The organism is Clostridium sp. SM-530-WT-3G (assembly GCF_012843905.1).
Classification (GTDB): domain Bacteria; phylum Bacillota; class Clostridia; order Clostridiales; family Clostridiaceae; genus Clostridium.
Genome location: NZ_JABAGC010000003.1, coordinates 1 through 115,343 on the forward strand (window position 1 = coordinate 1; position 115,343 = coordinate 115,343).

A 115,343-nucleotide genomic window follows, 5' to 3' on the forward strand; every position below is an offset into this window, starting at 1 on the left:
AACTCAATTATAACATGAAATTAAGGGGGTCATTGTTTTTTTATACAAAAAAATGGTCGGAACCCTTGAAATATAAAAAAAAATTAAAAAGCGTAGTGTAAACAACTTTACACTATCACTTTGATAAAGGGTGTAGTGGAATGAAAAATCCAGTACAGATGACGTTGGAAGAAGCACAAGGAAAAGGATTAAGAGCTTGTAAGAAGTGTGGAAAATAATTGGAGCGTTAAGTTCAAGAAGTAAAGGGAAGTTTCATTACTATTATGATATTAATGTTTAATTTGATAAATTAAACGATTAAGAGTGTTTTGTTATGCTATTATTGCAATTTATTTAAAAAGGTATTTACAATAAATGTAATAATGGTATAATGATAAGTATAGGAACTGGTTGTAGCATATCGAGATTTTACTAGTTACTATAATAAGGCAAAAAGCCGTAAGGTATCCCCAAATTCATTTTTGAGTTTGGGGTATCCTTTTTTTTATATAAAATTTGAATAATATTATGTAAAGTGTATATAAATTAAATGAAATGAAAGGGGACTTTTACTGTGAAAGATATTAATTATAGACTTGGTTTAGATATTGGAATAGCATCTGTTGGATGGGCAGTAATAAACTTAGATAAAGAAAGAATAGAAGATTTAGGGGTGAGAATTTTTCAGGCAGCAGAACATCCTAAAGATGGCTCATCATTGGCCCTTCCAAGAAGGCTTGCAAGAGGTAGAAGAAGACTCTTAAGGCGTAAGGCTTATAGAATCAAAAGAGTAAGAAAATTAATTAGTGATTGTGGAATTTTATCAAAAGAAGAAATGGATAATTTGTACAATAAACATGAAGATATCTGGCATTTAAGAGTAAAAGCATTAAATCAAAGAGTTACAGCTACAGAATGGGCTAAGATTTTAATTAATTTATGTAAAAGAAGAGGGTTTAAATCTAATAGAAAAAATGAAGCAAAAGATAAAGAAACTGGACAGCTTATTTTAAGTATAAAAAATAATAAAAAGCATATGATTGATTTAAATGCTAGAACTGTAGCTGAATATATGTGCAAGTTAAAAGAAGAATCTATGGATAAGTATATGCCTATTAGAAATAAAAATGGCAATTATAATATGTGTGTATCTAGAACCATGATTGAAGATGAAGTAAAACTATTATTTAAGAGTCAAAGAGATTTCGGATTAGATTTCGCAGATGAGCAAATTGAGAAAGAATATTTAAATATTTTTAATGCACAAAGACCATATTCAAAGTTTGAAGATTTGGAAAAAATGATTGGATACTGTACTTTTGAAAAAGATAAGAAAGAACTTAGAGCACCTAAAAACTGTATTTCAGTTGAAGAATTTATCTTATACGATAATATGAACAGGCTGTCAATTATAAATAATGGAAATAAGCGAGGTCTTACAAAAGAAGAACGTAATATAATAATTGATAATGCATATAAAAAAAGTGAAATAAAATATAAGGATTTAAGAAAGCTTTTATTATTAAATAATGATGATAGATTTTCAGGACTTACTTATAGTAATAAAATTGATATATCTAAAACTGAAAATTCAAAATTTGTATCTATGAAAGGATATCATGAAATTAAGAAATCAATAGAAAAAAATCTTGGAAAAGAAAAATGGGATAATATCAAAAATGATAGAAAGCTTCTTAATGATATGGCATATGTTCTTACAATTGCAAAAACAGATGAAGATATCATAAAACAACTAAAAATAAGAAATGTAGAACAAAACATTATAAATGCAGTTATTGAGATATCATTTACAAAGTTTAATAATTTATCTATAAAAGCAATAGAAAAAATATTACCATATGTGAAAGAAGGCTATCAGTATAGTGAAGCATGTGAGAAAGCAGGATATGATTTTAAAGCAGTTTTTAAAGGAACAAAAGAATTAAAACTTCCTCTAATAAATACAGAGGAAATTGTTAATCCTGTTGTAATCCGTTCATTAACTCAGACTAGAAAAGTTGTTAATGCAGTTATAGATAAGTATGGTTCGCCTAGAGGGATAAATATAGAACTCGCTAGAGATTTAGCTAAAAACTTTAAGGATAGAAAAAGTATTGAAAAGGAGCAGAAAGAAAACAGAGATAATAAAGAAAAAATTAGAAATGAACTTAAAGAACTTATGAGAAAAGAACCTACAGGAGGAGAATTATTAAAATATAGGCTTTGGAAGGAACAAAAAGAAGAATGTGCATATTCTCAAGAACATATTTATATAGATGATTTATTTAAACCAGGCTTATATGAAATTGATCATATTATACCTTTTAGCAGATGTTTTGATGATAGTTTAAGTAATAAAGTTCTTGTTAAGGGGATAGAGAATCAGAATAAAAAAAATAGGATACCTTATGAGTATTTTGGAAGTGATATAGATAGATGGCATAGATTTGAGGTTTGGGTAGAACAGAGCAGCCTTGGATTTAAAAAGAAAACTAACCTACTTAAAAAGAAACTTTCAGAAGAAGAACAAAAAGCATTTAAATCGAGAAATTTAAATGATACAAGATATATATCAAAATATATTGCTAACTATATAGAAAATAGACTGATATTTAAAGAGGATAATGTAAAAAGTAATAGTAAGAAAGTAATTTCAATCAATGGGAGAGCTACATCATTTTTAAGAGCAAAATGGGGATTGATTAAAGTAAGAGAAGATGGGGATAAGCATCATGCACTAGATGCTGCAGTGATAGCAGTAACTACTCAAAAAATGATTAATGAAATATCAAGATATAGCAAAGCTAATGAATTAAAATACATTAAACGTAATGAAGAATATATAGATATAGAAACTGGTGAGGTAGTAGATGAAAATATAATTAAAGAAAACAAAGTATTATTGGAAGAGGTACTTCCAAGACCATGGAGAGGTTTTACACAGGAATTAAACCTTAGATTAAGTGATAATCCAAAAGAAGAACTTAAAAAATCATCATTTGATTCTTATGATGATGAATTCATTAAAAATATTGTAAGACCTATATTTGTGTCTAGAGTTCCTGATAGAAAAGCTGGTGGGATATTATTTAAAGAAACTGTATATTCAGCCAATGCATTTAAAAATAATAAATCTATTGTAAAAAAGAACTTATGTGATTTAAAGTTATCTGATATGGATAATGTATATAATTATATTAGTGATAAAAATTTATATGATTCAATAAAAGCACAATTAGTTAGTTATGATGGTAATGCAAAAAAGGCATTTGAAAATGGATTTAGAAAACCTACTAAAAGTGGAAAATTAGGTCCTGTCGTAAAAAGTATCAAAATAGTCACCAATTTAATTGCTAAAGATATGCTTGATTTAAATAAAGGAAAGGTACAGAAAGATGGGATCGTAAGAGTAGATATCTATGAAAAAGAAGGAATATATTATTCAGTACCAGTATATAGAATAGATATAGCAAAAGGAGTTAGACCTAAAAAAGCAGCATTAGCTGGAAAGAGTGAAAAAGATTGGACTGATATTACTGAAGAATATAATTTTAAATTTTCAGTATATAAAAATGACTTAATAGAAATAAAGTATAAAAAGAAAAAAGGATTCTTTGGATACTTTAATAGTTTTGATAGAGCTACAGCATCATTTACAATTGAAGCTCATGATAATTCATCACGATCTAGAGGGATTGGTATAAAGTCTGGAGTAGAGGAATTAAATAAATATGAAGTTAATGTGCTTGGAGAATATTATAAAGTAAAAGGTGGTAAGTAAAAATTGAGCTTTAGAAGCATAGTAATTTCGCATTCTGCAAATCTTGCAGTTAAAAATAATAGTATAACTATAACTACTGATGAAAGTTATAAGGTACCAATTGAAGATATTTCAACGTTAGTCATTGACGCCATTGGAATTAGATTAACCAATAAATTACTTTCAAATCTTGCAGAAAATAATGTGGCTACAATATTGTGTAATGAAAAACATTTGCCAAATGCAATAGTTTTACCAATTAATTCGCACTATAAAACTTACAAAATAATGAAAGAACAGTTAAATTCAAGTGCAGCGTTTAGAAAAAGGATATGGCAGAAAATAGTTATGAGAAAGCTGTATAATCAAGGAAAGTGCCTTGAACTACTTGGATTAAATGGATTTGAATATTTATATAAATTATTAGAAAAAGTTGAAAGTGGAGATAAAAATAATAGAGAAGCAGTTGGAGCAAAATTTTATTTTACATGCTTATTTGGAGAAGAATTTAAAAGAAGAAATTCTGATATAATCAATGCTGGACTTAATTATGGATATACAATAATGAGAAGTGCTATTGCTAGATCGTTAGTTGCATATGGATTCAACTGCGCATTAGGAGTTAACCACTGTAGTGAGTTAAACAGCTTTAATTTAGCTGATGATTTTATTGAACCTTTCAGACCTATAGTTGATTTATGGGTTTATGAAAATATGAGAGATAGTGATGATTTTACAAAGGAAAATAGAATTGAATTAATAGATCTTCTAAACTATGAGTGTATTATAGATGGACAAAATCAATCAATTTTGAACGCAATAGATATAGTTATAGCTTCTTATTCAGCTTGTTGTAATAAAAAGAATTATGAATTATTGAAATTGCCCTATATAAAAAAATTGGAATATCATTTATATGAGTAGTAGATTTATGAGATTATTAGTATTTTTTGATTTGCCTGTAGTAAAGTATGAAGATAGAAAAGAATATCAGAAGTTTAGAAGATTTCTAATTAATGATGGATATAATATGGTGCAACTTTCAGTGTATTCTAGAATATGTAATGGTAATGAAGGAACAAATAAGCATATATCAAGACTTATTCATAATTTGCCACAAAAGGGATCAGTAAGATATCTTCAGATAACAGAAAAACAATATACACAGATGAAATTTCTTGTGGGTAAACAAAAACCACAAGAAAAAAAGGTAAAAGCAACACAATTAAGTATTTTTTAAATGATAAAATCCCCTGTAATCAAGTAAATTACATGGGATTTCATAGTTCCATTATAGCATATCGAGATTTTACTAGGAACTATAACATCAGCAACGATACTATAATCTTTAGAATCATTATAGCATATCGAGATTTTACTAGGAACTATAACCCAGGTTTTCCTCCTGTTGCAGTTCCTTTTATTATAGCATATCGAGATTTTACTAGGAACTATAACTATCACTAATAATAAATATCCTGCTTTTTTATTATAGCATATCGAGATTTTACTAGGAACTATAACATCATAATATCTATCTTTTAACATTATTATATTATAGCATATCGAGATTTTACTAGGAACTATAACAAATCCAAATTCAATAGGAGAATAAGTTGATTATAGCATATCGAGATTTTACTAGGAACTATAACTGTTTTGAAAGACCTAATGTTAAGTATGCAATTATAGCATATCGAGATTTTACTAGGAACTATAACTACATAACGTGCATTTTCAATCGCTCTTTTATTATAGCATATCGAGATTTTACTAGGAACTATAACTGTTGTTTATTTCTAAATGTATTACATGAGATTATAGCATATCGAGATTTTACTAGGAACTATAACTATCCTGTTAACACCTATTCAGCCATCAAAATTATAGCATATCGAGATTTTACTAGGAACTATAACCAAAATAGTACCACTAATTGTTACTTTCATATTATATCATATCGAGATTTTACTAGGAACTATAACTTTAAAGTCAATGAATATTTTTCTGTATATATTATAGCATATCGAGATTTTACTAGGAACTATAACTATCACTAATAATAAATATCCTGCTTTTTTATTATAGCATATCGAGATTTTACTAGGAACTATAACATAAATTTCTATTATACCTTTATACTTTTCATTATAGCATATCGAGATTTTACTAGGAACTATAACCAAATATTAATTCACCTATAAGAATTGACTATTATAGCATATCGAGATTTTACTAGGAACTATAACATTACATGAAGATCTTGTGCTATTAGATTCATTATAGCATATCGAGATTTTACTAGGAACTATAACATAAATTTCTATTATACCTTTATACTTTTCATTATAGCATATCGAGATTTTACTAGGAACTATAACTCCTATTATTGGCGATATATTAAATATATTATTATAGCATATCGAGATTTTACTAGGAACTATAACTTCTACGTTTTCCTTAATTATTGCCAATGTATTATAGCATATCGAGATTTTACTAGGAACTATAACTAAATATAATAAGGTATGTTGTCTATAGTTATTATAGCATATCGAGATTTTACTAGGAACTATAACAGGGATAGTAATTGATCCTACGACAGCAGGATTATAGCATATCGAGATTTTACTAGGAACTATAACTCAGCTATATAAGAAACAGTTTCTTGTTCGATTATAGCATATCGAGATTTTACTAGGAACTATAACGCATCGCAGATAGGAGCGTTAGCGTGCCAAATTATAGCATATCGAGATTTTACTAGGAACTATAACAATACTTATACACATATCAACGTTGTAGTAATTATAGCATATCGAGATTTTACTAGGAACTATAACTACTGTAGATAATTTATAATCTTTTTTCAAATTATAGCATATCGAGATTTTACTAGGAACTATAACTCTTATTCTAATGGTGATGTAGAAGTAATTATTATAGCATATCGAGATTTTACTAGGAACTATAACTACTGTAGATAATTTATAATCTTTTTTCAAATTATAGCATATCGAGATTTTACTAGGAACTATAACAAAGAAAACAGAATTTAATCCATTATACAAATTATAGCATATCGAGATTTTACTAGGAACTATAACATAATTCAGCAGTTTTGTATTATGAACTTAATTATAGCATATCGAGATTTTACTAGGAACTATAACACTTGAACTTTTATACATTATTTCTTGCGGATTATAGCATATCGAGATTTTACTAGGAACTATAACCTGTATTTTTTCATCTAGAACTTTATTTTTATTATAGCATATCGAGATTTTACTAGGAACTATAACAAAATCATTAAAATCATCTTTGTTGTTTAAATTATAGCATATCGAGATTTTACTAGGAACTATAACTCGTCCTTTACATAATTTCCTGTAGTAATCATTATAGCATATCGAGATTTTACTAGGAACTATAACTAAGCTCAGAGCATGCTAGGCTTATGTATAATTATAACATGTTCTAATCTTATTGTTATTATTAAACTATGAAAAATATTATTAGTTAGTTAGAGTGATGTACTTTATATAGAGATAAATAGTAAAATATATTAAACAAAAAAGCAGCAAATAGTTTTATAAATATTTACTGCTTTTTTTCTTATGCAACCTTTCCAGTATCATCCCCTGGATCATTATCAATAACAACTCCAAGTTTAGCAGAAATTATGGTATTAAGTTTATTAATAGAACCTGAAAGAGAATTAATCTGTTTCTCTAAGCGTATAAGCAGATATGCTGCTACAGCTACAGGAAAACCATTATTAACTATTAAGTTCATTAATTCATTAACTTCCATGATACTCACCTCCTGGAGTATATATATGGAGGTGAGTAAATAAATCTAAAGTAAATTATTAATTCTTTGAAGATAAAATCGTATTATAGTAATAGTCTATTGCTTGATCTACAATAGTACTTACACATATACTAATATCATTATCCATCATTTTAAGTTCATTAATTTTTCTTATAGTAGATTCTCTAAGTATATAGCATCTTCTAACACTAGGAGTTTCTCCATCAATAGCAGGGGCAGCACCATTTGCTATAGGAGTTCTACGATTATCAAAAATTTCAGTGTTATAGTTATTTGTTTTGGCTCTAGTATTATTAATATTTCTATTAGTATCTAGAGTTTTTGCATCAGTAAATGAAATTTCTTTATTATTATAATCTTGTGAAATATTAATCGCTTCATTATTATCTGTATCATCAAATGAAAATGATGAAAGACAGGTACCAGTAATTACAGGCTCATCACTAAATCCTGATATATCATTATTATCCTCTTCAACTGGACATCCAAAAGTATCTATAGAATTTTTCTTTTTTCTTGCCATGCCAACAGCTCCTTAATATTTTATTTTTATTATATGGGTGGAGAATAAATATTCTTAAAAATATGAGAATAAATGAATATAGAAATATAAGTATATGTATTCTTTTGAATATAAGAATAAAAATATAAATGAATATATATTCTTATATATTTGCTTGTAGAATGAGTGCTTTAGAGAATTTATGAATTTAGGATTAACTATTCTTTGGGATTTAAATAATCTTTAGTGAATTTTATTATAGTACTTTAATCTCTATAGAGTTAGAATTAACTTTATTACAAGAATTTAATAGTATATAATGTTTATATAAAAATATTTAAATTAATTTTTTAATCACATCTGTATTTAAGTTTATAAAAATAGAAATTATAATAGATAATCAACTATCTAACTTATAAGGCTTAGATAGTCAACTTTTAGTCTACTCTAAGGAGACTACATAGTTAAAATATATATAAATGAAGTACTTAAAATATACTATTTATCCTAGAGGTATAAAATTTTACATAAGCGCTGATTAAAGGAAGTGATATAGTGATAAATAAAATTGACCTAAAGAGAGATGCATATAATGACTTACTCAATTGGAAAAATAATCATAATAATAAAGTTTTGTTAGTTGAAGGGGCAAGACAAGTTGGTAAGACTTATTTAGTAAAGAAGTTTGCAGAAGAGAATTATAAAAATATAATTTATATAAATCTTTTAGAAGAAAGTGGAGAAGACCTTCTTGATATTAATGAACAGATTAGGAAAGAACGTTTGAATGGAACATTAGATAGAGAGTCTACTAATTCTTTAAAAGAAATGTTTAAGAGATATTCTAATAAGTTTGAAGATAATGAAGGCTGTGTTGTTATAATAGATGAAATACAGGAATCTTATAAGATTTATAATATGATAAGGCAGTTTGCGAGAGAATTTGATACTCATTTTATTATGACTGGAAGCTATCTTGGAAGAGTTGTAATGAGAAAAGAATTCTGGTCGCCTATGGGAGATATAGATTTTCTAGAGATAAAACCATTATCTTTTACTGAATTTATAAATGCATTAAATTTAACTGATGAGTATAATTCTTTGAATCTATTTGGTTCATCCCCAAGTGAACAATATGATTTAATGTATAACAAGTATAAAGATTATACTGTTGTTGGAGGCTATCCAGAAGTTGTATGCGAATATATAGAAAATGGTATGGATAATATAGATGGATTATTTGAAAAACTATTGCGTGTTTTCTGTGAAGAATCTGCAAGATATTTTGATGGAGATATTCTTTCAGCCAAAATGTTTGAAGATTGTGTAGGAGCAATAATGCAAATACTTATCAGCGGGAAGAAAGGCCTTAAAGAAGCAAGCTATGGTGAAGAATTGCAGAAGATAATAACTAAACAGTATTCAAGCAATATAACTAAGGAAAATACTAATAGAGTATTACAATGGTTCTATACATCTAAATTTATAAAAGACTGTGACAAACTTGTAGATTTTGATTTTACCAATATAAAAAGAAGACAGAGATATTTCATAAGTGATATTGGAATGGCAAATTACATTATGAAAAAAGAAAACATATTAAAGTCTGAAGCTGATGGAGCTATTAATGAAACATTTGTTTATCATTGTTTATGCGAAAAAATAAATGTTACACCTATGTTTGCTGTATATGGTAGTGGAGAATTAGATTTTGTATACAGAAATAGAGATAATGGAACTATATATGGAATAGAAGTTAAAGCAGGTAAGAATGTAGGTAAAACAATAACAAAGTGTCTTGAAAAGGGAAAAATAAATTTTGCAATATATCTTAAGGGTATGACTAAAGGCGGAGCGGCTAATAAAGTCTATACAATTCCTATATATCTTTTCCCTAGATTACAGTTTGAAAGTATAGTTTAATAGTAATAAGCTGAGAAAAATAATATTTAAAGTATGAATTAATGAATAATTCAAGGAGTTCACACAACTAAGTGAGCTCCTTATTTCTTTAATTTATTATTTTTATAATAGAAAGATATTCAAATCTAAAATTAGTTTTCATGTGTTTTGTTTGTTTTATCCATATATAAATAATAAATACTGAATTAAAGATTGATTGGAGTGTTTATTATGGTTAATGATGAAATTAAAATGAAGAATTATAATTCTGATACATTTGATAAGAAGCAGATAGCTCTTGCAATTAGAAATTCAACTTTAGGTGATGAGCTTGAGTGTTCTATTAGACGTGAAGGCATAATAGGAAGTTGTGACAATTGTAACTTAAAAAGTATATGTACTGGAATTGATAAAATTGGGGAAGATTATATTAAAAGTACAAGTACTGTTGTAAAGGAATTTAATTTTTAATAGAAGAGGAATTTTAGTATAAAAATAACGCCAGAGAATAATCTCAGGCGTTATTTTTGCCATAAAATTTAAATTTTAAAAGTACTTAAGTATAAAATAAATTAATTTATTAGATGATATTAAATGGAGAAGAAGAAAAGCTAATACTTAATTTTACTAAATGTAAGTTTATAAACGCTGCTGTTGCAGTAATTATTGGAACATTGTGCGTGTATGCTAGAACGGTAAATAAATATGTGAAATTTAAATTTGAGAACAAGCCCAATAATCCTATTTTTAAATTCATGAAACAAGTTGGAATTTATGAATATTTCTATAAAGATCATGTGAAATATTCAACGGATAGGGCAATTACATTTGATAGAATTTCCGATGAAGATGCTATGGAGACTTATACAGATAAGATAATGTCTTTAGCACCTATTAACATAACTAATGATGCGAAGGATATATTATCATCATATTTTTATGAAGTATATCAAAATTCTTTAGTGCATTCCAAGAGCCCTATTGAAGTATTTTCTTCAGGATATTGGATGGATACAAAAAAACAATTGATTTTTTCAATATACGATATGGGAATTGGAATACCTGATAACGTAAGAGACCATCTTGGAAAGTGCATGACATCAAGAGAATGTGTTGAATGGGCTATGACTGAAGGAAAATCTACTATTGAAGATGAATTTGTTAAAAGAGGTCTAGGATTAAGTAGACTTGAAAGTTTTATAAAGATGAACAATGGCACAATGTCTATATATACAGATAATGTTTGTTGTATAATTACTAATAAAGAAAGAAAATTTATAGATTTAGATTATACTATAATGGGAACATTAATAATAATTAATATTATTGCAGATAGTGATCACATATACATAGTAGGAGAAAGTCAGGAGGAGTAATGATGAAAACTATTGTTGTTAATGAATTGTTTAAGAGTGCATTTTCACAAGAGAAAGCTCTTATATTAAGAGGAAAGATTGAAGAGTGTTTGAAAAATGAAGATAAGATTATTCTAGACTTTTCAGGCATAAGCAAGTTTACTACATTATTCTTTAATTTTAGTACTGGGTATATTATTTCTACCCTTGGTCCTAAAAAATACGATGAATTCATATCAGTAACTAATTTATCTCCTTTAGGTAAAAGTACATATGAAAGTTCGTATAAGAATGCAGTTGAAAAATATAAGCCAAATAAGGAAGTTGAAGAGAAGATACTAAATATCATAAAAAATCCTGAAGATTAGTATGAATGGAGTTACCAAATATCCAAACTTTGTTGAAGCTCTACTTGAGAATGGAAATAAGCTTGTTACTACTATATTTAATGTGACTGAGCTTATGCATGTTGTAGAAAATAGTGAATTTAAAATATATAAGGCTACTAATAATACTAGAATAAAGAAAAAGGCTTTTAGAAATATAGAACAAGAAAGAGAAAAATATAAAAACGAAATAGAAACAATACTCTTGCAGATTAATGAGTCATATGATGGGCAGATTGAATTAATACAACTTACTGAGAGTGATATTAATGATTTTGTAAGTAATATCAAAAATAATAGCTGTGATATATTTGATTATATTGTTATTGAATATTTAAAGAGTAAAGGGGTAAAGAATTTTATTACTGATGATAGGGATTTTAAAACAATAGATGATATAAATGTATATTATGCAACTGAATAGTAGTAAGAAAGAAATATATATAAATAAAAAGTAGTTTATTTATTTTTTAACTTATAATATAACTAAAGTTAATCCTCAATAATTATCTATATAGGATTATAAAAATAACGCAAGAGAAAAATCTCAGGCGTTATTTTTTGTGCAAAGGCTTATATTAATAAGCATAAATATTTTATCAAGAATAAAGTCCTTTTTGGTTATAACAGTACTATAAGGGATTTTCTTTAAAGTAGCATATTTTTTTACAGGATGTTCTTGAAAAAACACATAGTTTATAAGTTCATGTTCCTCTTCAGTAAGTTTACTAAGAGCATTGTATAAAAGAGAAATATCAAATTCTTTTAAAAGATTATAGTCTATTGGTAGATTATTAGATTCAATAGTATTTTCAACATTTTCTAATACAAGAGTTGAAGATCCTTCAAGATGATTTCTTGAAATATTCTTTTCTATAAGGTCATTGATACTGTTTTTGATTCCATTAGTAGCATAAGCAACGAATCTATGAGATTCAGGTTTATAGTAAGAAACACATTTGAAAAGAATTCTGTAACATTCATTCACAATATCTTCAAATTCATATCCATGAATAAATGTCCTTTTAGAGAGGTTTATTATAAAAGGTTTAAATTCATTGGATAGTTTTTCTTTTGATTCTTCATCGCCATCTTTAGATTTTTTAACTAGGTTTTCAATGTAGTCATAATTCATTGCATCACCTCAAAACATATTCTTATGTTATGTATATGGTTGAAATGAAGAAATTCTAAGAAGTTATATTATTTTTAGTAAGCATCCATATATCTATTTTACATAAATAAAGAGAGTGTATGGAGGTCATTTTTATGGGGAATTTTATTATTGCAGCAGGTCATACTGCTAGTGGAAATGTTGGATGTGGAGTAGTAGATAGGTTAAATGAAAGTAATTGTACAAGAGAAATTGCATTATTAGTCGTATCTTATTTAGAGCAGTTAGGTCATTATGCTAAATTGCTTAGAATTGATAAAAGTAATACTTATAATTGTCAGGATTGTTATGAAAGAGCAGAAGAGGCTAATGATATAGCAGGGAGTATTAATATTAATTTGTATATGGAAATTCATATTAATGCAGGGGGAGGTACTGGAAGTGAAGTATTTACTATAAGTAAATCAGAAATTGCTAAGAGTGCAGCAAAAAGAATATCAAAGTCATTATCTCAAAAACTTGGAATACCTAATAGGGGAGTTAAAAGAAATAACTTAATAGTACTTAGAAAAACAGTAATGCCAGCAATACTTGTAGAATGTTTATTTGCAGATAGTTCAGATGCAGATAAATATAATCCTGATGTTATTGCAAGAGCTATAGTAGATGGATTACTTGGAGAAAGCAGCTGTGAAAATAATATATGGAAGCTTGGATGGAATAAAAATGATAAAGGGTGGTGGTATTGTACTGATGCAATAAATAAGTGCTACTATACCTCAAAAGATGGATGGAAGTTAATTGATGGTGATTGGTTTAAATTTAATGATGAAGGATATGCTTTAAGAAATACTTGGTACCATGATGAGAATGATGGGAAGGATTATTATTTTGGGGATGATTGCAGGATAGTTAAAAATAAATAAAGAAATATTAATATGATTTTTTTTGATTAGATGAATTTTTCTTTGAATGTGGGAAAAATATTTATTCGTTTCTAGTAGTGGGAAATCAACAAAAAAGGCTGTACTACAAGGTATCTAAACCAAGTAATACAGGCATTCTAGGAAATAAATGGTGCCACTGGGCAGATTCGTGCCTATTATAAAAATATAAAAAATTTAATTATTAAAAAGAAATGGTTTAATATAGAAATGGTGTAAAAAATAAAAAACATCAGCATATTTAGTTACCTAAATACTGATGTTTACTACATTGGTGACCCATACGGGAATCGAACCCATGATTCAATTAGAAAAGAATTATAAGTAACTATAAGTAGCTGTAAAGTATTGAAAACACTAATGTCCATATTTATAAGTGAATATACATAAATATATGTAAATATAACTATGGTGTAAAAATGGTGTAAAATTTTTATGCTTGAAGCTTGTATCTTTGCTTAAATTAAATAAATATATAGTGAAATAAACTTAACAATTTAACATTATAAATTGTTAAGTTTATTTCATATTTTACAAAATGTCAAATACAATATATTATAAAAATATACGATTATTTGAAGTTTGGGAGAGGTTGAAATGCAAAGTAATGATATTAAAATATTAAATAAAGATGAATTATCAAAATATATTAGCACAGATTTATATGAATTACTGGATGCTCTATATCATATAGGGATTAATAATGATAAATCTTTTAGTGGTATTGTTGATAAAATGAAAGGAAAATATAGACCTAATCTAAGCATTAATTTATGTGGCCTGTCAATTTATTTAAATGCTTATACATATTATATTAGATATTTATATTTAATAAATCAGTTGATTCGTGAACATAAAAGTAAGGAGATTATTGATTATTATGTATTCAATAATAGTTTAAAAGAACTAGTTGGAAATGGAACAAGTTATTATTTCAATTTTAGGGCAGATATGTTTAAAGGCACATTATTTAGAATTACTGAAAATTTGAAAAAAGACAACAAAAAAGCCGATGAATTAAAGGAAAAAATTGACTTAAAAGTTAAGTTAACAGAACAATCATTGATAGATTATTTTGGAATTGCAAAAGATTTAGCAGAATATATGTCAAAAAATATAATATATAATAATGAAAAAGATATTGTGAAAATGTGGATACTATTATGTGTCTCTCAAGTTAATGGAAGTAAAGATAATAAATTGCAATCTTATTCTAAATCATTGGGTGTTGTTCTATTTAAATATGCACATGGGAAATGTAAAATTTTAATACGTGAGAATGAAGATATCAATTGTATAAAATATAAAAATGAGAATACAACAGAGCTTCAGTTATTTGAAAGTGATGGTAAGATGTGGAATAATGTGGAAGGGTTTTGTATAGATTTTTCTAATGTACGTGATGATAAACTTAATAATTTGAATAAATGGTTAGAAAGTTTATATGGTGAAGAAAATAATATTCTTACTTATTCATCTCCTGTTTTTGATAGACACGTAGTAAATACTTTTAAAATGAATGAGAATAATTCAAAAATAATTAAGATTGTAGATAACACAGAATTAATTTTATTTTATAGAGCATATATATTAAGGTTTAAAAAGCAAGTTGTAGAAAATGTGTTTGATGATTGTATAAAATGGTTAGAGTATATGAAAAATGAGTGTTTTATAGAAAGCAGTCCTGATATTATTAAAGTTATTGAGGATATGATTAAATGTATTAGTGAAATAGAAAAAGATCCTGAAAGAAGTAATATAATAAGTGAAAAAATATCAATAGTTCTAAATACTGTTGTTGACTGGGAAAAAGAATGTTATTATTTTGAACAATTTATTAAAAATAAGGATAAGGATACTAAAATGGTAGAATTTTTAAATAATACTGAAAATAATATGATTGTAAAGCTGATGAAAGGAATATTTTATTATCTTGATAGATATGAGCCTGAAAATAAAGAAAAAAGTGAGGGATAAATTATGAATAATGATGGGGTTAAATATATTACTTTAAGTGAATTTATAAAAAATAAATTTATAATTCCTGCATTTCAACGTAATTATGTATGGAGTAAAGAAAATGCAAAAACAGTAATAAGGAAAATGTTGAAAGGATGGAATGATAAAAAAGGAAAAGATACTACATTAGGAATGATTACATTGTTTAAACTTGAAGATAGTGAAAGATACGAAATCATTGATGGACAACAAAGAATAATAACAATTAAATTATTACTCCAGTGGTTAAATTATTGCTTAGAAGAAGATAAGAGAGTGGAAATAGATTTACAATTTGGAAGGGATAAAAAATGTGAAGATAATAATAAAAGGATAAATTATATAGAGAATTTAATTCCAAACAGAGATTTTTTTGAAGATGATTGTAATTCAATAGATACTATAAGATTTTGTAGAAATTATAATGCTATTGGCGATATTATTTTAGATGATAATCAAAAAACAATAAAAGATACAGTTAAAGATGAAGATAGTGAAACAATAAATAGTTTAATAGAGAAAATTTTTTCTCTAAAATTGATAGTACATATTACATCTGAAAATCCTAATGCTGAATTTCTTAATATAAATAGTAAAAAAAATAGATTTAGCTTAGCAGATTATGCTAAGAGTTATATGATTATAAATGAAGATAAAAAAAAGAGAGATATAAATTCAGTTGTTATGTTATATAAAAATTTATCAAAAAATCTATATAAGGATCAATATTGGAGCTTTTTGAAAATGAATTATGAAGAAGATATGGAAAATTTAAAAAGATCAATGGATAATGGTGTAGAGAACCGTATGGATTGTGTATTTATTGATAGATATGGATATGACAAAAAAGATATTAGTGATTTAATTGATTCGACAGATGAGGAATTAGTTAAATTAAATATTATTAATAAAAGAATAAAAGAAGTGTTCAATTCTACTTCAACATATAATAGTTTTTTGTGGATGGCAAAAAATAAAAAAAGAAAATTTTTTGATTTAATTTTATGTGAAAATGATTATATTAAAGACAAGATAAATATAGAAAAAATATTTATTAAGGAAGCATCCAAACTATCTAATATCGAAGAATTAAATAGTTTCTTGGAAATACAATTAGTATTTAATAAATTACAATGTAATGATAATGATTTAAAAATAATTGAATATGCATCGAGAAATAATGATGATTATTATGGAGAATTATTAGAAGTAAAAGATGTACAAGATAAATTAATTCAACAATATAGCTCAGAGGAGGTGTAAATATTGGACAAAAACAATGATATTAAATTATCAATAACATTAGAAGAATTATTAAATGAATATGATTAAATAATAGTTCCGTGCTTGCAAAGAGACTATGTTATGGGAGCTAATGATAATCTTTTTGCTAGACTAATACAAGATTTACAAGATAAGTGTGAGAAAACAAATAATAAATTTGATTTTGGATGCATTATAGGTAATTATAGTGATAATAAATTATATATATATGATGGACAACAGAGACTTGCAACATTAGTGATTATGGTGAGTCTGCAACTAGGTAAAAATAAAGATGGAAATAAAGAATATTATAGAGAATTGATTACAAAATTTAAATTTGAACACAGAGAAGAGGCTAATAATTTATTAGTTAGATTAATTGAAGGAGAAGAGACAGAAAATGTTAAGATGGTAGATTTGACAACTTGGTCTATAGTAAAAACTATAAATAATTTAAATAACATAAAAATAGATATTGATAAGTTAATGAAACAAGTAATATTTAAGTGTATGCCTATAGAGAAAAAAAGTACTGCAGAACAATTATTCTTTGATTTAAATGAGGGAGTTAATTTAAAGGATTATGAAATTTTTAAATCTGAATTAGATATGCAAATAAGGAATTTAGTCCGAAATGGAAAAATTTTAATTGAAAATGCAGAAGAATGGTTTGATAAAATTGATAATGAGTGGTTAGACTGGTGCTATAGCATATGTAAATTCCAAAATAGATATTTTGAACTTGAAAAAATTGAAGAAAAAGAAATGCTTATTATTCTTTATATTATAAAAATGATATATATAGAAAATAGTGAAAAAATTCTAAAGGATGATATTAAGAATAAGAAATATATTAATATTGAGAAATTTAAATCTTTTAAAACAATTGACATAGAGTGGATTCAAGAAAATTTTAATGAAAATATGTTCCTTAAAACTATGAAGTTAATGAACACATTAATAAAAATAAAAAATAATAGTAGTGATAAAGAAGAATTTTATATTTATGTTGGAAATCAACATAAATATAAAGAGTATTCAACTAGATATTTTAATTTAAATTACTCAAACCATGATAATTGGGTTATAGATAAAATGATTAAAATGAAGATTGGCACTGAAGAAAATAATAATGATATCATATGGACAGAAACAGTAAATGAAGAGATTTTATTGTGGGTATGCATTAATTTACTTAATGTTAAACAAGGTAAACAAGAATATATACGATTAATTAAAAAATTATTAAATCAAAATAGAGAAGTTAATAATAGGTGTTATTACTATGTTTGTGATAAAGGAGATGAATATGAAGACTATATACAATTTAGTAGACAAAGAGTTATGGGGAATATTGACACATATGATTATAACTTATTTCATTTAGATATTATTAACTTTATAAAAGATACAATCGAAAATATTGATTGTAAAATTACTATAGATTACATATTGAACTTTTTAGATAAATATAGAAATAAAACAGATGAAGATAAGAAGACTGATCAAATTGAATTTGAAGATATATGTAAAAAAGAATATATGAAATACAAAATAATTTGTGAGGATCAGGAAAAAGGAAAAATAATAATATTATTTGAAAATAATAAGCTTTTTAATGGAATAATAGACAATATATTTGATAATACTTATGAAGAATATTATATTGGACCTTGTATGTTTAATGCTCTTTTTAAATATGAAAATAGTTTAGGAAAAAGAGAAAAGCAAGCTCGTGAATTGTTAAGTGTATTGCAATTTCAAAGTAATGAAGTACTCTTATATGATGGAATCTCATGTAATACTGCAAAATCAAAAAATTATAAAATATCTATTCCTAATAAAGATATTATAGACATTATGGTAAGTAGTGGGGACAAGATAGCTGAAAGTCTGAAAGAATACTTTGAAAATTCAGCATTTATTTCGAAAACTGGGAAATTTATAAACCTAGCATATGCTTTAGGAGCCGAAAAAGACTTTAATACAAATAAAACAGGAAGAAGAGAAAGATTATATTATGAGTATGAAGGAAGATTTAGATATACTAGACCTATGCATCGTGCTAAACCTAATGGGAATAAAGATGAAACTAAAGCAATAAATACTACTTTTATTAAAGGACAGAATATTGATTCTTACTTATTCAAAGATAAATTTTTAACAAAAAAATGTCAGCAAGGTCTTAACTATTTTACATATAATCATAAAGTTAATTATGGAAGAGATGATATTTTTTATGAAATAGAAAATGAAAAAGATTTAAATAATTGCTTTTTTAGACTTGCACAAAATATTATTGGAAAAGACTTTGTTATAACAGAAGATGTTATAGGATTACTTAGAGTAATGTTAAAAACAAATGATTCAGTTGAGATAAGAGATAAAGAAATAACATGGTTTTATAATGATGATGATAAAATTTCAAAAATACGTTTAAATGATAAGAAGAATAATACACAATATTTTATTAAATATAATAATGAAGGAAAAATAGTCATACTAAAAAATTAATATTCACCATTTTTATAGAATTATTATGAATAAATGCTATATATAAATTATGAAATATATAGCATTTATTTAACTAAGCAATGCCAAAGTATCCACAGCTTTCTGTTTTTCCTTCTTCAAAACATGAGTATAAGTATTAGCAGTCATTTCAATAGTGGAATGGCCAAGAAGTTTAGAAACAGTTTCTTATGATGTCTAATGGATATAATGCTAATGAAATAAAAATAACACATTCTAATGCCACATATAGATAAATTAAAGAGATTGAAAATAATAAGGAAATTTTATTTAATTATGAATTATATAAAAGAAATAACCCTGAAGGTAATATTTTATCTTCAGGGTTTATTGGTGCATCTAGGATTTATATAAATATTAACATACATAAAGAGCTTGTCTAAAACATACCTTTTCTTTTTAACTGCATAAGAATAGCAAACTTCATTTTTATCACTATAAGATTTAAGGGTTTTACCTTCATAAAATAGATGATTTATAAGGTCCAGTTCATCTTTTGTAAGGTTATTCATGGCATACTTAAGACAATCAGAATCATATCTGCTGCATAAGATATCTTCAATTTGAGGTGAATTAGAATTAAATGTTTCCTCTACATAATTATCAAAGGGAGCGATGTTTCCAGGATTCTGGATTGAATTTGATTTTATGTTCTTTCGTATTAAATCATTAATACTGTTTTTTATGCCATTAGTAGCATAAGCAACAAATCTGTGAGATTCAGTTTTATATAGTGAAATGCATTTGAAAAGTATTCGGTAGCATTCATTTTTAAAATCATCAAAGTCATATCCAGGAATGAAGGTCCTTTTTGAAAGGTTGAATATAAAAGGCCTGAATTCTTCAATGAGTTTTTCTTTTGACACTTCATCACCATCTTTTGATTTTCTTACTAAATCTTCGATATAATCATAATTCATAGAAAACCTCCAGAAACATAAGATTGCAGAAGTAAAGTACCCTGCAAATGTATATATGCAGAAATGGAAAAGTTGATATTATTTATGTTATTGACAAATATGCATAGTGATAGGAGTATATGTAAGTGTAGATTATCAAGTAGTTCGCTTTTGAGACACAGTTTCAAGCAAAATTGAATATTAATATTTATTGTAGTTCTTAATTGTAACATAATCTTTGCAGTATAATCTGTTGCAACAAGTCAAATTGAAATTATCAATTTAAGAGCAAATATGAGAAATATAACAACTCTCTATTAACCTGCATATATACAGTTTGAAATTAAACAGTATTATGGAGGTATTATTTATGAGCAATTTTGTTATAGCAGCAGGTCATACTGCAAGTGGAAATATTGGATGCGGAGTTATTTCAAATCTTGATGAGAGTAATTGCACAAGAGAAGTTTCGCAACTTGTTGCGAAAGAATTAAAAGAGAGAGGTCATGGAGCAAAATTACTGATAATTGATAAAAGTAATAGTTATAATTGTGAGGACTGTTTTGTAAGAGCACAGATGGCAAATAGTCTGGCACAAAAAGAAGACGTAGATTTGTATGTAGAAATTCATATAAATGCAGGGGGAGGTACTGGTAGTGAAGTACTTGTTACTGGTCATTCTGCTGTAGCTAATCAATATGCTGCAAAGATATGTTCTTCATTATCAGGAGCTTTAGGAATACAAAATAGAGGAGTTAAGACACAGAATCTTATAGTACTTAATAAGACAAGTATGCCAGCTGTACTGGTAGAATGTCTTTTTGCTGATAGTAGTGATAGCAGCAAATATAATCCAGAAGTGATTGCAAAGGCTATAGCAGATGGACTTATTGGAGCTGAAAGCAGCCAGAATAAACAGTGGAAACTTGGATGGAATAGAAATAATATTGGTTGGTGGTATTGTACAGATGTGATTAATGGATATTATTATACTTCACAAAATGGTTGGAAGTGTATTAATGGAGAGTGGTATATTTTTGATGATCAAGGTTATGCTTTAGAAAATGCTTGGTATTATGATGAAAATGATGGCCATTGGTATTACTTAGATGAAAGCTGCAAGATGGTTTATGGATTAAAAAATAAGCCTCTTTGGAAATGGATTGATGGTGGATGCTATGCTTTTGATGAAGAGGGGAGAATGTATTGTGACTGTATTACTCCTGATGGATGGAAAGTTGATGAGAGTGGGATGTGGATTAAATAGAAAATGATTATTTTAAAAGGTAGTAAGTATTTATACAACTTACTTACTATTCTTTCTATTATAAAATACATATAAGTAAAATTTATTGTAGAAATAAATGTAAAATTATATAATTAATATAAAATATATAAAAGTAATAATTATAGATAGGTTAACTATAGTGAATATAAAATGATGTGATATTAAATAAAGATATAAAAATAATCTGAAGACTACTAAACTTATCTTGAAGAATAGTATTATTTAGAACATAAATATTAGGCCAAGAAGTAGTATGTTTGAAGATGATATATATTACTTTATGTTATCACAAGGATATGATGCGAATGAAATAAAAATAACTCATTCTAAAGCTAAATATAGATAAAAGAATTAACAATAGGAAAATTAGATAATAGACAGGAGGAATATTATGGAATTATTAAACCCATCAACAGTTCATGGAGCATTAATTATTGGAATACTAGCCGGATTGATTAGTGGAGCAATTATCGGTTTTTTTACAGGAAAGACCTATGAAAATAAAAAAATAAGCAAAGCAAAAAATATAACTAAAGGTAATAGGAATATTAATATACAAAATTCAAAAATAGAAAAGAGTGATTTTAGTGTTGAAGAAAAAGAGTAGTGATCAAATTGCAAAAAATAATATATTTGGAAATCATAACATTAACGTTCAAAATTCTAATATTACTATTAATAAAGGCATGGATGAAATACTAGAATTAGCAAGAAATGGTAACAATGAAAGTGCATTAAGAAAAATAGGAATGTTTCAAAGAAGCTTTACTGTAATGCATCCATTATATCCTTATTATAAATATAATCTCAAGATGAATGAGAATGGTGTTTCCATTGGTATGACAGTAAATAGTAAAGATGCTTTAGAGAAATATCCACCACATGGGAAAATAAGATTCAAAATACCAGATGAATATAAGTGGGCAGAAAACTTTCAAGAATTAATACGATATGGATATGAAAAACAAGTTGCTATAGAATTAAAAGCAGAATACATAAAATTATGGTTAGGTGATTATTTGGTACAGGATATAAATGATATTAGTAAAGTAAAGATAATACCTAAAAAATTTCCAGATCCTATTCCAATGAGATTTGAATTTGAAAATACACCTTTTGCACTCAAATACCTAGAAATGGGGCTTTCGTGAATTGATGGAGATTATTTGATAATAAGTAATGAAAAACAAAAGAATGCTAAGATTATATTAAGTTTATCTATAAATAGAATAACTCAAGAAAGTAAGTTTAATGTGAAAATAAACGATAAGTTTATAGATGATATATCAGCTAATTTAGCATTAAATAAATTTCTAATTAATATGAGTAAAGAAGGGAAGAAAAAACTTATTTCATTAAAAGAAGATAATGAATTTATGTGTATATGTGATTCAACTGTAAATGACTATAATGACGAAGCAATTTTAAAAGAAGTTAATTTATTAGAAAGACTTAAATTATTGGAAGAGTATTACAATATTAAATTCAAATTACCAGATGAGATAACACAGAATGATTATGAAAATATGTTTATTTTAGAAAAGGTTATGAATAATGAGGTTATTGAAGGAACATATGATGAAATAATGCTGAAAATTGAGATTAATCGAGAGAAAAAGCAGGCAGAAAAATTATCTGAAGATGAAATAAAGATAGATTTCTGTTGTTATAATGAAAAAATTTTATTATTTGGACAGACTATTACATTTAAAAAAAAATTGATTTCGTTGTATAGTGCAGTTATTGAAAATTTTGATAGAGTTTTGAATAAGATTAAGTATGCTGATGATGGAGATGTAATAAAAGTTATATGTAAACCAGTAGATACTAAAAACAATAAGGTTGAAGTAAGATATGTTTATAAGTAATGGTTGTCTACTTATGGCTGTTAAATAATTTAATATATTAAATTTTCCTACATTGAATATATGTACAAACTTTTATACTTTGCCCTTAATTTGCCCACAAGCAGTAAATTATGATTAAATAATTCTAATTACTATAAAATATAAAAGTGCTTTAAAGTGGCTTTTTATCTAAACTTAAAAGTATTTAAAGTTACGATAAAATATAATTTAGTACAAGCTGAGTTTAATACAGAACTAAGCAATTAAGATGATAGAACAATTGTTCTGAAAATATGTATAAAACAAGTCTATTTGGCACAATATAGTATTGAAAAATAATACTATGTTGAGGAGGACCAATTAATATGGAAGAAAGAGAAAAAAAGCAATGGGTATTAGAATATTTAAACAAGGATGAGCAAGATGATATTATTGGTATTTCAAGTCAAAAAGACATTTATGGAAAAGTGATTCTTATATGTCTTTATACTGGACTAAGATTATCAGAAGCTTTAAATCTAACATGGAATGATGTGGATTTAGAAAAAAATATATTAACTGTAAGAAGAGTAAAAGGAGGAATAGAAAGGATAATTCCAATTGCTGAGAAGGCAAAGACTATATTTAAAGAAATTAAAAGAGAGCAACAATTTAGTAAACAAGAAAATTCTAAAGAAGTTTATCTAGAATCTGATTTTATCTTTACGAGTAAATTTGGATGTAAATTAAAAGAAGGGGGTGTGTGTAACGTTTGGCGTAAATTATTAAGCGAATGTAATATAGTTTATAAAAAATTTCATGCATTAAGAAATACATATGTATTTAATTTGTTACAAGATGATACATCTATTGAAAGTATATCTAAACTTTTAGGTCATTATGATGTAACTATGACTAATAAATTGTATGGAAATATTATCTAGTAAAATATATAATAATTTTATAATTATTTATTAAAGAGGATTGCAATAATTATTTAAGTTTATTGTAATCTTTTTTTATACCAAGATATTATATTTTTAATATAATATCTAAAATAATTTAGAGTCGCAATTATTCAGACAAATTAGCAATATTTATTGTGTATTGTTGCAAAAAATAATATTACTTCTAGTTGTTGCAAATATTGTTGCAAACATATAAAAAAGGCTGTACTACAAAGGTCTTAAACCTTGTAATACAGCCTTTTCTCTAAATGAATGGTGCCGCTAGCCGGAAGTGACGCCATATACTTTAAATTGATTTTTTGTTGATTTTATATATTTATAGTATTATAGTTCTCAGATATTTTATAAATGTTACAAAAAATATGATTATGGAGAGTAGATATGCTTACAATAGAAGAATACATTTCAAAAAGAAAAAAGGAAGATAATCTTAATGAATTTGATCTAGATAAAAAAGTAGAGAACATAAAAATTTGTATGGATTATATATTTGAATACTATAACAATTACCTGGATATGGCTGAATTGGATAGGAATATGGTTTTAAATAATACTACATTAAAGAAGTACAGAAAAGAATTATTTGAGTATGATGATGATATTGCAGAATGGTTTGTGGAACTTTATGATACACATAGAACAAGACTGAACAGGGTTATAGGCAATATTTTAGATGCTAATGAATTATTTTTAGTTATGAATACAGATGCAGAATTCAGGAGTATTTCATATGAATTATATCCTAAACTAATAAAAAAATATCCATATTTAAAAACACAATCAGAAATGATTTATTTGTTTATTAAGGATTATCATAGAGTAAAAAGTAATGTTAAAGTTAGAATGCCAATAGTATCAGATGATATTAAACATTGGATAGATGACACTAAAGAAAAATATGGTGTTGATATGGAGGCATTTGTTTTTGCATATTTGGACAATTTTTTTGAAAATAAGGATATGTGGCCAAGAAGTCATAGGAAGAAATTTATAAATGATTATGGAAAAGAAGAATATGAGTATGATCATAAAAAGAAAAACAATTTATTTGGTTTAGATTTGTTGCATACTAAAATATCAAAGAAACCATTTATAAGGGGAAAGAAGCAGTATATAGAATTATTAATGATGTATTATTGGTTGAGTGATTTTGTAGGTGATGAAGATGGTTATTGGGAAGAATATTTAAACATGGTATTAGAAAAATAGATAATTAAAAATTTTATTAATCAAGAAATGGTGTAAAAAAATCATACAAAAACTATGGTGTAAAAATGGTGTAAAAAATAAAAAACATCAGCATATTTAGTTACCTAAATACTGATGTTTACTACATTGGTGACCCATACGGGAATCGAACCCATGATTTCACCGTGAGAGGGTGACGTCTTGACCGCTTGACCAATGGGCCTCATAACAATTTGAATTATACGCCTATTAAATTCTTATGTCAATAAATAGATTTAAATAAATTTATTTCACAAACAAGAAAATAATTTTAAAATAATAGCTTATAATCAAAATTTTCTAAATATTTAAAAAATACTCTTGTTTTTATGTGAGAATCTAGTATACTAGTAAATAGTTAGTAATTTTTCTAGAGGCGTATATTTCAAATATACTCATCGCTCCTCTAAATGACTCAGTCAATCATGAGAAATTACGACTCCTTTTTAATATTTTGTGGGATATCCATTATAATTTAAGTTTATAAACTTAGATTTGATGGATATTATTTTTTTGAAAATTTAGCTTTTTACATAGTTATACTATTTTTTAGTCATTTACAATAAATAATTGGAATATATTTTATGAAGAGTTAAAAATAGAGGAGTGATAAATAAGGTGGATCAGAGTGCTATGTTCGCATTGATTCTTTCCTTTTTAGCAGGCATTTCTACAGTGGCTGGTGCTATAATAGCATTTTTATCACGAGGAAGGAATGAAAAAACAGTTACAGTTGCATTAGGATTTTCAGCTGGAGTAATGATATGCGTATCATTTACAGATTTATTTCCTTATGCAGAGACTACACTTGTTAATTACTATGGAAAGTTCTATGGAGTTATTCTTACAATGTTTTATATGCTTATAGGAATGATATTTGCAATGCTTATTGATAAGTTTATACCTCACGAAACACATATATTAAGAAGTTCTAATGATAAGAGCGCTAAGTTATACAGAGTAGGGATTGTGACTATGATTGCAATTACACTACATAACTTCCCTGAGGGAATTGCAACATTTATGTCTAGCTATCAAAATGCAACTTTAGGGATTTCAATTTCTTTCGCTATAGCAATGCATAATATTCCAGAGGGGATAGCAGTTGCTATGCCTATTTATTATTCAACAGGAGATAAAACTAAAGCTATTAAGTATACACTTTGCTCAGGATTATCTGAGCCTTTTGGAGCAGTTATGGCTTACCTTATATTAAAACCATTTATTAGTGAATTCTTACTTGGGCTTATATTTGCATTTGTTATGGGAATAATGCTTTATATATCATTTGAGGAGCTTATACCATCATCAAGAGAATATGGATATTATAATTTGTCTTTATACTCGATATTTGCAGGAATTTGCTTAATGCCAATAACACATATTTTTATGGTATAGTATTTTATGAAATAATTATGGATAAGAAATATCATACTATTCAAATCAACAAATGAATGGTATGATATTTTTCTATTATATAAATAATTTATTATTGTATAGATATATTAATACTTGGGAAATATAGAGTGATTTATCTAAATTGAATAAACAATTTAATAGATTAAATGTATAAATATTGTTATTATTTTATAAAACAACTATGCGAGTTACTATACAACATAAAAATATTGTATAATATAAAGGAATTTTAAATAATGGAGGAATATAGATATGAAATATTCACAAGGCTCAGGAAAACAATACCATATTGCTGTAGGAGAAGGAGAAGTAGGAAGATACGTTATACTTCCAGGAGATCCTAAGAGATGTGAAAAGATAGCTAAACATTTTGATAATGCAGTGCTTGTTGCAGATAATAGAGAATATGTTACTTATACTGGATATTTAGATGGAGAAAAAGTAAGTGTTACTTCAACTGGTATAGGTGGACCATCTGCTGCAATAGCTGTAGAAGAATTAGTTAAATGTGGAGCAGATACATTTATAAGAGTTGGTACATGTGGTGGTATGGAACTTGATGTTAAAGGTGGAGATATAGTTGTAGCTACTGGTTCAATAAGAATGGAAGGTACTACTAGAGAATATGCACCTATTGAATTCCCAGCAGTTCCAAACTATGATGTTGTAAATGCTTTAGTAGATGGAGCTAAAACATTAGGAAAAACATTCCATACAGGTGTAGTTCAATCTAAGGACTCATTCTATGGACAACATTCACCAGAAACTAAACCTGTAAGCTATGAATTAGAAAACAAATGGAATGCATGGCTTAGATGTGGATGTTTAGCATCTGAAATGGAAAGTGCAGCATTATTTGTAGTTGGAAGCTACTTAAGAGTACGTACTGGAGCTTGTTTCTTAGTAATAGCTAACCAAGAAAGAGAAAAAGCTGGATTAGATAATCCACAATGTCATGATAGTGAAGAATCAATCAAGGTTGCTGTTGAAGGTATTAGAAATATGATTAAACTTGATAGAGAAAGAGCAGCTGCTAAAAATAATTAGTGGTTTTAAATTAACAGCATTACATTCTTTGACTAAAGGAGGATGTAATGCTGTTAATTTCATAATGTGCTTATAGTCAAAGTTTTTATGAAATGAATGATATATAATATAGATGTATAATAAAAATACTATTATATTTAGAAGAAGTGAATTAGTATTTTTTATGCTGATGATTTAATAGTATTAGATCAGTATATGTATGTAATTCAGTATTTGTAAATATGTTTGAAAAGTAATGAAACTTCTTAAATAGGAGAATATAAGAATAAATATAATTTAAATTATGAAATAAATCTGGAGGAATAAAATAAAGATGAGTGTACATATTAATGCAAAACCAGGAGATATAGCAGAAAGCGTATTATTACCAGGAGATCCACTAAGAGCTAAGTTTATAGCTGAGAATTTTTTAGAAGATGTAGTTTGTTACAATGAAGTTAGGGGAATGTATGGATTTACAGGAACTTATAAAGGAAAGAGAGTATCAGTGCAGGGTACAGGAATGGGTATACCATCATTATCTATATATGTAACTGAACTTATAAAAGATTATGGAGCTAAGAATCTTATAAGAGTAGGAAGTATGGGAGGATATCATAAAGATGTTAAGATAAGAGATGTTGTTATAGCAATGTCAGCTTCAACTAATTCTAACTTGAACTCAACAAGATTCCCAGGAGGGACTTATGCACCAACAGCTGATTTTGAATTATTAAAGAAATCATATGATATTGCTATGGAAAAAGGAATAGATGCAAAGGTTGGGCAGATTTTTAGTACTGATGAGTTTTATGGTGATGATCCTGATGATTGGAAGAAGTGGGCTGACTTTGGGTGCTTAGGAGTAGAAATGGAAGCTGCAGGTCTTTATACTATAGCTGCAAAGTATCATGTAAAGGCTTTAGCTATGTCTACAGTAAGTGATCATTTTATAACTGGAGAAAAAACAACTGCAGAAGAAAGACAAACAACATTCAGGGATATGGTTGAAATTGCTTTAGAAACAGTAGTACAGCTTTAAAATAAACAAGTTAATATCTGATGCTATAAAGAAACATCTTATAAAGGTTATTAACCTTTATAAGATGTTTCTACTTTAAAAATTATTTTAACATTAAGATAGTTAAATAATATTGATTATAACCCACGTAAATATACATAATTAATATCATTAGCCTATAAAGTTGCAGAGAAATGCATATTGTTTTAATAATAAATCATGATACCAGTTTGTATTTATTATTGAAATATAACCATCAATTGTTTTTTTGATTTGATTTTCTTTATTAAACTGAACATACATCGATAGTCCAAAGGATACAAGAATACCAATAATCATAATATATTTGCCTATACCTGAAATATTAAATAAACATAATATAATACTTAAAAATACTGTAATTCCAGCACCAGCATAAGTTATATTATCTATATTGTTTCTAGTGGTAGTTAAATGGACTAATAGCTTGTCTACAGTAGTAGTATCTTTAAAGAATATTTCAAGCTTATCCTTATATTCATCCATAAATGTTGAAAGTATGTAATCATAATATTCAGGATTATTAATTTCCTCTATTTTCATACACATAACTAAAGGATATGAATATTCAGTAAATGGACTCAGTACATATTCATCCCTTTTTTCTAGACTTGGTATTTTGACCATTAATTCTCCCTCTTCATTTACAACAAGTAAATAGTTATTGTTTACAGAAGGCATATATGTCTCTTTTATAATGTCAAGAGCCTTTTTCTGAGTAGGATTGTCATTAACTTTAGAGCTTAGTATACCTAAAATTGTCATAAGAATTCTCCCCTTTTAAAAAATAAAAATATTACCAACAATCATTATATCATTATGTAAATTTTTTTAAAACATAAGTTTGTGAGTAAAATTTAATTTTATAAATAAAAACACAAAAATATTTATTTTTGAGATATAAAGATATGTGCTTTTATATATATAAATATTTTTATTGTCATTTAAAGTCTTAATATATATAAATGTCTGCTATTTAAAAGAATGGATCTGTATGGAACTTATATCCATTGGAAGATAATGTTTGTTAAAAATTACCGGTGTAGCAATATCACTAGTATATAAGCTTTCTTGAATCAAATGGCAGTGGTCATTTGAATGAAGAGAATATTTTTTTGTAGTGAAGCTTCCAGCAGTTGAATGTTTTATTTCAATAAGAGATTTATTAGCAATGGAGTAGATTGTATTTTCTATAAAATCTAATAACTCATCATTATTATTTAAATCTATATTATTTGATGAAATTGTCTCAATAGGGATAAGTGTAAAGCTGTATGCTATAACTTCAGAATTACATTTGTACCATCTATCGACAACAATACATACTGCAGGTTTTCTTTTTAGTACTTGTTCCATATGGTCATTTGGAATTTCTATATGAAATTCTATCTCTACAGAATCTATTTTTTCATTTATACATTTATAAATAGGATTGCTTATAATTTCTAAACCATCAACATTATTGTGACTAGGCTTTGTTATGAAGTTTCCTTTGCCTTGTATATTCTTTATAAGTCCATCATCTTGTAATAATGATAATGCTTGTCTTAAAGTTGTTCTACTTACTCCAAGTGATTTTGCAAGATCAGGTTCACTTGGAAGACGTGCCCCTTCCTTATAAGAGCCTTCATTTATCATTTTGAATAATTTATCATATACAGCCACATAGCGCAGTTTTTTCTCCTTAGCTTCAAGATTAAGTTTTTCCATAATAATATCACCTTTTCGTTTAATAGTTATTTTATAAATTAAATTTAAAATAGTTTCATTTATATTCGATTAATTAGTGTAAAGTTACAAAATGTAGGATTATATGTAGTATATAGTATATTTAATTCAAATTGTATATCACATATTGACTTGATAATATATGAATTTGTTTGAAGTTTAATAATATTATTGAGAAAATATATGTTAATAATATTAATATACTTGGTATATTAAACAACATAAATGATAAACATATATATATATTTGTTATAAATAAAATTTATGTAAATGTTTTAATGTATATGTAATTGTTTAATATACTATTAAATATATCAAAAATTTCTTTGATTTTCTATAAAATATTAAAATAGTAAATGTGAAATATATGATGAAAAGAGGAAATAGAAAAAATATAACACATTTGATAAAATGACTATACAATTTAGTGAACAGGTGTTATAATTGTATGGAATTGTTAATGATCAATGAACAAAGGAAAATTATTTAAGGAGAGAAAGACATGAAATTTGTATTAAGCTTGCTTGGGATTGTAGTAATACTTGCATTTATGTTTCTTCTATCTTGGGATAGAAAACATATACCTTATAAGACAGTAGTTAAGGCATTAATAATTCAAGTAATAATTGCAGTCATATTACTTAAAATTCCACTAGGAAGATTTATAGTAGAAAAAGTATCAGCTGGTATTACAGCTGTAATAAACTGTGGAAAAGATGGTGTATCATTCATGTTCGGAAGCCTTGCAGATTCAAGTGCTCCAACAGGAAGTATATTTGCTATTCAAACTCTAGGAAATATTATATTCCTTTCAGCATTAATAAGTGCATTATATTATTTAGGAATTATCGGTGCAGTTGTTAAAGTAATTGGTAAAGGTGTAGGTAAGGTACTTGGAACTAGCCATGTTGAAAGTTTCGTAGCAGTTGCAAATATGTTCTTAGGTCAAACAGAAAGTCCAATACTTGTAAGTAAGTATTTAGGGAAAATGACTAAGAGTGAAATAGTAGTTGTTCTTGTTTCTGGTATGGGAAGTATGTCAGCTACTATAATTGGTGGTTATACAGCACTTGGAATTCCAATGGAATACTTACTTATTGCTAGTGCTTTAGTACCAATGGGAAGTATAGCTCTTTCAAAAATATTAATGCCAGAATCAGAAGGCGGTTTTGACGTAGAAGAATTGAAGATAGACAACAAGGGTGATAATGAAAACATATTATCAGCAATTTCAGAAGGTGCAATGAATGGTTTACAAACAGCTCTTGCAATTGGAGCATCACTTGTAGCTATATTAGGATTAGTTGCTGTAATTAACTTAATTTTAGGATTCTTTGGACTTAATCTTCAACAAATTTTCTCTTACATATTTGCACCATTTGGTTACTTAATGGGATTAGATTCAGATACTGTTAGATTTGCTGGAGAACTTTTAGGAAGTAAATTAGTATTAAATGAATTCGTAGCTTTTCAATCATTAGGAGAAGTTTTATCTCAATTAGACTACAGAACAGGATTAATTTTATCTATTTCGTTAGCAGGTTTTGCAAATATTTCAAGTATAGGTGTTTGTATTTCAGGAATATCTGCATTATGTCCTGAAAAGAGAAATCTTCTTTCTAAATTAGCACTTAAGTCAATGCTTGCAGGTTTCTGCGTAAGTCTTTTAAGCGCTATAATTGTAGGAATGGTAACATTAATATAGAAGATTTTTTTGAATTTAAATCTTAAATAATTATTTGAATTAGAACTTAGCGTACGTAATTATTATGTATGTTAAGTTCTAAATTTGTTTATTATAATATTAATTAGTATTGATATTTGAAAAAATATATCATTTCTTGTATTTGTATGGAAACTTGTTTATTATTTAATAGTGGATAAATATATTAAGATATATATTTAAATACATTTTGTAAAAATAAAATAATTACAAATGGATGATGTGAAAAAGTCGAACTTTAAAGATGTTGTAAATAGGAGGATAATAATAATGAAAAAGTACAATAGAATTTTTACAATAGTGATTGATTCATTAGGAATTGGACAGATGAATGACTCTAAAGAATATGGAGATATTAATGTAGATACATTAGGTCATATAGCTGACTCAGTAGAAAGCTTTAATATACCAAACCTACAAAAGATGGGAATAGCTAATCTTCACCCAATAAAACATGTTGAGGCAGTTGAAAATCCATTAGGATATCAAATGAAAATGGGAGAAGCAAGTGTTGGTAAGGATACTATGACTGGTCACTGGGAAATGATGGGTCTTCATATAACTAAGCCATTTCAAACTTTTACTGATACAGGATTCCCAAAGGAATTATTAGATGAACTTGAAAAGAGAACTGGACATAAAATAGTAGGTAATAAGAGTGCCAGTGGTACTGAAATATTAGATGAACTTGGTGACCACCAAATGAAAACTGGAGATATGATAGTTTATACATCTGCTGATTCAGTATTACAAATCTGTGGACATGAAGAAACATTTGGATTAGATGAACTTTATAGATGTTGTGAAATTGCAAGAGAATTAACTCTTAAAGATGAATGGAAGGTTGGTAGAGTTATAGCTAGACCTTATATTGGAGATAAAGAACATGGATTTACTCGTACAAGTAACAGACATGATTATGCTTTAAAACCATATGGCAGAACTGCTCTTAATGCTTTAAAAGATAATAATTATGAAGTTATTTCAGTAGGTAAGATAAATGATATCTTTGAAGGTGAAGGAATCACAGAAGCTCATAGATCTAAGAGTTCAGTTCATGGAATGGAACAAACTTTAGAAATCATGGATAAAGATTTTAAAGGATTATGCTTTGTAAACTTAGTTGACTTTGATGCTTTATGGGGGCACAGAAGAAATCCTCAAGGATATGCACAGGAGTTAGAAAAATTTGATGTTAACTTAGGCAAAGTATTAGATAAGTTAAAAGAAGATGATTTATTAATAATCACTGCAGACCATGGAAATGATCCAACTTATACTGGTTCAGACCATACTCGTGAATATGTGCCATTCTTAGCATACTCACCATCAATGAAAGGTCATGGATTATTAGATACTCCAGATACATTTGCTACAATTGGAGCAACTATTGCAGATAACTTTGATGTTAAAATGCCTGAAAATACAATAGGAAGTTCTATATTAGACAAATTACAATAATATAAATTAATATGTAATAAATAAAAATCAGTTTGATTAAAAGTCAGACTGATTTTTTTATTTCTTATTTATATTTTGAGCATTTTGCCTTAAAGTTGACAAGTATCTATGTTAATATGACATTATGATAAGGGGGAGAGGGAAAATGTTAAGAGTGATTATTGGAATATTATTAGTTGCTGCGATATTTTGTGCAGTATTGCTGAAACTGAAGAATAAAGGAATTACTGAAAAGTTGAATCTAGATATAAGTGAAACAGAGGAGACTAATGAAAGTTCAAAATTAAAGTTTTTTATCAATAAAAAAGTTATTATACCTTTTTGTAGCATAGGTATATTAGTTGCTTTTTGTACTACTCTATCAAAAGTAATTGTACCTAAAGCGGTCAATAGAATAATACAGGCTGAAAATAGGACAAATAGTGATGGACAGATTAAAGGAATAAATCTTTCAAATAATGATAAGAATGTAGATTTGAATTCAGTAGCAAAAGCTGGAGGAGAATATGTTTATTTAAAAGCTACAGAAGGAGCTACTTTTAAGGATTCAGACATGGATGCATATTATCAGGAAAGTAAAAAGCTTGGAATGAAGGTGGGAGCATATCATTATTTAGTAAGTACAAGTTCACCTGAAGAGCAGGCAAGAAATTTTTATAATATGATATCAAAATATGATTGGGATCTTATTCCTATGCTTGATACAGAAGTATATTTTGATGGACTTGAAGATTACATAAAGAGATTTAAAGATGAATTTAACCGTTTATCATCTTTAAAATTAGGTATTTATACTTATACAAGCTTTATAAATAAATATCTAAACAACGCTGATAAGGAAATATATAATATGCCATTATGGGAAGCAAATTATAATGGAAAGCCATGGAATGGAGTTGGAAAAAATAAGTTTGTAAATCTTGTAGGGCATCAATATTCAACTGACCAGCATATAAAAGAGTACATAGGAAACTTTAATGGTGATATTAATGAATTCAACGACAAGATACTTATAAGTAATGAATAATAGAAAAATTATAAGTTTATAGTATTTTTCTACAACAAAATGACGAATACTAAATAAAAGGTGTAGATAAATATATAATAATAATGTAATATTATTATATATTTCATATTAAATTGGATAGTGTGCATATTTTGAACACATTATGAAAAGTAATAGTCATATAACAATGATTTTACAGATGAAGAAAGGGCGATATTTATGGAAAATTTATATGAAAAAGTACAAGAGTCTGTTAAATATTTAGAAAGCAGATTTACTAAAAAACCAACTATAGGAATTATATTAGGAAGTGGATTAGGTGCACTTGTAGATAAATTCGAAAATAAAGAAGAAATTCCTTACAGTGAAATACCAAACTTCCCAGTAGTAAGTGTTGAAGGACATAAAGGAAGTCTTCTTCTTGGAACTATAGGAGATAAGACTGTTCTTGCAATGCAAGGAAGATTCCACTACTATGAAGGATATACTATGAAGGAAGTAACATATCCAATATTCGTTATGAAAATGCTTGGAATTGACAAATTAGTAATTACAAATGCCAGCGGTGCAATTAACACAGATTTTGAACCGGGAGATTTAATGTTAATTAATGATTTCGTAAATTTAACTGCTAATAACCCATTAATAGGCAAGAATGATGAAAGATTTGGACCAAGATTCCCAGATATGTCTGAACCATATAAGAAGTACTTAATGGATTTAGCTAAGAATATAGCAGATAAAAAGGGCTTAAAGTATAAAGAAGGTGTTTATGGACACTTCACTGGTCCATACTATGAAACAGCTGCAGAAATAAGAGCTTATGGAAGAATGGGAATAGATGCAATGGGAATGTCTACTGTACCTGAAACAATTGTAGGAAACTACTTGGGAATGGATTTAATAGGGATAGCATGTATCACAAACATGGCTACAGGAATTCAAAAAGGAAAGCATTCACATGCTAACGTTGTTGATGTAGCAAATAGAGCATCAGCTAATCTTTGTGATTGGGTTTCTGACATAATAGTAGAAATGTAATATTAAGAATAATTTGACTGCTTATTGAAATTAATTGTATATAACATTAATTAACTTCATAGGCAGTTTTTTTATATATTTTTAGTTAATATGCAGTCTATTGCTTCAGGTGTTTATAGGATATTTTAATTATATATTTGCAATAAAAGGTTAATATAATGTTATGAATAAGAAAAATTATATAAGCTTTAAAGATAGTTATAATTTTAGTATTAGTAGACATGAGGAGGAAAGAATATATGATTCTTATAGCTGCGTGTGTTCTTTTGTCTTGCGTAATTGCAAATAGGTTTTCTGATAAGCTAGGAATGCCAGCATTAATTTTATTTATGGGACTTGGAATGTTGTTTGGAATTGATGGAATATTTAAAATATCATTTGATAATTATCATTTGGCAAAGACTATATGCAATATTGCTCTTGTTTTTATAATGTTTTATGGAGGGTTTGGAACAAAGTGGGAAGTGGCAAAACCAGTAGCATTAAAATCCATTATCCTGTCTACAGTAGGAGTTTTGATTACAGCAATGCTTACAAGTTTGTTCTGTTATTATGTTGTGAAGTTTACCCTTTTAGAGAGCTTTCTTATAAGTTCAGTAATAAGCTCTACAGATGCAGCATCTCTATTTTCAATATTAAGATCTAAAAATCTTAGTCTTAAGGATGGGTCAGCTTCAATGCTTGAACTTGAAAGTGGGAGTAATGATCCTGTAGCATTTATGCTTACTATAGTAAGTTTAAGCTTTATAAATGGAACAGGCAGTATTGGAAGTATATTTTTTATAATATTTTCACAGATAGTGTTTGGAGTTCTTTTAGGAGTATCTATTGCAGTTATAGGTATATTTGTATTAAAAAAACTTGATATTGTTACAGATGGTCTTGAAACCATATTTATAATAGCATTAGTCCTAAGCTCATATTCGTTGTGTGAATATGTTCATGGAAGTGGATATCTAAGTGTTTATATTACAGGAATTATTCTAGGCAATAGTAAAATAAATAACAAAATAATATTAGTTCATTTTTTTGATGGATTGACAGGTCTTGCACAGATAATAATCTTCTTTTTATTAGGACTTTTGTCTAAACCTCATCAACTTCCAGGAGTTATAGGAACTGCAATTTTAATAGGGATATTTCTAACTTTTGTAGCAAGGCCAATAGCTGTATTTTTAATTTTGAGGCCTTTTAAATGCAGTATAAATCAATGTGTTCTTTTATCACTTGCAGGTCTTAGAGGAGCAGCATCAATTGTATTTGCCACAATTGCAATAGCAGATGGAGCAAATATTAATTTTAATCTATATCATATTGTATTTATGATTGCATTATTATCAGTAGCTCTTCAAGGATCATTCCTTCCAGCTGCTGCAAGAAAATTGAATATGATTGATGATGATAGTGATGTAAGAAAAACATTTAATGATTATCAAGATGAATCTTTAATAAAATTAATGAGAGTATTTATTCCAAAAGGTCATCCATGGGAAGGAAAAAGCATTGAAGAGGCAGATATTCCAAATGATTCTCTTGCGCTTATGATAAAGAGGGATGATGATAATATCGTACCTAAAGGAGATACTATTATAAAAGCCAATGATAGTGTTATTTTAAGCATACCAGATATTAGTATTGAAGATGATATAAAGCTTAAGGAAGTGAAAATAGGAAAAAACCATAAGTGGTGCAATAAGACTATAGCGGATTTAAATCTTTCCGATGATATTCTCATAGCACTTATAAAAAGAGGAGAAGAAAATATAATCCCAAGAGGAAAGACTCAAATACTGGAAAATGATGTTGTAGTTATGTATAATTAAATTATAATATGAAAATATTTACAGTTGGGTTTTGGTAATACATTTTTTATAAATTGATTAACAATGTGTTGGTGAATTAAATGTAAATATGTTATGAAAGGGTTTAATAAATTAGGGGTGATGAGTTTATGGGAGAATATTATGAAATTAGAGGAAAGAAAATATATGTAGAGGTTCTGGGAGATAGCCAGAAGATGGCGCTGCTATTTATACATGGAGGACCTGGGGGAATAGGCTGTGAGGATTTTGTTAAATTTGCGGGAAATAAATTAGCAGAGAATTTTAGAGTAGTAGCTGTAGATCAGAGAGGTGTATGGAGATCAGAAGAATTAAAAGATGATGAGAAAATAACATTAGAAGATATAATTGAGGATTTTGAGGAATTAAGAAGACAGCTTAAAATAGAAAAGTGGTCACTTTTATCCCATTCCTTTGGCGGATATATTTCAGTGCTTTATGCAGATTTATATCCTGATTCAATTGAAAAAATTATATATGAAAATCCTTCTTTTGATTTTTCATTATCAGAACGTTACATGCTTCAAAATGCAGCTATGGAATTAATAAAATCAGGAAAGAAGCACATAGGGCAGATTTATTTGAAATTAATGTACCAGGCTACTAATCACAAAGATACTAGTAAACTGCTTAATAAAGCATTAGCGGCTCTCGGAACAGATGGAAGTAAGATTATGTGGTTTGGAGATAATAGAAGCATTATTGAAAGAATAGATGTACAGAAGAATAAAGTAAAAGAGCTTGTTAATAAGTCTAATAAGACCAGAGTAAAACTTCTTAGCGACTTGAGAATATATAATAATGTTTTTGATAAATTATCTAAAATAGACAAGCCATCTCTTCTCATAAAAGGAAAGTGTGATCCTATAACAAGCAAAAAGCAGATAAAAGAATTTTTATTTGATGAAGTGGAAGGAAATATGGCAGAAAGAAAAGTTGTAAGATTTGATTATTCAGGACATTGGGCAAGAATAGAAGAAAATGAAAAGTACTGTAATGTTGTAACAGATTTTATATTATCAAAAAATTAATTATGAATACTTATTAAGAAAAATACAATTTATATAAGTGAAATTATCAAGCTTATAAATGTATACCATATAATAAAAGGAAGATATTTATATTGAACAAAGTTAAAGATTATTCTATAATTTAGTCACAATAATAATTGATTATGGGTTTCGATTGGTTAATTGAATTAAAAGGGAAAGCAGTAAAAGCTGCTACAGCCCCCGCTACTGTGATGGAATACTGAACTTATAGTATCCACTGAGAATATAAAAAGTCTTGGGAAGGAGTAAGTTTGGGTTTAAGCCAGAGTCAGGAGACCTGCCTATATTATCATGCTTAATACAGCCTTCGGTGGGAAGGGAATAGCAAATGAAGAATGTGTTTTATTATAGATAAAAATACTTTAAGAAATTTAGCTTATTACTTATTATAAGAGTGATATTTTGATTAGTTGTAAGTTATGTATTATTAAAGCATCCTCATATTAATTTTATGAGTAAAGGATTATAGTATATATTCTTGTATTGTTATTACTCTCTTCACTGTTATTGGTGAAGGGAGTTTTTTATTTTTTAGTAGTTAGTTAGGAGAGAATTATGAAAAAAGCAATTTTAGTTGTAAGTTTTGGAACAAGTCATTTAGATGCATTAGAAAATTCAATAGAAAAAATAGAAAATAGAATTAGAGATGAATTTAAAGATTATGAAGTGTTTAGAGCATTTACTGCTCACATGATAATAAAAAAGCTTAAGGAAAGAGATAATATAGAAATATTAAAACCTGAAGAAGCTTTAGAAGATTTAAAAAACAAAGGATTCGAAGAAGTTATAATTCAGCCTCTTCACATAATTCCGGGTGAAGAATACTCTTACATAAGAGGAATGGCAAGAAGACATAAAGATGATTTTAAAACAATTAAGCTTGGAAGACCAATATTTTTCTATCAAGGAGTAGAAGAAGTACCACAAGATTATTCTGAATTCATAGAAAGTATGAAAGAAGTTTTAGATAACGAAGAAAGTGTAGTTTTATTTGGTCATGGCAGTGCCCATTCTTCAAATGCTGTATATGGAATGCTTCAAACTGTACTTGAAGATGAAGGCTATGATAATATATTTGTAGCTACAGTTGAAGGTTATCCAACTATAGAAACATGTATAAGAAGAATGAAGAAAAAAGGAGTAAAAAATACAAAGTTAGTTCCTTTATTAGTAGTTGCAGGGGACCATGCTAAAAATGATATGGCATCAGATGAAGAGGATTCAATGAAGAGTATTCTTAAGAGAGAAGGAATAGAATCAACAGTATATCTTCATGGATTAGGGGAAGTTGACAAGTTTGTTCAACTTTATGTAAATAGAATTCATGATATTATTGATGGAACATATGATGAATTAGGAAGAACTAAAAAGTTAGCAAAAAAATCAAAATAACATATTCGCAACTTGTTTCAAAAGTAAAGAACCATTAGGTTCATATACATAATAATTATAAGCTTAACGTTTGTTAGATATATGAAATTGAGGAAAGGTGGATTACTATGAAATCCATAATAATAGCATCTAACTCAAGTGGTGGAGGTAAAACTACTTTCACTCTTGGGTTTATGAAAGCTTTAATGAATAGAAAGTTAGATGTTCAAGGATATAAGGTTGGACCAGATTATATTGATCCTGCATTCCACAGAGAAGTTACTGGAAAGTATTCTAGAAATCTTGATGTTCATTTAATGGATGAAGATGGAGTAAAGTATAGTTATTTAAAAGGTAATGGTGATGTTGGAGTAATTGAAGGGGTAATGGGTCTTTATGATGGTGTAGGCATAAGTACAAAAGCATCTACATATGATATTTCAAGGATTCTTGGGTATATGCCTATTATACTTGTAATTTCTCCAAAGGGACAAAGTACTACATTGTGTGCAGTTATACAAGGATTAAGAGATTTCAGAAATGCTAATATTGCAGGAGTTGTACTTAATTGTGTAAGTGAAAAATATTATAAACTTCTTAAGTATTCTATAGAAGAAAACTGTAATATAAAAGTCCTTGGATATATTCCTAAAAATGAAGAAATAGTACTTAGCAGCAGACATTTAGGCCTTGTTCAAAGTATGGAAGTATTAGAGCTTGATAAAAAACTTGAGCTATGTGGAAATATGATTGAAGAATTTGTAGATGTTAATGCAATATTATCATTGATGCAGGAATATAAAGAAACAGAAAGTTCTATAATAGATAGTTTTAAGATAAAAGCAATAAATAAAAAGCTTAAAATAGGAATTGCAATGGATAAGGCGTTTAGTTTCTATTATAGAGATAATATAGAGCTTTTAGAGGAAATAGGAGAAGTTATATATTTTAGTCCCATGAATGATAAATTAATACCCGAAGGATTAGACTTCCTTTATATAGGTGGAGGTTATCCAGAAGTATTCAAAGAACAATTAGAAGCCAATAAATCCATGAGAGAAAGTATTAAAAAGGCTCTTGATAATGGTCTTAAATGCTATGCAGAATGTGGAGGTTTAATGTATCTTACACAGGAAATAGATGGAGCTAAAATGGTAGGTTTCTTTGATGGAACAAGTGCAATGACTAAAAGACTTGTGAGATTTGGATACTGTAACGTAAACATAGATGAGAAATATTATGGTTATGAAATAAATATAAATGGTCATGAGTTTCATAAATCAGATGTTCAGTTAAATGAAAAAACTATTTATGAAGTAACTAAGAAACAGTATGATGGTGAAACTTTAAAGTGGAATTGTGGATACATAAAAAATAATACACTTGCAGCATATGCCCATGTGAATTTCTTAGGAAATATTGATTTTCTAAAGGCAATTTTATTTGGAAAGTAAATAGTTTAACAGAAATAAGAGTTTAAGTTTTAATATAAATAGAAATTTTGTTATAGATTAATTATTAGTGCTAAAATATTAAAGGCAAGAGTAAGGATCATTAAGTAAGAAAAGAGTGAAAAAGATGAATTATTTAAAAAATCCAATGGGAATAGAAGAAAAGAGTTTTGAAATAATTGGAGAAGAAATGGGAGAACACTCATTTACACCAGAAGAATTATTAATAGTTAAGAGAACAATACATACAACAGCAGATTTTGAATATAAGGATTTAGTTGAAATAAGCAGTACTGCTATAGAAACAGCAAAAGAATTATTCAGAAAAGGAGCTACAATATATACTGATACAAATATGGCTCTAAACGGAATAAATAAAATAGCCTTAGGAAAAACAAACAGTAAGGTTATATGCTATGTAAATGAACCAGAAGTTCACGCTGAAGCTAAAGAAAAAGGAATAACAAGAAGTATGGCAGCTGTAGAAAAAGCATGTGCTGATAATGTAGATATATTTGTATTTGGAAATGCACCAACTGCATTATATAGATTAAAAGAACTTATAAGTGAAGGAAAAGCACATCCAAAATTAATAATAGCAGCACCAGTAGGATTCGTAGGAGCAGCAGAAAGTAAAGAAAATATGGATGAACTAAACATACCATACATAAGAGTAAAAGGAAGAAAAGGCGGAAGCACAGTAGCAGCAGCAATAGTAAATGCGTTGATGTATATGGTGGCAAGATAAGTGACACACCAAATCTCTGATTTGGTCGGTGGAACTTACTCAGCGAGCGAATGTGAGTCGAGTTTCATATAAAAAGGTGGTGTTTTTATGTTTGAAATGTATATTGAAAGCGAAGGTAAAAAACTCAGATGTGGATATACTACAGGTTCATGTAGTGCAGGTGCTGCAAAGGCTGCTACTATGCTTTTATATAATCAAGAAAGTACTTTAAATGAGATAGAAATTAAAAGTCCTAAAGGTGTCACAATAGATATGCCTATTGAGAAAATTGAAAGAATGGACAATGCTGTTGAGTGTACAATTTTAAAGTTTAGTGGTGATGACCCTGATGCTACAAGTGGAATTGAAATAAAGGCAAAGGTTAGAAGACTTAGACCAGATGAAGAAGTAAAAGATGCAGTAGAGGACCTTTTTGAAGATGAAAGTAGTGAAGTGATTTTTCTTAGAGGTGGAGACGGTGTAGGTGTTGTAACTAAGGAAGGACTTTTCGTGAAAAAAGGTGAGCCTGCAATTAATCCAGTTCCAAGAAAAATGATAAGAGATGAAGTACTTAAAGTTCTTCCAGATGGTGAAAGAGTTGAAGTAACTATTTCAGTTCCACAAGGGCTTGAAGTGGCACAAAGAACTTTTAATCCTAGATTAGGCATAGTAGGAGGAATTTCAATACTTGGAACTTCAGGAATAGTATACCCTATGTCTGAAGATGCTCTTAAAGCATCAATAAGAATTGAAATAAATCAAAGAGCTATTGATAGAGATAGACTTGTATTAACCTTCGGAAATCTAGGTGAAAGATTCTGTAAGGAACTTGGATATGATCCAGATGAAATAATTATGTGTTCAAACTACATTGGATTTGCACTTGAATGTTGTCAGGCAAATAATATTAAATCAGTAGTTGTTGTTGGACATATTGGAAAGATGAGTAAGATTGCATATGGATGCTTTAATACTCATAGTAGAGTAAATGGAGTAAGACTTGAAGTATTTGCACTTGAGCTTGCACTTCTTGGATATGACTTATCTCTTGTTAATCAAGTTTTACAACAAAAGACATGTGAAGGTGCAGTAAGGTTCCTTGGAGAAGGATATGATGAACTTTATAGGAATATTGGAAGAAAAATTGTTGATAGCATGAAGACTTATGTTCGTGATGAAATAGATATAGATGCTGTTACATATTATGGAGTACGTGATATGGAAATGCTTTATGATTCAAGGGAGGACAAAAGATGATTTACATAGTTGGACTTGGTCCAGGGCATGAGGATTACATACTTCCTAAGGCTATTAAAACCTTGAAAAAGTGTGATATAATTGTAGGATTTAAAAGAGCACTTGATTCACTTAAAATTGATAATTGTAAAAAATCTTATATGAAAAGTTTGGCTGATGTAGATAAGTTTATTTCTAAGGAAACTGATAATAATGATTATATAAATAAAAATATAGCTATAGTTGCTTCAGGAGATCCTACTTTTTATGGAATAACAAATTATATAAAAAGTAAAGCTCAAGTTCCATTTGAAGTTATACCGGGAATAAGTTCAATTCAATATTTAACAGCAAAGGTTAAACTTCCTTGGAATAATGCATATTTAGGAAGTCTTCATGGAAGAAGTGATTATTTTATAAATAAGGTAAGAGAATACGATACAGCAATATGGCTTACGGATAAAGAAAATAATCCATCGTATTTATGTGAGATTTTATGTGAAGAAAAAATAGATGTAAATATAATAGTCGGTGAAAATCTTTCCTATGAAGATGAGGTAATAACTACTGGAAAGCCAGCAGATTTTATAGGTAAAGAATTTAGTTCTTTATGTATTCTTATTATAGACAAGAGTACTAAGATACAAGAATAATATAACTAATAGATATCTAAAAATAAATATTCATAAGAATAAAAATACGTGTAAATATAAGTATATTTATATAAAAGAATATATATATTTGCTTATAAAATAAGGTTTCACGCGAAATAGATATGTATTTTTAAGATAATATTTATCCGATTAATAAGATATCACCCTAGAATGATTTATAGGGTAAAGGAGATTAAAAAATGTTTATTAAAGATGAAGAATTTATAAGAGGAAATTGCCCTATGACAAAGGAAGAAATAAGAATTCTTTCTATTGGGAAAATGAATATAAATGAAGATTCAAATGTCATTGATATAGGTAGTGGAACAGGAAGCATTACAATTCAATCTTCTAAGGAGTGTCCAAAAGGAAAAGTATATTCTATAGAAATGGATGATGAAGCATATAATGTAACGTCACAGAACATTGATAAGTTTAAATGTGAAAATATTGAACTTATTAAAGGTGATGGAAGTACAGCATTAGCTAAGCTTATAGAACAGGGTGTTAAGGTTGACTCAGCATTTATTGGAGGCAATGGTGGCCAGCTTGAGGATATAATTAAAAAGACGGATAAACTTCTTAATGAAAATGGGACTATGGTCATGAACTTTATTACTTTAGATAATGCTTATAAAGCTATAGAAATTATGAGAACAATGAATTATAAATTGGATATTGCTCTTATAAGTGTAAGTAAAAATAGAGGAAAAAGTCTTATGATGATGGCATTAAATCCAATATATATAGTTCAATGTATAAAATGTAGTGAAGAGGAGTAAATCAGAGGTGTACTCACAGAGTAAGTTCGAGAAACAAAATGTGAAATTTTGAACATTACTTAAGGAAATACCTCCTCATATTCATTCGGATGTATAAGTTCCACCAAACCAAAAGCAAGTTTTAGGGTGTCACTTATGATTTGTATATAAATAATTTAATGTATATTAATTAAAAAGGAGAGAAAATTAAACTATGGCAACATTATACGGAATAGGCGTTGGCCCTGGGGATAAAGAATTATTAACAGTAAAAGCTGTTAGAATAATTGAAAGCTGTGACGTAGTAGTAGCGCCAAGTGCTACAGAAGGTGGAGAAAGTATAGCACTTGAAACAGCTAGAGATTATATAAAAGAAGGAACAGAAGTTGTTGTGAAACACTTCCCAATGGGGAAAAAGGATAGAGTTTTAAAGGCTTTAGAAGCATATGAGTTTATTGAATCAAAACTTAGAGAAGGAAAAAATGTTGCCTTTTTAACTATAGGAGATCCATATGTGTACAGTACATATATTCATATGCTTACTCATATGAGAGAAGATGGATTTGAAGTTGTTACAGTTCCAGGAATAACTTCATTCTGTGCAGCAGCAAGCTTAGTTGATAGAACTTTAGTAATAGGAAATGAAAAACTTGTAATAATGCCAGCTACAAAGGTTAAAGAAATTACAGATGAAAAATTCATAGTAATTATGAAAGTATATAAGCATGAAGAAGAGGTAATAGATGTACTAGAAGAAAAAGGCTTTGATTATGTATATGCAAGTAGAGTAGGAAGAGAAGGCCAATTAGTTCTTACAGATAGAGAAGAGATTCTTAAAGTAAGAGATTATATGTCTTTAATAATAGCAAGCAGAAAGTAAAACAGTTAACAGTTAGCAGTTGAAGGAATAAAACAATAGCAGTTAACTGTTAACTCTCAACTGAACGAAAGGATTGAGGTTAAAGTGATTTATTTTATAGGAGCAGGCCCAGGTGCCACAGATTTAATTACAGTAAGAGGTAGAGATTTATTAGAAAGAGCTGAAGTTGTTATATATGCAGGTTCATTAGTATCTAAAGAACATTTAGAGTATTGTAGACCAGATGCTAAAATATATAACTCGGCTGGAATGACTCTTGAAGATGTTATGGAAATTATGACTATGGAAGAGCAAATGGGTAAATTAGTAGTAAGATTACATACAGGTGACCCAAGTATTTATGGAGCTATAAGAGAGCAAATGGTAGAGCTTGATAGAGTAGGAATAGAATATGAAGTAGTTCCAGGAGTAAGTTCTTTTACAGGAGCAGCTGCTGCAATAAATAGAGAGTTTACACTTCCAGGTGTAACTCAAACTGTAATACTTACAAGAGTTGAAGGAAGAACTCCAGTACCAGAAACTGAAGATTTAGAAAAATTAGCTTCTATAGGAGCTTCTATGGCTATATTCCTTTCAATTTCTATGATTGACAAGGTTGTAGAAAAGTTAAAGAAGGGATATAAAAAGAATGTTGCTATAGCAGTAGTTGAAAGAGCAACATGGCCAGATCAAAGAGTAATAATGGGGCACTTAGATGATATAGCTGAAAAGGTTAAAGAAAAAAATATTACTAAGTGTGCTCAAATACTTGTTGGGGATTTCTTAGATAGTGATTTTGAAAAGAGTCTTTTATATGATAAGAGCTTTTCACATATGTTTAGAGATGCACAAGTAGAGGATGCAGATTAATGATGGGTATAGTATGTCCTTCACCAAAGGGGCAGGAGATTGCATTTAAGCTTCAAAAGAGTTTGAATGCAACTCTTTATTTAAAGGAAAATAGTAATTTTAAATTAGATGAAGCAGCTAAAAAGGCTATGGAAGAATGTGATGGAATAATATTTATTTCATCTACAGGAATAGCTGTAAGAGCAATAGCTCCATACATACAAAAGAAAGATAAGGATCCAGGAGTTGTAGTTGTTGATTTATCAGCTAAATATGCCATAAATATTTTAAGTGGTCATTTAGGTGGAGGTAATGAGCTTACTTTAAAGGTCGCAGAAATATTAGGTGCTCAGCCAATTATAACTACTGCAACAGATAATATGAATATTATAGGCCCTGATATGATAGCTAAAAGGTATAATCTTATTATTGATAACTTAAAAATTGCTAAAGATATTGCAGCACTTCTTGTTGATAACAAAGTAGTAGGTATTAAAGATGATTATAATTTAGTTGAAATAACTAAGGGTTATGAAAAAATAGATGAAATAAAAGAAGATTCTATATGGATTACTAATAAGATTAAAGCTGAAAATGTAGAAAGCAACAAAGCTTATAATATAGATTATTCAAAAGTTCTTAAGCTTATAAAACAAGATATAGTTCTCGGAATAGGTGCAAGAAGAAATACACCTTTTGAAAAGCTTAAAAAGTTTATTGAAGAATCTCTTATTAAATATAATATAGATATAAAAGCTGTAAACAAGATAGTTTCAGTAGATGTAAAGAAGGATGAGCAGGGAATAATAGAACTTGCAGAATATTTAGGATGTCCTTTTATTACATTTACAAGGGATGAAATAAGAACAGTTCAAGATAAATTCGAGGGAAGTCCATTTGTATTTAAGACTCTTGGAATAACAGGAGTATGTGAACCTTCAGTGGACCTTGCTGGAGCAGAAATTCTTGAAGGCAAGATTAAGCATGATGGAATGACGTTGGCGATTGGACAGTTAACAGTTAACAAGTAACCTCAAGAAAAATAAGTTAGGAAGTGATTTTATTATGGGAAAATTAAGAGTTATAGGAATTGGACCTGGAAGTATTGAAAATATGACTTTAAGAGCGTATAAAGCAATTGAAAATAGTGATGTTATAGTTGGATACAATAAATACATAGATATGATAAAAGAACTAGTAGAAGGTAAAGAACTTTATTCTACAGGTATGATGGGAGAAGAAGCAAGATGCAAACAAGCTTTAGAATTATCTAAAGATAAAGATGTTGCTTTAATCAGTACTGGTGATGCTGGAATATATGGAATGGCTGGACTTATTCTTGAAATGAAGGATGATGAAGATGTTGAAATAATTCCAGGAATTACAGCTTCAAGTGCAGCAGGTTCTGTAGTAGGGGCTCCACTTATGCACGATAACTGTAATATAAGCTTAAGTGATTTAATGACTCCATATGATGAAATTAAAAAGAGAGTTAAATGTGCAGCTGAAAGTGATTTCATAATTTCTTTATACAATCCAAAGAGTAAGGGAAGACCACATTACTTAAGAGAATGTATTGATATAATAAAAGAATTCAGAAAAGATGATACTCCAATTGCTGTAGTTAAACATGCGTTAAGAGATGGTCAGGAAGTAACACTTACGACTATAGGTGAATTTGATGATAGTATTGTAGATATGATGTCTATAGTAATTGTAGGAAATACTAAAAGCTATTATAAGAATGGAAGTTTTATAACTCCTAGAGGATATAACAATAAGAAAAGAGATATGAAATAATGATAGGTTTTATACTTGGAACATCAGAAGGAAGAAAAATATTATCCCTAATGAATGAATTTACTGATGATATAGCAGTAAGTACAGCAACGTCATATGGTGGACAGCTTCTTGAAAACTACAAGATTAAAGAATTAAATACAAAACCACTTAATAAGGAAGAAATGATAGAGTGGCTTAAGAAGAATAATATTAATATTTTAGTTGATGGATCACACCCATATGCTGCTGTAGTAACAGAGAATGCTATGGAATGTTGCAAAGAGCTTGGTATAAAATACATAAGATACGAGAGAAAAGGTGTTCTTGAAAATGATAGTGGTGAAGATATCATAAGAGTTAATAATTATGATGAAGCAATAGAATATATAAAATCATCTGTTAAAGGAAATGTATTAAATACTACAGGCGGTAATAATGTAACTAAATTTGTAGATATGGATTTTGATTACAGAGTAATACACAGAATACTTCCATCACCAGCAGTTCTTACAAAGATCGTAGATGCAGGTGTAAAGATTAAAGATATAATTGCTATGCAGGGGCCAATATCATATGAAGTTGAAAAAGCATTTATTCATCAATTTGACATTAAAGCTATAATTATGAAAGATAGCGGAATAGAAGGCGGAGTATTAGAAAAAATAAATGCTGCCAGAGAATGTCATGCTAAGATAATATTAATAGAGAGAACTAAATTTGAATATAATATAGAGTTTAATGATCCAGAAAGCCTGGTAAAAAAGTTGAAGCAGTTAGTAGTTAGCAAGTAATTAGTGCAGTTAACAGTTAACGGTTAACAGTGAACAGTTATAGGATGAAATTCTTGAAGAATTTCTGTAAATTATATTTTAAGAAACTGTTAATTTTTACTTGTTAACTGAGAAGGTGGGGTAAAAATGAATAATATAGAACTTTTAAATAGTATAATAAGCAATATTAAAGATGTAGATAAAGAGGCATTAAAAAAAGCAGATGAAAGAATGACTTCTCTTGTAAAACCGTTAAAAAGTCTTGGAAAGTTGGAAGATATGGCTATAAAACTTGCTGGTATTACTGGAAAGGTTAAAAATAATATTGATAAAAAAGTTGTTATAATAATGAGCTCTGATAATGGTGTAGTAGAAGAGGGGGTTGCTTCTGCCCCTCAAAGCGTGACATTATCTCAGACAATTAATTTTACAAAGGGCTTAACAGGTGTTGCAGTATTAGCAAAAGCTAATAATACAGATCTTATGGTAGTTGATGTTGGAGTGAATTGTGACTTTGAATGTCCAGGAGTAATCAATAGAAAAGTACGAAAGTCTACAAGTAATATGGCTAAAGGGTCAGCTATGACTTATGAAGAATGTATAAAAGCAGTTCTTGTAGGAATAGACTGTGTAAAAGATGCCAAGGATAAGGGATATGATATTGTAGGAGTAGGTGAAATGGGCATTGGCAACACCTCAACAAGTAGTGCAGTATTATGTGCACTTACAGACTGCAAAGTAAAAGATGTTGTTGGAAGAGGTGCAGGAATAACTGATGCAGCTTATGCTAAAAAAATATCTGTAGTTAAAAAAGCATTAGAAATAAATAATCCAGATAAAAATAATCCATTAGATGTTATTTCTAAAGTTGGGGGATTTGATATTGCAGCTATGACAGGAGTATTTATAGGAGCAGCTTATTATAAAATTCCTGTTGTTATAGATGGATTAATATCTGTGGTTGCAGCATTATGTGCGTATAGATTAAATAATAAATGCAGGGATTATATGTTTACATCTCATATATCAAAAGAAATAGGATTTAAGACTGCTATGAGTGAGCTTGGATTAAGTTCTATACTTGATTTGAATATGGGACTTGGTGAAGGTAGTGGATGTCCATTAGCATTTTCTATTATGGATAGTGCATGTGCAGTTATGAATAATATGGCTACTTTTGAAGAGGCTGAAATAAATGATAAGTATTTAGATGAACTTAAACGTCTAGATAATAAAGGTGTTTAATATTATAGTGAATTTTTAATAATATGGTAGTTTATTTGGAGGTTTTATAATTATATTGTAAATTCAGTCTATTGAATTCAATATTGTTGGATAATATAATTTAAGTAGATAAGTAATATTTATTCTTACCATAGGAATTAAATTACCTAAATAGTTTATAATATAATCATTAAAAAATTTATAGTAAGATATATGGTATAATTGATTAGTTTTGTTATAAAAGACAAAAGATGAAATGAATAATTTATGATTTAAGCTGATGTAATAATATTTGCATAAAGCATAAATTGATACTTTATACGAAAGGGCTGAATATACAATGGAACTTGGATTAATTCATATTTACTGTGGAGATGGAAAAGGAAAAACAACTGCTGCTATGGGACTTGGAATGAGAGCTGCAGGAAGAGATAAAAAAGTGTTATTAACACAGTTTTTAAAAGATAATGATAGCGGAGAATTAAATTCTATAGAAAAGCTTGGAGATAATTTCGTAGTACTTAAGGGAGACCCAGTTAAAAAGTTCTTTAAGTTTATGAGTCCTGAAGAGCAAATGGTAACAAGAAATGAACATATAGCAAGGTTTAGAGCTGTAGCTAAGAAAGCATCAGATGAAAATTTTGATTTATTAATTATGGATGAGCTTGTAGCATCTATTAATAATGGACTTATTCCTCTTGAAGAAGTTATTGAATTTTTAGAAGAAAAACCAGATACATTAGAAGTAGTAATGACAGGAAGGAATCCTGATCCAAAGTTAATAGAACTTGCAGATTATGTATCTGAAATAAAGGCTGTAAAACATCCATATGAAAAAGGAATAAATGCTAGAGTGGGAATAGAAAAATAAGATTATGAAGTATTTAATTGTGGGTGGATCTAAAAGCGGAAAATCAGATATAGCAGAAAGAATTTCATTAGAATTAAATGAAAATAAAGTTGTATATATAGCAACTATGAAGCCTTATGATGATGAAGATAAGAAAAGAATAGAAGCTCATATAAAAAAGAGATATGGCCGTAATTTTATTACTATAGAAAAGCATAAGAATATTGATGAAGTGTGTGGTTCTATTAATAGGTGTGATACTGTTTTAATAGACAGCACCACTTCTCTTTTAAATAATGAAATGTTTAATGGCAGAACTATTAATAATAATGCTGGAGACAAGATAGTAAGTGATTTAAAAAAGATTATGGCTAAAGTGTGCAATACGATTATAGTTTCAGATTATATTTTTAATGATTCAATTGAATATGATGAAGTAACTGAGAATTATAAAAAACAACTTGCACTAATTAATAAGAAATTAGCAGAGTGCTGCGATAAAGTAATTGAATGTACTTTTGGAACACAAAAAGAATGGAAGTGATCTCAGTTAACTAGTAACTGAGAAGTTGGTGGTTTATGAAGAAATATTATAAAAGTTTTATTATGGCTTTAAGCATGTTTACGATAATACCTACTCCATATATTGAATGGGATGATGAAGGGGTAAAAAACATGATGAAGTTTTATCCTTTAGTAGGGATTATAATTGGATGTATATGGAGTGTGATTTATTATTTTATCACACTTTTTAATTGTTCATTAATACTTAAAAGTGCAATTGTAATGATGGTTCCTTTTATTATAACTGGAATGTTACATTTAGATGGTTTTATGGATGTATGTGATGCCATTTTATCGAGAAGAGATAAAGCTGAAAAGCTTAGGATTTTAAAAGATTCGACTATAGGGGCATTTGCAGTTGTATCTATAATAATGTTGTTTTTTATTCAGTTTGGATGTGTATATTCTATATTGGCTAAAAATATGCCTGTGTATGTATTTTTGCTGCTTCCTGTTATTTCTAGAACGTTGGTATGTTTTTTCTTAGTATCGATAGTAACGATAAAGGAAAGTTCTCTGGGAACTTATTTTAAAAAGGGAACAGGAATAGCTGATAAAGTACTTATGGCAATAATATTTATTATATGCGCTGTAATAAGTTACTTTATTTTTGGATATGAGGGATTATTATCAGCTTTATTTATAACAATTGGAGTAAGCTTGAGTGTGTACAAATGTATAAAGGAATTTGGTGGAATATCTGGTGATGTTTCAGGATGTGCATTAGTAGTTGGTGAACTTTTAGGACTATTAGGATTTTGTATTTTATAGGATGTATTTTGCAGTATTTATACAAAAAGCAACATACAAGATTACAAGTTTAATAGTGGGAATTTCATAAATGATTTTAAATAAAATTTTGGAGATTAATATATGATATTAGTATTTGGAGGAGCTTATAATGGCAAGATACAATTTGTCATGAATAAGTATAGTTTAAAAGATGAAGATATATTTTTCTGTAAGGATGAAGTACTTGATTTTAATAAAAAAGTTATATGTGGACTTCATATTTTTACAAAGAAATGTGTACTTAATAATATGGATTCATTAACAGTAATAAAGGATAATATTGAACTGCTTAAAGATAAGATAATCATATGTGACGAAATAGGAAGTGGTATAGTTCCTATGACTAAAGAGGATAGAATGTGGAGAGAAGAAAACGGTCGTGTTCTTCAGTATCTATGCCTAAATGCAGATGAAATTTATAGAGTGTTTTTTGGATTAAGTGAAAAACTAATAAAGAATATGTAAGCTATGAGTTATATTACAGAATATTATTAGAAGTTTAGAATAACTAATCTGAGAAAAGAAAGTTGGAATGATTATGAATACTATAAAATTGTACTTAATAAGGCATGGAAAGACATACTGTAATGAAAAAAAGCTTTATTCAGGAAAGACTGATGTGGAGCTTTCTGAAAATGGAATAAAAGAGCTTCATAAAAAAGCAGAGAGCTTTAAATATCCTGAATGTGTTTACTACTTTACAAGTGGTGCAAAGAGAGCAAATAAAACTATTGAAATATTATGTCCAAATAAAAAATATGATGTTCTTAAAAAGTTATTTGAATATAACTTTGGTGATTTTGAGCTTAAATCATATAATGACTTGAAAGATAAGAAAGAGTACATAGATTGGATAAATGATGAAGAAGGTAGTATATGCTGTCCTAATGGAGAAAGCAGAGCTCAATTTAAAACTAGAATTAGAGAAGGCTTTTCTGAACTTGTAGATTATTTGCGTGATAATAATATAAAAACAGCATTAGGAGTAACTCATGGAGGAACTATTGGTATAATACTTGAAACATTATACGATAGTTCTAAAAGGTTTTATGAATGGCAGCCTAAAAATGGTGATGGGTATGAACTTACTATAAGTTTAGAAAGTAATGATAAGGATGATGAATTTATTAATTTTAGTATAGATGAAGTAAAAAAGATCGGGGAGTAATAATGGAGTTAACTATAGGATTTATTTTAGATTTAATAATTGGAGATCCCAATAATCCAGTTCATCCTGTAAGAATCATAGGGAAGTTATGTTCTTTTCTTGAAAAAATAATGAGAAAGATATTTAAGAATTCTCTAAAATTAGCAGGATTAATAGTGTGGATACTTACTGTGACAATAAGTTTTTTAGTTGTATTTTTTATTGTAAATGCAGCTAGAAAATTCAATTTGTATTTTGGGATAATATTAGAAGGAGTAATTATTTATACGTGTATATCCTCTAAGGGACTTGTAGTAGAAGGTAGAAAAGTAATAAAGTATTTACTTAAAAATGATATAGAAGGTGCGAGAAAGCAGCTTTCATATATAGTAGGAAGAGATACTCAAAATCTTGATGAAAAGGGAATAGTAAGGGCTGTAGTTGAAACTATAGCTGAAAATATGTCTGATGGTGTAATAGCACCTATTTTTTATGCAGGCATATTTGGAGCACCACTAGCTATGGCATATAAGGCTGTAAATACTATGGATTCAATGTTTGGGTATAAAAATGATAAATACATGGAATTTGGATTTTTTCCTGCAAAGCTTGATGATGTTTTTAATTATATCCCAGCAAGAATTACAGGAACTATAATAGTAATTTCATCATTTATTTTAAGATATGACTATAAAAATAGTTTTAAGATTTATAAAAGAGATAGATACAATCATACAAGCCCCAATAGTGCTCATCCTGAAGCAGCTATGGCAGGAGCTCTTGATGTGCAGCTTGGTGGAGCAAATTATTATTTTGGTAAATTAGCTGAAAAACCAACAATAGGCGATAAATTAAAGGAAATAGAAATAAAAGATGTTGAGAGTACAACTAAGATACTATATTTATCAGCATTTATAAGCTATATTATGATGATTGCAGTTAGGGAAATATTTTTTATTGTAATTAGATAGCAGAAAAAAATATAACTTATTAAAGAGGTGAGAAGATGGCAAACTTAGGACATGGGGGAAATGCAAAGGAAATAAGCAGAAGCATGGGGATTGATTATAATAATATAATTGATTTTTCAGCAAACATAAATCCACTTGGAATGCCTGAAAGTGCAAAAGAAGCTATTGTAAATAATCTTGATGCAGTTGAAAAGTATCCTGATATAACTTATTTTGAACTTAGAAATTCTATAAGGGATTTTGAAAATTCAAAGATACATAACGAAGAGTTGAAGATAAATAATGAAGAAATAATTCTTGGAAATGGTGCTGCGGAAGTATTATTTAACATAGTAAAAGCAATTGAACCAAAAGAGGTTTTAATACCAGCTCCAACATTTTCAGAATATGAAGAAGCTGTGGATGCAGTAGATGGAAAGGTAAAACTATATTATTTAAAAGAAGAAAATCAATTTACTATACAAGAGGATATTCTAGATTGTATAAATGAGAAAATGGACCTTATTTTTATATGCAATCCTAATAACCCTACAGGAGTAATTACTGATAAAAATCTTCTGAAAAAAATACTTGATAAAAGTTTAGAGAACAATGCTTATGTAGTAATAGATGAATCATTTCTTCATTTTATAAAAGAAGATTTTTCAATGATAACTTTTATTAAAAATTATAAAAATCTAATTATAATAAAGTCGCTTACTAAATTTTTTGCCATACCTGGAATAAGGATAGGTTATGGACTCAATTCAGATAAAATGCTTTTAGAAAAAGTAAATAGAATAACTCCAGCATGGAATATAAATATACTTGCAGAAGAAGCAGTTAAATCAGCTTTAAAAGATAATAAGTATATTGAAGCTTCTATTGAATTTATGAAAAAAGAAAAAGATTATTTGTATAATGAAATAAAAGAGATATATGGTATAAAAGCATTTAAGCCAAGTGTGAATTTTATTTTCTTTAAGTTAGATTCCAAAGAAGGTTTACTTGATATGGATATTAAAAATAAGCTTATTGAAAAAAACATTTTAATAAGAAGTTGTAGTAATTATCATGGGTTAGATAACACCTATTACAGAATTGCAGTAAGAAATCATAAGGATAATATAGTAATAGTAAATACGTTAAAAGAAATTTTACAAAGATAAAATATCCTTGTGATATTTATTAATTGTTTACATAAATAATAAAAATGTATTATAGTAGAGGTATAAATATGAAAAAGTCAAAAGTAGTAGTTTCATTTAGCGGAGGAAAAGACAGTACTTTATGTATTTATAGAGCACTTAAAGATAATTATGATGTAATAGGTCTTATAAGTACGTTTGCAGAGGATGATGATACATGTTTTCATAAAATTCCTAAAAGTGTTCTGGAAGAGGTGGCAAAGTCATTAAATATACCTCTTATAAAAGTGAAATGTGACAGAAACAGCGTATATGACGAAGAATTTGAAAAAGCATTACAATATGCTAAAGAAAATGGCGCAGAGTTCTGTATATTTGGTGATATAGATATTGAAGAACATAGAAAATGGGGCGTTGACAGATGTAATAATGTGGGAATAAAAGAATTATTTCCATTATGGCAGGAAAATCGTGAAGCTCTTGTAAATGAATTTTTAGATTATGGCTTTAAGGCTATTATAAAAAAAGTAAATTTAAATGCTCTGGGAATAGAATTTTTAGGCAAAATATTAAGTAAAGATATTATAACTCAAATTAAAGAACAAGGAACAGATCCTTGTGGGGAAAATGGAGAATATCATACATTAGTTTTTGATGGACCTATTTTCTCTAAAAAAGTAGAGTTTAAAGTGCTTGGAAAAGAAGAAGTACAAGGATATGGATATTTAAATATTTTGAATTAACCGAGGGTTAATTAGAAGGGATATATTATATTATGAGTAAAAAAAATATTATGTTTTTAGGAACAGCATCTTCAGTAGGAAAGAGTACTATAGCAACTGCAATGTGCAGAGTGCTTGCAAATAGAGGCTTTAAGGTAGCACCATTTAAAGCATTAAATATATCACTTAATTCATATGTTACTAAGAGTGGGCTTGAAATGGGAAGAGCTCAGGTGGTTCAGGCTGAAGCATGTAGAATAGAAGAAGAAGCTCTTATGAACCCAGTTCTTTTAAAGCCAAGTGGTGATTTCACTCAGGTTATAGTAGAAGGTAAAGTATATTGTAATATAGAACCGTATAAATATAAGGAATTAAATAAGGAACTTAAAATTAAGGTAAAAAAAGCTTATGATAAGCTTAGTAAAAGGTTTGATTTTATAGTATTAGAAGGCTCAGGAAGCTGTGCTGAGATAAATTTAAGAAAAAGTGATATATCAAATATGGAAATGGCAGCTATGGTAGATGCACCAGTAATACTTGTAGCAGATATAGATAGAGGTGGAGTATTTGCATCAGTAGTTGGAACTTTACAGCTTTTAAGTGAAGAAGATAGAAACAGAGTAAAAGGTGTAATAATAAATAAATTTAGAGGTAATAAAGATTATTTTGAAGAAGGCCGAAAGCAACTTGAAAAAATAATTAATATACCGGTTCTTGGAGTAATTCCTTATAAAAAATTTGATATAGAAGATGAAGACAGCGTTACAGAAAGAATAAGAAATATTGAAAAAGATGGAGCTTTAGATATTGCAGTAATAAGACTTTCTCATATGTCAAACTTCACAGATTTTAATATATTAGAAAGAATAAATGGTGTAAATGTGAGATATGTAGAGAGAGCTGAAGAACTTAAAAATCCTAATATAATAATAATTCCAGGGACTAAAAATACTATAGAGGATTTAAGAATTATAAAAGAAACTAAGTTATTTAATAAAATCAAGGAAGCAAAAGAAAATGGAACCTTCATAATTGGAATTTGTGGAGGATATCAAATGCTTGGAAAAGTAGTTCTTGACAAGAGTGGTGTTGAAGGTGCAATAAGTCAGGAAGAGGGATTTGGATTCCTTGATATAAAGACAAGATTTAATGAAGAAAAAGTTACAAAGCAGACAGAAGCTAAGTTGTTATGTGATTTAGAAGATATATCAGGCATTGAGAATATCATAGTAGAAGGATATGAAATTCACAATGGTGTAAGTAAGATAGGTAAAGGTGTAGTACCTTTCATAAAAGGCAGTGATGGAGAAATTATAGGTGTATGTAATGATGAAAAGAATGTTATAGGAACATATCTTCATGGTATATTTGATAATGAAGAATTTTCTAGAATATTTATAAAAAATCTAAAAGAAAAAAATAATATCAAAATTACTGATGATGTAATATTAGAAAAAGTATCTGAGTATAAGGATAGCGAATATAACAGACTGGCTAAAATGTTTGAAGAGAATATAAATATGAGTATACTTGATAAGATATTAAATATATAGTAATGATATAAGAGTATGAGTTTTAATTATAAATTTCTTTGATTAAAATGAGAAAATGCTATCTGCTATTTAGTAGATGGCATTTTTTATGCAAATAATAATAGCTAACAAAGTGTTTTAGTTATTTAAAAGATTAATTCCATAATAATATTAATGTTGATATATAAATTAAACTCGTCAAGATTCTAATATATTTATTTATAAAATATATTTTATTTTAATGACGAGTTCATAAGAAAATTATATGTTTATTTTCTTAATATATTATTTGAAAAATATTTTTAATAAAAGATAAATTAAGTTTTACTCTTTTATTATTAAATTTGAATTATTTTATAACTCTAAGTACAGCAAGTACTATTAGTAGCACTCCAGATAGCCAAGATAAATCAAGATGCATTTTCTCAGCAAATTTTCTACCTATTAGCACTCCTATTAGGACACATAATATTCCAATAATAAAGCATAGCAAGAGAGTTTGGAAATAATTTATGTTGCATAAGCTTGAACCGAATCCAACTGCAAGACTGTCCAATGAAAGGGCTAAAGCAAGATAAAATGCTTCTTTTGAACTTAAATATTTTGATTTATCAAAATCGGCTTTAATTTCATCAGCATAAACTTGCAATACGAACTTGAAATCAAATAATTTAAAAGTAAGAGGTTTATCGGAATTTGAATGTTTTTTTATACATGTTTTAAATATACATTCAAATAATCTGTATACCCCTATTGAAATAAGTAATAAAAATCCTAATAAAACTGGAATTTTATCAGGAAGAAAATTTTTCACGATTGAACCGACAAATAGGGATAAGGCTAATGTAGCTGTGCAGACCAGATTTATAATTATAGCTGAGAGTATTGGAATTTTTATTTTTGATGTACCGTATGCAATGCTGGCGACAAATGAATCTATACATAAAGATGATACTAACAATAAGGATTCAATCATAAGTTTTACCTCTCATAGTTGTATATAAATCATAATATGAAAAAATGTATTATATAGTTACAAATTTTGATTACAACTGATTAAAGGCAACTTTATTATGAGTTTTCTTGAAAAAAAGTAATTTATGTGTATATAATTTTCGTGATATACTAAAAGGGTAATCAATATGTGAAGGCAGCAGGATGGAGGAAGAAAAATGTACAAACTAATTGCATTAGATATGGATGGAACTTTACTTACTAGTGAAAAGGTAATTTCAGAAGATACTAAAAAAGCTTTAAAGAAAGCTGAAGAAAAAGGTGTTAAGGTAGTACTTGCAACGGGAAGACCTTTAGCTGGTATAACAAGATTTTTAGAGGAATTAGATTTACTTAAGGGTGATGATTATGCTTTAAGTTTCAATGGAGGACTTGTATTAAATACAACGACACAAGAAAAAATATATGAAGCATGTCTTAAAGGTTCAGATTTAAAATATGTTTATAAGTTAGCACAAGAATTAGGTGTTAATATTCATGCTTTTTCTGCAAAAGAAGGGCTTATTACACCTAAAATGAGTCAATATACTGAACATGAAAGTAAATTAAATGGAATAGATGTTACAATAAAAGATTTTAATGATATTGATGATGATGAAGTTATAGTGAAAATTATGCTTATAGATCCACAAGAAATATTAGATGAAGCAATTAAAAAACTTCCAGAAGAATTATTTGAAAAATATAGTACATTTAAGAGTGCTCCATTCTTCTTTGAAGTAACGAATAAGAATGTAGATAAAGGAATGGGATTAAAGAAGCTTGGAGAATATTTAGGAATAAAGCAGGAAGAAATAATAGCTTGTGGAGATGCTGAAAATGACCTTTCAATGATTAAATATGCAGGTCTTGGAGTAGCTATGGCAAACGCTATGGATATAGTTAAGGAAAATGCTAATTATATAACTTCTTCAAATGATGAAGGTGGAATTGTTAAGGTAATAGAAGAATTTATTTTATAAAATAAATATTAATTATAGAAAATAAGGTACTGTAGTGAATATTAGCTGCAGTATCTTATTTTGTTTAGAAGTCTAAAATTTAAGATTCATAATCTGCATTCTTTTTAATAAATGATCCATTATCAATATCATCTAATGCAGTTAATAATTCTTTTTGGGTATTCATAACAATTGGACCATACCAGGCAACTGGTTCATCTAATTTCTTTGAGCTATATAAAAGGACCTCAGCACCATGATCTCCTGTTTCTAAGATGACACTATCACCTTCGCCAAGCTTAGCTGCTGTCTTTTCACTTACTTCAGTTCCACTTACTTTTATATCTCCAAGTAGAGTAAAGAGAAATGCTGACCATCCTTCTCTAACTGGTATTTCTACCTTGGCATGTGGTTCAAGATGAATATCATAAAAATCAAGTGGAAGATATTTACCTTGCCATCCAATTTCATCTTTATAATTACCTGTTATAAGACGAAGTTTTCCGCCTTCTAATGGAAACTCTTTTATTTCATCTACCGAAATTCCATGATAGGTAGGGGCTGCGACCATCTTATCCTTTGCTGGAAGGTTAAGCCAAAGCTGTGTACCTAAAAGGCGCTCACCACCTGGCATTTCTTCATGATATGCTCCTGAACCTGCTGTGAGCCACTGAGCTTCTCCATCATGAACAGTAGCTTCTGTTCCTAAATGATCACGATGTAACATCTGTCCCTTACTAACAAAACTTACTGTCTCAATTCCTCTATGTGGATGCATTGGAAATCCTTTTTCGTAATCAGCAGGATTTGTGCTATCAAATGCATCTAACATTAAAAATGGATCATAAATATCTGCTGTATCATTTCCAAGAACACGCACTAAGCTAACGCCTGCTCCATCCATTGATTTCTGTCCTTTTGTCTGATATATAACTTTTCTATTCATATTAATCTCTCCTTAGCTTATTATCTCATCTTAAAAATCATGTTGATGAGTTCCAGCTTTTCTTCATATGTTAATTTTCCTGTTATATCTGTAAGCATCTCACTGTTCTCAAGATAAATCTTCTGAATTATCTTATTTACCAAACGATACATTCCAATAACTATCTTTGAATCTTCTTTTGTAAAGTCAATAATTTAATCCCCTTATCAATTATCTATTGTTACAAGATATCTTGTAACCAGAATATATTCCTAATTAGAGATAGTGTCAAGTAAAAAATTTCCGCCATGAGAAATCAAGAGCGAAATATACGGTAATAAAGCTTCTAGAATTGGAAGCAAAATTTTTTTGCCAGATGAACTTTTAGTTGTTATAACATCAATAAAATATGAATTAGAATAGGTTAGCAATATAAAAGATTAGTAAATAAAAAAGGTATGGATAGTAGTCCATACCCTTTTATGTATATTATACAAATTCTATGGCTGTAGGTGAATTAACTTCTTGTGAAGTTATAAAATTAAGCATACCATTTCCTTTACCAATTGAAAAAATAGAAACGTTATTTGATTTTTCATTTGCACAGAATAAAAAATTACCAGAAGGATCTATATTAAAGTCCCTTGGAGAATCACCTTCGCATGAAAAGCTATTTAAATAATTAAGTTTTCCATCAGGTAGAATAGAAAATAAATTAATTGAATTATTTCCTCTGTCACTTGTATATAAAAATTTATTTGATGGATGAATTCTTATAGCAGCACCAGATTTTATACCATTATATTCAGGTGATGTACTGCTTATAATCTGAATATTATCAAAGAGTGATTCTTCAGATGGCTTATATTTTAAAACAAAAATTTCAGATGTTAATTCACTTATTACATAGTAATTTTGAGAATTTGAACAGACTATATGTCTAGGCCCAGTACCATCTGGAAATTTGAATGTTAAATCATTTATTTGATTAAGTTCACTGCCGTCTAACTCGTAAACTATAATCTTATCAATACCTAAATCTACAGAAAGAATATATTTATTATCTTTTGTTAAAATAGAAGAATGAATATGTGGCATATCCTGTCTTTCATGATTTATACTTTTACCTTCATGGCTAAAAGTTTTTGGATAATTCAAAATAATTCCTTCTAAAGTATTATAAACAATCATCTTATTTTCATGGTAATTTGAAGTGATTAAAAGCTGCTTATTGCTGTCTATACTTAAATGACAAGGTTGTTTTTTTTCTGAGATATTATAATTTATAAAATTTAGTGAATCTTGTTCTGGCCAATATTTAAATGATGATACCCCAGCTTCACCATCTATTCTGCAGGTAGAGTATAATATATGTCTTTCTCTATCAATGGCAAAATAAGTAGGATCTTTTATTTTATATGCTAAATTAAATTTTTCTATTGTCTTATTGTTTGCATTAAAGTTTATTCTATAGATTCCTTCACTGCCTTTGTCAGTATAAGTTCCAACAAAACAAACCATAAGATTGTGATGTAATACCATGATGCATGCCCCCCTATTAATTTTTTATATATAGTAAGTATATCACGAATTACAAATATTTTATTTATAATAATAATATTACATAAATGTTTATTTTTAAATTAATTATAAATATAGCTTTTTAAAATTAAAGTATAAAAAAATATGTTAAAAAAATGAAAAATAGTTAGATAATTATACAAAAAAATCACAAATGATTATTTTGGTTTTTGTGCATAATAAAATAGAAAAAATTATATGAATAATTGATATAGTGTAAAATTTTGGTATAATAATTATGTACTTAAAGAGAAAGCACTAAGCAAAGAAAAGGGGGATAAATCATGCCAATAAAAATTCCAGTAGAACTACCGGCTTACAAGGTATTAAGCAATGACAACATATTTGTAATGAATAATGAAAGGGCAGATACACAAGATATAAGACCATTAAAAATAGCAATATTAAATTTAATGCCTAAAAAGATAGTTACTGAAAACCAACTGTTAAGATACTTATCTAATACACCTCTGCAGGTAGAGATAAAGCTTATTCAGACAAAAAGCTATACATCACACAATACTTCTCTTGAACATTTAGAGAAGTTCTATAGCTATTTTGATGAAATAAAGGATGAAAAGTTTGACGGGCTTATAATAACAGGGGCACCCGTAGAAAAAATGAAATTTGAGGATGTTGCATATTGGGATGAGCTTACTAAAATAATGGACTGGAGCAATAAAAATGTATTTTCAACATTACATATATGTTGGGGAGCTCAGGCTGGATTATACTATAACCACAATGTACCTAAATATCTATTAAAAGAAAAGATGTTTGGAGTATTCTCACACTGGGTATATGATGAAAAAGCTGATATTACAAGGGGACTTAGTGACGTATTCTATGCACCCCATTCAAGACATACAGAAGTACGCAGAGAGGATATAGAAAAAGTACCTGGCCTTGAAATACTTGCTGAATCTGATGAGGCTGGAGTATTTATTGCTGCAACTGAAGATAGGAGAAAAGTATATATTACAGGCCATCTTGAATATGATAGGAATACATTAAGAGATGAATATGTTCGTGATTTGGAAAAAGGTGATGAAATAGCTATACCTAAGAATTATTTTAAGAATGATAATCCAGATGAGAGACCAGTACAATCTTGGAGGGGCAGTGCAAATATAGTATTTGGAAATTGGCTTAATTACTGCGTATACCAAAATACTCCATATGATCTTAATAATTTGAAAGAATTGATATTAAATAAAATATAAATATATAGTTAATAGAAAAGAGGCTATATACCAATGCTTAAAGCTGCATAAGGTATATAGCTGCTGTTATTTGTATTATTAAAATTAATGGTATTCCTATAGTAAATTTAAGATGTTTAGTTTTATGTCTAAAAACATTCATTCCCAAAAGCATTCCTATAGAACCGCCAATTATTGAAATACCTATTAAGTTTTTTTCAGGTATTCTCCATTCTTTGTGAATAGCACGGTTCTTATCTATAAACATTATTAAAAAACCAGTAAGATTAATAATTATAAGATATATAATGAAGATTTTCATAATTATTCCCACCTTTATAAGAAGTGTCTTATAAAAATGATATCATAATTAAAGCAATATTACTTAGTTATTTTATACTTAGAACTTTTTTACATAAATTAACCGCCAAGAGTTACATCCTGTTTATTGTACCAGGAAAGTGCATCATAAAAGTGAGATTTCTTAAAAGCAGGCCATAAATCATCAATTACAAAAAAATCTGCGTAAACAGATTGAACAGGAAGAAAGCCGCTAAGTCTTCTACGTCCTCCCCATCTTATTATTAAGTCAATCCTAGAAATATCTTTTGAATGTATGTAAGGTAATATATGGCTGTTAGGGTGAATTTGATTTTTTAATAAATTTAAATCCCATTCCCATCCATAGTTAATAAGAAAGTTTACTTTTATACCTCCATTACCGAATTTACGTCTTTCTGTATAAGGAATTAATTCTTTAGGAAAGCAGGAAGAGTTAATATTTCCTACTACCAATATTTCGCAGTTTTCTTTAGTCATAAGTTCTACAGATTCTACACATGCCTTTGTGAATGCAATTTTTTGTTCACTAGGTCTTTTTGTATTATCCATGGTAAAACCATAAAAAGTAACTTCTTCTATATGTTCTTTTTCACATAGTTTAAAAACTTGGAGTCCAGGGTTTATTCCATGGCTGTATCCCATATCTTTTGTCATCCCATTAGATAATGCCCAACGTCTATTTCCATCAGGAATTACACCAATGTGTTTTGGTAATCTCATATTATCAGCCCCTTATTATTTTTCTTTTATAATTTTAACCAATAAGAATTATAAAAATACAAAAAAATAAACCCGCAATGACATTAGGAAATCATTACGGGCCGCCATATCTAAGGAGAATGGCTGAGTTATTTTTTTAGGGATAAATAACTATTAACGACTTTTCAAGTTCATTATATGGACAAAATGTGACAATTCTGTGTCTAATATATTAAAAAAATATAAACCTTTTCAAAAAAAATTAAAATTATTGAATTGTGAGAAAAATATTATATTAAAATCTATGCTATATATACCGTATTCTTGATATTTTAATAATATTAACTAGACTTGTGCAGCAAATAGGAAAAATTTAATCTACTAGTCCTAATTTGGAAATAGTAGACTCTAGACTAATCCCGTTATCCGCACATTTATGTGCAAAAGCAACCATTTTTACCGAATAATTGTTTCGGAAGTGTATTATTACATCTCCAATATTCTTTAATTTATACAATTTACCATATTTAACTTAAATTAATGCACAAGTCAAGTAATATTAAATCATTAAATATAAAATAAGTAGATATGTTGGATAAATGCATATATAATAAAAAATATCAAAAGTATATATAAGAAAGGGAGATATGAGTGATTGAAGTGAGATATAAGAATACAGAAGAACAGTTTCTTGAATTTTCAATGTATAGAGCTGTAAATTCTAAATCTTATAAGAGAAGTGTAAAAATGAAAACTACAATGGTTTCGATAATGCTTATTGTTTCAAGTATTGTTTATGGATATGTGAGTATGATTCAAATTAATGATGAAAAAATAAGAAAGGTTGGAATTGTTTTTTCGGCAGTATTTTTTATTTTGGGGGTAGTAAACATATTTGTGTTTCCAAAGTATATTTATAGAAATTTAAAAAAGACAATATTGAAGAACCTTAAAAGTAGTAAGGACATGTTTGGAAAGACTATTAAAGTGAGATTTGATAAAGATACAATAGAAGTATTTAGTGGGAAATCAAAACTTAAAATAGATATTAATTCTGTTTTAGATATTGTAGAAATGAATGAATATGTAGGTGTTTCAATAAGAAATTATGCAGGGCTTGTTATACCAGTAGCGTCATTTAAAAAAAATCAGGATAAGGCTGAGTTTATCAATAATATAAAGGCTTATCTTGATAAAAGAAAATAAAACTGATAATATTTATTATCTAAAAGTAATTAAGTTAGCGTAAGTAAAATCATGTTTTATGGTTAGTTACTTATGCTGACTTATATTTTTTTGTTTAGAGATTATTAAGTAGTACAGGAGGCAGCATAATGGCAGTAAATCCAAAAAGGCAAAAAGAATTAAGGACTTTAGGCTTTGTGCTTCAAAATGACAAAGAGCATTTCTCAGTAAAATTTTTAAGTAAAGCAGGTAGTTTTACAGTAAATGAGTTAAGGAATATAGCAGATATTGCAGAAAAATACGGGCGAGGATATGTAAATGAAAATGTAAGACTTCAGATAGAAGTTCCATGGATAAAGGCTGAAGATGTAGAAAAAGTTATTGAAGAAGCTGAAAGAGCTGGACTTAAGCATGGAGGCGGGAGAGAAAAGATAAAAATATCTGCTACATGTAAAGGTACTATGTGCTCTCATGGAAATATTGATACTAAAAAAATATGTAGTGAGCTTGAAGAAAAGTATTCAGATATAAAAGATATACCTTGTAAATTCAAAATAGGCGCTGTTGGTTGTGCAAATAATTGTGGTAAAGCCAATATAAATGATATTGGAATTATGGGAAGATCATTTCCTGCCTTTGATATAGAAAAGTGCGTAGGATGTGGATTATGTATTAAAGTATGTAAGGAAAATGCATTAAAGCTGGTAGATAAAAAGATAGTGTTTAATGAAGAGTTATGTGTCAGTTGTGGAGACTGCATAAGAGTATGCAAATTTAAATCAGCATATGAAAAACAAAATGGAGTGGATATTCTTGTTGGAGGAAGATTTGGTAGAAAAATAAGAATAGGTGATTCTTTAGGAAGAATATTTAATCAGGATGAAGTAGTTAGTGTGGTAGATGTAATATTAGAGTATTACATAAAAAATGCAGACAAAGGAGAAAGAATGTCTTCATTAGTAGATAGAATTGGTAAAGAAAAATTTATATATGATGTATTAGACATATTTGATAAAAAGAATACAAAATAATATTAAAAAACCTTAGTCAAAATTTTGATTAAGGTTTTAATTATTTATAAAAAAATTCAAAAAGGAATTTAAACGAGAATTAAATTCTTTTGGGAAAACAATTACAATAAAAGTGATAAAAAGATAGAAAGTAATATATGACAATAATTATAATTAATATTTATATTGTAATTGTTTTCGAAAATATAAAAATATAATTCTTTACACCGTAAAAAAGAAAAAACGACAAAAATAAATGGGTTTTATAAGATATTTGAAAAAAATTATTGCATATTGTAAAATAATGTAAATATAAGAAAATAAAGGAGGTATAATATTTTTATGGAAGATAATTAAGAAAATTTATTTTTATAAGAGATAGTAATAGGAGGGAATAGAATTGAGAGAAAAATTTAAGAGCGGGATAAAGGTTAAAATTTCCACAGCAATTAATGCGATTAATATACTATCATTAATTTGCATATTATTATTAAGTTTTGTAGGTTACAATAGAATTGGCATTTTAAAAGGCAATATTGAGAATATTTACAATAGAGATATACAGCAGATGTCAAAAAGTAGAAATATTGCAGAACAGTTAGCATAATTACAGCTTAATATATTAAAGCAGGTTGCATATTATGAAGAAAGTTTAGATACTGAAATAGGTGACTGTATATATGAGCTAAATAGAACAATAACTGGATATACAGAATCATTGGATGAAGAAGAAAAGATTAATGCATCAAAATTAACTGAATCATTAAATAAATATGTAAAGGAAAAACCTAAAGCAATTATTCTTGCACCAGTTGTTGGAGATGAATTTATGGAAAAGGGTATTCTTTTATGTACATATGATCAAAATATAGAGGGACTTGCTGAAACAGTAGGTGAAGTAGTTAAAAAAATTGCAAACGGTGAAAAACTTGAACCAGTTACTGTCTCAGAAGGGAAATTATTATCTAAGTAGTTTACAACTATAGAAAGTAATTTTTCTTAAATATTTGTATATAAAGCATATGTGAATGTATTTTAATTTACATATGCTTTATTTCTATATAAAAGATTAAATAATAATTGATCATAATAATCAAATGTAAAGCTTAGACTTTTACTTACGGAAATCTAATAATAATTGTTGATTAGTTGATTAATTGAAGGAAATAAGATATCATACAATTAACGTGTGACAGGAAGTAATAACTTAAGAAAGATAACAATTATAAGTGCTATATGTTATAGATTTCATAGGTAAATGAGGAATATCTGAGGTGGAGAAATGATTGGATTAATAGGAATAAAGAAAAATACTCCTATAGAAGTTAGGGAAAAGCTTAGTATACATCCCAATAAAATAGAACATTATACAGAAGAACTGCTAAAATTGCTAAAGGAAGTGGTGATTTTATCAACATGTAATAGGACAGAAATTTATTTTAATGATTTTTCGGAGAATGAAGAAATATTAAAAGAGATTTTTGATGTGCTTAATTGGGATTATGAATTTAGAGAATATGTATTTATAACAAGAGGAAGTAATGCACCAAAACATTTATTTGAAGTGTGTTGTGGTTTCCATTCTAAAATAGTAGGAGAAGACCAGATACTTGGGCAGGTAAGAAGTGCCTATGAATATGCTCTTCAATATAATTCTGTATCTCAGGAACTCCATAGATTATTTCAGGAGGCTGTAACCTGTGGGAAGAAGTTTAAGAATGAATCTAAACTTTTTGAAATACCAGTATCATCTGCATCTATAGTGGCAAATGAGAGTATAGATAGAGGATGCAGAAGATTTATGGTAATGGGATATGGAGAGGTTGGAAAGCTTGTTATGAAGTATATCCTTTCACATAAAGCAGAAAAAGTATACCTTGTAGTTAGAAATATGAAGATAGAAGAAGAGATAGAGGATGAAAGAGTAAAAGTAATAAGCTTTAGTGAAAAGAATGAATATATAGATGATGTTGATTGCATAATAGGATGTACATCTGCACCTCATACTGTACTTAATAAAGAACATATTAATGAAAAGGGTAGAAGGTTATTAATATATGACCTTGCAATTCCAAGAGATGTAGAAAAGCAGGTTACAGAATTAGACAGGGTAGAAGTACATAATATAGATGATATAAGTACTATAAATGATGAAAATAAAAGACTTAGAATTGAAAAGATGCAAGAGAACAAATACATACTCGATAAATATTTTAATGAATTTGATGAATGGGTAAAATTGAGAAAAGTATCAGATAAAATTCAAAGTATAAAGTCATTAGGTGATGAAGTCTGCGAAAAGAGAATGACTACTTTTAAAAATAAGTGTAAAGATGATAGGGATATAGATCTTGCCAATATGCTTATAAAGAGTACATCTGATTTTTATATAAATAGAGCAATTAAAGTTATTAAGGAAGAAACTTTAAAAGGGCGTGAAGAAGAATGCATGGAAATAATAGAAAAGATATTCAAGATATAAGCCTAAATAAAATTGACTATACTTATATTTCATTAATGTCTAAGAAAGTGAGAATAGGAGTAATAGGTGGTGGAAAAGGCGGACAGATAAAGACACGTCATTTTGTAAATAATAAGTGTAATGTAGAGGTAATCTCAAAGGATTTTACACAGGAACTATTAAAGTTAGCAGAAGAAAATGAAGAATATCTTACTTTAATAAATAGAGAATTCAATATTGAATTCTTAAAGGATAAACATATTATAGTTATTGCATCAAATGATGAAAATATAAATGATATTATAAGAAAATATTGTGATGATAATTACAAGATTTATATAGATGCTTCTGATTTTACAAATGGAATTGGTGTAGTGCCAGCAGAAAGGTCTAGTAAAACAATGAATTTTGCACTTAATACTAAACAAGGGAATCCTAAAGGTGCAGTACTTATGTGCAATAAAATACAGAACTATATAAGCGAGTATGATGACTTTATAGAACTTACTGGTACAATAAGAAATAATGTTAAAAATTATCCTGAATATAAAAGGGATGTATTGTCATACATATACAGTAGTGAATTTGAAGAAGCATATAAACGTGGTGATTATATAGAATCATTAAATGAAAGATATGGAAACGACATAATTAAAAAGTTACTAATGTAAATATAGTTTTTATTATATTTATGAAAATAGGAACAAAAATACGGAGGTTTGTGAGACTATGAACAAAATGATTATAGCAACAAGAAAAAGTAAATTAGCTCAGGTTCAGACTGAAATCATTATGGATAGCCTTAAGAAAAAGTTTGATATAGATAGCGAAAAATTATTAATAGTTACAGAAGGTGATAAAAAGCTGGATGTGGCATTAAATAAAATAGGTGGAAAAGGATTATTTGTTAAGGATATTGAAAAAGCTCTTTTAGAAAAGAAAGCTGATGCAGCTGTTCATAGCATGAAGGACGTTCCATTTGAATTAAGTAGTGAATTTGAAATAACGGCTGTAACTGAAAGAGAAGATATAAGAGATGTACTTATTTCTAAAGATAATATTAAATTCAAAGATTTAAGACAAAATGCCAAGATAGGAACAAGCAGTATTAGAAGGGCAGCACAGCTTAAATTATTAAGACCTGACCTTGAAATAGTACCTATAAGGGGTAATGTTCAAACAAGACTTAAAAAGATGGAAGATGAAAATTTAGATGGAATAATACTTGCAGCAGCAGGTCTTAAAAGATTAGATTTAGAAGACATAATAACAGAATATTTTGATCCTAAAGAATTCCTTCCAGCAGTAGCACAAGGAGCTCTTGGAGTTGAATGTCTTAAGGAAAGTGAATCTTCAAAATATTTTAAAAAGCTTGAAAATGCTGAAGCAAGGCTTACAGTTGAAGCTGAAAGAAGCTTTATGAGAGCACTTAATGGAGACTGCCATTCACTTATTGGCGCATATTCTGAAATACGTGCCAATGATTTATACATGATTGGAATATATGAAATAGGTGGGAAAATCATAAAGAAGGATATTTGTGGCAGAAAAGAAGACTATGTAGAACTTGGAAAGAAGTTAGCAGAAAAAATTTTAAAAGATACTGAAGATAAGGAAAAATAATGGTTAATAATATTTAATTTTTAATTTTAACCATACTGAAGTTAGGAGATGAGTAGAAATGAGTAAAGCTTATATTATAGGAACAGGTCCTGGAGATGAAGAATTACTAACTGTAAAAGCTGTAAATGCATTAAAAAAGTGTACTGCTGTCTTATATGATAGATTAGTTTCAAATAATATTTTAAATTACTTAAATGATGATTGTCTTGTTTATTATTGTGGAAAAGAGCCTGGTGCACACTACAAGACTCAGGAAGAAATAAATGAAATGCTTGTAAAGCTTGCAAAGGAAGGTCATATAGTAGGTAGAGTAAAAGGTGGAGACCCATATGTATTTGGACGTGGAGGAGAAGAGGTATTAGCTTTAGAAGAAGAAAATATTCCTTTTGAAGTTATACCAGGAGTAACATCTCCAATTGCAGTTCTTAATTATGCTGGTATCCCAATAACTCATAGAGGTATAGCGCAAAGCTTTCATATAGTAACAGGAATGTCTGCAAAGAATCTTAATGTAAACTTTAAGGCACTTGCCATGGAAGAAGGTACTCTTGTATTTATGATGGGATTAAGCAATCTTGATAATATAAGAGAGCAACTTATAGCAAATGGAAAAGACCCAGAAACACTTTGTGCAGTTGTAATGAGAGGAACATGCAGCAAGCAGAAAAAGGTTATAGGTACATTAAATAATATAAGTGAAAAAGTTAAAGAGGCAGGCCTTAAGTCACCATGTATTATAGTTGTAGGTGAAGTTGTAAAATTAAATGAAAAATTAAGTTGGTATGAAAAGAAACCTCTTTTTGGGAATAACATATGTATTACAAGAAGTCAGAAACAAGGAGCTTCATTAAGACAGAAGTTAAGAGATTTAGGTGCTGAAGTTACTTCAATAAGTGCCATAGAAATAAAGAATACAGCTGAAAATCTTGATGAATATTTAGATAAACTTGGACAATTCGATCATATTGTATTTACTTCGGTAAATAGCGTTAATATATTCTTTGATTATTTAATAGAAAAAAGATATGATATAAGAAGGCTGAAAGCACAGATTTATGCTATAGGAAAAGCAACATGGGAAAGCCTTGAAAAAAGAGGAATAATATGTTCTGTAAAAGCTCGTGAATTTACAGGCATAGGTCTTGTAGAAGCATTAAAGCCTCATATAAATTCAGGTGATAAAGTACTTATTCCATGTTCATCAATTGCAAAAGAAGATGTAGCAGAAGGTTTAAGAAAAGCTGGTGCTGAAGTTTATAGGGTATCTATATATGATACAGTAAAAGGTAAGGTAAGAAATCCAAAGGCTTTTGAAGAAGTTGATATAGTATTCTTTACAAGTCCATCAACAGTTTATAATATGATTGATATGGTTGGATTAGAATCTATAAAACAAAAGCATGTTATTGCAATAGGACCAAGAACAAACAAAGCCTTAGAGGAGCTAGGAATAAATGCTGATGTGTGCAAAGAACACTCAGAAGATGGATTTATAAAAGAAATTATAGAAATATTATCAAGATAAAAAGAGTATATTAAGTCTTATTTTATTTAAAAATTGAAATAATTATATGATATTATGTATTTATAAGTGAAGAACATTAAAGGTAACAAGCATAGTATATACTGAGATATAAACTTTAAGTATTAATAAACGGAGATAGTTTTATGGAGTGTATAATATCAATTGTTATTCTACTCTCACTTATGATAATAGGTATATTATTTTATAATGGAAAATGTGCATTTCTCATATCTGGATATAATATGCTGGATGAAGAACAAAAGAAAGAGTATGATGAAAAAGCATTACTTAGATTTATGTCATATGTAATATTTATAGTAGATATATTATGTGCTGTAGCATTTTCAGGAACTTATTTTAATCTTGAATGGCTTAGCATTGTTGCAGCAATAGCCATTATATTTTGTTCTGTTTTTGCAAGTATATATTGGAATACAGGAAACAGGTTTAAAAGAAAATAAGGTATTACTATTTTTGTGAATTAAATATATTTCATTAATAAGTGAATTAATATTATTAATAGTGGAGGGGTAATAAGTTATGGGTTTATGAAAACAGATATCTGTAAAGAGTAAACTATTATCTTATAGCTTCTTCACTATAAATTATTTAACATATATTATAGTGACAGTTGTAAAAAGTTTTTTTATTATACATAGTTACTGGAAAAATTAAAATAGAGTTGGAGGAATTGAAATGTTAAAAAGAGGAAGAAGATTAAGAGCAAGCAGTGCAATAAGAGATATGGTAAGAGAAACTGTAGTTAATACTAAAGATCTTATATATCCTATATTTGTAGTTGAAGGTGAAAACATAAAGAATGAAATTTCTTCACTTCCAGGAAATTATCATTATTCTATAGATAGATTACATGAAGTTATAGATGAAGTTGCTGATGCTAATATTGCAGGAGTTCTTTTATTTGGAATACCAGATCACAAGGATGAATGTGGTAGCGAAGCTTATAATGATAACGGAATAGTACAAAAAGCTGTAAGAAAGATTAAAGAATTAAGACCAGATATGCTTGTAATAACTGATGTATGTATGTGTGAATATACTTCTCATGGACATTGTGGAATAGTTCATAATCATGATGTAGATAATGATGAAACATTAAAATACTTAGATAAAATAGCAATATCTCATGCAAAAGCAGGAGCAGATATGGTAGCACCTTCTGATATGATGGATGGAAGAATTGGCTCTATGAGAAAGGCTTTAGATGACAAAGGATTTACCAATGTAGGTATAATGAGTTATTCTGCTAAATACTGTTCAGCATTCTATGGACCATTTAGAGAAGCAGCAGATTCTGCACCACAATTTGGAGATAGAAAGACTTATCAAATGGATCCAGCAAACAGACTTGAAGCATTAAGAGAAACAGAAATGGATATACAAGAAGGCTGCGATATGATAATGGTTAAACCAACACTTTCATATCTTGATGTAATAAGAGAATGTAGAGATAAGTTTGATATGCCATTAGTTGCTTATAATGTAAGTGGAGAATTTGCAATGGTAAAAGCAGCAGCAAAAGCTGGACTTATTGATGAAGAAAGAATAATTATGGAAATCTTAACATCAATAAAAAGAGCAGGAGCCGATGTTATAATTACATATCATGCTCTTGAAGCAGCAAAAACTTTAAATAGTTAACAGTTACTTGTTAACTGTTAACTGCAACAGAGGGGTGTGTATAATGAGTAATAAACAGATTTTTGAAGAATCACAACACTATATGCCAGGAGGAGTAAACAGCCCTGTTAGAGCGTATAAAGGTTTAAATATGAATCCGCCAATAATTAAATCTGGTAAAGGCGTAATAGTTAAAGATGAAGATGATAATGAATATATAGATTTTGTATTAGCATGGGGACCTATGATATTAGGCCACTGCGATGAAGATGTTGTAAATGCTATAAAGACTACTGCTAAAAAAGCATTAGCATTTGGAGCACCAACTGAACTTGAATTAGATCTTGGAAAATTCATGTGTGAAAATCTAGATAATGTAGATATGCTTAGAATGGTAAACTCAGGTACAGAAGCAACTATGAGTGCTGTAAAATTAGCAAGAGGATATACTAAGAGAGATAAGATAGTTAAATTTGCAGGATGCTATCATGGACACTATGATGGATTCTTAGTAGAAGCAGGTTCTGGAGTAATGACAAATGGAATACCAGGATCCCCAGGAGTACCACAAGGTGCTATTGAAAATACTTTAATCGGTGTTTACAATGATAAAAAGCAAATAACCGAGTTATTCGAAAAGTATGGAAATGAAATTGCAGGAGTTATAATTGAACCAGTTGCAGGTAACATGGGTGTTATAAAAGCTGAAGATGACTTTATGGTAACTTTAAGAGAGTTATGCGATAAATATGGAGCACTTTTAATATTCGATGAAGTTATGAATGGATTCAGAGTGGCATTTAAAGGAGCACAAAGCTTATTTAGCGTAGAACCCGATTTACTTACATATGCAAAGATAATGGGAGGCGGACTTCCATGTGGTGCATATGGTGGAAGAAGAGAAATAATGGAATGTCTTTCACCTCTTGGTCCTGTATATCAAGCTGGAACTATGTCAGGAAATCCAATAGTTATGGCAGCAGGTCTTGCAACTCTTAAAAAGCTTAAGAACAACTTAGAATGGTATGACCACATAGAAAAGATGGGAGCAAAGCTTGAAAGTGGAGTAAAAGAAATCGCTTCTAAATATAATATTCCAGTAGTTATAAATAGAGTTGGTGGAATGTTTACAATCTTCTTTACTGAAAACAAAGAAGTAAGAGTTTATGATGATGTTAAGACATGTAATGTAGATATGTTCAACAGATACTTTGAAACTATGATTAATAATGGAATAAATATAGCACCATCACAATTTGAAGCTGTATTTTTAAGTGTAAAGCATGAAGAAGAACATATAGATAAATTCTTAGAAGCATTTGAAAAGTTTGCAATGAATGAAAGTAAATAATGTGATTAAGCTCCTTCTAAAAGTGTTGCTTTAATCACAGAAAATGTATTTACAAACAATTATATTAATAAGGTATGTTAAAAGTGGATAATGTAAGATTATCCACTTTTAATTTTGAAAAATATAATTAAATACCCATTTATTTATGTATAAAAATCAGCAGTATATTAAGAATAAAATTAAATATATATTTAATGTCATTATATTATAAGAAAAATCCTAACTAGAAATATAATCTAGAAGGATTATAAAATATAAATCAAAATATTATAGGAATAGGAGTGTAATAATGCTAAAAAATAAAAAAATTAAAATAACTGCATTAATATTATCATGCGTTATAGGGGGAACATTTTTTACAGGGTGTGGAAACAAACAAGAAAAACCGGTGCTTAATTTCATAAATTATGGTGAAAATATAGGTGATGGTGTACTTGAAGAGTTTGAAGAAAAGTATGGAATTCATGTAAATCAAGAAGTATATGATTCACCAGAAGAAATGTATAACAAGGTAAGTGCAGGAGCAGTGCAATATGATGTAATTGTATCTATAGATTATCTTGTTCAAAGAATGATTCAAGAAGGTAGACTAGAAAAAATAAATTTTGATAATGTACCTAATATGTCTATGATAGCAGATGATCATTTAGGAAAAACTTTTGATCCAAACAATGAATACAGTGTACCTTATATGTCAGGGACTATAGGAATATGCTACAACACAGATTATGTTGATGAGCCAATTGACAGTTGGACAGCTTTGTGGGATCCAAAGTATCAAAAGAGTGTACTTTTATTAGATGGTGTACGTGATTCATTAGGAGCAACATTGAAAATGCTTGGATATTCACTAAACACTACTAATCCAGACGAAATTAATGAAGCAAGAGATAAACTTATTGAACTTAAGCAAAATGGAAACCTTCTTGCTATAGGTTCAGATGATAATACAGATAAGATGGCTAGAGGAGAAGCAGCACTTTCTATTTTATGGTCAGGTGAAAGCTTAAACCTTGAAGCAGAACATGATAATATTAAATATGTTGTACCAAAGGAAGGGGCAAACTTCTGGATAGATTCATTATGTATTCCAAAAGGGACACAAAATAAAGAAAATGCAGAAAAGTTTATAAACTTCTTATGTGAAACAGATCCAGCGTATAAGACAGCTGATCAAATAGGATTTACAACTCCACAAAGTGAAGCAAGAGAGCTACAAGATGATAGTGTAAAGAATAATCCTAATGCATATATGACACCAGAAGTTCTAGAAAAATGTGAAAGCTATGAGTACTTAGGAGATAAGCTTAAGTTATATGAACAAGCATGGACAGACTTCAAGAACTATAAATAATCTATAAAGTTAAATAAATGAAAAAAATAAGAATTATATACGATTAATTATATAGTTCTTATTTTTTTATTTGTTATAGAAAAAATATATAATAATATTAACAAAGTTAAAAGTAAGTCATATTATAAATGAGAAGGATTTTTAAAATCTAGTTGTAAAATGTCAATATTCGAATATATAATATATCTTGAAACATATTATTAATTAGACAAAGTTTTAGAACCTTCATAAGAACACATTATTAGATGGTAGAACTAAGGAAAGGGTTGATATAATGTCAGATAGAGTTATAGATTTTAATGATATTAAGAACAAGGCTAAGGATAAAGATGTAGACAAATTTGAAGACTACATATATTCTATGTATTATAAAATGGCTGAAGGAAAAATGAATATGGCCGATTTTTCAAAGAATATAATGAGCTATATGCAGGAAAATAATATCTCTCAAGATAAACTTATTAATATACAGAAAAAGTTCTTAGAAAGATACGGATTTGATTCTTCAATGCTTGAAGAACAGTTTAAAATGTCAGGCTTCGATATGAGTAAAAGTCAGCCTTATAATGACCTTAGAAAAGCAGTAAGCTTTCAAGAAAAATATAAGAACAGACTTACAGCAAAGGCAATGTCTGAGTATTTTATAAAAAATGATAAGAATGATTTAACTATCTACTTCGAAGGTGAAAAGGTTAATTTAATAAGTGAAAAGAATATTGATTTAACTGATAATGAATTAAATGAATTTTTATGTTCTTATAAAAAGGTTATAGAAGACAAACCAATCAAAATAGTAATATGTGAAAATGCAAAGAACTATGAATATTAGAAACAACTATGAAAAAGAATAATTATTTTTCATGAGTATATTTTTAAATAAACTTAATAAGTAAAAAATAGGCCTGTATACTAGAAGGTTATAAATATCTAGTATACAGGCTTTTCATATTTTAAAATTTAAGCTAAATTTAATTATAAAAACAATGAAATTTATGATATATTCAATACATAGAAAAAATGGAAAATATATCAAAAGATTGTGTGTTAATTATATTATAAGAAAATATAAGCTTTAATAAATATTATTATGTGTTGGAGAGAAGAGAAAATGAGATTTTTAGATAAGGAAGTTATATTAAAAGACGGGATAAAATGTATTTTAAGAAGTCCTAATGAAAATGATGCAGAAAAAATGATTGAGTATTTAAGGATGACATCTGGAGAAACATATTTTATGATTAGATATCCTGAAGAAATTACTGCAACTGTAGAGGAAGAGGCTAAATTTCTTAAAAATAGTATACAAAGTGAGAAGGAACTTATGATAGCAGCATTTATAGATGGTGAGCTGGCTGGAAATGCAGGATTAAATTGTGTAAGAAATCGAAAAAAAGTTAAGCATAGAGCTGAATTTGGAATATCAATAAAACATAAATTTTGGAATAGAGGAATTGGGAATATTCTTATAAGCCAGATGATTGAAGAGGCTAAAGAAATGGGATATGAGCAAATTGAACTAGGAGTATATTCTGATAATAAAAAAGCTCAAGCTTTATATAAAAAATATGGATTTGAAGTATGGGGAACCATTAAAAATGCATACAAGCTTAATGATGGAATATATCGTGATGAGATAATAATGGGAAAAATGCTTTTTTAATTAAAGATGAAGTATTCTTTCTTAAAGAAAATATGAAAATAAAAACTTTATAAATTCATTTACGTAAATTAAAAAATAAAATTATAATGTAAAAATGGGAAGAGGTTATTGAAATAGTATGAATAAAAAAATTAGGCTATGTTAGCCATCTTCGTGATAGATATGACATAAAAACAACCACGCCTTAGACTTTTCAATACATTGAATTATAAGATGTGGTTGTTTTTATGACTTATTATAAATTCTTCGTGATATAGTAATATTATTAAATCTACAGATTATAATTTATCGCTAATTTAAAAATTTTCATATTCTTTAGGTATTGGAATGTTAAATTCTTTACATAATAATTTTACATCATGAATATCACTTTCTCCAAATTCATACCCTAAGTGAAATAAGACTTGATTTTTAGCATTTATACAAGAAACCATAATATTTCCTATTTTTCCAACACCATCGAATATATTTTTTTGAAAAACTTCGCCTTCATAACATATGGTTCCATCACAGTTATCTTTAAACATATGTAAATCAATAATTCGTAATTTATTATCAGACCAAATAGTATGTACTTCACTTGTATACTCCACTACAATTTCATTAAATCCTTTATTTTTAATTATTTCAATAAATTTATTATAGTTTTTTTCTTCTACAAATAAATCAATGTCATTATGCTGACGTGTTTCTTTTCCAAGTAAAGCATCTACACCCCAACCACCATCTAACCATATTTCTATATTATTATTATATGCCCAACTCAATATTTCACAAGCATCATTTATTCCAATCACTTTATCACCTCTAAAAATTTCTATTTATATATAATATTAATAATATCTTCACTTCACATTATATAACAATTGTGAACTTAATTATATTATACAAAGTATTTAATTATTTTCCAATTATAAAATGGTTTCATTAATTCTAAGTAAAGTTCCTTATTTTATATTAACTCAATGAATCTATTTCTAATAGTGGCTCTAGTTACATATGTATCCTTAGTAGCTACATTCACTAGCATATCTTTAATTCGGTCATTCTTTTTATTCTTCTTACTTAGTTGTAGAAATTTAAACCAAGCCAAATAATTATTGATATATTTTGTGGATACACCATTAAAAGTCATTAACCATCTCTTAAAGCTACTGTGAAGAGCATTTATATGCTGTAAATGATAAACACTATCTATCATTGATTTTCCCCTAGGAACTTGCTTTAACTCTATATTCAACTTATCCTTTATTACCATATATGATTTATGTGAATCTACGCAAAAAGTAGCATCTTCACATATTTTATTGTCAAAGAAGTTAATTATTTGATTTGTTGTAATTCTGCCATTACAAACAGCACCCATAAGGATATTTCCTTTTCTATCAATTGCTGTCTCTATACAAATCTGCTCTTTTGATATTCCTCTTTTCTTCTTATCATTTTTACCTTTACCTCTTTTTCTAGGGTTTCTAGGCATTACAAATGTAGTACTTTTAGAATGATTCCCTTTAAAAGACTCCTTAATAAAGCATTCATCTACTTCAACTATACCTTCAACTTTATCATTTTTTAATGATAGATTGATTACATCAAGTATCCTATGACGCATGTAAAAAGACGTTTTAACACCTACTCCGACTTCTTCAGCACATTTTCTTATAGAAAGTCCTAATATCATTAATTCACAGTATTTTAGCCATTTATCTAAGCCTAATTTTGTATTAGAAAATGGAGACATAGTAAACTCATCAAAACTTGTACGACAACGTTTACATATATATCTTTGTCTTCCGTTAGATTTCCCATTTTTATTTACATCTTTACATTGACATTTGGGGCATTCGTATCCTTTAGAAAATCTACTTTCTTTAACATTATCTCTAATTTCAGAAGAATTAAATAAAGTACTTAATACTTCTTGTGCTACTGAAATTAACTCTGTAAGTTCATTCTTTTTTAAATCTTTTATCATAGCTTTTATATCTATTTTTGACATAATATTAGGTATCCTTTCTGCAAATTAGTTGAAATATAGTTTATACCTATATTATAGCCTATTTTAGATATAATTAATCACAAAGTTAGCTAACATAGCCAAAAATTAAAATCTCAATATGTATTTTCATAAGTATATTATTAGTTGGAGGAATATTCTCTTACTATTTTTGCAATAAACCAGAAAGAATAGTAGAAAAATATATAAATAGCATGTCTAATCGTAATTGTACTGAGCTTTCTAAATGCAGAACTAAAGACTATGGTAATTTAGAAGAAGGTGGATTAGATTATATAGATTATGTTGAACTTATAGGCATAGAAGCAGTTACTGATTATAAATCTATAGAAGATGCTTATTTACATAGAATAGAAGCAAAGCCCCAATATCAACACTATCCTAAAAAAGATTTCAAACTTTTTGATGTTACTTATTATTTAAAAACCAAAGATAAGTTCACGAGTCCAATCAACAGTGATACTTATACAAAAAGTTTTCTTGTACTAAAAGAAAATGGTAAATGGAAGATTGCTAGTATTGAAGAATGTTAACATGAAAGATATTTGGTATTAAATAGAGTAAATTAGTTAAACTATCATAAACAACATGCTATAAAATAAAAACTATTAAACTAAATAAATTAGTATAATAGTTTTTATTTTTTGAATAATCTTAACACATCAACATTATGATATAACACACCCCAAATAAGTAAAAATAGGGAGGACAATATGGATATAAAAGAAAGTATTGAAGCTACCAAAAGAGGCTTTGAGGAGAGTTTCAAAGAAGGAAATTATTATAATAAACAGACTCAGGATTATAAACACTTAAATAAGATTTTGGACAAAGTTACATTAAATGATGGAATGAAGCTTTTAGATTTGGGAACAGGAAGTGGATATCTTGCTTTTGAAGCTGCTAAAAGAAATAGAAATGTATATATAATAGTTTATAGTGAAAAAGTAGAAATATAGAATTTTTAATTAAAAAAACACTTGTGTTGTAAAATTAATATTAAATTACATTATATTTTTTAAATAATTAGAATTATATTGAATATATAAAAATACAAATAGTATATAGGTTAATAATTATGAAAAAATAACATTATTGAGAATTAAGGTGAGAGAATGAGAAGACATTTTATTGATAATATAAAAAGCCTGATAATACTACTTGTAGTAATATATCATTCTATATATATTTTTAACAGTGCAGGAGTATATTCAAATATTAATGTAAAGGGCATACCACAGATGGATATGCTTTTATATTTTGTGTATCCATGGTTTATGAGTTTGATGTTTGTCCTTGCAGGAATGTGTGCAAGGTATTCACTACATAAACGTACTAAAAAAGAATTTATAAATGAGCGTATAAGAAAGCTTGTGCTACCTTCAACTCTTGGAGTATTTTTAATTAGCTGGATAAATGGATTTATAACAAGTAAGTACGTAGATGTATTTGGAGGGAATAAAGTCACAGGCATAATTAAATACTTTGTATACTGTTTTATGGGAATAGGGCCATTATGGTTTTTGCATGAATTATTTTTAGCAGTAACTATCTTATTAATAATACGTTATTTTGATAAAAATGATAATATTTATAGATATTGTTCACAGCTTCATATAATAGTTATATTATTACTGTTTTTTATAGTGTGGGGAAGTTCATTTTTATTTAACATGCCTTTAATTACTGTGTATAGGAATGGTATATATATACTTATGTTTTTATTAGGATACTATATATTTTCAAATAATAATATTCAGAAAAAGCTTGCTAAAAATTATGTTCCAATAATCGTAATTGCTGTTGTGATGGGAATTATTTATGTATGGTATTATTATGGGACAAACTATACAAGTGAAAAAAATCTTACAAGTTTTTATACAAACTTATATTTATGGTTGATGATACTTGGAATTACTGGATTTGGAACTGTTTACTTAGAATTTGATAATAAATTAATGACTTTTTTAAAGAAGAGGAGCTTTGGTTTATATATCTTACATTATCCTGTGATGCTATGTAGTGCATATATTCTAACAACATATTTTAATATGCCTATGGTTTATGTTTATATTTTAGTATTTCTTAGTACAATTATTGTAACACTTATCTGTTATGAGGTTCTAAAACGTATTCCAGGTGTAAGGCTCATTTTGTTTGGGATAAAAAAGTTAAAATAGTATAAATTAAATATTAAAATTATTCCTTTATAGTATCCTGTTTTTTAGGATGCTGTAGGGGAAATTTTATATATGCAATAAAATAAACTTCTTAAGAATATTATAAAAATAAGGAGGCTGGAGATAAAAATGAGCAGTGCATATGATAATTATTTTGATAATGTAAATAAATATAGTTTATCGATTGAAAAGCTTGATGTATTTATAAAAAGAATAAGTTACTTAAGGCTTATAACTTTTTTTGTGGGTTTTGGAACTTCAGCTTATACTTTATTTTTTGTAAAAGCTTATGGTATAAGTTGTATTGAATTTTTATTAACATTATGTGTTTTTATTTACCTTGTTTTTAAGCATGAAGATGAGATTAGAGTAAGGCAATATTTATGTGCATTAAAGAAAGTTAATGAGAATGGATTAAAAAGACTTAATGGAGAGTGGAAAAACTTTATAGATAATGGAGAAGAATTTAATGATATAAATCATAAATATAGCAATGATTTAGATATATTAGGTCAAAATTCTCTTTATCAGTATATGAACAGTACAACTACTTTTATAGGGAGAAATATTTTAAAGGATAAGTTATTAAATCCCTTAAAGACATATGCAGATATAAAGAAGAGACAGAAGTCAGTAAAAGAACTGTCAGAAAAGTTAACATGGCGACAGGAGTTTGAGGCAAAGGGGATGATTTCAGAGCAGAAAAATGTTGATCCTAAAGATTTATTTTTGTGGGGAAACAACAAGAGTGAATTATATACTAATAAGTATCTTATCTTTTTTGTGAATCTGATTCCAATAATAACAATATCTTTATATTTTCTAAGTTACTTTATTTCAATTATAAGCATATATGTTCCACTTATTATGACACTATTTCAGCTTATTATTCTATTTATAGGAGCAAAGGAAAGAAGAGAAGCTTTTTGTAGTATATATAAATATAAAGAAAGCATTAATGTATATGCTGAAATGCTAGAGCATATTGAGAATATTGAATTTGAAAGTAAATACTTAAATGAGTTAAAAGCTAGGCTCATAAATAACGAAAATTATAATGCAGTGACAGCCATAAATAAGTTATCTAAAATATATGATAAGATGAGCGATAGGAATAACACATTTTTCATAATAATTAATATATTACTTCTTTGGGATTATCGCTGCATGATTGAATTTGAAAAATGGAAAAGTATAAATAGAAGAAGCTTAAAGAAATGGATTGATACAATTGGTGAGTTTGAAGCACTAAGCAGTATAGCTAATATAGTTTACGAGAATCCTGACTGGGTGATGCCTGTAATATCTCATAAGAAAAATGTAGTTATAGCAGAAAAAATAGGTCATCCTCTTTTGAATAAAAGAGTATGCAATGATATAAGTATAAATAATAGGAAGAGAATACTTATCATAACTGGTTCAAATATGTCTGGTAAAAGTACTTTTTTAAGAACCATAGGGGTGAATCTGATATTAAGTTATATAGGATGTTCAGTATGTGCAAAAAAATTTGAATGTTCTATTATGGATATTTATACATGTATGAAAATAAGTGATAATTTAGAAAAAAATATTTCTTCATTTTATGCTGAAATTTTACGTGTTAAAATGATAACAGATAGTATTAAAAATGATGATAATATATTTGTATTATTAGATGAACTATTTAAAGGAACAAATTCGAAAGATAGACATGATGGAGCAGAAGCACTTATAAGACAGCTGGGAAGTAAAGGAGCATGTGGATTAATTTCAACTCATGATTTAGAACTAGGTAATTTAGAGTATGAATATGATAAGGTGAAAAATTATCATTTTAAGGAATATTATAAGGATGATAAATTAAAATTTGATTATAAAATAAGAGAAGGAGTATCAACTACATCCAATGCTATGTATTTAATTAAGATGGTAGGAATAGAAGTATAATAAAAAACTATTGCAGTATTATAAAAAGCTGCAATAGTTTTTTTTATTATCATTTTAAAAAGAATTATTAAAAAACTATAGTGGTGAATTAGAAACTATAAACGTGAATAATCCCTTTGATATAGCAATAATATCATCACTTGAAATACCACTTAAATCATGACCAGAATTATTTAAAACAATAAATTCTGCATTTGAATTTGCATCTTGGCACTTTTCATAAAGCTTTTCTGCACTTTCAAATGGAACAATTTTATCAGACTTACTATGAATGATAAGAGTATCTGGATCATCCTGGCTTACATAATTTATAGGATTAAATCTATTTATAACAGATTCTCTGTTTCTAATTGAAGAAAATACTTTGTTTAAATCAAAATTTAAATTAGTTGTATTAAGAAGGCTTAAATCTGTAGGGCCTGCAAAATCAACAAGATATTTAACTTTTGAAGGATATGAACTTAAAGAAGTATCATCAGTAAAGTCATCATTTGGGCTGTAAGCAGCCATAAGTGACAAGTGAGCACCAGAAGAAAAACCAATCATGCCTATTTCATTAGTATCAAAATTATAAGTATCTGCATTCTTGTAAATCCATCTTATAGTATCCTTAACATCACAGACTTGTTTGTTGAAATCTTCTTTATTTCTCATAAGTTCATAAGATGTACTTATAATTGTATATCCCTGCTCTCTGAAAGTATCTAAAACAGGTGTTAATACTTCAGGAAGAGATTTATCTCCATATACCCAGCTTCCACCATGTACATATAATATTACAGGAGATTTTTTATATACATTCTTAAGTGGACTGTATATATCAAGAGTTAGCTTCACTCCATTAGTATCTTTATAAACAATATCTTTGTAATTCATTGAATTTGAAATTGATGTAATATCAACATTTTTAGAATTTGGTATCTCATCTTTTAAGTATAAGTATTTTTGAGCAATTCCATAACTTAAAAGTATACGTTTATGAAAAATTGCACCTACAGCAATAACAGCAACAAGTATAAGGATTATTAGACGTTTAAAAAACTTCTTCACAAATATCGCCCCCTCTTAAGTAAATTTAAAATTGTATCTATAATATTTTGTGAATATAAAGTCTATATAAATACATATATAACACTAATTTATTATAGCATGTAAGACTTAATTCTTTGGAAAATTAAGAAATTTGTAATTATAAAGTAAAAATAAGTGAGAGTCCAAATCTATGATTTGGTTCCTCGAACTTAAGTGATACACCAAAATTTACTTTTGGGTAGTAGAACTTACTCTGTGAGTACTCAGCGAATGTATATGAGTCGAGTTTCCTTATAAATCATTAATATTTTATTTTTATAATTAATATTAATATATATAGAGCAATTCTTTGAAAGGAGACGCAATGGAAAATCCTTTTGATATACTTGTTTATCTAGATGATACATTAGTTAAAAATCTGGCATCCTTAGTTCTTACAGGATACATAGAAACAATTACACTAACAAAAGCAGTGGATAGAGCTATAGAAGCTGGTATGAAAGAAGGAGACAAAATTGAAAGCACCAATCAAGGAAGTCTCACAAGAATAGAAAGGGAAGGTTTCAAAGACAGAAATCAATTTGATTCTAATAATAATCTAGAGCACCATCATTATGATAAAAATGTGGGAGCAAGAAGATTTGTTCATGAAGAGCAGAAAATACAGACTACTTTTACCACCTTTGTTTTAAATGGAAACTTAATGAATTATTTTAATGAGCATAATGAACTTCATCGTAAAGAAGTTGATGATATAGAAAATGATAATGTAGAGGTTGGAGATTTAATAGAACTGGAAGGAACGATTACAAGCTCTGGAGTATTAAGTTTTGTAGAGACATTAATGAATCTTATAGAGATTTTTGGATGTGATTATTTAAATGAGCTTACAAAGGACTGTAATGGCAAGATGAAATTTGAAATGATTCAAAAAATGCTTACTTATCTAAAGTCAGTTTTAAACTGTAATAATACACAGGATTTAATTATGAAAGTAGGTAATGGAAGAGCGGTACTTACGATAAACAAAAATTACTTTATGAATAATACATGTAATGTGTTTGATAAGATAAACTGTCACTGCAAAGTAATTGGAAAAGTGATTAAGACATGTAAAGAAGAAGAGGATGATATAAGCCTTTTAAGGAAGACTGGTCAGGAAAAATTTTATGAAAACTGTTTTGAAATGTGTAAGCCTTTATTAGAATGCTTGAAGAAGAATGGGATAATGATTCCTGAATGTCCTGATTTAAGAATTAATAAATCAGGAATTCAGATTATGCCACTAAATATTTATATGTAAAGGGTCAAAGATATTTGATAAAATATTTAAATTTTATTTTATGGTGAATTTAGGATATTTAAATGGGTTAATTAAATTTTTTATATTAATAATTAAAGAAAATGGTAGGGATAAATCTAGAAGATAATTTTTTTGCGATATAAAGATTAATTTGTAAAAAACTTCTTTATGTATTCTAAAGAAAAACACTTGTTTATGATATGGACACATGATAATATAGATTACAGGTAGAATATGTTCATATATACTTTATTTTGTCGATATGTATATATAATTTTGTATCTAATATAAATTTGAGGTGAGTTAAATGAAGTTTAGAAGTACTAGGGGCTTAGAAAAAAGTATAGCTTCAGCCAACGCAATCATTAATGGAATTTCAAAGGACGGAGGGCTATACGTTCCAGATGAATTTCCTAAAATATATGATGACTTAAAGACAAACACTTCTATAAAATATGAAGAGTTGGCTTTTAAAGTTATCAATAAATATTTTACTGATATTGATGATGCAGAATTAATGGGGGCTATAAATGATGCATATAAAGGCAGATTCAATGTAAAAGTAAGAAACAACTTTTTAGAATTATATCATGGACCAACATGTGCGTTTAAAGATGCAGCATTGTTGTTTTTACCACAAATAATGAAAAGAGCTAAAAAGATTAAAGGAATAAAAGAAGATATTACAATACTTACTGCTACATCAGGGGATACTGGAAAAGCTGCACTTGAAGGATTTGCAGGTGTTGATGAATTTAAAGTAGTTGTGTATTATCCAAAGAATGGTGTAAGTCCTATTCAGGAAAAACAAATGGTCAGTCAGAAGGGGAACAATGTAAAAGTCATTGGAATAAGGGGAAATTTCGATGATGCACAGACAGGGGTTAAGGAAATCTTTGGGGATACTGATTTCAGAGCTGGATTAAAGGATAAGGGCTATATCCTATCATCTGCAAACTCAATTAACATTGGAAGACTTGTACCTCAAATTGTTTATTATTTCTATGGATATTTTAATTTGGTAAATCAAGGAGAAGTAAAATTAGATGATCCTATTAATGTTGTTGTACCAACAGGAAACTTTGGAAATATATTAGCAGGATATTATGCTAAACAGATGGGACTTCCTATAGATAAATTCATATGTGCATCAAATGAGAATAAAGTATTAACTGATTTCTTTGAAACTGGTGTATATGATAAGAAGAGAGAACTTATTCTTACAGAATCTCCATCTATGGATATTTTGGTTTCATCAAATTTAGAAAGACTTTTATATGAAGCGTGTGGAAGAAATTCAGAAAAAGTAGCACAGCTTATGGATGAATTAAAGAATGATGGAGTATATAAAGTTGATGACAAAATGAGAGAGTTTACTAAGGAATTCTATGGAAATTACGCAACAACTGAAGAAGTGTACGAATCAATAAAAGAAGTATACGAAAAAGATAAGTATGTTATGGACACACATACAGCTGTAGCATATACAGTTAAAAAGAAATATGTAGATGAAACCAAAGATGATAAACCAGCTTTAATAGTATCAACAGCAAGTCCATTTAAATTCCCAAGAAGTATATGTAATGCACTTAATATTGATGTAGAAGGTGTGGACGATTTTGAAGTATTAAATAAATTGTCAGAAGCAACTGGTGAAGTGATTCCAGCTAATTTAGCTTCATTAGAGAAAGCAGAAGTTTTACATGATGAAGTATGGGATAAGACTGAAATGAAACAAGCACTAGTATCTTTTTTAGATAAATAATTTTTTAAGAAGGTATTAGAAATGATAAAGGTTAGAGTACCAGCTACATCAGCAAATATGGGACCTGGATTTGATTCATTAGGTATTGGGCTTACATTATATAATGAATTTGAGTTCAGGGAATTAGATGAAGGTTTAAGATTTAAGGGGATAAATCAAGAATTTTGCAATGAAGAAAATATAATTTATAAAGCAATGAAATTATGCTTTGACAAAGCGGGTTATAAAATCAAAGGATTAGAAATAAGTGAAGTAAAACAAGATGTACCAATATCAAGAGGTCTTGGAAGCAGCTCCACATGTATAGTTGGGGGACTTATGGGAGCTAACGAGATTCTTGGTGGAAGATTTTCTAAAGATGAATTATTAGATATGGCAGTAGAAATAGAAGGACATCCTGATAATGTTGCACCAGCTATTTTAGGGGGCATGATAGTTGCTGTAATGGAGGATAAGAAAACATACTACGACAAGATTAATGTTTCTAAAGGATTAAAATTTGTTTCTATAGTGCCTGATTTTAGACTATCTACTGAAAAAGCAAGATCTGTAGTGCCAAAAGCTATAAGTATGAAAGATGGGGTTTATAATGTTTCTAGGGCTGCACTTATGGTTGCAAGCTTTGTAAGTGGAAAGCATGAATTAGTAAAGTATGCATGTAAAGATGCCTTTCATCAAAATTACAGAAGTAAGTTGATTCCTGGTTTTGAAAAGGTGTATAATAAAAGCTATGAATTAGGTGCATATGGATGCTACCTTAGTGGGGCAGGCCCTACAATCATGGCGATTATCGACGAAAATGATATGCGCTTTAGCAATAAGCTTAAAGAATTTTTAAATTTAGAAAACTTAAAATGGGACGTATTGGAATTATCTTTGGATAGTGAAGGGGCAACCATAGTAAAGGGTGATAACTAATGAGTGGGAATTACTTAGTTATAGATAAGAGGGTTTTACCTGATGTTTATGAAAAAGTTCTTTTTGCTAAGAAACTATTAAAAGATGGAAAAGTTAAAGAAATAACAGAAGCTGTAAAACAGGCTGGAATAAGTAGAAGTGTTTATTATAAGTATAAGGACCATGTATTTGACTTTTCAGAAACTTCAGAAGGAAGAAAAGTTACATATAATATGATTTTAAAAAATGAAAAGGGTGTTTTATCTAACATTAGTAATTACATTGCTAGTGTAGGAGGAGATATTCTTACAATAAATCAAGGTATTCCTCTAAATGGATATGCCAACCTTAGCATAACTATAGACCTATCTACTGTAGATGGAGATTTAAAGACACTTACTGATGGACTCACAAATCTAAATAATATAGAAAAAGTTGAATTTATCGGAATGGAATAGCAGGAGAAATCCTGCTGTTTTTTTGTCTAAAATATAATTATGAGCCAATGGAGAGCTAAAAGTTAACAATAGTTAATTGTGGATAATGCTAAAAGATAATTAGATATAAGTGATTAAAAAAGCATTATAAGAAACAAGTAAAATCTAGATAGAAATATATGGAAAAAAATTACTTTTTGTATTATACTTAATAGAGTGGGTTATTCGTTATTTTATTTTTTCTTGTAGGTTTAAATTAGAATTGGAATTAGCATGATAATATTTAGAATAATTTATGTTCTGGAATAATACTAAAACTATTTAGGCTAATTTCATTTAAATAACGGTATATGAATTCAAAATAAAGTCAGAATAAAAATTTAAATTTTAGTTCTATTTATAAAGTTTTATAACATATACTAGTTTAGAGTATGGGTTTTCACATTAATTATTAATCGTATTCAAGTATACATAATTATTAATATTTTAGTGATAAACATAGTAAAGAGTTTGTTTTGTATATGTTTAACAGGCTTATTATCTAAATATAAAATCAAGCAGAATAATTATGGGATAATCAAAAAATAAATTTTTAAATTATTTATGGAAAAGGGGAGAAATACATTTATGGGGAAAAAATTAATTATGGTCGTTAATGAAAGTGGGTACAGGAATTTTAGTGAAAATGATAACTTCTGCATGGCTGGAATCGTATTTGATGAAGAAAATCTTTATGGAAGTGAATATATAAAAGAAGAATTAGAGAAAAAACTTAACATATTTAAGAAAGTATATAGTAAAGATGAAAGTGATGAAAGATATAAATCTTATTCATCAAGAAAAAGAATTATTAATAATTTAGTAGATTCATTACCTATGTTTTTAGATAAGTTAAAGTTTAATATAATTTTAAGCAGTATAAGAACTTCATCTGGAAAAACAAAGGAATCATATGATAGGGTGGCAAAAAATCTTCTTACAAAATTTAATGTCTATATATCTAAGAGAAATATGACAAGTGGAGGAATTATCTCAGAAGATACAAGGGATATAACAGAATGGGATTTAAAACAACAGTTTTTTGATATATACAGTGAAAGAAATCATAATTTAGGTTCAGATGGTTCTAAGATTAACAGCTTTATTGTAGCAGGCAGAAATAATGAAGTATATAAGTTTAATTTTGATGTATATCATCTTTTAGATAACATAATAAAATTAATGTGTCAGAACATGAGTAGTGCAGAAGAGGAAGTTAAGAAATTAATAAGTGATGAAAAATTAAGGGCAGTTTCAGAAGTTATAAAGAATAAGGTTATTAATGAAGCAGCATTAGATATGGCAGATGAAATAATTAATGATAAGAACACAATATTAAAGAGATTAAATGAAGAAATTGCTAAATTAAAACAAGAATTATCAGATCGAAATGAAAAAATAAATGACAGTAAAAAACAGATAAATGAGCTTACTAATGAGATTGGATTTCTTAAGGGAAAGCTTGAAGAGGAAAAGAGTAGTGAAGGCAGTAAAATAGTATTTAGAGCATTGAGTGAATAAGATATTGAAAAATCATGCTTTAAATTTATTTAGTATGTTTTAATACAGTGTAATTAAGGGAAAATACTTTATGGTATAGAAAGAAGTATTTTCTCTTTTATTTATTTTAGATGAATATGATTGAAAGGATTATACATTATCATGTTATAATAAGTATGGAGAGGAGAGTGTCAGCGTATGGAAAACACTTTTGACATTGATAAATTTTCAGCAGCATATCCTAGCATAGAAGAAAATATTAAAAAACATAATATAGATATACAAGATTTAAAAGATATATATGATGATTATATTAAATGCAGAACATCATATGAAAATCAAGCTAATTTTATAGCCAATATATTAAGATCCCAAAAGTCTGTTCATTCTGTAAAATCTAGAATAAAAGCTCCAGAAAGGCTTGTTGAAAAGATTATCAGAAAGACTCAAGATAGAAAAAATAAGTATGGTGAAGATTTTAAATTTACTACATGTAATTATAAAGATGAAATAAACGATTTAATTGGAATAAGAGTTATACATATATTTAAAGAGCAGTGGAGAGAGATACATGAATTTATAATAAATACATGGAATGTTATAGAAATAACTGCAAACGTAAGAGAAGGGGATAATACTAAAGATTTTGAAGAACTTAATATAGAAGTACGTTCAAGAGCTTCTGGATATCGTTCTGTCCATTATCTTGTGGAATTTTATCCTACAAATAAAAAGGTTATTGCAGAAATACAGGTAAGAACCATATTTGAAGAGGGATATGGTGAAATAGACCATAGATTAAGATATTCCCATGAAGAAATACCAGAAATACTTCAATCTAATCTTTTACTTTTTAACAGGATTGTAGGAAGTGCAGATGAAATGGCTTCTCTTATAAATATACTTAGTAAAGAGTGGACTGAAAAAGAAAGTTCGTATAAAAATATAATATTAAAACAGCAGAAAGAAATAGAAAGACTGAAAGATAAATTAAAGCAGTGATGATTTAAAATTCATCACTGCTTTTTAAGTGAAAAGTTATGTATTATAATTTAAATTTAGCTACTGAATCTGAAAGTTTTAATGCTGTTTTAGAAGCTTCATTAGATGTTTTTGAAATAATAGAACCTTTATTAGTTAAGTCAGACATATTTTCAGAAAGATGTGCAGATGAGTCGGAAACGCTTGAAACAACATCTGATAAAGCTGAAATTGTAGTAGTCATTTCATTAATTGATTTAAATGTAAAGTTTGAAGCTTCAGTAAATTTATCAACCATTTCTTTAACTGAATGTCCAGAATTTTTATATTCTTCTGAAATATCTATTAATGAATCATAATCCTTTAGTATATCAGTATCAAATAAAGTTAATAACTCACTAGAGAATTTAGTAAGGTCATTAACAGCAGTTAATACATCACCTAAGTCAGCTTGTATGCTATTTACAGCAGATGAACATTCTTCTGCAAGATTTTTAACTTCTTCAGCTACCACAGCAAAGCCTTTTCCATGTTCTCCAGCTCTGGCAGCTTCTATAGCTGCATTTAAAGAAAGAAGACTTGTTTGTTCTGCAATGCTTAAGATTAAATTAGACATTTGAGTTATATTATCTATAGTTTTTACTTTTTCTATAGATTCTTTTAAGTTTTTACTACATGAATCATATAAATTAATTATATTATTTTTAGAAGTTATAGCATTTTCATAGATTTCTGAAGAATGATTTTCTATATTTTGTGCTAAAGCTAAACCTTCTGATGCAGCATTTACTGAATGAGTTGTATTACCAATTACCTCTTCAGAAGCAGCATTAAGTTCTAATAATGCCGCAGATGATTCTTGCATACTTGTAGATATACTTTCTATTGAATTTGCTGATTCATTTATTTGCACAAATATATCTTGAATCATTTCATAAATATTAGCATTGTTTTCAGCAATAATATTACTATTATCGCTTACTTCTTCAACAGTTGATTTAAGTACAGAAACTGAATTGTTCAATGAATCTATAACTTTAGCAAATTCATCATTTCCTGAATATTCAGATTTATAAGAAAGATTACATTCTGAAAGTTCAGAAGACATTTTTGTAATTGGATCAAGCTTATTAGAAATCCATCTTCTAATATATAGTGAAGCAATTATTCCCATAAGTAAAGTAAATAGTGAAATAATAATTTGGGAAAGTAATGTTTTATTATTACTTTCTAAAAGTTCATCTTCAGGCATTACAAGGAATAATGACCATGGTGTAGATTCAATTGGCATATAGCTTACAATCATTTGTTGGTTATTTACAGTAAGAGTTTCAACACCAGTTTCTTCTGATTGGATTTTTTGTATAATAGGTTTTAAACCACTTAAGCCTGAATATTCATTTGGTAAATCATTCAACCAAACATTATTATAAACAACACTCATATCTTTATGTGCCACAAAGTTTCCATTTTTATTTGCTATAAAGGCATATCCATTATCACCAATATTTATATTTTGAATTATAGAATTTATATTATATAAATTCACAACACCACATATATTAGCAATTACTTTTCCAGTTGAATCTTTGATTGGTGCTGTTAAAGTAACTATTGATAAATGGTTAGAGCTATCAACGAAAGGTTCTGTTATTACTTTTTTATCACCTGTTATACTTTTAAAAAAATCTTCTTTAGATTGATCTTTTATTGTGTTATTTTCAGCATAGTATGCCATACCATTTGTATCCATTATGAATATATGCTTAAATTCCCATATCTCAGCCTGCTTAACTAACTCTGGATATTGAATATCCCAGTTCATTGATTGAATTGTATCTAAGTTAGATATAAATTCAAGCTGCTTGAATTTGATATCAAATTCCTTTGAAACTAAACTAGAACTTTCGACTATTCTTGAAGATAAATTACTTTTTGTTGTTTCCAAAAGTGACTTTTTTGATTTAAAAAAAGAAAATGTTGATAATAAGACCGTAACTAATAAAATTAGTGATGTGAAAATTATTAGCATCTTATTACCTACACTTGATGTTGTAATATTAAATCTTTTTTTCATACTTCCTCCCATGCGTACTTAAATTTAAATTATTATGGATATATATTCGAATAAAAATTAAAAAACTTTATATAAAAAGAAAAAATGATTATTATAGAAAAAAATGTTTTTGGGGAGAATAGTAATTATAATTAATAAAATTATGAATTAATCATTTTAATTGAATAATTTCCAGCTAATAGTTGAAAGGGAGGAAGGGAATATTTTTATATATATTATTTATAACAAAATAGTACCCAATCATCTTTATATAAAGACGATTGGGTACTACATTTTATTTAATATAGGATATATTATAAGTTAAATTTGCCTACTGAATCTAAAAGCTTTGAGGCAGTTTCAGAAGCTTCATTAGACGTTTTTGAAATAACAGAACCTTTATGGTTTATATCAGACATATTTTCAGAAAGCTGTATTGATGAGTCAGCAACGCTTGAAATAACTTCTGATAAAGTTGAAATTGTAGTAGTCATTTCATTAATTGATTTAAATGTAAAGTTTGAAGCTTCAGTAAATTTATCAACCATTTCCTTAACTGAGTGTCCAGAATTTTTATACTCAGCTGAAATATTTATTAATGAGTCATAATCTTTTAATATATCAGTATCAAATATAGTTAATAATTCACTAGAGAATTTAGTAAGGTCATTAACAGCAGTTAATACACCACTTAAATCAGCTTGTATACTGTTTACAGCAGATGAACATTCTTCTGCAAGCTTTTTAACTTCTTCTGCTACTACAGCAAAGCCTTTTCCATGTTCACCAGCTCTAGCAGCTTCTATAGCAGCATTTAAAGCAAGAAGACTTGTTTGTTCTGCTATATTTAAAATTAAATTTGACATTTGAGTTATGTTATCTATAGTTTTAACTTTTTCTATAGATTCTTTTAAATTTGTACTACATGAATTATATAACTTTAATACATTGTTTTTAGAAGATATAGCATTATCATAGATTTCTGAAGAATGCTTTTCTATATTTTCTGCTAAAGTTAAACCTTCTGATGCAGCGTTTACTGAATGAGTTGTATTGCCAATTACCTCTTCAGAAGCAGCATTAAGTTCTAATAATGCAGCAGATGATTCTTCCATACTTGCAGAGATGCTTTCTATTGAATTAGCTGATTCATTTATTTGTGTAAATATATCTTGAATCATTTCATCAATGCGAACATTGTTTTCTGTAAGAATAGTGCTATCATTACTTACTTCGGTAACAGTTGATTTAAGTATAGATATTGAATTATTTAATGAATCTATAGCTTGAGCAAATTCATCATCTCCAGAAGATTCACATGTATAAGATAAATTACATTCTGAAAGTTCAGAAGACATCTTTGCAATTTCATTAATCTTATTAGAAATCCAATTTCTTATATATATAGAGCATATTATACCTGCTGCTACAGCAAATATTGAAATAATAATTTGGAACATTAATGTTCTATTGCTGATAACTAAAAGCTCTTTCTCAGGTATAGCAAGGAATAATGACCATGGTGTAGATTCAATTGGAACATAGCTTATAATCATTTTTTCATTATTTACAGTAAGGGTATCAATCCCAGTTTCTTTTGAATCAACTTTTTGCATAATAGGCTTTAAGCCATTTAAACCTGAATACTCATTTGATAAATCATTTAAGCAGACATTGTTATAAACAATACTCATATCTTTATGTGCTACAAAGTTTCCATTTTTATTTGCTATAAATGCATAACCATTCTTACCAACATTTGTATTTTGTATAGTAGAATTAATTTTATTTAAATCTATAACTCCACAAATGTTTGCAAAAACATTACCATTTGCATCTTTCATTGGAGCCGTAATAGTAGTTATAGATAATTTTCTAGAACCATCTACATAAGGCTCAGTTAATACTCTTTTATCGCCAGAAACCATTTCGAAGAATGGTTCTTTAGACTGATCTCTTATAGTATTATCTTCAGCATAGTAAGATATACCATTAGTATCCATTATAAATATATGAAGAAATCCCCAATACTCAGCTTGTTTAAGCAATTCAGGATATTGAATATCCCAATTCATAGATTGTATAGTATCTAAGGTTGCAATATAATCAAGCTGATGAATTTTATTATTTATTTCTTCTGATAATAATTTAGAACTCTCAACTATTCTTGATGAAAGGCTTTCCTTAGATAAATCTAAAAAACCATTTTTAGATTTAAAGAAAGAAAATGTTGATAGAAATATCGTTACTAATAGTATAAGTAATGTAAATATTGTTAGTATTTTATTACCTACACTGGATAGAAACGGTGTGCTTGATTTTGTGTTTTTAATTATTTTACTCATAAACCCTCCTAATAATTATTAGTATATAATTATAATTTCGGAAATAAAAAGAAAAACTTTACAGGGGAAAAGTAGAAGAAATAAATAAAAATTCAAAAAAATGTATAATTATTATGATATAATTTGATTATTAATTTGCTATTGAGGAGATGAACTTAATGAAAAAAATAGGTTTTATAGGTACTGGGGTAATGGGGCAATCTATGGTTAGAAATTTAATGAAAAAGAGATATGAAGTATCTGTATATAATCGTACAAGGTCAAAAGCTGATGAAGTAGTAAAAGAAGGTGCTTTATGGTGTGATGATATAAGATCATGTGCCACAGGAAAGGATTTTGTTATTACCATAGTTGGATATCCTAAGGATGTTAGAGAAGTATACTTTGGTGAAAATGGAATACTTAATAGTGCTGATAAAGGATGTATTTTAATGGATATGACTACTACAAGTCCTAAATTAGCAGTTGAAATTTATGAAGAAGCAAAGAAAAGAGGTATATATGCAATAGATGCACCAGTTTCAGGTGGAGATGTAGGAGCTAAAAATGGTACTTTATCTATTATGGTAGGTGGAGATAAGGAAATATTTGATGAATGTCATGATGTATTAAAATGTATGGGAACAACAATAATATATGAAGGTAAAGCAGGGAATGGACAACATACTAAAATGGCTAATCAAATAGCCATAGCAGGTGCAGTTTCAGGAGTATGTGAAGCAATTACATATGCAAGGGGGGCTGGGCTTGATGTACAAACTATGCTTAATAGTATAAGTGAAGGTGCAGCTGGAAGTTGGCAGATGTCTAATATGGCTCCAAGAATGCTTAAAGGGGATTTTGACCCAGGATTTTATATAAAGCACTTTATTAAAGATATGAAGATTGCAAAAGAAGAAGCAGAAGATGAAAATATAGAATTGAAAGTATTAAATACAGTTCTTAAAATGTATGAAGCATTAGAAGAAAATCATATGGGGGATTTAGGAACTCAAGGACTTATTAAATATTATGAAAAATAGTTAGTTGTTTTTTGAGGATTTTTCTTGTCATAGTTTTTACTTATGTTGAATAGTAATAGATTAGAAATATTTGTTTTATTCATATATTTAAATTGGATTTATATTGTTTTCTATGTTAATTAAGTATAAAAAACTGATTATAATGCAATATTAAATAAGGTAAGTATAAATTATGAGGTGAGGTATATACATGAAAAGAATATTTTTTGGTGGTGGATGCTTCTGGGGAATAGAGAAATACTTTTCTATGATTAAAGGTGTGGAAAAGACTGAAGTTGGATATGCAAATGGTAATATTAAGAATCCAACATATGAGGATGTATGTGGAGATGATACTGAATTTGTAGAAGTATGTATGGTTAACTATAATTCAAAAGAAATAAGCCTTGATAAACTTCTAGATAAATTTTGGGAAGTGATAGATCCAACTCTAGTAAACAGACAGGGGAATGATATCGGAACACAGTATAGAACAGGAATTTATTATGAAGATAAAGAAGATTTAAGTACAATAATATTGAGCAAGAGAAAAGTAGAAACTTTTTATAAAAATAGAGTAGTAACAGAAGTAAAACATTTAGAAAATTATTATCCTGCAGAAGAGGAACATCAAAAATATCTGGAGAAGAACCCAAATGGATACTGTCATATTAAATTTTAATAATGATTAATAAAGAAGACTTATTTATTCAAGTCTTCTTTTATTTTTAATGTGCTAAATGATATTGTCAGAATGACAGAAAATATTTTTTAAATCTATAGTACACACATATTTAATAAAATGTTATTGAAATAATAAGTATACACTGTCATATACAATTATCAATTGAATTATAATTGTTTTCTGATATAATAAATCATAGTAATTCTATAAGGATAATATAATTATAAATTTTAAGCATTTTTTGAAATTTAATCAATTTTATAATTATAAGTTCTCCATTAGATAAATAGATTATTATATTTAGAGTAATTATATTTAATATGGATAAAATATAAAATGATATATAATTTTTTGAAAACATACTAAGATTATTCTAGATGAATTTCATATATAAGGGAGAGTTTGCAAATTGGAAGTTTATTTTGATAATAGTGCAACAACAAAAATGAGCGAAGAAGCTATAGAAGCAGTTGCTTCAGGAATGAGAGAATTCTTTGGGAATCCATCATCACTTCATAATTTAGGCCTTAAAAGTGAAAAGAAATTAAGAGAATGCAGAGAAATATTAGCAAAGACTATAAATGCTTCAGAAAATGAAATATATTTTAATGCAGGTGGTACTGAAGGAAATAACCTTATACTTAAGGGGATATTAAAGCCAGGATCACACTATATTACAACACCTTTTGAACATGCATCTGTTTTAAATACAACAAAGAGACTTGAGGAAAATGGTGTAAAGGTTACATATTTAAAGCTTGATGAAAATGGCAGAATTGATTTAGAACACTTAAAAGAATCAATAACAAAAGATACTGTACTTGTATCTGTAATGCACGTAAACAATGAAATTGGTGTAATTCAAGATATAGAAAAGATTGGACATATAATAAAGGAAAACAGTAATAGAGCAAAATTCCATGTTGATGGAGTTCAAAGCTATACAAAAATTCCTATAGATGTACAGAAGATGAATATAGATTTTCTTACTGTAAGTGGTCATAAGTTCCATGGACCAAAGGGATGTGGTTTTGTTTATGTTAGAAAAAATAATAATTTAGTACCATTAATTGAAGGTGGTTCGCAGGAATTTGGACTTAGAGCAGGGACTCAGAATATAGGTTGTATAATGGGACTTACTAAAGCTGCAGAAATATCATGTGGTAATATGGAAGAGAATTTTGAAAAAGTAAAAGAAATAAAGGCAAGGTTTATAGAAGAGTTACAATCTATAGATAATGTAAGAATAAACAGTCCTTTAAGTGATGAATTCTTACCATACATATTAAGCGTATCTTTTAGAGGAATACGTGGAGAAGTTCTACTTCACTTCTTAGAGGAAAGTGGAATTTATGTATCAACAGGTTCAGCATGTTCTTCTAAAGAAAGAGTAAGAATTGGAGGAAGCTATGTTCTTAAGGCTTTAGGGCTTAACAATGATGAAATAGGCGGAGGCATAAGATTTTCTTTTTCCGATGATAATACTTTAGAAGAAGTTGATTATACAATAGATGTTTTAAACAAAGGATTAAAATTTTTAAGGAGGCTGAAGAAATAATGAAAGAACTTATTTTAGTTAAATATGCACCAGAAATATTTTTAAAAGGATTAAATAAAGGTAAATTTGAAAGAAGATTAAGAGATAATATAGGTAAAAAGCTTGAAGGAATAAAAGCAGAATTTATTCATGACAGTGGAAGATATTTTATAAAGACTGATGAAATAGACGAAAGCATAAAAAGAATAAGCAAGGTATTTGGAGTTCTTGAAGTATGCCGTGTTAAAGAGGTTGAAATAGATCTTGATGAAATAGAAAAAGCAGCACTTTCAAAAGTAAATGAATTTGAAGGAAAGAAAGAAACATTTAAGATTGTAACAAACAGAGCAAACAAGAAGTTTGAATTAAACTCTATGGAAGTTTCAAGAAAAGTAGGAGGATATGTATTATCAAACTATGAAGGTGAAATCATTGTTGATGTTAAGAATCCTGATGTATTAATAAATGTTGAAATAAGAAACAACTATGCATATGTATGGTCAAATAATGATATAACAAAAGCAGTTGCAGGACTTCCATATGGAATGAACGGAAGTACAATGCTTATGCTTTCAGGTGGTATAGATTCACCAGTAGCAGGATATTTAATGGCTAAAAGAGGTGTTGAATTAAACTGTGTATATTATCACAGCCACCCATATACATCAGAACGTGCTAAGGATAAGGTAAAAGAGTTAGCTAAAATATTATCTCAATATACTGAAAAGATAAATCTATATATAGTTCCATTTACAGATATACAAATGGAAATAATAGAAAAGTGTAGAGAAGATGAACTTACAATAATAATGAGAAGATTCATGATGAGAGTAGCATGTGCTTTAGCAGATAAGTATAATATAGATTCAGTAACTACTGGTGAAAGTATAGGCCAAGTAGCAAGTCAAACTATGGATGGACTTATAGTAAGTGATGACTGTGCAGACAGACCAGCATTCAGACCACTTATAGCTATGGATAAAACAGATATTATGGATATAGCAAGAGAAATAGGAACATATGAAACTTCAATACTTCCTTATGAAGACTGCTGTACAATATTCGTACCAAAACATCCTAAAACAAATCCTAAGGTTGAACCAATTAGAAAGCAAGAAGAAAAGCTTGATGTTAATGGTCTTGTTGAAAAAGCAATTGAAAATATGGAAATAGTAACATTTTAATTAGTTGCACAATATATAAATAAAAAACTTTTCGCAACAATCTGCGAAAAGTTTTTTATTTGTAGTAATTAATCTAAATGATTTTAAACTGAATGTTTTAACATAATTGTTATTATATACGATTATATTTTATTTCATCATATGTAAATAAACATACTGCAAAGATTAAGATCAATGCTGCAATCCAAATAGATTTTACGCCTATGACAATAGTTAAGTAGGCACCTAAAGCCGCTCCTATTATAAAGCATAGTATTATAGTGAAATATCTTATGCTTTTTTTAGCCTCTTCTTTATTATTTGTTGCAAGAGCACGATATGCAGCATCACATGCACTTCTTAAATTACCAGTGCACATTGTAGTGTTGTATGCTGAATTTGCTAACTTTCTGAATGTGCACATTTGTACTGATGATACAAATGAAATAGCTGTAGTTACAAATATATTTGCAACTGTAGAGGGAACAAAACCTACAATAATAAGAACAATAATTTCTATTATAAGAATAATTATTTCATGTCCTCTTACAAAGGCAATACTAGGTGGTCTATAGCTTGTAATTTTTGAATATAAAAATGCTCCTATCATAAACGCAAGTATGGGAAGAAATGCCATGAATGCTCTATGCATATCTCTAGTAGCAAGTCCTATTGCTAACAAAACCATATTACCAGTTTCAGCATTTGCAAATACGCCTCCTCTGCATATGAAGGTGTAAGCATCTAAAAATCCTCCTACAGCAGCTAGGAATACCCCTAGTCTTAAAGATTCAGAAGTAATTGTATGAGTACTAGTGCTGCAATTGCTTGTTGAAATATTTTTATTATGTAATTCTTCTGTAATCAAAACAAATAACTCCTTATATAAATTTTTTAAATCAAAGTATAATTTATTATAGCACTTATTTTATTGTTTTTGTATTCTGACACAATAATACCAAAACATCTTGAAAATATTGACAAAAGTATTAAAATAATATATTATAATAAAAAAATACTTTAGTGAGTTAAAGCGGTATAACAGTAAATCGTGAAAAGCAATAAGTAATAAGTATGAGGCGGTGTAATAATGCATAAAAAGAATGTACTACCAGAAGGTACAAGGGATTTAATATTAGATGAATGTGTGGTTAAAAGAGCTATCGAAAGAGATATAGATAGTATGTTTGAAGCATGGGGGTATAAAGAAGTAATAACACCAACAGTTGAATTTTATGAAACATTTAATAATAATTTTCAGACTTTAAATGAAGAGGATATGTACAAGTTTTTTGATAATAGGGGAAGGATACTTGTATTAAGACCTGATATGACAATTCCAATAGCAAGAGTTGTACAGACAAAGCTTAGAGATGCAGAATTTCCTTTGAAGCTTAGATATATTTCTAATGTTTTCAGAGTTCATAAAAGTTTTGGAGGCAAAAGAAATGAATTTACTGATTGTGGAATAGAACTTGTAGGCCTTGAAGATAAAAAAGCTGATTTAGAAATATTAGTACTGGCACTTGAAGCCTTAAAAAAATTAGAACTTGATGATTTTAAATTAGAAATAGGAAATATAGGATTTCTAAAAGAGATTTTAAATGATCTTAATATTACAAAAGAGCAGAAAGAAACTATTGCACAGTTTATTGAAGATAAGAATTTAAAGAGTCTTGAAGACTATTTAAGCGAACTTAATATTGATGAGGATTATAAGGTTTTCTTAAATAAGCTTCCATGGATGTTTGGGGATAAGTCCATATTAAACGATGCAAAGAAGCTTGCATTTAATGAAAATATTTTATCAAATATAAAATATCTTGAAACATTATATTATGAGTTAGAAAAGCTTGGTTATGGGGATAATGTTACTTTTGATTTAGGTATGGCACCAAGGCTTAATTATTATACAGGAATTATTTTTAGAGGATATGGAGAAGGTCTAGGAAATACTCTTTTAAGAGGAGGAAGATATGATAATCTTATTCAATCGAAGGATGGAAATTATATTCCTTCAATAGGTTTTTCAATAGATATAAATTCAGTAATTCCTATTGTAAATAAAAAGAAAAACTTTAACACAAAGACATGTAAAATTTATTATAACGAAAAGGATAAAATAAAGGCAATAAGAGAAAGCATGAATATTAGAAATCAAGGATATGTAGTTGAACTATTTCCAGAAGATGATATTGATGAAATGAAAATAGTCAAGAATGATTAGTTTTAGTAGAAATAATAATCAGAAATGGGGTAAAGGTTAATGAGCATAAGCATAGCGTTAACAAAAGGAAGATTAGAGGAAAACACAGTTGAAATCTTAGAAAAAGCAGGTTATGATCCATCAGAACTTAAAAATAAGGGGCGTAAATTAGTATTTAAAGATAAAAGTGAGGAAATAAGATATTTTTTAGTTAAAGCAGCAGATTCTATTACTTATGTGGAACATGGAGTTGCAGATATTGGAGTAGTAGGAAAAGACACAATTATGGAAAGTGAGCATAAGTGTTATGAAGTCCTTGATCTTAATGTTGGTAAATGTGGATTTATAGTTGCTTCATTACCTGAAAATGATATTTTTAAAAAAGTCGGTCATATAAAAATAGGAAGTAAGTATCCAAAGGTAGCTAAGGAATATTTTAAAAAGAAAAATATGGATGTTGAAGTGATTAAAATTGAAGGGTCAGTTGAACTAGCACCTATTCTGGGTCTTTGTGATGGTATAGTTGATATTATGGAAACAGGTACTACACTTAAGGAAAATGGACTTGTTGTCTTAGATAGAATTTGTGATATAAGTGCAAGATTAATAGTAAATAAAGCTAGTTTTAAAATGAAGCAGAATGAAATTGGGGAATTTATAAGAAGAATTAAAGAAGTTATTAATAATTGACAAATTTTTGAAGAATATTGATAATGATAAGTAAAGGAAAATATTTGTTTTTTATTAAAAAAACAAGTTGAAAATTAATATAATGTTTATTTAGAGTTACAGTAGTAAAGAATTTGGGGTGTTTTTTATGTATAAATTATTAGTTTGTTATTTGGATTTGATGTTCAAATGAGAGCATGTTCATGTACTTTAGTTGATTATTTTTCTTTAAATATTAATTTTACAGGTGTGTATCTTTTTGATTTAAATAAATTATGAAAATGATAAATATTAGATAATTGGGGGGCTTAAAATGTTAGAGTTAATTGAAATTAATGAAAGCAATAAGCAGAAATTAATTAATGCTTTAAATGAACGAATGAGTGAAGCAGATGAAAAGATTTCTAAAAGTGTAGGTGAAATCTTAACAAAAGTTAAAAATGAAGGGGATAAAGCCTTAGCTGAATTTACAGAAAAGTTTGATAAAGTCAGTCTAGAATCTTTTGAAGTATCTGATGCTGATTTAAATGAATGTTTTGAAAAAGTAGAAGAGAAATTTATAAATGCTTTAAAGGAAGCAAAGGAAAATATTGAAGAATATCATAAGAAGCAGAAAGCTAATGGATATATAATAACTAAGGAAAATGGTGTTTATTTAGGGCAGAGAGTTATCCCGCTTGAAAGAGTAGGAGTATATGTTCCAGGTGGAACAGCTGCATATCCATCATCTGTACTTATGAATATAATACCTGCAAAAGTTGCTGGAGTTGATGAAATAGTTATGGTTACACCTCCAGATAAAAATGGAGGAATAAATCCATATATAGGTGTTGCTGCGAAAATAGCAGGAGTAGATAAAATATATAAAGTTGGTGGAGCACAGGCTGTTGCAGCTTTAGCTTATGGAACAGAAACAATCAAGAAGGTAGATAAAATTGTTGGGCCAGGTAATATCTTTGTAGCTACAGCTAAGAAGATGGTATTTGGACAAGTTGATATAGATATGATTGCAGGTCCAAGTGAAATACTTGTAGTTGCTGATGAAAAGTCTAATCCAGTGCATGTTGCAGCAGATTTAATGTCACAAGCTGAACACGATAAGATTGCAAGTGCAATACTTGTAACTACATCAAAAGAACTTTATGAAAAAGTTGAAGTTGAATTAGACAGGCAGGCTAAGCTCCTTGAGAGAGAAGAAATTATAAGAGAATCATTAAAGAATTTTGGAAAAGCTATAATCTGTGAAACTATTGAAGAATGTATAGATATATCAAATACTATTGCTCCAGAGCATTTAGAGTTAATGGTTGATGAGCCTATGGAATATTTAGGGCAAGTTAGAAATGCAGGATCAGTATTTTTAGGAAGATATACACCAGAACCAATAGGAGATTACTTTGGAGGAACAAACCATGTACTTCCTACAAGTGGTACAGCAAGATTCTTTTCGCCACTTTCTGTAGATAGTTTTATTAAAAAATCATCTTTCATTTACTATTCCAAAGAAGCTATAAATACAAATGGCAGCAAGATTGTTGTAATGGCAGAAAAAGAAGGATTAACAGCACATGCTAATTCTATCAAAGTGAGGATGGAAAATGAGCGTATATAATGAGTATATTAATTCTTCTGCCAAGAATATTATTAAACTTAATAGTAATGAAGTATTTATGGAAATAGATGAAAAGATTAAGATGAAGATAAAGACTGCATTGAATACAATGGAGTTTAACAGATATCCTTATAATGATATGAGTGAAATAAAGAAGCTATATGCCAAATATGCAAAGACAAAACCAGAAAATATTATTGTAGGTAATGGCTCAGATGAAGTACTTGAAATTATTATTGGAGAAATAGTGACTGGTGATAAAAAAGTTTTAACTTTAGGACCTGATTTTATAATGTATGATTTCTTTACAAATAGATTTAAGGGGAATCTAATAAAGTATGATATTGGTAGAGATTTGAAATTTAATGTAGATGAGTTTATAGAGTTAGGTAAGAAAGAAGAGGTAGATTTAATACTTTTCTCAAATCCTAACAATCCAACAGGTATTGCAGTTAGTAAAAAAGAAATAATTAAGATTTTAAAAGAATTTAGTGATAGGACAGTAATAATAGACGAAGCTTATTACGAGTTCAATGGTGAATCTGTAGTTTCATGTATAAATGAATATAAAAATCTTATTGTTACAAGGACTTTATCTAAAGCATGGGGATTAGCTGCACTTAGAATGGGCTTTTTAATTGCAAATGAAGATAGAATAAAATTATTGAGGGATCATAAGGTGCCATATACAATAAGCAGCTTTTCTAAACTTGCTGCTGAAATAGTATTAAAGTATCCAGATAAACCTGTAGAAAATGCAAAAATAATTAGGGAGCAGAGAGATTATTTATATGAAGAATTAAAAAATATACAAAAGGAAGCAGCTCTTCATATAGAATTTTTTGAATCAAAATCTAATTATATATATGGAAGAACAAAGCATAAAGAAATATTGCTGAAAGGTTTAGAACACAGCAATATATGCATAAGAAATTTTGAAGGTAACGCCTTCAGAATAACAGTTGGATCACCAAGACAAAATAAAAAGCTAATAGAATCACTAAAAAAAATATTTAGTGTTAGTTATTTATAATAAGATTAATAATTGGGGGCGGCTATGAATAAGAGAGTTTCAGAAAAATTAAGAAAAACTAATGAAACAAGTATAGAACTTTCTATTAATTTAGATGGAAGTGGAAAAAGTGAAATAAACACAGGCATTGGTTTTTTTGACCATATGCTTGACTTGTTTGCATTTCATAGTAGATGTGATTTGAAAGTCAATGCAGAAGGAGACTTAAATGTATGTGACCATCACACTATAGAAGATATAGGAATAACACTGGGGCAGGCATTTAAGGAAGCAATAGGAGATAAGAAAGGCATAAATAGATACGGAACTTTTTATGTACCTATGGATGAAACTCTTGCACTTGTATCATTAGATATAAGCAATAGACCTTTTGTGGTGTTTGAATGCGAATTTAAAAGAGAAAAAGTTGGAGAAATGGCTACAGAAATGGTAGTGGAATTCTTCAGAGCATTTGCATTCAATGCAGGAATCACATTGCATTTAAAAGTTTTATATGGTGAAAATGACCATCATAAAATAGAAGCATTATTTAAAGCATTTGGACGAGCACTTAAAGAAGCTAAATTTGTAAGTGATGAAAATGGACTGCCATCAACTAAAGGCAAACTTTAAACTGAAAAAAACTGTGAACTGCTAACTGTTACATGTTAACTGTGATTTGGGGTGTTTTATGATAGTAATAATTGATTATGGAATGGGAAATTTGAAAAGTGTCAGCAATGCACTTAATCATCTTAATATTGAAAATAAGATTTCAGATGATATTAATGAAATAAGAAATGCAGATGGATTAATTCTCCCAGGGGTAGGAGCATTTCCAGATGCAATGGAAACTATAGAGGAAAAAGGCCTTGATAAAGTTATTAAGGAAGAAGTTCAGAAAGGAAAGCCACTTCTTGGTATATGTCTTGGAATGCAGCTTTTATTTGAAAAAAGCTACGAAGGTGTTGAGAAGAATGGTCTTGGACTTATAAAAGGAAACATAGTAAAAATGAATGAAGATAAAGAAAATAATATAAAGATTCCTCATATAGGATGGAATAATCTTGTGTATAATAAAAAACATTCTATTATTAATAATATTGAAGAAGGAAAGTTTGTATATTATGTCCATTCGTATTATGCACAATCATATAATGATGAAGATTTAATTGCATATAGTGAATATGGTGACAATAAGATTCCTGGTCTTGTAAGCCATAATAATGTAATTGGAGCACAGTTCCATCCAGAAAAAAGTGGAGAATATGGACTTAGGATGCTTAAAAATTTTGGGGAGTTGATTAAATGATAATTTTACCAGCTATTGATATTATAGATGGAAAGCCAGTAAGACTTTATCAAGGAGACTATAGTAAAAAAGAAATTGTAGCAGATGATATTTTTGAAACAGCAAAGTCTTTTGAAGAGGCAGGAGCTGAGTATGTACATCTTGTAGATTTAGATGGTGCTAAAGAAGGAAGCAATAAGAATCATGAATTAGTTATAAACCTTGCAAAAACTTTAAATATTCCCGTAGAGCTTGGTGGAGGAATAAGGAATTTTGAAACAATAAGCTATCTTTTAGATAATGGTGTTTCAAGAGTAATACTTGGAACTGTTGCTATTGAAGATGAGGAATTATTAAAAAAAGCAGTAAATACTTACAAGGAAAAAATTGCAGTAGGAATAGACTGTAAGGATGGAAAGCTATGTGGAAGAGGATGGCTTGAAAAAAGTGAATTAGATTATATTAATTTTGCTAAGAAGATGGAGAGCATAGGTGTGAAAAATATAATCGTTACTGATATAAGCAAAGATGGAACACTTATGGGGCCAAACTTAGAGATGCTTAAGAAATTAAAGGAAAGTGTTAATATTGATATTACAGCTTCAGGTGGAATAAGTAATATTGATGATATTAAGGAATTAAATAAAATAGGCTTGTATGGAGCAATAACAGGAAAAGCCATATATGCAAAGACTTTATCATTAGAAGAGGCTATTAAAGCAGTAAGTATTTTATAAGGGGGAATTTTAGTGCATACGAAGAGAATAATTCCTTGCCTTGATGTCAAAGAAGGAAGAGTTGTAAAGGGAATAAATTTTGAAGGTCTTGTTGATGTTGGTGATCCTGCATCTCTTGCAGAATATTATTATAAACAAGGTGCTGATGAACTTGTATTCCTTGATATTACAGCTACTCATGAAAAAAGAGATATCATGGAACAGGTAGTTAAAAGCGTAGCGGAGAAGATATTTATTCCATTCACAGTAGGTGGAGGTCTTAGGACAATAGAAGATATAAGAAAGATTTTAAGAGCTGGTGCAGATAAGGTCAGTCTTAATTCTGCAGCTGTATTAAATAAAAATCTTATTAAAGAAGGAGCTTATTATTTTGGAAATCAGTGTATAGTACTTGCAGCTGATGCTAAAAAGAGACCAGATGGAACTGGATGGAATGTTGTAATTGAAGGTGGAAGAAAAGATACAGGTATAGATATGCTTAAGTGGGTAGAAGAAGCTACATCTCTTGGAGCAGGTGAAATCTTATTAACTTCTATGGATGCAGATGGAACTAAAAAAGGTTTTGATTTAGAACTTACAAAAGCAGTAAGCAATATTACAAATGTGCCTGTAATTGCATCAGGTGGATGTGGATGTCTTGAAGATTTTTATGATGTATTTAAGGAGGATACAGCAGATGCAGCACTTGCTGCTTCACTTTTTCACTATGGAGAGCTTACAGTAGGAGAAGTAAAAGAATATCTAAAAAATAAAAACATCCCAGTAAGGCTTTAAATAAATTAAAGCATAAGCAATATTTTAAGAAATGGGGGAGAGTAAGCTTAATATATAGCTGAAATAATTATGGATGTAGAACAAAAGGTTAAGATAGTAGATTTTAAAAAGGGAAATGGTCTTGTTCCAGTAATAGTTCAAGATTATGAAAGTAAAGAAGTTCTTATGCTTGCTTATATGAATGAAGAAAGTTTAAGAAAAACTCTTGAAGGTGACACAACATGGTTTTATAGCAGAAGCAGAAATGAACTTTGGAATAAAGGTGCTACTTCAGGTCATTTTCAATATATAAAAGATATTAAAATTGATTGTGATAATGATACTATACTTATTTTAGTAGAACAGGTTGGGGCGGCATGCCACACAGGAAATAAAAGCTGTTTTTATAGGCAACTTTAACTATGAATTTCGAGGAATATAATTTAAGACATTATAGATTTCAAAATAAATTTAAAGGGGGGAATTAGTGCTTAACTATTAATAATTGTAAGAGCACTAAATGCATAGTATGGAAGAAAATATTAAAGAGCTTTATAATGTGATTTTAAGCAGAAAAGAAAATAAACAGGAAGGTTCATATACTACTTATCTTTTTGAAAAAGGTGTAAATAAAATATTAAAAAAAGTTGGGGAAGAATGTACAGAAGTTATAGTAAGCTGTAAAGATGATAATAAGGAAGATCAAATAAATGAAATATGTGACCTTACATATCACATGTTAGTACTAATGGCTGAAAAGGGAATAACAATTGAAGAGGTTGCACAGGAGCTTGGAAATAGAAGAAAAAAAATTAATAATTTTAAGGGTGAAAGAAAGCCAATAACTAATGTTTGATTAATATCACAAGTAGAAATTATGACTTTGAATTAAGAAAAAGTTCAAGGTCATTTTTTATTTTTAAAGATAGTTTTATGTGCATTTATAAAGTTTAATTTTGGAATTGAACAGTCAGATTTATAGATAAAGCCCTGATTTGAGAAATGCTAGTTGACATGCATTTATTATTGTAGTATATCAATAATTATAACGATAATAATATAATAGAAATTCTAATATACAGGAGAGGAAGAATGAAATGAAAAAAATACCATTTTCACCACCAGACATAAGTGAAGAAGAAGTTCAAGCAGTATGCGAAGTATTAAGAAGTGGATGGATTACATCTGGTCCTCAACTTGCTAAGTTTGAAGACGGAATAAGAAAATACTGCAAAGTAAATGAAGCATTAGCATTAAACAGTGCAACAGCAGCTATGGAATTAGTACTTAAAGTATTTGATTTTAAGGAAGGCGATGAAATAATATCTACTCCTTATACTTATACTGCAACATCAAGTGTAGCTGTTCATAGAGGAATTAAACCTATTTATGTCGATGTTAAAAAAGATACTTTTGAAATGGATATAGATAAGGTTGCTGAAAAAATAACTCCAAAAACAAGAGCAATAATGCCTGTAGATATAGCAGGGGTACCTTTTGATTATGATGCATTAAAGAAGGTATTAAAAGATTTAGGAAGAGAAGATATTATAATTCTTTGTGACTCTGCTCACTCATTTGGTGCAAAATACAAAGGTCAACCAGTTGGATCTCAATGTGATTTCCATTCATTCTCATTCCATGCAGTTAAGAATTTAACTACAGGAGAAGGTGGAGCACTTACATTTAATGATAATCATTTTGGAGGACATGAAAATCTTCTTCAATATATGAGATTTACAGCAATGCACGGTCAATCTAAGGATGCATTAAGCAAAATGAAGGCTGGAGCATGGGAATATGATATTATCAATGATGGATTAAAATGTAACCTTACAGATATAGGTGCTGCAATAGGTAACGTACAGCTTACTAGATATGAAAAAATGCTTGAAAGAAGAAGAGAAATATTCAAAGTTTATAATGAAGTTTTAAGTAAAGAAGATTTCTCTATAATACCATTTACTAAAGATGATAATGGTACAGAAACTTCATATCATTTATACTTATATAGAGTTAAGGGATTTGATGAAGCTAAGAGAAATAAAGCAATTCAAATGTTAGCTGAAAGAGGAGTAGCTACAAATGTTCACTATAAGCCACTTCCAATGCTTACACTATATAAGAATTTAGGATATGATATTAAGGATTATCCAAATGCATATGCACAATATGAAAATGAAATAACACTTCCAGTATATAGTACACTTGCGTTAGAAGATGCTAAGTATGTAGCAGAAGAAGTTGTTAAAGTTATAAAAGAAATATTATAAAAAAGTTATTATAAGAAGGGCGAAAGCCCTTTTTTTAGTTTTTGTTTCATTATATATTTTGATATATAATAAACCTACGGGGTGAGTAAATTGAAAATTGGTGAATTTGCAAAAAGGTCAGGAGTTACGGTAAAGACTCTGCTTCATTATGACAAGATAGGTTTATTAAAACCAAGTGAGAAAACAGAAAGTGGATATAGATTATATTGTGAAGACGATTTTTTAAAGCTTCAGCAGATTACTACTTTAAAATTTATTGGTCTTTCTTTAAGTGAAATAAAAAATGTTCTTTTTGAAAGTGGAGAAAATTTAGAAAATATGATAGCTATTCAAAAGAAAGCACTTGAAGAAAAGAAAAAGCATATAGAAGAAATCATAAGTGTATTTAATAAAGCTGAAGTTACTGCTAAGGAAAAGGGATTTCTTGATGCAAATACTCTTATAAATATAATTAAGCTTACAGGAATGGAAAGGTCTATTAAAGAGCAATATAAGAATGATAAAAATCTTAATGCAAGAAAAAATCTTCATAGTTGTAATATAAATAAAATTGATTGGGATAAGTGGTGTTATAAACAAATTGATTTTAAGAAAAATAGCAGAGTTTTAGAAATTGGATGTGGAACAGGAAAACTTTGGGAAAAGAATAAAGAAGATATAGATGAAACTTTAGATATTACTGTTTCTGATTTTTCAAAGAACATGCTGAAAATTGCAAAACAGAAATTGAAAGCAATAGATAGAAAATTTAATTTTCAAGAAATAAATGCTGAAAATATACCGTATGATGATAATACATTTGATATAGTAATTGCTGAGCATATGATTTATTTAGTGCCTAATATGGAACAAGCATTGAGTGAAATAAAACGTGTGTTAGTTCCAGGTGGTGTATTTTATGTGACATCAAATTCCAATGAATCAATGAAAGAGTTAAATGAGCTTGTAAATGATTTTGATTCTAATAGTGGTCTTAATAGTAATGGATATTCAACGAGGTTTGAACTTGAAAATGGAAAAGAAATATTAAAAAAATACTTTAATAAAGTAGATGTTGAAATATTAGATGGAAAAATCATTGTAGATAATCCAAAACCAATTGTGGAATACAAAGCATCAACTATTCAAGGAGCTTCTATACTTGTTGGAGAAAAGAAAAAAGAATTTACTAAATATATTCAGGATTATATTGATAAAAACAAGCAGATTTCAATAACCACAAAAACATGTATGTTTAAAGCATATAAGTAAAAATATATAAAGTATAAGTAAAACAATATACAAAAGAATATTTTTATTGCTTGACTCTGACCTAAGGTAGGAGAATATTCTATATATAGTAATTTATTAATTTAAAAATATTTGATATTTTATATAAAGGAGATAGAAACGAATGAATATTCCATTAGTTGACCTAAAAGCTCAATATAAAACAGTAGAAAAAGATGTAGAGAAGATTACAAAAGAAATTTTGAGCAGTGCAAAATATATAATGGGAAGTGCTGTTACAGATTTTGAAGAAGAATTTGCAAAATACGTAGGTGCTAAACATGCAATATCAGTAGGAAACGGAACAGATGCATTAGTAGTAGCATTAAAAGCATGTGGTATTGGTGAGGGGGATGAAGTTATAACAACTCCATTTACTTTTTTTGCTACAGCAGAAAGTATATCTTTTGTTGGTGCGACACCAGTATTTGTAGATATTAGAAGAGATACATATAATATAGATCCTTCTAAGATAGAAGAAAAAATAACTTCAAAAACAAAAGCTATTATGCCAGTTCATATATTCGGTCAACCAGCTGAAATGGATGAAATAAATGAAATTGCTAAAAAACATAATTTACTTGTTATAGAAGATGCAGCTCAGGCAGCAGGTTCTGAATACAAAGGAAAGAAAGCAGGTTCACTTGGAGATGTAGCATGTTTTTCATTTTTTCCAACTAAAAATTTAGGTTGTGCTGGTGATGGTGGTATGATTACTACAAATAATGATGATATTGCAGTTATAGCTAGAGCTCTTAGAACACATGGAAGTGGTGAAAATGGACAGAGAGCATATAATCTTTTAAACAATATAAAAGAAGATGTTAAAACTTCAGAAGGCCATGATGATACAGTATACAATCCATTAAAGTACTACAACTATCTAATTGGATTTAATACAAGATTAGATGCTATTCAGGCTGCAATACTTAGCGTTAAACTTCCATATCTTGATGAATGGATTGAAAAGAGAAATAATAATGCTATGAAGTATAATGAAATGCTTAAAGATACTGAGCTTACTATGCCAGTTATAATTAATGAAGCTAAGAGTGCATTTAACATGTTTGTAGTTCAGGCAGAAAATAGAGAAGAGTTAGTAGAGAAATTAAAAGAAAAAGGAATAAGTACAGGTGTTTATTATCCAATTCCTATGCATTTACAAAAAGTATATAAGGATTTAGGATATAAAGAAGGAGATTTAAAGGAAGCTGAATATTTATCTTATAGAACATTTGCAATTCCAGTTTATCCAGAATTAACTGCTGAAGAACAGAATTATATTATTGAAACAATAAAGAGTTTATAATATAAAGTTATAGAATTATTGTGATAAATCTGTTAAGTATATATTTTTATGCTTAGTAGATTTTTTATTATATTAAGAGTATATTTTAAGAATATATATACAGAGTAATTAATATAGAAGAGAAGGTGGTGGGAATATGAAAATAATGACTTTTAATTTAAGATGTGATTTTATCTTGGATTTTAATAATAGATGGGATGTACGTAAAGATATAGCTGTTGACTTAATAAAGAGTTATAAGTGTGATTGTATAGGAGTACAGGAAGTAACTAAAAAAATGCATGATTATCTTTATGATAGATT

Annotated in this window: 110 protein-coding genes, 1 tRNA gene, 1 pseudogene, 1 CRISPR repeat array and 1 riboswitch (1 of these 114 running past the window's edge); of the genes and pseudogenes, 92 read left to right on the forward strand and 20 right to left on the reverse strand. The window is 28.2% G+C overall.

Annotated features, from left to right (window positions below):
- The first annotated feature begins 553 nt into the window (after positions 1–553).
- From cas9 to cas2, 3 genes are read left to right on the forward strand one after another with little or no spacing between them, the layout of a single operon-like run.
- Positions 554–3,760: a type II CRISPR RNA-guided endonuclease Cas9 gene (gene cas9 / locus HF850_RS01800; protein WP_169103778.1), complete on the forward strand. Its 3,207-nt coding sequence runs from the start codon at positions 554–556 to the stop codon at positions 3,758–3,760.
- A gap of 3 nt (positions 3,761–3,763) precedes the next feature.
- The gene (gene cas1 / locus HF850_RS01805; protein WP_169103779.1) at positions 3,764–4,663 is read left to right on the forward strand and encodes a type II CRISPR-associated endonuclease Cas1; all 900 of its coding nucleotides are present in this window, start codon (positions 3,764–3,766) and stop codon (positions 4,661–4,663) included.
- Positions 4,656–4,979: a CRISPR-associated endonuclease Cas2 gene (cas2, locus tag HF850_RS01810; RefSeq protein WP_243159364.1), complete on the forward strand. Its 324-nt coding sequence runs from the start codon at positions 4,656–4,658 to the stop codon at positions 4,977–4,979. Before cas1 ends, cas2 begins: the two co-directional genes overlap by 8 nt.
- Positions 4,980–5,029: 50 nt before the next feature.
- Positions 5,030–7,176: a CRISPR direct-repeat array (repeat unit 36 nt; unit sequence ATTATAGCATATCGAGATTTTACTAGGAACTATAAC).
- A gap of 181 nt (positions 7,177–7,357) precedes the next feature.
- Here the strand turns inward: cas2 and HF850_RS01815 are convergent.
- Positions 7,358–7,555, reverse strand: a complete 198-nt coding sequence (locus HF850_RS01815) for a YvrJ family protein (protein WP_169103780.1) — start codon at positions 7,553–7,555, stop codon at positions 7,358–7,360.
- 58 nt (positions 7,556–7,613) lie between these two features.
- Positions 7,614–8,099, reverse strand: a complete 486-nt coding sequence (locus HF850_RS01820) for a hypothetical protein (RefSeq protein ID WP_206151562.1) — start codon at positions 8,097–8,099, stop codon at positions 7,614–7,616.
- Positions 8,100–8,633: 534 nt separating this feature from the next.
- Here HF850_RS01820 and HF850_RS01825 point away from each other — a divergent pair.
- The 5 genes from HF850_RS01825 to HF850_RS01845 all read left to right on the forward strand — a co-directional run bounded on the left by HF850_RS01825 (position 8,634) and on the right by HF850_RS01845 (position 12,145).
- Positions 8,634–10,001 carry an AAA family ATPase gene (locus tag HF850_RS01825; RefSeq protein WP_347564376.1) on the forward strand — a complete coding sequence of 456 codons (1,368 nt, stop codon included), beginning with the start codon at positions 8,634–8,636 and terminating at the stop codon, positions 9,999–10,001.
- 210 nt (positions 10,002–10,211) lie between these two features.
- Positions 10,212–10,451, forward strand: coding sequence for a hypothetical protein (locus HF850_RS01830; RefSeq protein ID WP_169103781.1), 240 nt, complete (start codon positions 10,212–10,214; stop codon positions 10,449–10,451).
- 113 nt (positions 10,452–10,564) lie between these two features.
- On the forward strand, positions 10,565–11,356 hold the full coding sequence (locus HF850_RS01835; RefSeq protein ID WP_169103782.1) for a hypothetical protein: 792 nt from the start codon (positions 10,565–10,567) through the stop codon (positions 11,354–11,356).
- 2 nt (positions 11,357–11,358) lie between these two features.
- The gene (locus tag HF850_RS01840; RefSeq protein ID WP_169103783.1) at positions 11,359–11,703 is read left to right on the forward strand and encodes an STAS-like domain-containing protein; all 345 of its coding nucleotides are present in this window, start codon (positions 11,359–11,361) and stop codon (positions 11,701–11,703) included.
- Between the two features lies 1 nt (position 11,704).
- Positions 11,705–12,145 (forward strand): hypothetical protein, encoded by a 441-nt coding sequence (locus HF850_RS01845; RefSeq protein ID WP_169103784.1) that lies wholly within the window; start codon positions 11,705–11,707, stop codon positions 12,143–12,145.
- Between the two features lie 123 nt (positions 12,146–12,268).
- On the opposite strand, the gene HF850_RS01850 is transcribed toward HF850_RS01845, so the two are convergent.
- Positions 12,269–12,856 (reverse strand): sigma-70 family RNA polymerase sigma factor, encoded by a 588-nt coding sequence (locus HF850_RS01850; RefSeq protein WP_169103785.1) that lies wholly within the window; start codon positions 12,854–12,856, stop codon positions 12,269–12,271.
- Between the two features lie 134 nt (positions 12,857–12,990).
- Here HF850_RS01850 and HF850_RS01855 point away from each other — a divergent pair, with 134 nt between their 5' ends.
- The 4 genes from HF850_RS01855 (at position 12,991) to HF850_RS01870 (ending at position 19,557) form a co-directional block, all read left to right on the forward strand.
- Complete coding sequence (locus HF850_RS01855; RefSeq protein WP_169103786.1) at positions 12,991–13,761, forward strand: N-acetylmuramoyl-L-alanine amidase; 771 nt, start codon at positions 12,991–12,993, stop codon at positions 13,759–13,761.
- Positions 13,762–14,376: 615 nt separating this feature from the next.
- The gene (locus HF850_RS01860; protein WP_169103787.1) at positions 14,377–15,756 is read left to right on the forward strand and encodes a hypothetical protein; all 1,380 of its coding nucleotides are present in this window, start codon (positions 14,377–14,379) and stop codon (positions 15,754–15,756) included.
- A gap of 3 nt (positions 15,757–15,759) precedes the next feature.
- The gene (locus tag HF850_RS01865; RefSeq protein ID WP_169103788.1) at positions 15,760–17,040 is read left to right on the forward strand and encodes a DUF262 domain-containing protein; all 1,281 of its coding nucleotides are present in this window, start codon (positions 15,760–15,762) and stop codon (positions 17,038–17,040) included.
- 102 nt (positions 17,041–17,142) lie between these two features.
- Positions 17,143–19,557, forward strand: coding sequence for a DUF262 domain-containing protein (locus HF850_RS01870; RefSeq protein WP_169103789.1), 2,415 nt, complete (start codon positions 17,143–17,145; stop codon positions 19,555–19,557).
- A gap of 338 nt (positions 19,558–19,895) precedes the next feature.
- Here HF850_RS01870 and HF850_RS01875 read toward each other — a convergent pair whose 3' ends face one another.
- Entirely contained in the window at positions 19,896–20,495 is a 600-nt protein-coding gene (locus tag HF850_RS01875) for a sigma-70 family RNA polymerase sigma factor (RefSeq protein WP_169103790.1), read from the reverse strand.
- 349 nt (positions 20,496–20,844) lie between these two features.
- Between HF850_RS01875 and HF850_RS01880 the strand changes: the two genes are divergently transcribed.
- The 6 genes from HF850_RS01880 (at position 20,845) to HF850_RS01905 (ending at position 25,765) form a co-directional block, all read left to right on the forward strand.
- Positions 20,845–21,741, forward strand: coding sequence for an N-acetylmuramoyl-L-alanine amidase (locus tag HF850_RS01880; RefSeq protein ID WP_169103791.1), 897 nt, complete (start codon positions 20,845–20,847; stop codon positions 21,739–21,741).
- Between the two features lie 412 nt (positions 21,742–22,153).
- Positions 22,154–22,369, forward strand: a complete 216-nt coding sequence (locus HF850_RS01885; RefSeq protein WP_169103792.1) for a hypothetical protein — start codon at positions 22,154–22,156, stop codon at positions 22,367–22,369.
- Positions 22,350–22,913 (forward strand): hypothetical protein, encoded by a 564-nt coding sequence (locus HF850_RS01890; protein WP_169103793.1) that lies wholly within the window; start codon positions 22,350–22,352, stop codon positions 22,911–22,913. Before HF850_RS01885 ends, HF850_RS01890 begins: the two co-directional genes overlap by 20 nt.
- Positions 22,914–22,928: 15 nt before the next feature.
- The gene (locus HF850_RS01895; protein ID WP_169103794.1) at positions 22,929–23,630 is read left to right on the forward strand and encodes a hypothetical protein; all 702 of its coding nucleotides are present in this window, start codon (positions 22,929–22,931) and stop codon (positions 23,628–23,630) included.
- 344 nt (positions 23,631–23,974) lie between these two features.
- On the forward strand, positions 23,975–24,532 hold the full coding sequence (locus HF850_RS01900) for a site-specific integrase (RefSeq protein ID WP_169103795.1): 558 nt from the start codon (positions 23,975–23,977) through the stop codon (positions 24,530–24,532).
- Between the two features lie 405 nt (positions 24,533–24,937).
- Positions 24,938–25,765 carry a hypothetical protein gene (locus HF850_RS01905; protein ID WP_169103796.1) on the forward strand — a complete coding sequence of 276 codons (828 nt, stop codon included), beginning with the start codon at positions 24,938–24,940 and terminating at the stop codon, positions 25,763–25,765.
- A 127-nt stretch (positions 25,766–25,892) separates the two neighbouring features.
- On the opposite strand, the gene HF850_RS01910 is transcribed toward HF850_RS01905, so the two are convergent.
- Positions 25,893–25,967 (reverse strand) — tRNA-Glu (locus tag HF850_RS01910).
- Between the two features lie 434 nt (positions 25,968–26,401).
- On the opposite strand from HF850_RS01910, the gene zupT reads away from it, so the two are divergent.
- From zupT to deoD, 3 genes are all read left to right on the forward strand, one after another.
- A complete protein-coding gene (gene zupT / locus HF850_RS01915) occupies positions 26,402–27,181 on the forward strand; it encodes a zinc transporter ZupT (RefSeq protein WP_169103797.1) in 780 nt (259 codons plus the stop codon).
- A 273-nt stretch (positions 27,182–27,454) separates the two neighbouring features.
- Positions 27,455–28,249 carry a uridine phosphorylase gene (udp, locus tag HF850_RS01920; protein WP_169103798.1) on the forward strand — a complete coding sequence of 265 codons (795 nt, stop codon included), beginning with the start codon at positions 27,455–27,457 and terminating at the stop codon, positions 28,247–28,249.
- A 313-nt stretch (positions 28,250–28,562) separates the two neighbouring features.
- On the forward strand, positions 28,563–29,270 hold the full coding sequence (gene deoD, locus HF850_RS01925) for a purine-nucleoside phosphorylase (RefSeq protein ID WP_169103799.1): 708 nt from the start codon (positions 28,563–28,565) through the stop codon (positions 29,268–29,270).
- A gap of 150 nt (positions 29,271–29,420) precedes the next feature.
- On the opposite strand, the gene HF850_RS01930 is transcribed toward deoD, so the two are convergent.
- Positions 29,421–30,053 carry a hypothetical protein gene (locus tag HF850_RS01930; protein WP_169103800.1) on the reverse strand — a complete coding sequence of 211 codons (633 nt, stop codon included), beginning with the start codon at positions 30,051–30,053 and terminating at the stop codon, positions 29,421–29,423.
- 207 nt (positions 30,054–30,260) lie between these two features.
- Positions 30,261–30,998, reverse strand: coding sequence for a GntR family transcriptional regulator (locus HF850_RS01935; RefSeq protein ID WP_169103801.1), 738 nt, complete (start codon positions 30,996–30,998; stop codon positions 30,261–30,263).
- 520 nt (positions 30,999–31,518) lie between these two features.
- Between HF850_RS01935 and HF850_RS01940 the strand changes: the two genes are divergently transcribed.
- The 27 genes from HF850_RS01940 to HF850_RS02070 all read left to right on the forward strand — a co-directional run bounded on the left by HF850_RS01940 (position 31,519) and on the right by HF850_RS02070 (position 58,549).
- On the forward strand, positions 31,519–32,721 hold the full coding sequence (locus HF850_RS01940; protein WP_169103802.1) for a nucleoside transporter C-terminal domain-containing protein: 1,203 nt from the start codon (positions 31,519–31,521) through the stop codon (positions 32,719–32,721).
- Between the two features lie 288 nt (positions 32,722–33,009).
- Complete coding sequence (locus HF850_RS01945; protein WP_169103803.1) at positions 33,010–34,200, forward strand: phosphopentomutase; 1,191 nt, start codon at positions 33,010–33,012, stop codon at positions 34,198–34,200.
- Between the two features lie 145 nt (positions 34,201–34,345).
- A complete protein-coding gene (locus tag HF850_RS01950) occupies positions 34,346–35,227 on the forward strand; it encodes a GH25 family lysozyme (RefSeq protein WP_169103804.1) in 882 nt (293 codons plus the stop codon).
- Positions 35,228–35,425: 198 nt separating this feature from the next.
- On the forward strand, positions 35,426–36,247 hold the full coding sequence (locus HF850_RS01955) for a purine-nucleoside phosphorylase (protein ID WP_169103805.1): 822 nt from the start codon (positions 35,426–35,428) through the stop codon (positions 36,245–36,247).
- Between the two features lie 239 nt (positions 36,248–36,486).
- A complete protein-coding gene (locus HF850_RS01960; RefSeq protein WP_169103806.1) occupies positions 36,487–38,070 on the forward strand; it encodes a potassium/proton antiporter in 1,584 nt (527 codons plus the stop codon).
- A 128-nt stretch (positions 38,071–38,198) separates the two neighbouring features.
- Positions 38,199–39,119 carry an alpha/beta hydrolase gene (locus HF850_RS01965; RefSeq protein ID WP_169103807.1) on the forward strand — a complete coding sequence of 307 codons (921 nt, stop codon included), beginning with the start codon at positions 38,199–38,201 and terminating at the stop codon, positions 39,117–39,119.
- A 128-nt stretch (positions 39,120–39,247) separates the two neighbouring features.
- A riboswitch (cobalamin riboswitch) is annotated at positions 39,248–39,440 on the forward strand.
- Between the two features lie 255 nt (positions 39,441–39,695).
- Positions 39,696–40,532 carry a sirohydrochlorin cobaltochelatase gene (locus tag HF850_RS01970; protein WP_169103808.1) on the forward strand — a complete coding sequence of 279 codons (837 nt, stop codon included), beginning with the start codon at positions 39,696–39,698 and terminating at the stop codon, positions 40,530–40,532.
- 107 nt (positions 40,533–40,639) lie between these two features.
- Entirely contained in the window at positions 40,640–41,965 is a 1,326-nt protein-coding gene (locus HF850_RS01975) for a cobyrinate a,c-diamide synthase (RefSeq protein ID WP_169103809.1), read from the forward strand.
- A 124-nt stretch (positions 41,966–42,089) separates the two neighbouring features.
- Positions 42,090–42,710 carry a precorrin-8X methylmutase gene (locus tag HF850_RS01980; RefSeq protein ID WP_169103810.1) on the forward strand — a complete coding sequence of 207 codons (621 nt, stop codon included), beginning with the start codon at positions 42,090–42,092 and terminating at the stop codon, positions 42,708–42,710.
- An 87-nt stretch (positions 42,711–42,797) separates the two neighbouring features.
- Positions 42,798–43,946, forward strand: coding sequence for a cobalt-precorrin-5B (C(1))-methyltransferase CbiD (gene cbiD, locus HF850_RS01985; RefSeq protein WP_169103811.1), 1,149 nt, complete (start codon positions 42,798–42,800; stop codon positions 43,944–43,946).
- On the forward strand, positions 43,943–44,578 hold the full coding sequence (gene cbiE, locus HF850_RS01990; RefSeq protein ID WP_169103812.1) for a precorrin-6y C5,15-methyltransferase (decarboxylating) subunit CbiE: 636 nt from the start codon (positions 43,943–43,945) through the stop codon (positions 44,576–44,578). The genes cbiD and cbiE overlap by 4 nt, the downstream gene beginning before the upstream one ends.
- 200 nt (positions 44,579–44,778) lie before the next feature.
- Positions 44,779–45,360, forward strand: coding sequence for a precorrin-6Y C5,15-methyltransferase (decarboxylating) subunit CbiT (gene cbiT, locus HF850_RS01995; protein ID WP_169103813.1), 582 nt, complete (start codon positions 44,779–44,781; stop codon positions 45,358–45,360).
- A 193-nt stretch (positions 45,361–45,553) separates the two neighbouring features.
- Positions 45,554–46,219, forward strand: coding sequence for a cobalt-factor II C(20)-methyltransferase (locus HF850_RS02000; protein ID WP_169103814.1), 666 nt, complete (start codon positions 45,554–45,556; stop codon positions 46,217–46,219).
- Between the two features lie 84 nt (positions 46,220–46,303).
- Positions 46,304–47,068: a precorrin-4 C(11)-methyltransferase gene (gene cobM / locus HF850_RS02005; RefSeq protein ID WP_169103815.1), complete on the forward strand. Its 765-nt coding sequence runs from the start codon at positions 46,304–46,306 to the stop codon at positions 47,066–47,068.
- Positions 47,068–48,078 (forward strand): cobalt-precorrin 5A hydrolase, encoded by a 1,011-nt coding sequence (gene cbiG / locus HF850_RS02010; protein ID WP_169103816.1) that lies wholly within the window; start codon positions 47,068–47,070, stop codon positions 48,076–48,078. The genes cobM and cbiG overlap by 1 nt, the downstream gene beginning before the upstream one ends.
- A gap of 34 nt (positions 48,079–48,112) precedes the next feature.
- Entirely contained in the window at positions 48,113–48,847 is a 735-nt protein-coding gene (gene cobJ, locus HF850_RS02015) for a precorrin-3B C(17)-methyltransferase (protein ID WP_169103817.1), read from the forward strand.
- Positions 48,847–49,620 carry a cobalt-precorrin-6A reductase gene (locus HF850_RS02020; protein WP_169103818.1) on the forward strand — a complete coding sequence of 258 codons (774 nt, stop codon included), beginning with the start codon at positions 48,847–48,849 and terminating at the stop codon, positions 49,618–49,620. The genes cobJ and HF850_RS02020 overlap by 1 nt, the downstream gene beginning before the upstream one ends.
- 126 nt (positions 49,621–49,746) lie before the next feature.
- Entirely contained in the window at positions 49,747–50,844 is a 1,098-nt protein-coding gene (cobT, locus tag HF850_RS02025; RefSeq protein ID WP_169103819.1) for a nicotinate-nucleotide--dimethylbenzimidazole phosphoribosyltransferase, read from the forward strand.
- Positions 50,845–51,163: 319 nt separating this feature from the next.
- Positions 51,164–51,694 carry a cob(I)yrinic acid a,c-diamide adenosyltransferase gene (locus HF850_RS02030; RefSeq protein ID WP_169103820.1) on the forward strand — a complete coding sequence of 177 codons (531 nt, stop codon included), beginning with the start codon at positions 51,164–51,166 and terminating at the stop codon, positions 51,692–51,694.
- Positions 51,695–51,698: 4 nt separating this feature from the next.
- On the forward strand, positions 51,699–52,217 hold the full coding sequence (locus tag HF850_RS02035; protein WP_169103821.1) for a bifunctional adenosylcobinamide kinase/adenosylcobinamide-phosphate guanylyltransferase: 519 nt from the start codon (positions 51,699–51,701) through the stop codon (positions 52,215–52,217).
- Positions 52,218–52,252: 35 nt separating this feature from the next.
- Positions 52,253–53,008: an adenosylcobinamide-GDP ribazoletransferase gene (locus tag HF850_RS02040; protein ID WP_169103822.1), complete on the forward strand. Its 756-nt coding sequence runs from the start codon at positions 52,253–52,255 to the stop codon at positions 53,006–53,008.
- A gap of 102 nt (positions 53,009–53,110) precedes the next feature.
- Positions 53,111–53,494, forward strand: a complete 384-nt coding sequence (locus HF850_RS02045) for a bifunctional adenosylcobinamide kinase/adenosylcobinamide-phosphate guanylyltransferase (RefSeq protein WP_169103823.1) — start codon at positions 53,111–53,113, stop codon at positions 53,492–53,494.
- Between the two features lie 73 nt (positions 53,495–53,567).
- Positions 53,568–54,197: a histidine phosphatase family protein gene (locus HF850_RS02050; RefSeq protein WP_169103824.1), complete on the forward strand. Its 630-nt coding sequence runs from the start codon at positions 53,568–53,570 to the stop codon at positions 54,195–54,197.
- Complete coding sequence (locus HF850_RS02055) at positions 54,197–55,147, forward strand: cobalamin biosynthesis protein (RefSeq protein ID WP_169103938.1); 951 nt, start codon at positions 54,197–54,199, stop codon at positions 55,145–55,147. Before HF850_RS02050 ends, HF850_RS02055 begins: the two co-directional genes overlap by 1 nt.
- 35 nt (positions 55,148–55,182) lie before the next feature.
- Positions 55,183–56,295, forward strand: coding sequence for a histidinol-phosphate transaminase (locus HF850_RS02060; protein ID WP_169103825.1), 1,113 nt, complete (start codon positions 55,183–55,185; stop codon positions 56,293–56,295).
- A 68-nt stretch (positions 56,296–56,363) separates the two neighbouring features.
- Positions 56,364–57,017, forward strand: a complete 654-nt coding sequence (locus tag HF850_RS02065) for a diphthine--ammonia ligase (protein ID WP_169103826.1) — start codon at positions 56,364–56,366, stop codon at positions 57,015–57,017.
- A gap of 32 nt (positions 57,018–57,049) precedes the next feature.
- Positions 57,050–58,549 (forward strand): cobyric acid synthase, encoded by a 1,500-nt coding sequence (locus HF850_RS02070; protein ID WP_169103827.1) that lies wholly within the window; start codon positions 57,050–57,052, stop codon positions 58,547–58,549.
- A 328-nt stretch (positions 58,550–58,877) separates the two neighbouring features.
- On the opposite strand, the gene ytaF is transcribed toward HF850_RS02070, so the two are convergent.
- The gene (gene ytaF / locus HF850_RS02075; protein ID WP_169103828.1) at positions 58,878–59,504 is read right to left on the reverse strand and encodes a sporulation membrane protein YtaF; all 627 of its coding nucleotides are present in this window, start codon (positions 59,502–59,504) and stop codon (positions 58,878–58,880) included.
- Between the two features lie 196 nt (positions 59,505–59,700).
- On the opposite strand from ytaF, the gene yidA reads away from it, so the two are divergent.
- Positions 59,701–60,504, forward strand: a complete 804-nt coding sequence (gene yidA / locus HF850_RS02080) for a sugar-phosphatase (RefSeq protein WP_169103829.1) — start codon at positions 59,701–59,703, stop codon at positions 60,502–60,504.
- Positions 60,505–60,583: 79 nt separating this feature from the next.
- On the opposite strand, the gene HF850_RS02085 is transcribed toward yidA, so the two are convergent.
- From HF850_RS02085 to HF850_RS02090, 3 genes are all read right to left on the reverse strand, one after another.
- Positions 60,584–61,429 (reverse strand): pirin family protein, encoded by an 846-nt coding sequence (locus HF850_RS02085; protein ID WP_169103830.1) that lies wholly within the window; start codon positions 61,427–61,429, stop codon positions 60,584–60,586.
- Positions 61,430–61,449: 20 nt separating this feature from the next.
- A complete protein-coding gene (locus HF850_RS15960) occupies positions 61,450–61,572 on the reverse strand; it encodes a hypothetical protein (protein WP_279285823.1) in 123 nt (40 codons plus the stop codon).
- Between the two features lie 325 nt (positions 61,573–61,897).
- The gene (locus tag HF850_RS02090; protein ID WP_169103831.1) at positions 61,898–62,950 is read right to left on the reverse strand and encodes a lactonase family protein; all 1,053 of its coding nucleotides are present in this window, start codon (positions 62,948–62,950) and stop codon (positions 61,898–61,900) included.
- Positions 62,951–63,273: 323 nt separating this feature from the next.
- Between HF850_RS02090 and metA the strand changes: the two genes are divergently transcribed.
- Positions 63,274–64,212, forward strand: a complete 939-nt coding sequence (metA, locus tag HF850_RS02095) for a homoserine O-succinyltransferase (RefSeq protein ID WP_169103832.1) — start codon at positions 63,274–63,276, stop codon at positions 64,210–64,212.
- A 37-nt stretch (positions 64,213–64,249) separates the two neighbouring features.
- Here metA and HF850_RS02100 read toward each other — a convergent pair whose 3' ends face one another.
- The 3 genes and pseudogenes from HF850_RS02100 to HF850_RS02110 form a co-directional block, all read right to left on the reverse strand.
- Entirely contained in the window at positions 64,250–64,516 is a 267-nt protein-coding gene (locus HF850_RS02100) for a DUF1294 domain-containing protein (protein ID WP_169103939.1), read from the reverse strand.
- A 95-nt stretch (positions 64,517–64,611) separates the two neighbouring features.
- Positions 64,612–65,253, reverse strand: a complete 642-nt coding sequence (locus HF850_RS02105; protein WP_169103833.1) for an undecaprenyl diphosphate synthase family protein — start codon at positions 65,251–65,253, stop codon at positions 64,612–64,614.
- Positions 65,254–65,605: 352 nt separating this feature from the next.
- Positions 65,606–65,764: pseudogene (locus tag HF850_RS02110) on the reverse strand (IS701 family transposase); the annotation flags it as partial.
- A 119-nt stretch (positions 65,765–65,883) separates the two neighbouring features.
- On the opposite strand from HF850_RS02110, the gene HF850_RS02115 reads away from it, so the two are divergent.
- From HF850_RS02115 to HF850_RS02180, 14 genes are all read left to right on the forward strand, one after another.
- Positions 65,884–66,438 (forward strand): hypothetical protein, encoded by a 555-nt coding sequence (locus HF850_RS02115; protein ID WP_169103834.1) that lies wholly within the window; start codon positions 65,884–65,886, stop codon positions 66,436–66,438.
- A gap of 128 nt (positions 66,439–66,566) precedes the next feature.
- Positions 66,567–67,448, forward strand: coding sequence for a 4Fe-4S binding protein (locus HF850_RS02120; protein WP_169103835.1), 882 nt, complete (start codon positions 66,567–66,569; stop codon positions 67,446–67,448).
- 379 nt (positions 67,449–67,827) lie between these two features.
- Positions 67,828–68,034: a hypothetical protein gene (locus HF850_RS02125; RefSeq protein WP_169103836.1), complete on the forward strand. Its 207-nt coding sequence runs from the start codon at positions 67,828–67,830 to the stop codon at positions 68,032–68,034.
- A gap of 111 nt (positions 68,035–68,145) precedes the next feature.
- On the forward strand, positions 68,146–68,400 hold the full coding sequence (locus HF850_RS02130) for a hypothetical protein (protein WP_169103837.1): 255 nt from the start codon (positions 68,146–68,148) through the stop codon (positions 68,398–68,400).
- Between the two features lie 309 nt (positions 68,401–68,709).
- Complete coding sequence (hemA, locus tag HF850_RS02135) at positions 68,710–69,909, forward strand: glutamyl-tRNA reductase (RefSeq protein ID WP_169103838.1); 1,200 nt, start codon at positions 68,710–68,712, stop codon at positions 69,907–69,909.
- Positions 69,873–70,559 carry an NAD(P)-dependent oxidoreductase gene (locus HF850_RS02140; RefSeq protein ID WP_169103839.1) on the forward strand — a complete coding sequence of 229 codons (687 nt, stop codon included), beginning with the start codon at positions 69,873–69,875 and terminating at the stop codon, positions 70,557–70,559. Before hemA ends, HF850_RS02140 begins: the two co-directional genes overlap by 37 nt.
- Before the next feature lie 58 nt (positions 70,560–70,617).
- Entirely contained in the window at positions 70,618–71,511 is an 894-nt protein-coding gene (gene hemC / locus HF850_RS02145; RefSeq protein WP_169103840.1) for a hydroxymethylbilane synthase, read from the forward strand.
- A 58-nt stretch (positions 71,512–71,569) separates the two neighbouring features.
- Positions 71,570–73,036, forward strand: coding sequence for a uroporphyrinogen-III C-methyltransferase (gene cobA, locus HF850_RS02150; RefSeq protein ID WP_169103841.1), 1,467 nt, complete (start codon positions 71,570–71,572; stop codon positions 73,034–73,036).
- Positions 73,037–73,179: 143 nt separating this feature from the next.
- Complete coding sequence (locus HF850_RS02155) at positions 73,180–73,497, forward strand: DUF3784 domain-containing protein (protein WP_169103842.1); 318 nt, start codon at positions 73,180–73,182, stop codon at positions 73,495–73,497.
- Between the two features lie 235 nt (positions 73,498–73,732).
- The gene (gene hemB / locus HF850_RS02160; protein WP_169103843.1) at positions 73,733–74,698 is read left to right on the forward strand and encodes a porphobilinogen synthase; all 966 of its coding nucleotides are present in this window, start codon (positions 73,733–73,735) and stop codon (positions 74,696–74,698) included.
- A 43-nt stretch (positions 74,699–74,741) separates the two neighbouring features.
- A complete protein-coding gene (gene hemL / locus HF850_RS02165; protein ID WP_169103844.1) occupies positions 74,742–76,028 on the forward strand; it encodes a glutamate-1-semialdehyde 2,1-aminomutase in 1,287 nt (428 codons plus the stop codon).
- A gap of 289 nt (positions 76,029–76,317) precedes the next feature.
- The gene (locus tag HF850_RS02170) at positions 76,318–77,382 is read left to right on the forward strand and encodes a spermidine/putrescine ABC transporter substrate-binding protein (protein ID WP_169103845.1); all 1,065 of its coding nucleotides are present in this window, start codon (positions 76,318–76,320) and stop codon (positions 77,380–77,382) included.
- Positions 77,383–77,656: 274 nt separating this feature from the next.
- Positions 77,657–78,211: a DUF3867 domain-containing protein gene (locus HF850_RS02175; RefSeq protein WP_169103846.1), complete on the forward strand. Its 555-nt coding sequence runs from the start codon at positions 77,657–77,659 to the stop codon at positions 78,209–78,211.
- Between the two features lie 279 nt (positions 78,212–78,490).
- Positions 78,491–79,042, forward strand: coding sequence for a GNAT family N-acetyltransferase (locus HF850_RS02180; RefSeq protein ID WP_169103847.1), 552 nt, complete (start codon positions 78,491–78,493; stop codon positions 79,040–79,042).
- A 296-nt stretch (positions 79,043–79,338) separates the two neighbouring features.
- On the opposite strand, the gene lnu(P) is transcribed toward HF850_RS02180, so the two are convergent.
- Together lnu(P) and HF850_RS02190 are read right to left on the reverse strand one after the other, a co-directional pair.
- Complete coding sequence (gene lnu(P) / locus HF850_RS02185) at positions 79,339–79,839, reverse strand: lincosamide nucleotidyltransferase Lnu(P) (protein WP_022071788.1); 501 nt, start codon at positions 79,837–79,839, stop codon at positions 79,339–79,341.
- 155 nt (positions 79,840–79,994) lie between these two features.
- Entirely contained in the window at positions 79,995–81,041 is a 1,047-nt protein-coding gene (locus HF850_RS02190) for an IS1595-like element ISCpe8 family transposase (protein WP_169103848.1), read from the reverse strand.
- A gap of 188 nt (positions 81,042–81,229) precedes the next feature.
- Between HF850_RS02190 and HF850_RS02195 the strand changes: the two genes are divergently transcribed.
- From HF850_RS02195 to HF850_RS02210, 4 genes are all read left to right on the forward strand, one after another.
- Positions 81,230–81,592, forward strand: coding sequence for a DUF4829 domain-containing protein (locus HF850_RS02195; protein WP_347564383.1), 363 nt, complete (start codon positions 81,230–81,232; stop codon positions 81,590–81,592).
- A gap of 180 nt (positions 81,593–81,772) precedes the next feature.
- Positions 81,773–82,018: a class I SAM-dependent methyltransferase gene (locus tag HF850_RS02200; protein WP_169103850.1), complete on the forward strand. Its 246-nt coding sequence runs from the start codon at positions 81,773–81,775 to the stop codon at positions 82,016–82,018.
- Between the two features lie 156 nt (positions 82,019–82,174).
- Positions 82,175–83,239, forward strand: a complete 1,065-nt coding sequence (locus HF850_RS02205) for an acyltransferase (RefSeq protein WP_169103851.1) — start codon at positions 82,175–82,177, stop codon at positions 83,237–83,239.
- 129 nt (positions 83,240–83,368) lie between these two features.
- Positions 83,369–85,168 (forward strand): MutS family DNA mismatch repair protein, encoded by a 1,800-nt coding sequence (locus HF850_RS02210; RefSeq protein WP_169103852.1) that lies wholly within the window; start codon positions 83,369–83,371, stop codon positions 85,166–85,168.
- Positions 85,169–85,243: 75 nt separating this feature from the next.
- Here the strand turns inward: HF850_RS02210 and HF850_RS02215 are convergent, their stop codons facing one another.
- Entirely contained in the window at positions 85,244–86,218 is a 975-nt protein-coding gene (locus HF850_RS02215; protein WP_169103853.1) for an alpha/beta hydrolase, read from the reverse strand.
- Between the two features lie 331 nt (positions 86,219–86,549).
- On the opposite strand from HF850_RS02215, the gene HF850_RS02220 reads away from it, so the two are divergent.
- From HF850_RS02220 to HF850_RS02245, 6 genes are all read left to right on the forward strand, one after another.
- A complete protein-coding gene (locus HF850_RS02220) occupies positions 86,550–87,503 on the forward strand; it encodes a hypothetical protein (protein WP_243159365.1) in 954 nt (317 codons plus the stop codon).
- 307 nt (positions 87,504–87,810) lie between these two features.
- Positions 87,811–89,268: a threonine synthase gene (thrC, locus tag HF850_RS02225; protein ID WP_169103854.1), complete on the forward strand. Its 1,458-nt coding sequence runs from the start codon at positions 87,811–87,813 to the stop codon at positions 89,266–89,268.
- Between the two features lie 21 nt (positions 89,269–89,289).
- The gene (gene thrB, locus HF850_RS02230) at positions 89,290–90,186 is read left to right on the forward strand and encodes a homoserine kinase (protein ID WP_169103855.1); all 897 of its coding nucleotides are present in this window, start codon (positions 89,290–89,292) and stop codon (positions 90,184–90,186) included.
- The gene (locus tag HF850_RS02235) at positions 90,186–90,623 is read left to right on the forward strand and encodes an ACT domain-containing protein (RefSeq protein ID WP_169103856.1); all 438 of its coding nucleotides are present in this window, start codon (positions 90,186–90,188) and stop codon (positions 90,621–90,623) included. The genes thrB and HF850_RS02235 overlap by 1 nt, the downstream gene beginning before the upstream one ends.
- A 606-nt stretch (positions 90,624–91,229) precedes the next feature.
- Positions 91,230–92,162 carry a hypothetical protein gene (locus tag HF850_RS02240; protein WP_169103857.1) on the forward strand — a complete coding sequence of 311 codons (933 nt, stop codon included), beginning with the start codon at positions 91,230–91,232 and terminating at the stop codon, positions 92,160–92,162.
- Between the two features lie 177 nt (positions 92,163–92,339).
- Complete coding sequence (locus tag HF850_RS02245; RefSeq protein WP_169103858.1) at positions 92,340–93,143, forward strand: RelA/SpoT domain-containing protein; 804 nt, start codon at positions 92,340–92,342, stop codon at positions 93,141–93,143.
- 43 nt (positions 93,144–93,186) lie between these two features.
- Here the strand turns inward: HF850_RS02245 and HF850_RS02250 are convergent, their stop codons facing one another.
- Together HF850_RS02250 and HF850_RS02255 are read right to left on the reverse strand one after the other, a co-directional pair.
- Positions 93,187–95,199 carry a methyl-accepting chemotaxis protein gene (locus tag HF850_RS02250; RefSeq protein WP_169103859.1) on the reverse strand — a complete coding sequence of 671 codons (2,013 nt, stop codon included), beginning with the start codon at positions 95,197–95,199 and terminating at the stop codon, positions 93,187–93,189.
- A 293-nt stretch (positions 95,200–95,492) separates the two neighbouring features.
- Positions 95,493–97,523, reverse strand: a complete 2,031-nt coding sequence (locus tag HF850_RS02255) for a methyl-accepting chemotaxis protein (RefSeq protein WP_169103860.1) — start codon at positions 97,521–97,523, stop codon at positions 95,493–95,495.
- A gap of 158 nt (positions 97,524–97,681) precedes the next feature.
- On the opposite strand from HF850_RS02255, the gene HF850_RS02260 reads away from it, so the two are divergent.
- The 4 genes from HF850_RS02260 to thiI all read left to right on the forward strand — a co-directional run bounded on the left by HF850_RS02260 (position 97,682) and on the right by thiI (position 101,930).
- A complete protein-coding gene (locus tag HF850_RS02260; protein ID WP_169103861.1) occupies positions 97,682–98,545 on the forward strand; it encodes an NAD(P)-dependent oxidoreductase in 864 nt (287 codons plus the stop codon).
- Between the two features lie 190 nt (positions 98,546–98,735).
- Positions 98,736–99,206, forward strand: a complete 471-nt coding sequence (msrA, locus tag HF850_RS02265; RefSeq protein ID WP_169103862.1) for a peptide-methionine (S)-S-oxide reductase MsrA — start codon at positions 98,736–98,738, stop codon at positions 99,204–99,206.
- A gap of 412 nt (positions 99,207–99,618) precedes the next feature.
- Positions 99,619–100,767, forward strand: coding sequence for a cysteine desulfurase family protein (locus HF850_RS02270; RefSeq protein ID WP_169103863.1), 1,149 nt, complete (start codon positions 99,619–99,621; stop codon positions 100,765–100,767).
- Entirely contained in the window at positions 100,767–101,930 is a 1,164-nt protein-coding gene (thiI, locus tag HF850_RS02275) for a tRNA uracil 4-sulfurtransferase ThiI (RefSeq protein ID WP_169103864.1), read from the forward strand. Before HF850_RS02270 ends, thiI begins: the two co-directional genes overlap by 1 nt.
- Before the next feature lie 112 nt (positions 101,931–102,042).
- Here the strand turns inward: thiI and HF850_RS02280 are convergent, their stop codons facing one another.
- Entirely contained in the window at positions 102,043–102,777 is a 735-nt protein-coding gene (locus tag HF850_RS02280; protein WP_169103865.1) for a YoaK family protein, read from the reverse strand.
- 222 nt (positions 102,778–102,999) lie between these two features.
- Between HF850_RS02280 and hisZ the strand changes: the two genes are divergently transcribed.
- The 14 genes from hisZ to HF850_RS02350 form a co-directional block, all read left to right on the forward strand.
- Positions 103,000–104,136 (forward strand): ATP phosphoribosyltransferase regulatory subunit, encoded by a 1,137-nt coding sequence (gene hisZ / locus HF850_RS02285; protein ID WP_169103866.1) that lies wholly within the window; start codon positions 103,000–103,002, stop codon positions 104,134–104,136.
- 39 nt (positions 104,137–104,175) lie between these two features.
- Positions 104,176–104,805, forward strand: a complete 630-nt coding sequence (gene hisG / locus HF850_RS02290) for an ATP phosphoribosyltransferase (RefSeq protein WP_169103867.1) — start codon at positions 104,176–104,178, stop codon at positions 104,803–104,805.
- Between the two features lie 292 nt (positions 104,806–105,097).
- A complete protein-coding gene (hisD, locus tag HF850_RS02295) occupies positions 105,098–106,396 on the forward strand; it encodes a histidinol dehydrogenase (protein ID WP_169103868.1) in 1,299 nt (432 codons plus the stop codon).
- The gene (locus HF850_RS02300; RefSeq protein ID WP_169103869.1) at positions 106,383–107,429 is read left to right on the forward strand and encodes an aminotransferase class I/II-fold pyridoxal phosphate-dependent enzyme; all 1,047 of its coding nucleotides are present in this window, start codon (positions 106,383–106,385) and stop codon (positions 107,427–107,429) included. The genes hisD and HF850_RS02300 overlap by 14 nt, the downstream gene beginning before the upstream one ends.
- A gap of 24 nt (positions 107,430–107,453) precedes the next feature.
- Complete coding sequence (gene hisB / locus HF850_RS02305; RefSeq protein WP_169103870.1) at positions 107,454–108,041, forward strand: imidazoleglycerol-phosphate dehydratase HisB; 588 nt, start codon at positions 107,454–107,456, stop codon at positions 108,039–108,041.
- A gap of 58 nt (positions 108,042–108,099) precedes the next feature.
- Positions 108,100–108,720 carry an imidazole glycerol phosphate synthase subunit HisH gene (hisH, locus tag HF850_RS02310; RefSeq protein ID WP_169103871.1) on the forward strand — a complete coding sequence of 207 codons (621 nt, stop codon included), beginning with the start codon at positions 108,100–108,102 and terminating at the stop codon, positions 108,718–108,720.
- Positions 108,717–109,436: a 1-(5-phosphoribosyl)-5-[(5-phosphoribosylamino)methylideneamino]imidazole-4-carboxamide isomerase gene (hisA, locus tag HF850_RS02315; RefSeq protein WP_169103872.1), complete on the forward strand. Its 720-nt coding sequence runs from the start codon at positions 108,717–108,719 to the stop codon at positions 109,434–109,436. Before hisH ends, hisA begins: the two co-directional genes overlap by 4 nt.
- 12 nt (positions 109,437–109,448) lie before the next feature.
- Positions 109,449–110,210, forward strand: a complete 762-nt coding sequence (hisF, locus tag HF850_RS02320; RefSeq protein WP_169103873.1) for an imidazole glycerol phosphate synthase subunit HisF — start codon at positions 109,449–109,451, stop codon at positions 110,208–110,210.
- A 69-nt stretch (positions 110,211–110,279) separates the two neighbouring features.
- Positions 110,280–110,609: a phosphoribosyl-AMP cyclohydrolase gene (gene hisI / locus HF850_RS02325; protein WP_169103874.1), complete on the forward strand. Its 330-nt coding sequence runs from the start codon at positions 110,280–110,282 to the stop codon at positions 110,607–110,609.
- 109 nt (positions 110,610–110,718) lie between these two features.
- Positions 110,719–111,045 carry a phosphoribosyl-ATP diphosphatase gene (gene hisE, locus HF850_RS02330; RefSeq protein WP_169103875.1) on the forward strand — a complete coding sequence of 109 codons (327 nt, stop codon included), beginning with the start codon at positions 110,719–110,721 and terminating at the stop codon, positions 111,043–111,045.
- A gap of 241 nt (positions 111,046–111,286) precedes the next feature.
- Positions 111,287–112,462 (forward strand): DegT/DnrJ/EryC1/StrS aminotransferase family protein, encoded by a 1,176-nt coding sequence (locus tag HF850_RS02335; protein WP_169103876.1) that lies wholly within the window; start codon positions 111,287–111,289, stop codon positions 112,460–112,462.
- A 90-nt stretch (positions 112,463–112,552) separates the two neighbouring features.
- Entirely contained in the window at positions 112,553–113,713 is a 1,161-nt protein-coding gene (locus HF850_RS02340) for a methyltransferase domain-containing protein (protein WP_169103877.1), read from the forward strand.
- Between the two features lie 142 nt (positions 113,714–113,855).
- Positions 113,856–115,040, forward strand: a complete 1,185-nt coding sequence (locus HF850_RS02345) for a DegT/DnrJ/EryC1/StrS family aminotransferase (RefSeq protein ID WP_169103878.1) — start codon at positions 113,856–113,858, stop codon at positions 115,038–115,040.
- 136 nt (positions 115,041–115,176) lie between these two features.
- Positions 115,177–115,343 carry the 5' end (the start) of an endonuclease/exonuclease/phosphatase family protein gene (locus HF850_RS02350; RefSeq protein ID WP_169103879.1) on the forward strand. 610 nt of this gene lie beyond the right edge of the window, so only the first 167 of its 777 coding nucleotides appear in the window; its start codon is at positions 115,177–115,179; its stop codon lies off the right edge, out of view.

Bases quoted from the DNA above. Each gene is read 5' to 3' on its own strand.
- HF850_RS01900 (WP_169103795.1), top strand. From the start codon at position 23,975: ATGGAAGAAAGAGAAAAAAAGCAATGGGTATTAGAATATTTAAACAAG.
- hisD (WP_169103868.1), top strand. From the start codon at position 105,098: ATGTTAGAGTTAATTGAAATTAATGAAAGCAATAAGCAGAAATTAATT.
- HF850_RS02035 (WP_169103821.1), top strand. From the start codon at position 51,699: ATGAAGTATTTAATTGTGGGTGGATCTAAAAGCGGAAAATCAGATATA.
- HF850_RS02065 (WP_169103826.1), top strand. From the start codon at position 56,364: ATGAAAAAGTCAAAAGTAGTAGTTTCATTTAGCGGAGGAAAAGACAGT.
- HF850_RS01940 (WP_169103802.1), top strand. From the start codon at position 31,519: ATGAAATTTGTATTAAGCTTGCTTGGGATTGTAGTAATACTTGCATTT.
- HF850_RS01840 (WP_169103783.1), top strand. From the start codon at position 11,359: ATGAAAACTATTGTTGTTAATGAATTGTTTAAGAGTGCATTTTCACAA.
- hisB (WP_169103870.1), top strand. From the start codon at position 107,454: ATGAATAAGAGAGTTTCAGAAAAATTAAGAAAAACTAATGAAACAAGT.
- HF850_RS02250 (WP_169103859.1), bottom strand. From the start codon at position 95,199: ATGAAAAAAAGATTTAATATTACAACATCAAGTGTAGGTAATAAGATG.
- msrA (WP_169103862.1), top strand. From the start codon at position 98,736: ATGAAAAGAATATTTTTTGGTGGTGGATGCTTCTGGGGAATAGAGAAA.
- HF850_RS01815 (WP_169103780.1), bottom strand. From the start codon at position 7,555: ATGGAAGTTAATGAATTAATGAACTTAATAGTTAATAATGGTTTTCCT.
- cobT (WP_169103819.1), top strand. From the start codon at position 49,747: ATGAATAATATAGAACTTTTAAATAGTATAATAAGCAATATTAAAGAT.
- hemA (WP_169103838.1), top strand. From the start codon at position 68,710: ATGATTGGATTAATAGGAATAAAGAAAAATACTCCTATAGAAGTTAGG.
- ytaF (WP_169103828.1), bottom strand. From the start codon at position 59,504: ATGATTGAATCCTTATTGTTAGTATCATCTTTATGTATAGATTCATTT.
- HF850_RS01875 (WP_169103790.1), bottom strand. From the start codon at position 20,495: ATGAATTATGATTATATCGAAGATTTAGTAAGAAAATCAAAAGATGGT.
- HF850_RS02020 (WP_169103818.1), top strand. From the start codon at position 48,847: ATGATAGGTTTTATACTTGGAACATCAGAAGGAAGAAAAATATTATCC.
- hisE (WP_169103875.1), top strand. From the start codon at position 110,719: ATGGAAGAAAATATTAAAGAGCTTTATAATGTGATTTTAAGCAGAAAA.
- cobJ (WP_169103817.1), top strand. From the start codon at position 48,113: ATGGGAAAATTAAGAGTTATAGGAATTGGACCTGGAAGTATTGAAAAT.
- HF850_RS02260 (WP_169103861.1), top strand. From the start codon at position 97,682: ATGAAAAAAATAGGTTTTATAGGTACTGGGGTAATGGGGCAATCTATG.
- HF850_RS02105 (WP_169103833.1), bottom strand. From the start codon at position 65,253: ATGAGATTACCAAAACACATTGGTGTAATTCCTGATGGAAATAGACGT.
- HF850_RS02235 (WP_169103856.1), top strand. From the start codon at position 90,186: ATGAGTGGGAATTACTTAGTTATAGATAAGAGGGTTTTACCTGATGTT.
- HF850_RS01935 (WP_169103801.1), bottom strand. From the start codon at position 30,998: ATGGAAAAACTTAATCTTGAAGCTAAGGAGAAAAAACTGCGCTATGTG.
- HF850_RS01975 (WP_169103809.1), top strand. From the start codon at position 40,640: ATGAAATCCATAATAATAGCATCTAACTCAAGTGGTGGAGGTAAAACT.
- HF850_RS02200 (WP_169103850.1), top strand. From the start codon at position 81,773: ATGGATATAAAAGAAAGTATTGAAGCTACCAAAAGAGGCTTTGAGGAG.
- HF850_RS01970 (WP_169103808.1), top strand. From the start codon at position 39,696: ATGAAAAAAGCAATTTTAGTTGTAAGTTTTGGAACAAGTCATTTAGAT.
- cbiG (WP_169103816.1), top strand. From the start codon at position 47,068: ATGATGGGTATAGTATGTCCTTCACCAAAGGGGCAGGAGATTGCATTT.
- hemC (WP_169103840.1), top strand. From the start codon at position 70,618: ATGAACAAAATGATTATAGCAACAAGAAAAAGTAAATTAGCTCAGGTT.
- HF850_RS02170 (WP_169103845.1), top strand. From the start codon at position 76,318: ATGCTAAAAAATAAAAAAATTAAAATAACTGCATTAATATTATCATGC.
- HF850_RS02335 (WP_169103876.1), top strand. From the start codon at position 111,287: ATGAAAAAAATACCATTTTCACCACCAGACATAAGTGAAGAAGAAGTT.
- HF850_RS02210 (WP_169103852.1), top strand. From the start codon at position 83,369: ATGAGCAGTGCATATGATAATTATTTTGATAATGTAAATAAATATAGT.
- HF850_RS01885 (WP_169103792.1), top strand. From the start codon at position 22,154: ATGGAATTATTAAACCCATCAACAGTTCATGGAGCATTAATTATTGGA.
- HF850_RS01835 (WP_169103782.1), top strand. From the start codon at position 10,565: ATGATATTAAATGGAGAAGAAGAAAAGCTAATACTTAATTTTACTAAA.
- HF850_RS01830 (WP_169103781.1), top strand. From the start codon at position 10,212: ATGGTTAATGATGAAATTAAAATGAAGAATTATAATTCTGATACATTT.
- HF850_RS02180 (WP_169103847.1), top strand. From the start codon at position 78,491: ATGAGATTTTTAGATAAGGAAGTTATATTAAAAGACGGGATAAAATGT.
- HF850_RS02240 (WP_169103857.1), top strand. From the start codon at position 91,230: ATGGGGAAAAAATTAATTATGGTCGTTAATGAAAGTGGGTACAGGAAT.
- HF850_RS01820 (WP_206151562.1), bottom strand. From the start codon at position 8,099: ATGGCAAGAAAAAAGAAAAATTCTATAGATACTTTTGGATGTCCAGTT.
- HF850_RS02255 (WP_169103860.1), bottom strand. From the start codon at position 97,523: ATGAGTAAAATAATTAAAAACACAAAATCAAGCACACCGTTTCTATCC.
- thrB (WP_169103855.1), top strand. From the start codon at position 89,290: ATGATAAAGGTTAGAGTACCAGCTACATCAGCAAATATGGGACCTGGA.
- deoD (WP_169103799.1), top strand. From the start codon at position 28,563: ATGAGTGTACATATTAATGCAAAACCAGGAGATATAGCAGAAAGCGTA.
- HF850_RS01850 (WP_169103785.1), bottom strand. From the start codon at position 12,856: ATGAATTATGACTACATTGAAAACCTAGTTAAAAAATCTAAAGATGGC.
- HF850_RS02140 (WP_169103839.1), top strand. From the start codon at position 69,873: ATGCATGGAAATAATAGAAAAGATATTCAAGATATAAGCCTAAATAAA.
- cbiE (WP_169103812.1), top strand. From the start codon at position 43,943: ATGATTTACATAGTTGGACTTGGTCCAGGGCATGAGGATTACATACTT.
- HF850_RS02085 (WP_169103830.1), bottom strand. From the start codon at position 61,429: ATGAATAGAAAAGTTATATATCAGACAAAAGGACAGAAATCAATGGAT.
- HF850_RS02000 (WP_169103814.1), top strand. From the start codon at position 45,554: ATGGCAACATTATACGGAATAGGCGTTGGCCCTGGGGATAAAGAATTA.
- hisA (WP_169103872.1), top strand. From the start codon at position 108,717: ATGATAATTTTACCAGCTATTGATATTATAGATGGAAAGCCAGTAAGA.
- hisH (WP_169103871.1), top strand. From the start codon at position 108,100: ATGATAGTAATAATTGATTATGGAATGGGAAATTTGAAAAGTGTCAGC.
- HF850_RS01965 (WP_169103807.1), top strand. From the start codon at position 38,199: ATGGGAGAATATTATGAAATTAGAGGAAAGAAAATATATGTAGAGGTT.
- cobA (WP_169103841.1), top strand. From the start codon at position 71,570: ATGAGTAAAGCTTATATTATAGGAACAGGTCCTGGAGATGAAGAATTA.
- cbiT (WP_169103813.1), top strand. From the start codon at position 44,779: ATGTTTATTAAAGATGAAGAATTTATAAGAGGAAATTGCCCTATGACA.
- HF850_RS02300 (WP_169103869.1), top strand. From the start codon at position 106,383: ATGAGCGTATATAATGAGTATATTAATTCTTCTGCCAAGAATATTATT.
- hisI (WP_169103874.1), top strand. From the start codon at position 110,280: ATGGATGTAGAACAAAAGGTTAAGATAGTAGATTTTAAAAAGGGAAAT.
- metA (WP_169103832.1), top strand. From the start codon at position 63,274: ATGCCAATAAAAATTCCAGTAGAACTACCGGCTTACAAGGTATTAAGC.
- HF850_RS02205 (WP_169103851.1), top strand. From the start codon at position 82,175: ATGAGAAGACATTTTATTGATAATATAAAAAGCCTGATAATACTACTT.
- HF850_RS01960 (WP_169103806.1), top strand. From the start codon at position 36,487: ATGATTCTTATAGCTGCGTGTGTTCTTTTGTCTTGCGTAATTGCAAAT.
- yidA (WP_169103829.1), top strand. From the start codon at position 59,701: ATGTACAAACTAATTGCATTAGATATGGATGGAACTTTACTTACTAGT.
- HF850_RS02030 (WP_169103820.1), top strand. From the start codon at position 51,164: ATGGAACTTGGATTAATTCATATTTACTGTGGAGATGGAAAAGGAAAA.
- HF850_RS01955 (WP_169103805.1), top strand. From the start codon at position 35,426: ATGGAAAATTTATATGAAAAAGTACAAGAGTCTGTTAAATATTTAGAA.
- HF850_RS01945 (WP_169103803.1), top strand. From the start codon at position 33,010: ATGAAAAAGTACAATAGAATTTTTACAATAGTGATTGATTCATTAGGA.
- cas2 (WP_243159364.1), top strand. From the start codon at position 4,656: ATGAGTAGTAGATTTATGAGATTATTAGTATTTTTTGATTTGCCTGTA.
- HF850_RS02040 (WP_169103822.1), top strand. From the start codon at position 52,253: ATGAAGAAATATTATAAAAGTTTTATTATGGCTTTAAGCATGTTTACG.
- HF850_RS02045 (WP_169103823.1), top strand. From the start codon at position 53,111: ATGATATTAGTATTTGGAGGAGCTTATAATGGCAAGATACAATTTGTC.
- HF850_RS02245 (WP_169103858.1), top strand. From the start codon at position 92,340: ATGGAAAACACTTTTGACATTGATAAATTTTCAGCAGCATATCCTAGC.
- HF850_RS01860 (WP_169103787.1), top strand. From the start codon at position 14,377: ATGCAAAGTAATGATATTAAAATATTAAATAAAGATGAATTATCAAAA.
- cbiD (WP_169103811.1), top strand. From the start codon at position 42,798: ATGTTTGAAATGTATATTGAAAGCGAAGGTAAAAAACTCAGATGTGGA.
- hisZ (WP_169103866.1), top strand. From the start codon at position 103,000: ATGCATAAAAAGAATGTACTACCAGAAGGTACAAGGGATTTAATATTA.
- HF850_RS01880 (WP_169103791.1), top strand. From the start codon at position 20,845: ATGAGCAATTTTGTTATAGCAGCAGGTCATACTGCAAGTGGAAATATT.
- HF850_RS02070 (WP_169103827.1), top strand. From the start codon at position 57,050: ATGAGTAAAAAAAATATTATGTTTTTAGGAACAGCATCTTCAGTAGGA.
- HF850_RS02120 (WP_169103835.1), top strand. From the start codon at position 66,567: ATGGCAGTAAATCCAAAAAGGCAAAAAGAATTAAGGACTTTAGGCTTT.
- HF850_RS02090 (WP_169103831.1), bottom strand. From the start codon at position 62,950: ATGGTATTACATCACAATCTTATGGTTTGTTTTGTTGGAACTTATACT.
- HF850_RS01845 (WP_169103784.1), top strand. From the start codon at position 11,705: ATGAATGGAGTTACCAAATATCCAAACTTTGTTGAAGCTCTACTTGAG.
- hemB (WP_169103843.1), top strand. From the start codon at position 73,733: ATGTTAAAAAGAGGAAGAAGATTAAGAGCAAGCAGTGCAATAAGAGAT.
- HF850_RS02175 (WP_169103846.1), top strand. From the start codon at position 77,657: ATGTCAGATAGAGTTATAGATTTTAATGATATTAAGAACAAGGCTAAG.
- HF850_RS02345 (WP_169103878.1), top strand. From the start codon at position 113,856: ATGAATATTCCATTAGTTGACCTAAAAGCTCAATATAAAACAGTAGAA.
- HF850_RS01950 (WP_169103804.1), top strand. From the start codon at position 34,346: ATGTTAAGAGTGATTATTGGAATATTATTAGTTGCTGCGATATTTTGT.
- thiI (WP_169103864.1), top strand. From the start codon at position 100,767: ATGAAAGAACTTATTTTAGTTAAATATGCACCAGAAATATTTTTAAAA.
- HF850_RS01855 (WP_169103786.1), top strand. From the start codon at position 12,991: ATGGGGAATTTTATTATTGCAGCAGGTCATACTGCTAGTGGAAATGTT.
- HF850_RS01865 (WP_169103788.1), top strand. From the start codon at position 15,760: ATGAATAATGATGGGGTTAAATATATTACTTTAAGTGAATTTATAAAA.
- HF850_RS01905 (WP_169103796.1), top strand. From the start codon at position 24,938: ATGCTTACAATAGAAGAATACATTTCAAAAAGAAAAAAGGAAGATAAT.
- hisG (WP_169103867.1), top strand. From the start codon at position 104,176: ATGAGCATAAGCATAGCGTTAACAAAAGGAAGATTAGAGGAAAACACA.
- HF850_RS02155 (WP_169103842.1), top strand. From the start codon at position 73,180: ATGGAGTGTATAATATCAATTGTTATTCTACTCTCACTTATGATAATA.
- HF850_RS02060 (WP_169103825.1), top strand. From the start codon at position 55,183: ATGGCAAACTTAGGACATGGGGGAAATGCAAAGGAAATAAGCAGAAGC.
- HF850_RS02190 (WP_169103848.1), bottom strand. From the start codon at position 81,041: ATGTCAAAAATAGATATAAAAGCTATGATAAAAGATTTAAAAAAGAAT.
- HF850_RS01930 (WP_169103800.1), bottom strand. From the start codon at position 30,053: ATGACAATTTTAGGTATACTAAGCTCTAAAGTTAATGACAATCCTACT.
- HF850_RS01980 (WP_169103810.1), top strand. From the start codon at position 42,090: ATGAATTATTTAAAAAATCCAATGGGAATAGAAGAAAAGAGTTTTGAA.
- HF850_RS02050 (WP_169103824.1), top strand. From the start codon at position 53,568: ATGAATACTATAAAATTGTACTTAATAAGGCATGGAAAGACATACTGT.
- thrC (WP_169103854.1), top strand. From the start codon at position 87,811: ATGAAGTTTAGAAGTACTAGGGGCTTAGAAAAAAGTATAGCTTCAGCC.
- HF850_RS01870 (WP_169103789.1), top strand. From the start codon at position 17,143: ATGGGAGCTAATGATAATCTTTTTGCTAGACTAATACAAGATTTACAA.
- hemL (WP_169103844.1), top strand. From the start codon at position 74,742: ATGAGTAATAAACAGATTTTTGAAGAATCACAACACTATATGCCAGGA.
- udp (WP_169103798.1), top strand. From the start codon at position 27,455: ATGAAATATTCACAAGGCTCAGGAAAACAATACCATATTGCTGTAGGA.